Here is a 113,204-nt window from a genome sequence, read left to right as displayed (position 1 = left end):
CAGCCGGTGGGTGCGGACCACCTCCTGTCCGAACGGCGCGCAGATCAGGACCGCGATGTCGCGCTCGCGTTCGGGCGGATGGAAAAGCCCGAACAGGCGGCGCTGGGGCGGTCCGAAGAGCATCGGGGTCATGCGTAAGTCTCGTTGTCTTGGAGGACAGGGTGTGGCGCGACCGCGAGCGCCGCCGCGTCGGATTCGAGCACCCGGGCGATGGCGCACACCACGCCCTCGCCGCCGTCGAAGGAGTGCAGGGCGAGCCGCGCCATTCTGCCATCGAGGGGCAGCCGGACTTCGCGCGCGTCTTCTTCCAGGCCCGCCTCGAAGCTGCGCGTATCGATGCCGAGCCCCGTTCCGACGGCCTTGAGGCACGCCTCCTTGCGGGTCCAGCCGACCAGGAAGGCCCGGTCGCGCTGTTCGGACGGCAACGACGCCAGTGCCCGCTGTTCGGCGGCGGTGAAATAGTCGGCGGCCAGCGCGGCAGCGTCCGGCATCGGGCGCAGCAACTCGACGTCGACGCCGATCTCGGCGCCGTCGCTGATCGCGATCAGGGCGACCGATTGGCTGTGGCTGAGGTTGAAGTGCAGCCCGGTCGGCTCGATCAGGACGGGTTTGCCGAACGCGCCGAGCGTGAAGTCCAACAGGGCGCCGGGGATGCCGGTCTGCTGGGCCAGCGTGCTGCGCAACGCGGCATGGGCGGCGACGAAGCGATGCCGGTCGCGGGCGAAGACGAAGCGCCGGGCGCGCTCCCATTCGTCGTCGGACAGGCAGGCGACGGCGGCCGGGGTCGGCGCGCTGTCGAGGTCGGCCCGCCACAGCTGGCAGTGCGAACTGGCGGGAAGCTGCACGAGGGTCATGGCGCGCCCCTCAGCCCTTGCGGCCCCAACCCGAGAACACGCGTCCCAGCAGACCGCGCCGCGCCTCGCCCTGCGGCGCTACGGCCTCGACCGGTCCCATGCCGAGCGGCGTGCCCGCGGCGGCCGAGGCCAGCTGCCCCAGCGTCTCGAACACGTAGCGGCGCGGCTCGACCCGGAAGCCCATGACCTGCTCGGCCTGCTGGATCACGCGCATCGCGAGCAGCGAGTCGCCTCCGAGGTCGAAGAAGGTCTCGTGCGGACTGATCTCGTTGACGTCGATGCTCAGCGCGCTGGCCCAGATCTGGGCCAGTCGGGCCTGCTCGGGCAGCAGCAGTGTCTGCTTCGGCGCCGCTGCGGCGAGCACCTGCTCGGTCGCGGCTGCGGGCGCCGGGGCGATCGGCTCGTCGCTGGCGGCCAATCGCTCCAGGTAGCGCGCGCTGGCCGAGTCGCCGGCGTCGGTCAGGGCTGCGAGCGTCAGTGCGGGCTGGTCGGCGAGCTTGCCGAGCAACTCGACGTAGCGCTCCTTGAAGGCGGCGCCGGTCTCGCTCAGGTAGATGTCGGTGTTGTAGATCACCGCACCCTCGAGGCCGCCGGGCTTTTCCATCAGCCAGAGGCCGAGATCGTCGGTGGCACCGCTCTGCGTCAGGTGCAGCTGGCGATCGGCCAGGCCGCCCATGGTCAGCGATCGCTCGCGCGCATCCTGGAACGAGAACAGCGCCTGGTAGAGGCCCACGCCCTGGGCCCGCTCGACGAATTCGGGTTCGGTGACCAAGCGCTCGAACGGGATCTGCTGGGCGCCCATGACTGCCAGCAGCTCCGTCTTCACGTAGCGCATGAAGTCGCCGAAACCCAGCGACGGATCGACCTGGAAGGACAGCGGCAGCAGGTTGTTGAAGAAGCCCATCACCGATTCGAGCTCCGGCGCCTCGCGCACGCGCACCGGGGTCGCGATCACGATCGAATCGCTGCGCACGATGTTGCCCATCATCAGGATGAACACGCCCAGCGTCAGCATGTTGAGCGTCACGTCGTGGCGGCGGCTCAGTTCGCGCAGGCGCTCGGTGAGTTCGTGGTCGACCCGGATCCAGTGCGAGCTGCCCTGGCCGCTCATGCCGGCGCGGCGCGGCATGTCGGTGCGCGGTGCCTTCGGTGCAGGCGAGTTCGCGAAGCGGTCCTTCCAGAACTTCAGCTGGGCCTCGCATTCGGGCGTCTCGAGCCAGCGCGAGAACCACTCGGCGTAGTCGCCGTGGGTCACTTCGAGCGCCGGCAGCGCGTCGGGTTCGCCCCTGACCAGCGCGCCGTAGACGGCCGACAGCTCGTTCTGCAGGATGTCGAAGGACCAGCCGTCCCAGATCAAGTGGTGCGGCACGAAGACGAAGACGTGGTCGTCGGCCGCCATCCGGAACAGCGTCGCATGGAACAGCGGCGCCTGGCGGATGTCGATCGCGCGGTCCGCCAGCTCGCGCATCCGGGCCGCCAGGGCGGCCTCGCGCTCGTCCGTGCCAAGCCCGCTCAGGTCGACCACCGGCAGCGTGTAGTCGAGTTGCTGGGCGATCAGGGCGGCGGGCGCGCCGGTTTGCGGATCGGGGCCGATGGCGGTGCGCAGGGTGGGCTGGCGCCGGATGATGGCGCGCACGGCCGCCTCGAACTTCGCGACATCCAGCGGACCGCCGAAGCGGTGCGCCGAGGGCGCGTTGTAGGTCGAGCGGCCCGGATGCATCTCCTCGACGAAGCGCACGCGATCCTGCATCGGCGTCAGGGGCGCGCTGCGGCGGCCCGGCTGGCGCGGGATCGGCTCGGCGCGCGGCGCGCCGTGCGCGCTCAGGGCGTCGATGGCGGCGGCCAGGCGCTCGGCCGTGGGCGCCTCGAACAGCGTGCGCAGCGGCACCTTCAGTTCGAATTCGCGTCCGAGCAGCGTCGCCAGCCGGGCCGCCAGCAGCGAATGGCCGCCGAGCGCGAAGAAGTCGTCGCGGATGCCGAGGCCGGGCAGGTTCAGCACTTTTTCCATGGTCGCCAGTACGACTTTCTCGCGCTCGTTGCGCGGTGCCAGCCGTTCAGCTGCCTGCGGGCGCAGGTCGGTCGGGCGCGGCAGCGCCTTGCGGTCGACCTTGCCATTGGGCAGCAGCGGCAGTGCCGGCAGCACCATCACGTGCTGCGGCAGCATGTACTGCGGCAGGCGTGCGCGCAGTTGTTCGCGCAGGGCGGTTTCGTCGAGAACCGCGCCGGGCGCCATTGCGAGGTAGGCGACCAGGCGGACGTCGCCAGGCTGGTCCTCGCGCGCCAGCACCACGCTGCGCGCCACGCCGGGGGCTTCGTCGCAGCGGGCCTCGATCTCGCCGAGCTCGATGCGGTAGCCGCGCACCTTGACCTGGAAGTCGAAGCGGCCCATGTGCTCCAGCAGGCCGTCGTTGCGCCAGCGGCCGCGGTCGCCGGTGCGGTACATCCGGGCCGGGGTGCCGTCCAGGCGGGCCAGGACGAAGCGCTCGGCGGTCAGCTCGGGCCGGTCGAGATAGCCGAGCGTGACGCCGGCGCCGCCGATCCAGATCTCGCCGGGGACGCCGATCGCGCAGGGCTTGCCCTGGGCGTCGACGATCCAGACGGTGGTGTTGGCGATCGGGCGGCCGATGGACACGCTGCGCTCGGCCAAGCCGGCCGCGCTGACGCGCCAGAGGGTCGACCAGACCGTGGTCTCGGTCGGCCCGTACATGTTCCAGACCTCGCCGCAGCGCCGCAGCAGTTCATGGGCCAGGTCCGCCGGCAGGCTCTCGCCGCCGACCAGCGCCCGGAAGCCCGGCCGTCCCGGCCACTGGGCGTCGACCAGCAGGCGCCACATGCCCGGCGTGGCTTGCATCATGGTGGCGCCGCTGTCGTCCAGCAGGGTGGCCAGCGCCTGCCCGTCCATGGCGGCCTCGCGCGGCACCATGACGATCTCGGCCCCGACCTGCAGCGGCAGCAGCAGTTCGAGCACGGCGATGTCGAAGGACAGCGTGGTCACGGCCGCCAGCCGGTCGTCGGCGGCGATCGAGGGCTCGCCGCGCATGCTCTGCAGGAAGTTCGCGACCGCGCCGTGCGGAACGCAGACGCCCTTGGGCTTTCCGGTGGAGCCCGAGGTGTAGATCACGTAGGCCGCATCGTCCGCCTGGGCGTCCATCGGGCCGGCCGCCAGCGGCGCGCCGGACAGGTTGCGCCAGGCGGCGTCGGTGTCGATCTCGAACAGCCGCCCGGCGGCATCGCCGCGCCACGCGCGCGGCGCGCTGGCGATCGACGATTGCGTGAGCAGCAGCGAGAGGCCGGCGTCCTCGGCGTAGTAGTCGAGGCGGGCCTTCGGAAACTCGGGGTCGAGCGGCACGTAGGCGGCGCCGGACTTCAGCACCGCCAGCAGGGCGATCACCATGTCGGTGCCGCGGTTCAGGCACAGGCCCACGCGCTGGCCGCGCTGCACGCCGCGCTCGCGCAGGGCGCGCGCCAGGCGGCTGGACTGCTGGTCGAGTTCGGCGTAGCTGCACCTCGCGGGGCCATCGCGCAGCGCGGCGCGCTCCGGCGCGGCGGCCGCCTGGGCCACGAAACCCGCATGCATCAGCGGCAGTCCGGCGAGCGGCGTCGCCGCCGGCTGCAGGGCCCGCACGGCGGCTTCTTCGGCGACCGGCAGCATGTCGAGGGCCGCGATCCCCTGGCCCGCGTCGCGCACCGCGGAGCGCAACAGGCATTCGAACATCGCCAGCCAGCGGCGCACGGTCTGGTCGTCGAACAGGTCGGCGTTGTATTGGGTCTCGACCTGCATCCCGCCCGCCACCGGCGTGACGTTGAGGAACAGCTCGAAATTCTCGTAGGCCCGCGGGACCGAACTCAGCGCCACGTCCAGGTCCGGGAATGTGCCCTGGCCCGCGACCGCGTCGCGGTCGACGTTGAACATCACGTTGACCAGCGGCAGCCGGCTCGGATCGCGCGGCACGGGCAGCTTGCGCAGCAGCGCGCCATAAGTCAGCGTCTGGTGCTCGAAGGCGTCCAGCAGCAAGGTGCCGGATTGGCGCACCAGCGTCTGGAACGGCAGCTGGGCGTCGACCGCGAGGCGCAAGGGCAGCAGGTTGACGCAGTGGCCCACCAGCGTCGGCATGTCGCTGGCCATCTGCCCGGCGGCCGGGATGCCGACCACCAGGTCGTCCTGCTCGGTCAGGCGGTGCAGCAGCGCGGCGAAGCCGCCCAGCATCGCGGCGAACAGGCTGGTGCCCGAAGCCGCGCCGAGCTTGCGCAGGGCGTCGACCAGCTCGCGCTCGAGCAGGTGGTCGATGCGCTTCGAACGGAAGGTGCGCACCGCGGGGCGCGCGTGGTCGAGCGGCAGCTCGAGCACCGGCAGCGTGCCACCCGAGAAGCGCGCGAGCCAGTAGTCGACGTGCGCCTGCATGGCCGGGCCGGCGGCTTCGTCGGTCTCCCAGGCGGCGTAGTCGACGTAGCGGGCTGGCGCGTCCGGTGTCGGGCCGGCGCCGAGCTCCTCGGCGTAGAGCCGGCCCAGGTCGTCGGTGATCACGCCCCAGGACCAGCCGTCGCACACCGCGTGATGCGCCGACAGCAGCAGCACGTGCTCGTCGGCGGAGAGCCGCGAGAGCGCAGCGCGAAACAAGGGGCCGTGCTCGAGCGAGAACGGCTCGCGCACGGCGGCGGCGCCCTGGGCGTCGATGGCCTGGCGCTGGGCCGCGGCATCGAGGGCGCCGAGGTCGTGCCGGGCCAGTGCCACGGGCGTCGCACCGCCGATCAGCAACTGGGTGCCGTCGGGGGAGATCGTCGCTCGCAGGGCGTCGTGGCGCTCGACCAGGCGATCGAGCGCCTTGGCAATTGCCTGTTCGTCCAGTGCGCCGCGCAGCCGCAGCGCCGTCGCCTCGTTGTAGGCCAGCGAGGCCTCCTGGCCCAGCCGGTCACCGAGCCAGACCTCGCGCTGGGCCTCGGTGGTCGCGACGACCTGCTCGATCGAGCCGCCCGCAAAGGGGTCGAACTCGGCGGCGTCGTCTTCCGGTGTGTCCATGACTGCGGCCATCATGCCTGGAACCTCACGTACTTGCCCTGTGCGGCGGGATCGGGAACGAACCAGGCCGGCTGTCCGTCCCGGTCGCGGCCGAGGCGGGCATTGGGCACCGGCGGTTGCGACGGATCGACATCGGACTTGGTCACGGCGCGACGCGGCAGCAGTTCGGCATCCTGCAACTCCGCCACCGATTCCTTGAAGGCGGACTTGATGGTCGCGATGTCCTGCTGGCTGTGGGCGGTCGTCATGAAGCAGGGGAAGTTGTCGAGGATGTGGACGCCGCGGCTGCGCATCATCGCGAACAGCAGGTCCTGCAGCGGATGGTCTTCCAGCCAGGTCACGCGCCAGAGCGAGGAGAAGTAGCGGATCTCGATCGGCGCCCCGACCTCGCGGCAGAAGGCCGTCAACTCGTCGGCCATGGCCGCGGTGTGCAGGTTCAGCGTCTGCTGCAGCGCGCCGTTGTCGCGCTTCAGGTGCTCCAGTGCGGCCTTGGCGGCCGACAGCGCGAGCGGGTGCCGCACGAAGGTGCCGGCGAAATAGGTCACGCCGACGGTCGGCACCGAGTCGTCGCCGTACTGCCAGGCGCCGCCGTCGAGCGCGTCCATGTAGTGCCGCTTGCCGGCGATCACCCCGACCGGGAAGCCGCCGCCGATCACCTTGCCGTAGCAGGCGAGGTCGGCACGCACGCCGAACAGGGCCTGGGCGCCGTGCAGGTCGCAGCGGAAGCCGGTGATGACCTCGTCGAAGATCAGGCAGGTCTCGGACTTCTCGGTGATGGCGCGCAGTTCGCGCAGAAACTCGCGTGGCTGGAAGTCGGGCCGGCGGCTCTGCACCGGCTCGACCAGCACGGCAGCGAGTTCGTCGCCGTGGGCGCGGATGAACTCGAGCGATTCGGGCGTGCCGTAGTCCAGCACCCGGATCTCTCCGAACATCCCCTGCAGCACGCCGGGCGCCGCCGACATGCCCTTGGCATTGCGGCCGGCGCGAACCAGCACTTCGTCGAAAGTGCCGTGGTAGGAGCCGGTGAACATCACGACCGTGCTGCGGCCGGTGACGGTGCGCGCGATCCGCATCGCGGCCATCACCGATTCCGAGCCGGTATTGCACAGGCCGGCACGGTCGAAGCCGGTCAGCTCGCAGACCAGTTCCGAGACCTCGGCGGCCAGCGGATGCTGCGGCCCGATCTCGTAGCCGCGATCGAGCTGGGCGCGCACTGCATCGTTGATGAAGTCGGGCTGCCAGCCGAACAGGTTCATGCCGAAGCCGTTGAGCACGTCGACGTATTCGTTGCCGTCGAGGTCCCAGAGCCGCGAGCCCTTGGAGCGCTCGACCACGATCTGGTAGGTGATCTCCTTGGTCGCCGGCCGGAAGCCGTTGACCACGCGGGGATCGGCCATCTGCGGGCGATGCCGTGCGGTAAAGGCCTTGCTCTTGGCCGTGCGCTCGGTGTAGCGGCGCATGAAGGCGGCCAGCCGCGCCTTCTGGCGTTCGGTCGGTTCCTTGCTTTGCGTATGGATGCGGGCGATCGCGCCGAACGCCTTCTTGACGTCGTATTTCTGCAGCGGCGCCGGCTCTTCGGCGTCGGCGGCTGCGGGCGATGTGGACGCCGTGGCCGCGGCGGTGGCCATGGGCGTAGGTTGCTCCACCGCCGCTGCCGGCAGCCCAGGGCTGGTCGGCATCGGCGGCGCCGCCGACAGCAATGCGAGTTGCTGTTGCATCAGTTGCATCTGCTGCGCGATCACCTGCTGCACCAGCGTACCGGCGCCGGAGCCCGGACCGGCCACGGGCAGCGCCGCCGGCGCCGCTGCCGCCCACGCGACGGCGGCCGGTTGCGGCGCGGCGACGGCCGCCGCCGGCGTGGGTGCCACCGTGGCCGCAGCGGCCACCGGGTCGGGCGGCAGGTTGGCATCGAGGAACTCGGCCAGGGCGTCGAAGCTGCGGTAGCTTTCCATCAGCTGGCGGAAGCTCAGGTTGACCTTGAACTGCTTCTTCACCTGGATCGCCGCCTGCGTCAGGGTCAGCGAGTCGAGGCCGATTTCGACGAACGGCGAGGCGCCGGCCACGTCGGCCATGGCGATGCCCGAGAGTTCCTCGAACAGGTCGCGCAGTCGGATGGCGAGGGAAGCGCGTCGCGCAGGGGCGGCGCTGGCGGCAGGAACGGCGACAGTCATTGTCAACTCCGGGATCGGTGAAGAGGGTGGCAGAGAGAGAGCGGGCACGGGCGCGGCAGCGGCCGCAGAAGTCGCGATGTCGACCCAGAAGCGCTTGCGCTCGAACGGATAGGTGGGCAGCTCCAGGCGCTGCTTGCGGGCGCGGGCGTCGAGCCGGCCCGGGTCGATGTCGAGGCCGAGCGTCCAGAGCCGGCCGGCGGCCAGGCGCCAGCTCGCGCACTCGCGCGCAGGCGCGTCGGCCAGCAGGGCCACGGCGGTCACCGGGCGCTGCCGCGACGCATGCTGGCGAACCAGCGTCGTCAAGGTGTTGCGCGGCCCCAGCTCGATGAACAGCGGGTGCTCGGTCTGCGCCAGCGCCGCCAGGGCGGCCGGGGCGAAGCGGACCGTCTCGCGCAGGTGGCGGGCCCAGTAGGCCGGGTCGATCGCCTCGGCATCGCTGAGCAGGCGGCCGGTCAAGGTCGAGTAGATCGGCGTCGTCGGTGCCGCCAGGCGGACTTCGCGCACCAGCGCCTCGAACGGTGCGACCGCGCCCTCCATCATTTGCGAGTGGAAGGCATGCGAGGTCTGCAGCAGCTTCGCCGCCACGCCGGCGGCTTCGAGGCGTTGGCGGAATTGTTCGATCAGCGCCGCCGGGCCGGCGGCGACGCAGGCGTTCGGACCGTTCTCGGCCGCCAGCGAGATGCCCTCTGGCAGTTGCGCCGAAAGCTCGTCCGCGCGCATCCGCACCGACAGCATGTCGCCCTCGGGCATCGACTGCATCAGCGCGCCACGGCGGGCCACCAGCCGCGCCGCGTCGCCCAGCTGCATGACGCCGGCCAGCACGGCGGCGGCGAATTCGCCGACGCTGTGTCCGATCAGGGCCGCCGGCCGGACGCCGAGCGACTGCAGCTGGCGCGCCAGCGCGTATTCGAGCGCGAAGGTGGCGGGCTGGGTCACCGAGGTCGGCTTGAGCGCCGCGTCGTCGTCCGAGAACATGCGCTCGCGCAGGTCGAAGGACAGCACGCCTTCGAAGGCCTGCAGGCATTCGTCGAAGGCGGCGCGGAACACCGGCTCGCCGGCATGCAGTGCCCGGCCCATGCCCGCATACTGCGCGCCCTGGCCCGGGAACAGGAACACGGCCTGCGGCACCCAGGCCGCGATCTCGCCCGTGGCGCGGCTCGATGGATCGTCCGTGCGCAGCGCCTCGACGGCCTGGGCGGCCGATTCGGCGACCACGCAGGCGCGGTGCGCAAATGCCTTGCGGCCGACCCGCAGCGTGTGGGCGACATCGGCCAGCGAGGCGTCCGGGCGGGCCGCGAGGTGGTCGGCCAGGCGCGCCGTGGCGGCCGCCAGCGCGGTCGGCGTGCGCGCCGACAGCTGCAGCAATTGCGGCCCGCTGCCGGCTTCGGCGGCCGCGGCCGGCGGCGCTTCCTCGACCACCACGTGGGCGTTGGTGCCGCCGACGCCGAAGGAACTCACGCCGGCGCGCCGCGGCGTCGCGCCGCGCGGCCAGGATTGCAGCCGGTCGACGACGCGGAAGGGCGTGGCCTCGAAGGCGATGGCCGGATTGGGCGACTCGAAGTGCAACGACGGCGGGATCACCTGCTCGCGCAGTGCCAGGGTGGTCTTGATCAGCCCGGTAGCGCCCGCGGCCGCCACCAGGTGGCCGATGTTGCTCTTGACCGAGCCGACGCCGCAGAAGCCGGTGTCGGCGGTGTGGGCGCCGTAGGCCTTGGCCAGGGCGGCGATTTCGATCGGGTCGCCCATCGGCGTCGCGGTGCCGTGGGTCTCGACATAGGAGATGCTGCGGGCATCGACGCCGGCCGAGGCCAGCGCCGCCGTCACCACCCGGGCCTGGCCGTCGATGCTGGGCGCGGTGAAGCTGGCCTTGACGCCGCCGTCGTTGTTGACGGCCGCGCCGCGCAGCACCGCATGGATCGGGTCGCCGTCGGCCAGCGCGGCGGACAGGCGCTTGAGCAGCACCACCGCGGCGCCGTCGCTGAACACCGTGCCCTGGGCCTTGGCGTCGAAGCTGCGGGTGTGGCCGTCGGGGGAGAGCATCGCGCCCTCCTGGTAGAGGTAGCCGCTGTTCGGCGGGCAGGTCACCGCCGCGCCGCCCGCCAGTGCCATGTCGCAGTCGCCGTTGCGCAGCGCCGAGAAGGCCTGGGCGATCGCCACCAGCGAGGTCGAGCAGGCCGTGTGGACGCTGATCGCCGGGCCGGTCAGGTTGAGCCGGTGGGCCACGCGCGTCGCGATGAAGTCCTTGTCGTTGGCCAGCGCGACCGGCAGCTCGCCGAGCTGTTCGATCAGGTCGGGGCGGCTCAGCAGGTGGTGCTGGAAATAGCTGTTTCCGTACATGCCGGCAAACACGCCGACCGGCCCGGGCGTGCTGTCGGGCGCGTAGCCGCCGCGCTCCAGGCATTCCCAGCAGAGCTCGAGGAACAGGCGCTGCTGCGGGTCCATCACCTCGGCTTCCTTCGGGCTGATGCCGAAGTGCGCGGCATCGAACATCTCGATGCCGTCGACCACGCCGCGGGCCCGCACGTAGGCCGGGTCGCTGCGCAGTGCGGCGCCGACCGACGGGTCGAGCGTCGCATCGTCGAAGAAGCGGACCGTGTCGCGGCCGGCGCGCAGGTTGTCCCAGAACTGTTCGATGTCCGCGGCGCCGGGGAAGCGGCCCGCCATCGCGATGATGGCCACGGGTTCGAGCGCCGCGGCCGCCGGGGGCGCCACGGGCGCGGCAGCAGCCACGGCGGCTTCCGGCTGCGGCTCGCCCAGGGCCAGCGCCAGTGCGCGCGGCGTCGGGTCCTGGAAGAAGTCGTTGGCGACCAGCCGGCGCGAGCCCGCGCCTTCGAGCTCGCGCATCACGCGCAGCACCGCCAGCGAGGTGCCGCCCAGTTCGAAGAAATTGTCGAGCGCGCCGGCGCGGTCGAGGTCGAGCACTTCGGCGAACACCTGGCAGACCCGGGTCTCGAGCCGGCCCGCCGGTTCGCGATAGACCGAGGCCAGTTCGGGCCGCTGGCGCGGCGGTGCCGGCAGCGCCCGGCGGTCGAGCTTGCCGTTCTCGGTGATCGGCAGGGCCGCCAGTTCGACGAAGGCCGACGGCAGCATGAATTGCGGCAGGTCCTTCGCCAGCAGGGCCCGCAGCTCGGCCATCGGCAAGGGCTGCGCCTTCGGCACCACGTAGGCCACCAGCCGGGCTTCGCCATCGGGCGTGTCGGTGCGGGCGATGACCGCGCATTCGCGCACCTCGGCATGGCGCAGCAGCAGGGTCTCGATCTCGTCGGTCTCGATGCGGAAGCCGCGGATCTTGACCTGGTGGTCGATCCGCCCCAGGCACTCGATGTCGCCGTCCTCACCGCGCCGGCCGAGGTCGCCCGAGCGGTAGGCCCGCAGCGTCTGGCCGCTGGCCGGGTCGGTCCAGTCGATGAAGCGCTCCGCCGTCAACTCGGGGCGGCGCAGGTAGCCGTTGCTCACGCCGGCGCCGCTGACCACGATCTCGCCGGTTTCCCCGGCCGCCACCGGCCGCAGCTCGGCGTCGAGGATGTCGATGCGCAGGTCGGGGATCGCGCGGCCGATCATGCTGCCGCGCCGCGCGTCGAGGTCTTCGCGGGCGATCGGCCGCCAGCTGACATGGACCGTGGTCTCGGTGATGCCGTACATGTTGACCAGCTGCGGCCGGGCATCGCCGTGGCGGTCGAACCAGGGACGCAGGGTCTCGAAGGACAGCGCTTCGCCGCCGAAGATCACGTAGCGCAGCGCCAGCGCCTCGGGCGGCAGGGCCGCGCGGCGGTCGGCCTCGATCAGCGAGCGGAAGGCCGACGGCGTCTGGTTGAGCACCGTGACCCGCTCGCGCACCAGCAGATCGAGCAGCTCGGCCGGCGAACGCGTGATCGTGTAGGGCACCACCACCACCCGGCCGCCGTAGACCAGCGCGCCCCAGATCTCCCAGACCGAGAAGTCGAAGGCATGGGAGTGGAAGAAGGTCCAGACGTCGTCGGCGCCGAAGCCGTACCAGGCGTCGGTGGCGTCGAACAGGCGCGCCACGTTGGCATGGGTCACCAGGCAGCCCTTGGGCCGGCCGGTGGACCCGGAGGTGTAGATCACGTAGGCCAGGGCCTCGGGGTCGGCGCCGCCGATGTCGCCGGCCTGCTCGTCGGCCAGGGTTTCGTCGTCGATCAGCACCACCGGCACGTCGGTCTTCGGCCAGGCGGCGGCGCTGGCCGACGAGGTCAGCAAGGCCACCGGCCGGGCATCGCCGAGCGTGAACTCGATCCGGTCCATCGGGTAGTCGAGATCGATGGGCAGGTAGGCACCGCCCGATTTCAGGATCGCAAGCAGGCCGACCACCATGTCGACCGAGCGCTCCATGCCGATGGCGATCAGCTGGTCGCGTCCCGCGCCGGCGCGCTGCAGACGGCGCGCCAGCTGGTTGGCGCGTCGGTTCAGTTGCTCGTAAGAGAGGGATTCGCTACCGTCGCTGACCGCCACGGCACCGGGCTGCGTGGCCGCGAGTGCCGCAACGCGTTGGTGTAGGGGTACGAATGTGGTCACCTTGGAATCCCTCTCTCCATCAGCTCGAAATCAACGCAACACGATGTGTCGATGTACAGAGACTAATAACAAAGCAGTCACTTTGTCGTTTTTCGCATCTTGCACTCGGGACGCATCGTTCGCCACCTGCCAAAAGTCATGCCGAAAGGCATACATCCCTCGCCGCGGCCGCTACATCGGACGCACTTGGTTGCGATTGCTTTCTTGACAAACGACGAGAGCGCCGGGGGATTGTGCCCCTCTTTCTCGAAAATGAGTACAAAAAGCTGACGCGTGGCGCCAGTTCTTGCGGCTAAATCGATAGGAAAGTTCTATTTTGCGATGTGCAAGGCGTGTGCCAGCGGGTGCTCGCTCAGGCGGAGGCTTCGTCGAGGCTGTCGTCGTCCAGGTGACCGACGTCGGCCCAGCCGACCAGGGTGAAGCCCTGCGGCGTCCACAGCAGGCGGTTGATGGCCGCGTTGCCGAGGGCCCAGGTCCGTGGCGCCTGCAGTTCCTGGCCGGTGGCGCTCCGGTAGAGCACGTCCATCACGCCGCCGTGGGCCACCAGGACGATCAGTTCCCCGGGGTGCCGGGCCGCGAGCCGCGCGGCCGTGCCTGTGACGCGCGCCTTGAAAGTGAGCAGGGACTCACCACCTTCTGGTGCGAATTCGGGATCCCGGGTGCGCCAGAGCCGGGCCTGGGCCGGCAGGCTGGCGTCGATGTCGGCGAAGGTGCGGCCTTCGAACAGGCCGAAGGCACGCTCGCGCAGGCCGGGGTCGGCGGCCACCGCCATGCCGCGCGGCTGGGCGATCGCCTGCGCGGTCTGCCAGGCGCGCGACAGGTCGCTGGCATAGATCGCCGCGATCGGCTCCTCCTCGAGCGCCCGCCCGACCCGCCGGGCCTGCCAGAGGCCGGTGTCGTTGAGCCCGATGTCGAGCTGGCCCTGGATGCGGGTGTCGACGTTCCAGGCGGTTTCACCATGGCGCACGGCGATGACGCGGGTGGCTTCCATGGTGGTCAGGGCGTCTTGCGCGGCAGCTCGATGTCGACCCGCCGCTCGCCCGGCGGCGGATTCGGGAAGCCCTGCAGCGCGGCCTGGAACATCACCGGCAGGATGGCGGCGCTGTTGCTGTAGGGGCCGTCGTTGCGGGCATGCGTCTCGTAGACCACGCGGTTCGACGGCAGCTCGCGCAGCACGATGCTGACCTCGCGCCCGAACCAGGGCGTCGGTGGCGGCCCGAACGCCGGCCCCCACCAGCCGCCGCCATACCAGCCACCGCCGTACCAGCCGCGCGGACCCCAGCCCGGTGCCCGGGGGCCCCACCAGCCCGGCCCGCCCCAGCCCGGCCAGGGGTTGCCGAACATCCAGGGGTCGGCCCAGGGCGAGAGTTCGGAGGTCACGCGGGCGCCGATCAGGGCGCTCAATTGCGGGGCGTCGTCGTCGTGCCGCAGGCCGACGCCGTCGAGGGCCGTGCCGGCCCACGCCTCCAGCTGCTGCTGTGCGGCCTCGTCGATCTGCTGCGACGGCAGGCGCTCGAAGCGGTAGCTGGCGCCGGAAGGCACGCTGTCCATGCCCGAGAAACTGCGCACCTCGCTGTCGACCACCCAGCGCGTGGCGCAGCCGCTCAGGCCGAGCACCACCAGGAGGGCGGCGAGCACGGCCTTCATGGTCAGAGCTGCACGATGCGCAGCGGCGATGGCGCCGGGAGCTCCGGCGGATCGAAGGCCTTGTCGCCTTCCTCGTCGGCCACGCCGGTGGCCTTCAGCCCCTTGAAGTCGAAGGCCTGGGTGTCGAGCAGGTGCGACGGCACGATGTTCTGCATGGCGCTGAACATGTTCTCGATCCGGCCCGGGAACTTGCGCTCCCATTCGCGCAGCATCTCGCCGACCTGCTTGCGCTGCAGGTTCTCCTGGCTGCCGCACAAGGTGCAGGGAATGATCGGGAACGCGCGGTGCCGGGCCCAGCGCACCAGGTCCTTCTCGGCCACGTAGGCCAGCGGCCGGATCACGATGTGCTTGCCGTCGTCGCTCACCAGCTTGGGCGGCATCGACTTCAGCTTGGCGGCGAAGAACATGTTGAGGAAGAAGGTCTGCAGCATGTCGTCGCGGTGGTGGCCCAATGCGACCTTGGTGGCACCCAGCTCGTCGGCCACGCGGTAGAGGATGCCGCGGCGCAGCCGGCTGCACAGGCCGCAGGTGGTCTTGCCTTCGGGGATCACGCGCTTGACGATCGAGTAGGTGTCCTGCTCCTCGATGTGGAAGGGCACGCCGAGGGCCTTCAGGTAGCCCGGCAGCACGTCTTCCGGAAAGCCCGGCTGCTTCTGGTCGAGGTTGACGGCCACGATGTCGAAATGGATCGGCGCCCGGGCCCGCAGCTTGAGCAGGATGTCGAGCAGGGCGTAGCTGTCCTTGCCGCCCGACACGCAGACCATGACCTTGTCGCCGTCCTCGATCATGTTGTAGTCGACGATGGCGCGGCCGACCTCGCGGCACAGCCGCTTCTCGAGCTTGTGGGTTTCGCGCTCGATCTTCAGGTCATTGGTGGACGAGGGCGTTTCGTCGATCCATACGGCACTCATGTCACTTGCTCCGGAATACTTCGACGCCTACGGCGTCACAGTCGGGGTAGACGTCGGGTTTTGCGGTCGATACCCGCGCAGCCTGCACCTTCGGATGCGCCAGCACCTGGGTGAGGATGTCGTCGCACAGCGTTTCCTGCAAGTGGATATGGCCCTTGCTCAGGCGGGTGGCGACGGTGCGGCGGATGAAGTCGTAGTCGACCACCTCGTCGAGTTCGTCCGCCTTCGGCGTCGAGACGTCCAGCGGCACGTAGAGGTCGACATTGATGATCACGCGCTGCTCGGCGCGCTTCTCGAATTCGTGCACGCCGATGTTGATCCAGACCTCGTAGTCGCGCAGGAAGACGCGCCGGCACGTCAGCAAGAGGGGGTCGAGGGCGGCGGTGGTCATGGTGAAGCTTTCAGCAGTTCGTCGACGACGAACATGATGTCGCGCGCCAGCGGCACCAGGTGCTGGCCGTTGTCGACGCAAAGGGTAGTGCCGGTCACGCTGGGCGTGGCGGCCAGGAAGACGCAGGCGCGGGCGACGTCGGCGGCATCGATCGGACGGCGCAGCAGGTTGGCCTGGCGCGCCCGGGCGAAATTATCCTCGGTCTGCGGGCCGCTCCGGTAGAGGATGCCCGGCGCCACGCCGCAGACGCGCAGCGCCGGCGCCAGCGACTGCGCCTGCAGCGCCACGGCGCGCTCCAGCGCCAGCTTGGACACGGTGTAGGAAAAATAGTCGGGGTTCAGGTTGTAGACCTTCTGGTCCAGCACGTGGATCGCCGAGCGGTCGATGCCGTCGCCGGGCCTGGCGCGCTGCGCCAGCAGCCGGGCGAAGGACAGCGGCGCGATCAGGTTCACGCCCAGCTGGCGCAGCGCGGCGTCGGCGTCGAAGTCGAGCCCGGTGTCGGGCTCGAAGGCCGAGGCGTTGTTGACGATGCAGGCCAGCGGCCCCGCGGCCGAAACCTGGTCGACCAGCGCCACGCGGCCCGGCTCGCTGCCGATGTCGGCCTCGATCGCCGTGGCCTCGTGGCCCTCGTCGGCCAGGCGCGCGCACAATGCCAGCGCCTGCACCCGCGAGGCACGGTACTGGCACCACACCCGCCAGCCCGCGCGCGCGAAAGCCTCGCAGACCGCGGCGCCCAGTCGCTGGCCGCCGCCGGTCACGAGCACGCCTCGGCGTGGGGTCGATTCAGCCATCCTGATAGATTTCCGTTACTTATGAACCTGGAGCAGGGCGCCGAACGCGCCACCCCGTTGACCAAGATTATCGATGCCTCGCTGCAGCGGGCCGGCGGCTGGCTGCCGTTCGACCGCTTCATGGCCCTGGCCTTGTATGCCCCGGGGCTGGGCTACTACGCCAGCGCGAGCCGCAAGTTCGGCCGGATGCCGGCCTCGGGCAGCGATTTCGTGACCGCACCCGAAATGACGCCGCTGTTCGGCCGCACCCTGGCGGTGCAGGTGGCCGAGGCGCTCGAAAAGACCGGCACCCGGGAGCTCTGGGAGTTCGGCGCCGGCACCGGCGCGCTGGCCCTGCAGCTGCTCGACGCACTCGGCGACAAAGTCGAGCGCTACCGCATCGTCGATCTCTCCGGCACGTTGCGCGAACGCCAGCAGCAGACGCTCGCCGGGCATGCCGGCAAAGTCGAATGGCTGGCCGAACTGCCGCCGGAGATGCGCGGCGTGGTGGTCGGCAACGAGGTGCTCGATGCGATGCCGGTGCAGCTGCTGGTGCGCACCGCCGGCCAATGGCACGAACGCGGCGTGGTCCGCCAGGGTGACGGCTTTGCCTGGGCCGACCGGCCGACCGAGCTGCGCCCGCCGGTCGAAGTGGCCGGCCCGCACGACTACCTGACCGAGATCCACCCCCAGGCCGAGGCCTTCGTCGCCACCCTGGCCGACCGGCTGAAGCAGGGCGCGGCCTTCTTCATCGACTACGGTTTTCCGGAGGCCGAGTACTACCATCCCCAGCGCCACATGGGCACCGTGATGTGCCACCGCGGCCACCAGGCCGACGGCGACCCGCTGGCCGACGTCGGTGCCAAGGACATCACGGCCCACGTCAACTTCACCGGGGTGGCGCTGGCGGGGCAGGACGCCGGCCTCCAGGTGCTCGGCTACTGCAGCCAGGCGCGCTTCCTGCTCAACGCCGACATCCTGCCGATGATGGAAGCGGCCCCGCTGGCCGAACGCGCGATGGCCGCGCGGCTGATCCACGAACACGAGATGGGCGAGCTGTTCAAGGTGATCGGCTTCGCGGTGGGCGAGCCCTGGGACGCGATCGGCTTTGCCGAAGGCGACCGCAGCCACACGCTGTGATGGCCGCTGCCGCGGGCGGAGGCTGGGTTCTAATCCCCCCATGAGTTCCACCTTCACACCGGCCGACGACCTGCGCGTCGCCCACGCACTGGCCGATGCGGCGGCCTCGCACTCGATGCGCCTGTTCCGCACCCCGCTCGACGTCATCTCGAAGGCCGACGAAAGCCCCGTGACCCAGGCCGACCGCGCCGCCGAGGCCGCGATGCGCGAGATCCTCGGCGCCGAACGCCCGGCCGACGGCATCTACGGCGAGGAGCACGGGCTGGAGCGGGTCGACGCCGAGCGCGTCTGGGTGCTCGACCCGATCGACGGCACGCGCAGCTTCATCACCGGCTCGCCGCTCTGGGGCACCCTGATCGGCCTCTTGCGCCACGGCCGCGTCGAGCTCGGCATGGTCGACATGCCGGTGCTCGGCGAGCGCTGGATCGGCCAGGCCGGCGCCGGCGCCCAGCGCAATGGGCAGGCGGTGCGCGTCAGCGGCTGCGCGGCCGTGGCGGAGGCCCGCATCGTGACCACCTCGCCCGACATCTTCGACGCCGCCGACTGGGCCGCCTTCGACCGGCTGAGCCGGCGCTGCGCGATGCGCCGCTTCGGCGGCGACTGCTACGGCTACGCCCAGCTCGCCGGCGGCACCATCGACCTGGTGGTCGAGACCGGCCTGCAGCCCTACGACTACCTCGGTCCGACCGGCCTCATCGAAGCCGCCGGCGGCATCGTCACCGACTGGCACGGCCGGCCGCTGGGCCTGCAGTCCGACGGCCGGGTGGTCGCCGCGGCCACACGCGAACTCCACCGACAGGCGCTGGACCTGCTCGCGGCCTAAACTGCATCCATGATTCGCTGGCTGATCGTCGTCGTCCTGGCCCTGGTGCTCATGAGCGGGCTGACGGCCTGGCTGCGGCGCTTCGGCTTCGGGCGGCTGCCCGGCGATTTCGAGTTCCGTGCTTTCGGGCGCGAGTGGCACTTGCCGATCGCCAGCACGGTCGTTTTGAGCATGATCGCGGCCCTGGTCGCACGATGGATCTGAACACATGAGCGCAGCGCCGGGCCGCCCCAAGCAAGCTCGCGCCCCCTCGGGGGGCAGCGAGGACACGAAGTGCCGAGCGTGGGGGCACATGAGCGCAGCGCCGGGCCGCCCCAAGCAAGCTCGCGCCCCCTCGGGGGGCAGCGAGGACACGAAGTGCCGAGCGTGGGGGCAAGCATGAGAGCCTGCGTGGACATCGGCGGCACCAAGATCGCCGTGAGCCTTTCAGCCGACAGCCACACGCCGCTGGTCGGCCGGCGCAGCGAACCGACCGCCAAGACCGGCGGCAACGACGCGGTGGCGCTGCAGATCCTGCGGCTGATCGACGAGGCCTGCGCCGAGCAGAACATCCCCAGCGCCTCGATCAACCGGGTCGGCGTCTCGTCGGCCGGCCCCTTCGAGATCCGCGACGGCATGGTCGAGCTGGCGTCGCCGAACATCTGCGGCGGCATCGCCGGCCCGGCGCGCGGGCTGCCGAACCAGTGGATGACGGCGCTGATCGAGGCCCCGCTCAAGCGGCGCTTCGCCCATGTGCGGGTCGAGAACGACGCGGTCGCTGCCCTCGAGGCCGAGCGGCGCTGGGGCGCGCTGCAGGGCGCCGACCATTGCGCCTACGTCACCTGGAGCACCGGCGTGGGCGTCGGGCTGTGCGTCGACGGCCACGTGCTGCGCGGCAAGAACGGCAACGCCGGCCATGCCGGCCACAGCTTCGTGTCCGACGACGACAACCAGGCGCTGTGCGGCTGCGGCAATTTCGGCGACGTCGAGGGGCTGGTGGCCGGCAATGCGATCGCACGCCGCTTCGGCGAGTCGGCGGTCGACCTGTTCGCCGCCGCGGCCCGCGGCGAAGCCAAGGCCCTGGCCACCACCGACGCGCTGTGCCGCGTGATGGGCCGGATGCTCTTCAACCTGGTCGCCACCCTCGACCTGCAGCGCATCAGCCTCGGCGGCAGCGTGTTCTGGAACAACCGCGACTTCCTGCTGCCGCGGCTGCAGGCCCAGATCGACGGCAAGCTCGCGGCGCTGACCCGGGGCGCGGTGCTGGTGGCGGCCGGCCTGGGCGACCGGGTCGGCGACTACGGGGCGATGGCGCTGCTCGACTGAGCCCAGGCGGTTGCTAGCGGTAGCCGCTGCGGACCTTGCCGCGGAACACCCAGTAGACGCCGATGGTGTAGGCGGCGATCACCGGCAAGACCACCACGCCGCCATAGAACAGGAACCGCAGTGATTCCTCCGGCGCCGCTGCACTGGCCACCGTGACCGCATACGGGACCATGTAGGGCCAGAACATCGTGCCGAGCGTCAGGTACGCCGCCGCGATGAACACCACGGTCAGTGCGTACGCGACGCCATCCCGGCGCGCACGAACGCCCGTCACGACGCCGATCAATGAGGCGATCGCAACCGCGACAAAGGCCCAGCCCCATGGCCGGTCCTTCAGATGGCTTTGCGCGATCGCACCTGCGTCCACGCTCAAGGACACGGCGAACGCCAGGCCGAGCACCCCGAAGACAGCCGCGGCCAGCCACGGAATACGGCGATAGGCCCAGTCGCGCAGGTCGCCTTCGCTCTTGAGCACGATCCAGCCTGCGCCGAGCAACGCATAGCCGAAGACCAGGCCGACGCCGGTCAGCACCGAAAACGGATGCAGCCATTCGAAGGAGGTGCCCGCGAACTGGCCCTGCGCCACCGGAAGGCCGCGCATCAATGCGCCCACGGCGGCCCCTTGCACGAAGGCGACCACCGTCGATCCCAGGAAGAACCCCAGGTCCCACAGCCAGCGCGTCTTGACGCTGCGGTAGCGGAACTCGAAGGCAATGCCGCGGAAGATGAGGCCGACGAGCAGCAGCAGGACAGGCAGGTAGAACGCACCCAGGAACACGGCATACACCACCGGAAAGGTTGCGAACAGGCCGGCGCCGATGATCACCAGCCAGGTCTCGTTGCCGTCCCAGAACGGCGCGATGGTGTCCATCATGTGCAGGCGGTGGTTCTCTTCGCGGGTGGTGCCGAAGAGGATGCCGACGCCGAGATCGAAGCCGTCCAGGATCACGTAGACCAGGATCGAGACGGCAATGACCGCCGCCCAGAAGAGCGCCAGGTCGCTGGGTGCCGCCTCGCTCACGCCGTGCCTCCGGCTCTGTCGTCGACCGGGGTGTCCGTGCGCGCGGCAACGGCCAGGGGCCGGCTGCCGGTGACGTTGGCCGTGGCCTGGGTCTTGGCGCGCGGCCCTTCGCGCAGGAGCTTGTAGATGTAGTAGATGCCGAAGCAGACGAAGAGCCAGTACACCGCGACGTAGATGAGCAGCGAGGCCAGCACGTCGCTGGTCGTCAGGGAGGGCGTGACGGCGTCCTTGGTGCGCAGCAGGCCGTAGACCACCCAGGGCTGGCGCCCGATCTCGGCGGTGTACCAGCCGGTCAGGATGGCGACGAAGCCGGTCGGGAACGACATGAACGTGCCCCACAGGAACCAGCGCGACGACTCCAGCCTGCCGCGCCAGCGCAGGAAGTTGCCGAGCCACGAGACCGCCAGCATGATCAGACCCATGCCGACCATCAGCCGGAAGGCGAAGAAGGGGATCAGCACCGGCGGCCGGTCTTCGCGCGGGAAGGATTCGAGCCCTCTTTCAGCCGAGGTGAAATTGCCCGAGGCGATGAAGCTGCCCAGCTTCGGGACCGAGATGGCGTAGAGATTGCGCTCGTTCGCCTCGTCGGGGATGGCGATCAGCACCTCGCTGGCCGGCTGCTCGTTCTTCCAGCGCGCTTCGATCGCCGCGAACTTGGCGGGCTGGTGCTTGAGCACGTATTCGCCGGTCAGGTGGCCGAAGAAGAGCTGGACCGGGATCAGCACCGCGGCCAGGCCGAGGCCCCAGTGCAGCATCATCCGGCCTTCGTCGAAGTGAACCCGGCGCAGCAGGTACCAGGCACCGGTCGCCGACACGCACATCGAGGTCGTCAACAGGGCGGCCAGCAGCATGTGCGGCCAGCGGACCATCTGCACCGGCCCGAGCACGATCTGCATCCAGTCGGTCGGAATGATCTTGCCGTCCACCACCGTGTGGCCGAGCGGCACCTGCATCCAGCTGTTGTTGGCGAGGATCCAGAAGGACGAGAACATCGTGCCCAGCGACACCATGCAGCACGAGAAGAAGTAGAAGCGCGGCGAGACCCGGTCGCGCCCGAGCAGCATCACGCCGAAGAAGGTCGCCTCGAGCATGAAGGCCGTGAAGCCCTCGTAGCCGAGCAGCGGGCCCTGGATCGCGCCGGTCTTCACCGAGAGCACGCCCCAGTTGGTGCCGAACTGGAAGGCCATGACGATGCCCGTGACCACGCCCATGCCGAAGGAGACCGCGAAGATCGGCAGCCAGAAGTCGAACACCCGGCGATAGAGCGCGTTGCGGGTCGCCAGCCGCGCCCCCTCGATCGTTGCCAGCCACGCCGCCAGCCCGATGGTGAAGGCGGGAAAGATGATGTGGAAGCTGATCAGGAACCCGAACTGGATCCGCGACAGGAGGACGGGGTCGAGGTTCACGTCGATGCCGCCTCTATGGCATCAGCTTGTTGACGGCGACGCGCTCGAGGCCGTGCTTCGCGTAAGGCGGATAGCGCACGCCAGGATCGACGGTGCTGCTGTGGTGAAGCACGCCGCGCGCATTGGTGAAGGCTTCGAAGCCCCAGCGCCCGTGGTACTTGCCCATGCCGGAGTTGCCCACGCCGCCGAACGGAAGCTCGGGAAAGAGCGGATGAATGGCGCAGTCGTTGACCTCGGCATCGCCCGAGCGGGTGGCCGACAGGATCCTGTCGATCACCTCCTTGTCCTCGGCAAAGATGTAGAGGCCGAGCGGGCTCGGCCGGCTGTTGACCCACCGGATGACGGAGTCGACCGAGTCGATCTCGAGCACCGGCAGGATCGGCCCGAAGATCTCTTCCTTCATGATCGGCGAGTCCAGCGCGACGTCCACCAGCACCGTCGGCGCGATGTAGAGCTCGTCGGCATCGGTCTGGCCGCCGGCGATCGCCTTGCCGCTGCCCAGCAGCGCGGCCAGGCGATCGAAGTTGCGGCGGTTGATCACGCGTCCGTAGTCCGGACTCTGCTTGGGGTCGTCGCCGTAGAACTCGCGGATCGTGTCCTTCATGTGCTGCAGGAACTCGTCCTTCACTTCCGGCCAAGCCAGCACATGGTCGGGCGCGGTGCAGATGTGGCCGGAGTTCAGGTAGCGCCCGTAGGCGATGCGCCGCGCGGCCGCCTTGAGGTTGGCCGACGAATGCACGATGGTCGGGTTCTTGCCGCCGAGTTCGAGCACGCAGGGCGTCAGGTTCTTCGCGGCGGCCTGGTGCACGATCTTGCCGACGGGCGGACTGCCGGTGAAGAAGATCATGTCCCATGGCTGCGCCAGCAGCGCGGTGGTCTCGGGGACCGCGCCTTCGACGACCGCGACCGCGCGCGGATCGAAGTACCCGGGCACGAGGCGCGCCGCGGCGGCCGCGCAGTGGGCGGCAATCTCCGAAGGCTTCAGCACCGCCGTGTTGCCGGCGGCCAGCGCCGCCACCAGCGGGCCGAAGACCAGCATGAAGGGTTCGTTCCAGGCGCCGATGATCAGCGACACGCCGAGCGGATCCCGGTTCACCCGGATGTAGCCGGGCTCGAACACCAGCGGCATCGGCTCATGCAGCGGCTTCATCCAGCTGTCGATGTGCTTGAGCGCGTAGGCGGCCTCCTTGGCGCAGTAGTCGACGTCCATCAGGTCGGCATCGTTCAGGTTGCGGCGCAGGTCTTTCCAGAGTGCGTCGCACAGTTCGTCGTGGTGGTCGGTGAACAGGGCCTTGACCGCTTCGAGCTGGGTCTTGCGCCACGCCACCGGGCGCGTATGCCCTTCCAGGAAGAAGGCGCGCTGGCTGGCGACGAGCGAGGCGTAGTCGGGGACGGACATGGCGATGAGCTCCCGGTGTCAGACGCGAACCCAGATTTCACCGTTCTGCTCGCGCACCTCGTAGGTGGGGAGCGGCTGCTTCGACGGGCCACCCGCCACGCTGCCCGTGGAGAGGTCGAAGCGGGAGCCGTCGCAGGGGCACATCAGCGTCGTGCCGGTCAGGATGCCCGCCGAGAGTTGACAGCCGTCGTGCGGGCAGAGGTCGTCGAAGGCGAACAGGCTCTTGCCGACGCGAGCGACGGACACACGCAGCTTGCGGTCGGCCAGGTAATAGGGATTGACGGACAGGTCCGGCAATCGGGCCGATGGGCCCAGGTCTCGGTACTCGACCGTCGGGTTCGCCATGCTCGTCTCCTGTGCGTCGGCCTTCGACTCAATACGGATATTCGGGAATCACTTCGCGCTGCGGCTTGTCGAAGCGCAAGGCGCCGGGTGCCTGCGCCGGCACCGCGGGCGCGCGCGGCATGATGGGCGCCAGCCGCTGGTAGCCGGCACCCAGCGAAGGCCGCGGATCGGCGTCGCCCTTGTTCGGCCAGAACGACATCGCCCGCTCGGCCAGCGCCAGGATCGTGAGCGAGGGGTTGACCCCGGGGTTCGCGGGCATCACGCTGCCGTCCATGACATGCAGGTCCGGATGTCCGAACACGCGCTGGTAGGGATCGACCACGCCCTTGTCGCTCGCGTCCCCGATCGGAATGCCGCCGATGAAGTGGGCCGACGCCGTGCGGTTGACGACTTCGAAATCCAGCGCCGATTCGAGCCCGCCCATCTTGGCGGCGAGCCGCTTCGCGAACTCGTCGGCGGCGGGGATGTGGGTGGGCGGCGGATCGCCGGAGCCATGCCGGCTGCGCAGGATGCCGTCCTTGAAGTAGAGGTCGATCGAGGTGTCGGTGGTCTGCATGCACAGCAGGGTGATCGCGCGTTCCGACCAGTGCCGTGCGTCGAAGGTCTGGCCGAGGGTCTGGACCGGATGCTCCATCAGGTGCTTGAGCCAGGTCTCGGTGGGGTGCTTCTGCGGGCCGGACGCGTAGTAGGTCGTGGCCAGCGCGAAGAAGTCGCTGCCCACGCCATAGGACACCGGCTCGATGCTGGTGTCCGGGTCAGGCCAGACACCCGAAGTGATGGCGACGCTGCCCGGCGTGATGATGAATCGGTCCGGGTCCTTCTTCCAGTCGACATAGGGTCGCGTGACCAGGATCAGCGCCTCGGAATTGGTGCGAGCCAGTTTGCCCAGCTGATCGGACAGCCCGGTGAGCTTGTCGATATGCCGCATGTGGTGCAGCAGCCGCGCCGACCCATAGGCGTGCGCGGACACGACCACCTGCCTGGCCGTGTAGCGATGGCGATCGACATGCGCCGCGCGCTGCACCCAGCCGGGGTGGCTGGCGATGACCTCGTAGCCGCCGCCGTCGAGTGGTGCGAGTTCGGTGACCTCGTGAAGGTCATGGATGACGCAGCCGTTCTTTTCGGCCAGATAGAGATAGTTCTCCGTCAGCTTGTTCTTGGCCCCGCGGCCGCAGCCGATCATGCAGTTTCCGCAATTCACGCAGCCAGTTCGCCGCGGGCCTGCGCCGCCGAAGAACGGATCGTCGACCTCGACGCCCGGGGACCCGAAGAAGGTGGCCACGGGCGCCTTGTTGTAGGTGTCGCCGTGCCCCATCTCGACGGCGATCTCGCGCATCAGCCGGTCCTTGTCGCTGTCCATGTAGGGCACGCGGTTGACGCCCATCATGCGCTGGGCCTGGTCGAAGTACGCGGGCATCTCGTCGTACCAGTCGGTGATGTAGGACCACTCGGGTGCGGCGAAGAACTTCTTCGGCGGAACATAGAGCGTGCTGCCGTAGACGTGCGAGCCGCCGCCCACGCCGGCGCCGTGCAGCACCAGCACGTCGTCCAGGAAGCTCAGGCGCTGCAGGCCGTACATCTCGGCCTCGGGCTGCCACAGGTACTTCCGGATGTCCCAGTTGGTCTTGGGGATCGCGCTGTCGGGCCAGCGCCGTCCGGCTTCCATGACGCCCACCCGGTAGCCCTTCTCGGTCGCGCGCAGCGCCGCGACGCTGCCGCCGAATCCGGAGCCGATCACGATCACGTCATAGTCGAAATCGGCCATCATGACCTCGCGAGTTTTCGAATGAGGCAGTCTGTACTCGGGCTCGGGACTTGAACATCCCGGTGGCCACTTAGACCACGTACGTGGCATCTGACAGCGACGCGCGCCAACGCGGCGTTTAAGCTCGAAGCTTCGCCGTGATGCCTGCGCCGGCCCGGTGCTGGCACCGGCATCCTGGGACAGTGTTTCAGTCATGAACATAGGGGTCCGGAGATGAAGCATCCCTCAGCCACCGTGGCCATCGATTTCCTGCTCGAGCCGGACTCGACGATGCAGGAGCATGCCGAGGCCAACAACGCTCGATTGCGCAAGGTCTTTCCAAAGGGGTTCGCGCTGGACGCGACGCACCGTCCTCACGTCACGCTGCTCCAGCGGTTCGTCCGCACCGCAGACCTGGACAAGGTGTATGCCGCAGTCGGAAGTGTTCTCGCGGGCGTTCGACTGGGCGACATCCGGCTCGAGGCCTTCAAGTACTACTACATCCCGAGCCAGGACATCGGGCTGGCGGGCATCGTCGCGAAGCCCACTGCGCAACTGCTCGAGTTGCAGCAGGCGCTGATCGAGGCGGTGACGCCGTTCACGGTGGAGACCGGCGACTCGGCCGCGTTCGTCACCACGCCGGAAGACCCCGTCATCGACCCGGCGCTCATCCAGTACGTCTCGGTGTTCGTGCCGAAGGCCTCCGGGGAGCACTTCAATCCGCACGTCACGACCGGGGTGGCAGCGCGCAAGTACCTCGACACGATGCTCGCCGAACCGTTCGAGCCATTCGGCTTTTCGTTCAAGGGCGCTGCGATCTACCACCTGGGTCAGTTCGGCACGGCGGCGAAGCAGCTCAAGGCCTGGGATTGACGCGCTTGGGCGCAGGGTCGGTCCGCGACATGATGCGTGCCTTCACGGCCGCCACCAGCGGCTCGATCGACGAGGGCGGGAAAGGCGAGACGCTGCTGACATTGATCTCGCAGAGCACAAGGCGCTCGGGTTGATCGGCGGTCGGCTCGCCGGGCAGGAAGTCGCAGTCCCACAGCATCGGCAATTGCGCGCGCGTCAACCCGAGGCGTTGCTGCAGTTGCGCGATCCACTGCGTCTCCAGCAGGCGCTTCAGCGCCTGGAACTGCGGCAGATCGGCGCCGTGATAGAGACGTGGCCCGGGCGTGGGCGCGGCCTCGCCCGCGCGCGCCGGGTAGAGGGCATTGACCGCCTGGTGGCCGAAGCCGGTCACGCGGTCTTCGACCAGGTAGGCGCGCACCATGCCGTCGACCAGACGCGGTTGCCAGGCCTGGTCGATCATGTGACCCCCATTGGCTGCTTCGAAGTACGGTGCCATGCGCTGGAGCAGCGTAGACAGGTCGATTCGTTCCTCCGCGCTGCCGCGCTGCGCGTGCTGCACGCGCAGCAGCGGAGAGTCTTCGACGCGTTCGACCCGCCACACGCCAATGCCGCTGTGTCCCCGATATTGCTTGAGCACACGCGCGCCGTGGCGCAGGCGATCGGGCAGGCCGGCCGCGAGCGCGTCGAGGCTGTCGACGCGGACCGCATCGCCGCCGAAGGGCAGGTCGCGCGTGTCGACCAGCACATCCTTGGTGCCCAGGCGCAGGATGGTGTCCGGATGCGTGCTGACGAAGACGCCGGCCTGCGCGGCTTCGCGCAAGACGGCGTCGAGCCGGTCGCGGCGGCGGCCCGCCTCGACTGGATTGCACCAGACGAGCACGGCGTCGACGCCCCGCAACTGCGCGGCGACCTCGTCGGCGAAATCATCGTGATAGACGGCAGGCTCGGCCGCCACGCCGGCGGCTGCGAACGCAGTGAACAGCGCCGCAAAGCGGCTCTCGGCCGGGTCGCTGCGGTCGCGTGCTGCGCGGTCTCCTGGGTAGAGCAGGGCCACCGCGACGAACTCGCGGTGTGAAGCAAGGGTCACTGCATGCATTGCCGGCTCCTCTTGGTGGATGTCAGGTGTGAGCGGTCAGCGGGTAGAGCACCAGGCCGTAGCCCAGGTAGATCGCCAGTTGGGCGGCAAGCGGCCCCGGCATCAGCTGCGCGAGGGCCATGCCCTCCTTGTATTCGCCTTCCGAGATCCAACCGCGTCTCTCGACGAGGTCGCGGTACATGTAGCCGACCAGTGCCACGGGGCCGCCGAAGCCCCAGGTGCCCAGGGCGAGCATGTAGCGAATGAGCTGCCAGATCGAATAGCTGGGCTGTGAAGGTCGGTCTGTCGTCATGCCGGTCTTCTCGCTCATCGGGCTTCGGGCGTGTCGTTGTTGCGCCGGGCTTCGCGTTGGAAGTGCGCATACAGGGAATCGAGCACCGTGCTCATCTCGCCGAGCAGCGCGTCGTCGTCGGCCAGCCTCTCCCGTGCACCCGACATCACGGCTTCGAAGCCCTTCGCTTCGGGGACCGGATCGCCACCGACATCCAGCGCATGCACGATGGCCCCGAGTCGCGCGAGGGCGGGGTCGCCTTCCAGGTCAAAGCTGGCCAACAGCGTTTCGAACGTCACGCGATCGCCGACGTGCGTGAAGGTCGCGTCGTCGAAGTCGAAGCCGAGCGCGCGCTTCGGACAGTCGGAAGGCTTGGCGAGCCATTGGAACCGGGCGTCCTGATCGATGAAGCGGCGGATCAGCCAAGCGCTCGCCACGCGGTCGACCCACAAGCGGCGGCGGGTCGCCCACAGGCGGCCCTGGTATTGGGCGGCGTCGAGGCGTGGAATGCGGCCCTTGGTTTCGCGCGGCTCGTCGGGCGAGAGCAGGGCCTCGATACGGCCGTTGACATCGGTCCAGGCCGCTTCTGCCTCGATGCTCGCCTCACCCGGAAAGAAGTCGATGGCGAGCGCGGCGTCGAACTCGCGCTGCAGTTTTCGCTGCAGCCGTGCGAGTTCCGGCGCGCCCATGGAGGCCAAGCCACGATAGGCCTCTTTCCATGCCTTGCGCAGCTCCGCATAGTCCTCGCTGCGATCGAAAAGCTGGCAGTAGGTCGCGGCCTCTTCGGCGGAGCGAGCCTGTACGGCCATCAACCAGGCGGTGCCGCCCTCTCGCAGACATTCGTCACCGAGCGCTTGCAGGGCCTGTTCGAGTTCGGGCCGGGCGGGCAGCAGATGCGCGCCGTCACGCAGGGCCACGCAGCCGAGCGCCTTGAGGCCTCGCCAGACCCGCATGCGGGCCGTGGCGCTCGTGGTTGGCAGGGAGATGACCAGCAATAGCCACGATGGGCTTGCATTTTGCATGTAGGAGATTCTACATATTTGTAGATATAGTGACATGAAGACCTTGGCGCATGCAGGGAGGCAGCGCGGCTCCGGGCGCGCCACCCGGGTGGTGGTAGAAGCAGATCGACCATGAAAGCTTCGCGAGTCCACTTGCCTGCGCTTCGCGGCGGCCTGCTGGCGCTGCTCGCGGCCGCGCTGTTCGGCATCAGCACGCCGCTCGTGCAACGGTGGGGTGCCGGCCTGGGGGCCTTCACGACGGCGGCGTTGCTCTACGCAGGTGCGGCCATCGTCGGGGCGCTTTCCCGGCAGCATGCCGCGAAGGAAGCGAAGCTGATGCGCGGGGACCTGCCCCGGCTGATGTCGATGGCGGGCTTCGGCGCGGTGCTCGGCCCGGTCGCGCTGGCCTGGGGCCTGCAGCACACCAGCGGGACAGGTGCCTCGCTCATGCTCACGCTGGAGGCGCTGTTCACCGCATGGCTCGCGCGGCTCGTGTATGGCGAGACCCTGGACCGGCGGGTGTGGTGCGCCATGTTTCTGCTCATTGCCGGGGGGATCGCGCTGGTACTCGACCAGGGCAGGCACGGCGGCAACCAGCTCTGGGGCCTGCTCGCCGTGCTGCTGGCAACGCTGGCCTGGGGAACCGACAACACGCTGTCGCGGGCGCTGGCCGAGCGAGATCCTTCGCAAGTGGTGTTGGCCAAGGCGGTTCTCGGTGCCGCCGCGACCGCCGTGCTGGCGGTCGTGTTTCGCGATCCTCTTCCGACGCTGGGCGCCGCAGCGGCACTGCTGACGGTCGGCGCCACCGGCTACGGGCTGAGCTTGCGCTGCTACCTGTTGGCGCAGCGGGCGTTCGGTGCGGCGCGCACCGGCTCCGTGTTCGCCTTCGCCCCGTTCATCGGCGCCGCGCTGGCGATGTCGATGGGCGACCGCAGCGGCAGCTGGATCATGGCCGTCGCGGGCGTCCTGATGGCGTCGGGCGTCGTCCTTCACCTGGCCGAATCACACGGGCATGCGCATGCGCACGAGGCGATGGCGCATGAACACGCCCATCGCCACGACGATGGGCACCACAACCATGCGCACGACCCCATGCCGACAGGCGCCCACAGTCATCGGCATGTCCATGAGCCCTTGCGCCATTCGCATCCTCACGTGCCGGATGCGCATCATCGGCATGGGCATTGACCCGCCTCAAGCCGCCATCCGCACCGCCCCCGACTCGCAAGCAATCTCCCCCAGCCGCCGCAGCCCGCCCTCGATCGCGTCGGTGAAGGGCCAGCCGCAGTTGATGCGCAGGTAGTGATCGAAGCGCGACGAGTTCGAGAACAGCGCGCCGGGCGCCACCAGGATCCCCTCGCGCAAGGCCCGGTCGAAGACGGTCATCGACGACAGCCGGTCGGGCAGCTCGACCCACAGCTGCAGTCCGCCCGGCGGCAGGTTCAGCCGCGTCCCGGGGGGGAAGTGCGCCGCGATGGCATCGGCCGTGCGCTCGCGCTGCTCCCGCAGGCGTTCGCGCAGCCGCCGCAGATGCCGGTCGAAGGCGCCGGTGGCCATGTATTCGCCGGCGGTCCACTGCGACAGCTCCTCGTTGCTGCGGGTCTGCGTGTACTTGAGCATCTCGACCCGCCCATGCCACCGTCCGGCCGAAATCCAGCCCAGCCGCATGCCCGGCGCCAGGATCTTGTGCAGCGAGGCGCAGTGGATCACATTGCCCGTGCGGTCCCATGACTTGATCGCCCGCGCCGGCGTGTCGGTGTCGAGCAGTTCGCTGTAGGTGTCGTCCTCGATCAGCGCCACGCCGTGCTGCTCGCAGAGCGCGACCAGGCGCTGCTTGTGCGCATCGGGCATGACGCTGCCCAGCGGATTCTGCAGATGCGGCACCACCACCACCGCCTTGATGTTGTCGTAGGCCTGGAGCGCCATCTCCAGGGCCTCGACCGACAGCCCGGTCTGCGGGCTGGTGGGAATCTCGACGGCGCGCATGCCGAGGCTCTCGAGCACCTGCAGCAGGCCGTAGAAGGTCGGCGACTCGACCGCCACCGTGTCGCCCGGCTGGGCCACGGCGCGCAGCGCGAGGTTGAGCGCCTCGATGCAGCCGTTGGTGGAAAGCACCTCTTCGGGCGCGAGCGTCATGCCCGCGCGCAGTCCGCGCCGCGCCGCGGCTTCGCGCAAGGGCGTGAGGCTGCGCGAAGCCGCGGCGGTCGTCAGCAGCGCGGGCCGCTGGCGCAGCAGCCGCATCATGATCGTCTGCAGCGCCTGCGCGGGATAGAGGTCCGGCGCACCGCGCGCCAGCGAGAAGTCGATCCTCACCTCGCCCTGGCGCCTGCGGGCGACGAATTCCGAGACCTTCGCATGGATGCCGACGTACTGCGCCGGGTCGGGCGCCACATGGGCGGCGGGCTCTTCCATGGCCGCGATCGCGAGCCGGCGCGGACGCCGCACGAAGTAGCCCGAGCGGTCGCGGGCCTCGACCCAGCCTTCTCCTTCCATGGTGCGGCACAGCTGCAGCGCGGTCGACAGGCTGATGTCGTGCAGCCGCATCAGCGCCCGCAGCGAGGGCAGCTTGTCGCCCGCCTTGAGCGAGCCGGCCTGGATCGCCTCCAGGTAGTGGATGGCCAGCTGGCGGTAGAGAGGTGCCTGTTCCATGGCTCGATGCTGGCGCACGCCCCCGGTCTTAAACAGATGCAGATTCTAGAAGAACGACCGTAACAGATGGCCGTTGCCGCGCTCTGTTGTGCCCTCGAAGGGCGGCCGTTGTGCCTGTTTTTTGGGCGCCCGCCTGCCTACGATGACCCCATCCCCAACAACCTTCCGAGGTGTCCCATGACAAGCGAGCTTCACGAAACCACGCGGCTGCTGCCGGGCCAGGCGCTGCGAATGGCGGTCGATCCCGGCCATGCGCTGTGGGTGCTGGAAGGCTGCGTGAACGTGGTGTCGCCACCGGGCTGGTTCGGCGAAACCGTGTTCAGCGTCAAGACGCCGCTGCAGGCGGGCGATGTCCACGTGGTCGAGCGCGGCGGCTGGATCGAGATCTGCGCGTTGTCGCCGGCCGAGTTCCGGGCCCTGCCGGCTGCGCAGCCGGCGCCGGCCGCCCCCCTGGTGGCGCGGCTGGTGCAGCTGCTCACCGGCCAGGTCGCCTGGCGCGGCTAGGCTTTGCGGGCTTCCTATACTTCGCAGGCCCGCGCTCGACGCGGTGACGCGACTTCGAAGAAAAGGAATGCCCATGGCCAGATCCGCCGCCGTCCGTGCCTTGGGCACGCGCCTGTCCGCCACGCTCGCCCCGCCGCTGCTCGCGGCCCTGCTGGCGGCGGGTTGCGCGAGCCAGGGATTGGGCCCCGGGGAGACCGCCGACTGGAAGCCGCAGACGCCCAACGCGCCGGCGGTCTACCCGTCCGAATCGAAGATGAACAACGAACAGGGCCAGGTGCTGCTGCGCGTGCTGACCGGGCCCGACGGCCGGCCGACCCGCGTCGAGGTCGGCAGGTCGAGCGGCTTCATCCGGCTCGACCAGGCGGCCGTCGACGCGGTCCGGCGCTGGCAGTTCAAGCCGCTGCCGCAGGACGGCACCGTCACCTGGCGCGAGGTGCCGATCAACTTCGTGCTGGCGCCGGTCAACGCCGAGATGCCCAAGTAGAGGCCTGCAGGCTCAGCGCAGGTTCGCCGCCGCGCGCAGGGCGCTCAGGAAGCCTTCGCGCCACCAGTGCACATCCTGCTCGCGGATGCGCGCCAGCAGCTTCTGGTGCCGCTCGCGGCGTTCCCCCAGCGGCATCTGCAGGGCCTGCTGCACGGTCTCGGCGGTACCGTGGGTGTCGTACGGATTCACCAGCAGCGCTTCCTTGAGCTGCTCGGCCGCGCCGGCGAAGCGCGACAGCACCAGCACCCCCGGGTCGGCCGGGTCCTGGGCCGCGATGTATTCCTTGGCCACCAGGTTCATGCCGTCGCGCAGCGGCGTCACCAGCCCGACCGCGGCGGCGCGGCACAGGCCCGGCACGCGCTTGCGGGCGACCATGCGGTGGATGTAGCGCACCGGCATCCAGTCGAGCTCGCCGTAGTCGCCGTTGATGGCGCCGCACAGCGATTCGAGTTCGCGCCGGATGTCGCCGTAGGCATCGACCGTCTCGCGGGTCGGCGAGGCGATCTGGATCAGGGTCGCGCTGCGCCGGTTCTCGGGGTAGTTGGCCAGCAGCTCGCGGAACGAGCGCACGCGCTGCGGGATGCCCTTCGAGTAGTCGAGCCGGTCGATGCCCAGCAGCAGGCGGCGGCTCGAATACTCGCGCTTCATGGTCTCGTACATGTCGCGCGATTCCTTGGCGTGCGTGAGCGCGGCGAACTCGTCGACATCGATGCCGATCGGAAACGCGTTGCAGCACACGGTCTGGCCGTAGGCGCGGTACTGGTGGTCGCCGAGCAATTCGCCGTGCGCCTCGTTGCGCACGTAGTGCTCGAAGTGCTGCACGTCCTGCTGGGCCTGGAAGCCGATCAGGTCGTAGGCGAACAGCGAGCGCATCAGCCACTCGTGCTGCGGAATGGCCGCGATGATGATCTGCGGCGGCAGCGGGATGTGCAGGAAGAAGCCGATGCGCTGCTTGCAGCCCATCGCGCGCAGTTCGGCCGCCAACGGGATCAGGTGGTAGTCGTGGACCCAGATGATGTCGTCGGGCAGCAGCAGCGGCATCAGCTTGCGCGCGAACAGCTGGTTCACGCGCCGGTAGCCGCCGATGAAGCCGGCATCGAAGTGCGCCAGGTCGAGCCGGTTGTGGAACACCGGCCAGAGCACGTCGTTGCTGTAGCCGAGGTAGTAGCTGTCGTGGTCTTCGCGGCTGAGGTCGATGGTGGCCAGCGTGACCTTGCCGGCCTGCTGGCTGTGCAGTTCTCCCTCGCCGGTCGGACCTTCTTCGACGATCGCGCCGCTCCAGCCGAACCACAGGCCGCCGCTCTGCTGCAGGCTTTCGCCGAGCGCCACGGCAAGGCCGCCGGCAGCCGGCTTGCGCGGGTCGGCGACCCGGTTCGATACAACGACCAATCGACTCATATGCACGAATCCCAGGGTGCCGATAGCCTCACTGCCGCATTGATGATGCCGACCATCGAGTAGGTCTGCGGAAAGTTGCCCCACATCTCGCCGGTCACCGGGTGGGTGTCCTCGGACAGCAGCCCGAGCGGGTTGCGCGCCGCCAGCATGGTCTCGAAGATCTGCCGCGCCTCGGCCTTGCGGCCGATCTTGGCCAGGGCGTCGATGCGCCAGAAAGTGCAGATGTTGAAGGCGGTCTCGGGCTTGCCGAAATCGTCGGCGGCCTCGTAGCGGCGCATGTAGGGGCCGTCGCAGAGCGACTTCTCCATCGCCTCGACGGTCGAGATGAAGCGCGGGTCGCGGGCGTCGATCAAACCGACCTCGACCATCAGCAGCACGCTGGCATCGAGCTCGTGGCCGCCGAAGCTCTCGGCGAAGGCCTGGCGCTCCTCGCACCACGATTTCTCCAGGATCTCTTCGCGCATCCGCGACGAATGGCCGTGCCAGTAGGCCGCGCGCTCGGGCAGGTTCAGGGTGCGCGCGATCTTCGCGAGCCGGTCGCAGGCGGCCCAGCTCATCAGGGCCGAGCTGGTGTGGACGCGGGCCCGCGTGCGCAGCTCCCACATGCCGGCGTCGGGCGTGCCATAGACCCGGATCGCCTGTTCGCCGACCGCTTCGAGGTAGGGAAACTCGTTGACGCCGGCCCGGCTCAGCAGCCGGTGGTCGTGGAAGGACTGGGCCGCGCCGAGCACGATGTTGCCGTAGACGTCGTGCTGGAAATGCTCCTGCGCCTGGTTGCCGACGCGCACCGGCCCCATGCCGCGGTAGCCGCCCAGCCCTTCGACGAAGGACTCGGGCAGCTCGGGCTCCAGGCCGATGCCGTAGAGCGGCTGGATGTGCTTGCCGTGCGAGCCGATCACCACGTTCGACAGCCAGCGCAGGTAGTCCTCCATGGTGCCGACCTCGGACAGGCTGTTGAGCGCGCGCACCACGAAGAAGGCGTCGCGCAGCCAGCAGTAGCGGTAGTCCCAGTTGCGCTGGCTGCCCGGCGCCTCGGGGATGCTGGTGGTCATCGCGGCGACGATCGCGCCGGTGTCCTCGTACAGCGAAAGCTTGAGCGTGATCGCGGCGCGGATCACGGCCTCCTGGTATTCGAACGGGATCGCCAGCCGCTTGCTCCAGGTGCGCCAGTAGGCAATGGTCTCCTGCTCGAAATGGCGCGCGGTGTCGGCGATGCCGTCGGTCAGCGTCTCGTCGGCGCCGAGCACGAAGTTGTGTTCGCGCGAGAGTACGAAGGGCTGGCGCGAAAGGATGTGCGAGACCGAGGCGTCGGTGTTGAGCCGCAGCGTGAAGTCGGGCCCGACGTACCGGATGTGGTTGCTGCCGCGGGTGACGACCGGTGCCTGCGCGCCCCAGTTGAAGCGCGGTGCCAGCGACACGCGGATCCGCGGCGTGCCCTTGATCGGCTTGACCCGCCGCACCATCGTGAGCGGGCGAAAGTAGCGCGAGCGGCTGTGGAAGCGCGGCGCCAGGTCGGTGATCTCGATCCCCTGGCCGGCGCTGTCGTAAAGCCGGGTGCGCAGCACCGCGGTGTTCGGCTCGTACCACTGCGTCGACGAGGCGAAATCCTCGATCTCGATCGCCCAGGCGCTGGCGTCCGTACCGGGATCGAGCAGCGCGTTGAAGACCGGGTCGCCATCGAAGCGCGGCAGGCAGCACCAGACCACGCGGCCGCGGGCGTCGACCAGGGCGCTGTAGGCGCAGTTGCCGATCACGCCGACATCCAGCGAGGCGGGCGCCGGCGGACCGAAGCCCCCTGGCGCGGGCGCCGGGGAGGGGCCCGCGTGGTCTTCGGCGGCGGCCTCTGCGGTGGCGGATGTCATTCGTCGGTCCTTTTCGGGGTTTCTGGAAGGGGCGGCGAGGCCAGCTGGTCGCGGGCCGCGATCAGCCACTCGAACACCGCCCGCGGCGAGTCGAGCCGGTGCAGCGCCTGGCTGGGGCCAGAGCCCACCTTGATCGCGATGCCGCCGCGCGGCTGGACCACGGCAAAGCCGTTCTCGTCGGTGGTGTCGTCGCCGGCGAACACCGGGACCCGGCCGGCGAACGGCGCCTCGTCCATGAAGGCGGCGATCGCGCCGCCCTTGTGGATGCCCGCGGGCTTGACCTCGAAGACGAACTTGCCGTGCATCAGCTCCAGCTGCGGCTGGTCGAAGATGATCCGCGCCATGGCGTCGCGGCAGACCGCCTCGAGCTGCGGTGCGAGCCGGTAGTGCAGGGCGATGGCGGCGTGCTTGCGCTCCACCAGCAGGCCTTCGTGCACCCGCGCCAGTTCGTTGGCGGCATCGAGGACCCGCGTCAGGTCAGGGGCGCGCTGCTCCTGCATCCGACCTTCGGCGTCGCGGCGCTGGACGCCGTGCTCGCCGGCGGCGGGCAGTCGCAGCGGGGCCAGGAAGCGGTCGAGGACGTCGATCTGGCGCCCCGAGACGACCGCCAGCGCACCGCCGAGCAGATCGCGGAGGTCGCCGAGCAGCCCCACCATGGCGGGTGGCACGCGGATCGCCTCGGGCGTTTCGGCGAGGTCCACCAGCGTGCCGTCGAAGTCGAGGAACAGGGCCGCGTCGGGCGTGAGTCGGGGAGGCTTCTGCATGGAGGGAAAACCATAGCAGAGTCGCGCGCCGCGGCGCGTCGGCCAATGCCCCTATTCGAAACTCAGGGTGCAGGCAGCGCGGCCGCGACCGCCGCGACCCGGGCCCGTGCGATGGCCTCGCCGATCTTCGGGCCCGCGGCACCGTTGGCCTGGGCTTCGCGGGCGATGGGCTCGGTGGCCACCGCACGCGCCGCCGCCAGGGCGGCCAGGAGGCGGGGGCGCGGCGGATAGGGCGTGTCCTCCAGGCCGAGGCGTCCCCGTGCGTCGCACTCGCAGGCCAGCAGCACCTCGTCGAAGCGCTCGGGCTTGCGGAAGGCATCGCAGCGCTCCAGCAGGCGGACGATCGCGGCGGCATTCAGATCGCCGCTGCGGTGGATGTTCCCGTGCTCGCGCGCCACCACGTCGGCCAGCTCGCGCACTTCCACCGGCACCCGCCAGCGCTCGCAGACCGCGCGCAGCAGCCGGGCGCTGCGCTGCTCGTGGCCGATGTGGCGCGGCAGCGCGTCGGCCGGCGTCGTGCCCTTGCCGAGGTCGTGCACCAGGCAGGCGAAGCGCACGCCCAGCGGCGCCGCGAGCCGGGCCGCCATGTCCAGCACCATCATGAGGTGAACGCCGGTGTCGACTTCGGGATGGTGCGCCGCGGGCTGGGGCACGCCCCACAGGCGGTCGACCTCGGGCAGCAGCACCGCGAGGGCGCCGCAGGCGCGCAGCAGCTCGAACATGCGCGAGGGCCGGCCTTCCATCAGTCCGCGGGCGAGTTCCTGCCAGACCCGCTCGGGCACCAGGGCGTCGGCCTCGCCGGCCTCGACCATCTCGCGCATCAGGGCCAGGGTTTCGGGCGCGACGTCGAAATCGGCGAAGCGGGCCGCGAAGCGCGCGACCCGCAGGATGCGCACCGGATCTTCGCGGAAGGCCTCGGTCACGTGGCGAAGCTGCTTGCGCCGCAGGTCGCGCTGGCCCTGGAAGGGGTCGACCAGGTCGGCCGGGTCGATGTCCAGCCGGTCCGAGGCGGCGAGCTTGTCCGCCGGCAGCGCGATCGCGTTGATCGTCAGGTCGCGCCGCGCCAGGTCCTGCTCGAGCGTGACGTCGGGCGCCGCGTGGACCACGAAGCCGCGATAGCCCGGCGCGCTTTTGCGCTCGGTGCGCGCCAGAGCGTACTCCTCGCGGGTTTCGGGGTGCAGGAAGACCGGGAAGTCGCGCCCCACGGGCAGGAAGCCGCGCGCCGCCATCTGCTCGGGCGTGGCGCCGACCACGACCCAGTCGTGGTCGCTGCCGGCCCGGCCGAGCAGCGCATCGCGGATCGCGCCGCCGACGAGATAGGTTTGCATGCCGCGAGTCTAGGGCGAACACGCCCTGGCCTCAGCGGCCGCTGCGATAGGGCTCCTCGAAGGGGAGGAAGTCCTTCTCGGCCAGCGCGTCGTCGATCCAGGCCTTGACGCCCGGCAGGGCCTGCACGCGTTCGATGTAGGCCGTGATGGCGGCAGGCACCGGCAGGCCGTAGGTCTTGATGCGGGTTCCGATCGGCGCGAAGTAGGCGTCGGCGATCGTGAACTCGCCGAACAGCATCGGACCGCCGTGCTGGGCCAGCAGGTCGGCCCACATCTGGACGATGCGCTCGAGATCGGATTTCACCTCCGGCTGTTCGCGCAGCAGCCTGGCGCCGACTTCGGGCAGCGAGGCCTCGATGTTCATGCCGCAATGGCCGCGCAGCCCGCCGAATCCCGAATGCATCTCGGCGCAGATGCTGCGCGCGCGGGCACGGTCGGCCGCCGCCTGCGGCCACAACTTCTTGTCGGGATGGGTCTCGGCCAGGTACTCGGCAATGGCCAGGGTGTCCCAGACCACCAGGCCATCGTCGACCAGCACCGGCACCTTGGCGACCGGGTTGAGCGCGCCGATGGCGTTCTTGAATTGCGAGCCGGTGTCGAAGGAGTCGAAGCGCAGGGCCACTTCCTCGAACGGGATGCCGGCCTGCTTCATGAGCACCCAGGGCCGCATCGACCAGGACGAGTAGTTCTTGTTTCCGATGTAGAGCTGGGTCATGAAGGGCCTCCGGTGTTGCAAAGCCCTCCATGCTAGCGGCGCCCGGCCGTGTCGTCCGGCGTGGCGATCACGCGGGGCTTGGCGTCCTTGTCGGCGGGCGGCCCGACCACCCGTTCGACCAGCGCCACCAGCCGGGGCACCAGCGCCAGCACCGCCAGCGCCAGCAGGGCGCTCAGCACGGCGGTCACTTCGCGCCCGAGGCCGCAGGCCATGCCGATCGCGGCCGTCATCCAGAGGCCGGCCGCGGTCGTGAGGCCCTGCACCTGCTGTTCGTCCCGGCCCTGCTTGAGGATGGTGCCGGCGCACAGGAAGCCGACGCCCGCCACCAGGCCCTGGATCACCCGGCTCATGTCGGCCGGCTCGATGCCGGCCTGCTGCGGCACCAGCACGAACATCGCCGAGCCGATGGCGACCAGCATGTGGGTGCGTACCCCCGCGGCCTTGCCGTGCTGCTCGCGCTCGAAGCCGAGCAGGAAGCCGAGCACCGAGGCCAGGGTGAGGCGCACGGCGATGCGCAGCACCTGCGGGAGATCGGGAACGTCGGAGAACTCGGCGGCGAGCACCTCGGTGGTCGCCGCCCAGACGGAGGCGGCCATGCTGCGGGGCGGAAGTCGGGGTGGCCGCAGTGTCGCCGGGCGGCGCGCGCCCGACTGTAGGACGGCGGCACTTTCGCGCCGCTCAGCCGGGCGGGGCCTCGGTGGAAGGCCGTGGCGTCAGGTCGACCGTGCGCGGCAACGCGGGCGCGCTGCCGTGCCAGCGGCGCACGGCGCGCTGGAAGAACATGCTGTTGGGGATCTTCAGCGTGGTCCCGCCCTGCGCGCTGCCGCTTTCTTCCAGCGTGGTGAAGACCAGGTTGATGTCGAGCACCCGGCCCTTGAGGCCGGGCTTCTCGCCGTTCTCGAGCACTTCGATCGTGTCGCCGGGCCAGAACATCCGCGTGGTGAAGATCAGCAGCGCGCAGAAGATGTTCGACAGCACGCTCCAGGCGGCGAAGAAGGCCACCGCGCCGACGGCGGCGAAGCTGGTGAAGGCGGTCCAGAGCACGGTGCCCGAGACGCCCAGCCGCTCCAGGCCCCAGAGCAGCGCGCCGCTGTAGATCAGGAAGGCGACCGTGCGCCGCGTGACCAGGTCCACGTTGCCCGGCAACGCATAGCCGGTGGTCACGCGCTCGATCAGGCGCCGCGCGAAGCGCACCAGCAGCCAGGCGCCCAGCAGGATCAGCGCCACCTGCGCCAGCGGGACGATGACTTCGAGCCATTCGATGGCCCAGGGAGGGAACTGGGCGCGCAGGCCCTGGAGGGTTCGGTTCATTGCCCGGTTCGCGAGCGCCTCAGGGCAGGTCCTTGTTGGGCTCCGGCTCGGCCGCATTGCGCGGCCCCACGTTGCCCAGCCGCGACTTGAGCGACTGCGGCTGGCCGCTGATCACGGCGGCGTAGTTGGTCGTGTTCGCGAGCACCTTCTTGACGTAGTCGCGGGTTTCGTTGAAGGGCACGTTCTCGGCCCAGATCGCGGCTTCCATGGTCGGTCCGTTGCGCCAGCTGCGCGGCCGGCCCGGGCCGGCGTTGTAGGCCGCCGCGGCCAGCGCCATCGAGCCGTCGAAGTCGTCCAGCGCCAGCTTGAGGTAGTTGGTGCCGATCGTGATGTTGGTGTCGCGGTCGGTGATCTGGCCCGGCGTGAAGTCGGCCAGCCCGATCTTCTTGGCCGTCCAGCGCGCGGTGGCGGGCATCACCTGCATCAGGCCGGAGGCGCCGACGCCCGAGCGCGCGTCCATGATGAAGCGGCTCTCTTGCCGGATCAGGCCGTAGACGTAGGCCGGGTCGAGGCCGATCTCCTGGCTCTTGCGCAGCACGGCGTCGTGGAAGGGCATCGGGAAGCGCTGGTCGACGTCGATCACGCCCTTGGTGCGCTCGCTGGTGTTGATGCAGCGGTCCCAGACCTCGCGCTGGCAGGCCAGGTCGGCGGCAGCCAGCAGCTCGCGGTCGCCCATCCCGCCCTTGTCGTGCAGGTTGGTGGCGTAGTTCCATTCGCGCGTGCCTTCGGGGCGCAGCCCGATCGCGATCGCGTAGAGCGCGCGGTTGAGCGCCGGGTTGCTGCGGGCGGCGGCTTTTTCCTCTGCCGTGAGCGGCGCCGGCTTGGTCGGCACGGCGGCGCGCTGGCCGAGCTCCTCTAGCGCCAGCAGCTCGTAGAAGCCGCGGGTGCCGGCGATGCTCTCGAACAGGATGCGGGCCTGGCTGCGGCGCTCTTCGCCGCCACCGGCCAGCAGGGCGCGGCCCTTCCAGTAGACCCAGGTTGGGTCTTGCTGCTGCGCCTCGCTCATGGCGTCGACGGCGGCCTGGACGTCTTTCCAGCTGCCGGTGCGCAGCGCCGCGCGGGCCTTCCAGGCCAGCATGTCGTCGGTCAGGTCGCCGAGCTTGGTGACGTTGGCGAAGTAGCTGCCGGCCAGCGGCGACAGCTTGGTCGCGAACTGGCGGCCGATGGCGCCCCAAAGCCAGTTGCGCTCCTCGGTCGACAGCGTGGTGTCCCACTTGCCCTCGAGCTGCGCGGCGGCCACGCCCGGATCGGCCACGGTCATCTTGATCAGGGCCAGCACCACCAGCTCGCGGCGCGACTTGGCGACCGCGGTGGCACGGCCGGCCAGGAACTTGGCCGGGTTGGCGTTCATTTCGTCGAACAGGGCGATGGCGTCGGGTGCCACCAGCGTGACCGCGGCGCGGGCTGCCTGCGGCCGGTTGGCCTCGATCGCCAGCCGGGCCTTCTTCCAGGCGTCGTTGGGCGACATCAGGCGGGCGCCGATCATGCGGTCGGCGGCGGTCAGGCAGCCGTCATCGAGATCGCGCTGGGCGAACCAGTGGCGACGGACCTCGTCGGCCTGGGCCTGGCTGGCGGTGCCCGAGCGCAGGGTCTCGACCAGGATCGCATAGCAGCTCACCTGGGCATCGTCGTTCATGCGGTAGGCCGGGTGCAGGCTGCCGAAGCTGTCCCAGTCGCGGCGCTGGCCGGCCAGCAGCAGCCAGTCGTTGCGCATCCGGTCTTCCTGGTAGGTGCCGGCGTAGCGGGCCATGAAATCCTGTACTTCCTGGGTGCTGCTCTCGCCGAGCCGGGCCTTCAGCTCCCAATAGGCGGCCCAGGGTTCGAGCGCATGGCCGCGCGCCTGCGGCAGCAGGGCCGACAGGCGGGCCTTGTCGCCGCGCTGGGCGGCCTGCTTCATTTGCAGCAGGACGTCGTCGCCGCCGCTCTGCGCGCGGGCCGGCTGCCACAGGGCGGCGGTGGCCAGGGCGAGCGAAAAAGCGAGGGTGGAAAAAGAGGTGCGGGGAAGGCGCCGCGCGGATGCCAAAATGCTTGCGAACTGCATCGGGGGATTATGGACAAGTCAAAGGGTGCCGACACCTCGGAAACGGCCACTTTTCTCAAGGGACAACTGCGTGCCGCGCTGATCGAGCAGCGCCTGGCCATGCCTGACCGCCTCGCGCGCGCCGACCTGCTCCAGCGCGTGATGCGGATCTGGCTGGTGGGCCGGCCGGACACCGTCATCGGCGCCTACTGGCCGATCAAGGGCGAATTCGACCCGCTGCCGGCGCTGCACCGCTGGAAGGAAGACGGCGAGCTGCTCGACGAGCCGCAGCGCCGCCGCATCGGCCTGCCGGTGGTCGACCGGGTCCACAAGACGCTGACTTTCCACGCCTGGTATCCCGGCTGCCCGATGGAGAACGACGCCTTCGACATCCCCAAGCCCAAGGACACCGAGCTGATCGTGCCGACGCTGCTGTTCGTGCCCTGTCTGGGCTACAGCGCGGGCGGCTACCGGCTGGGCTACGGCGGCGGCTTCTACGATCGCACGCTGGCCGCGCTGGAGCCGCGCCCGTTCACGGTCGGGCTCGGCTACACCGGCGGCTTCCTCGACGATTTCGAGCCGGAAGCGCACGATCTCCCACTGGACGCCATCCTCAACGACAACGGCGTCGTCTGGCCGATCTCTTGAGCTCGCCCCCAGGTTGCCCGGCACTTCGTGTCCGGGCGCCCACCCCCTGCCGGGGGCAACACCAGAGGCCCGGCAAAGCCGGTTCCTCGGTGTTTCACCAACGGGCCTGGCTGCGCCGGCCGCTTGAAGTCAATCAATGTTGTCGAGGGTGTCGGGGTCCGGCACCTCGCCGATCGTTTCCCGGGTCGTCACGGCCTGGGCCTGCAGCCACTCGCAGAAGGCCTGGATCTCGGGCCGGGGTGCGCTGCGCGGGCCGGTGATCAGCCAGTAGGCCATCGGCGAATCCATGCGGTGGTGCGGCAGCACCTCGACCAGGTCGCCGTTGGCCAGGCTCTCGGCGATCAGCGAACTGCGCGCCAGCACCACCCCCTGGCCGGTCAGCGCGGCCTGCACCATCTGGTAGGCGTAGTTGAAGTACAGCCAGCGCCGCGGCTGGGCCCGCAGCATGTCGTTGACCTCGAACCAGCGGCGCCAGGTGAGCCATTCGAGGTGCGTGCGATGGGCGTCGCCGGCCTCGATCAAGGTGAAGCGGGCGATGTCGGCCGGCGCCTTGATCGCCGGGTTGCTCTTGATCAGCCAGGGGCTGGCCACCGGCGTGATGGTTTCGCCGAACAGCCGGTGCGCGCCCGGCGGCATGTGCTCGCGCGGCCCGTAGCGCAGCGCGATGTCGACGTCGGCGATGTCCATGTCGAGCGCGACATCGCTGGCGTCGATGCGGATGTCGATCTCGGGGTTGTCGCGCTGGAAGGCCTCGAGGCGCGGGATCAGCCACATCGAGGCGAAGGAGGCGAAGGTGGTGAGCGAGACGCTCTTGCGGCCCGCGTTCTGGCGGATCTGGCGCACCGCACCGTCGATGCGCGGCAGCGACTGCTGCACCGCCAGCAGCAGCTGGGCCCCGGCGCCGGTGAGCTCCACCGCCCGCGTATGGCGCAGGAACAGGCTGACGCCGACCTCTTCTTCGAGCGACTGGATCTGGCGGCTGACGGCCGACTGGGTCAGGGCCATTTCCTCGGCGGCGGCACGGAAGTTCAGGTGCCGGGCGACCGCCTCGAAGGCGCGCAGGTGGCCGGCCGAGATCGGCCTGGAACGCAGGTGGGTCTGGGAATGGAGCACGGGACGGGGCCTCGGCCGAAGGTTGATTGATGCGAAACCGGAATCAGTAGGCTACCGCGTTTTCATTGGACTGCCAACGAGCCGAGGAAGATCATTCATTCCCGAAGCGCGCCATTGCGCACAGTCACCTCAGGAGTCCCTCATGTCCGCTGTCTACACCTCGCCCTCGCTTTCGTCCGCCACCCTGGCCCGCCCGGCTGCCGTGCCGCCGGCCGTGCGCCGCGGTGCCTGGCAGCTCGATGCCGGCCACGCCATGAGCCTCAAGGCGTCGGGCGCGAGCGTGCTGCGCATCCGCCAGGGCCGGGTCTGGGTGACCCGCGACGCCACCGCCCATGCCGGCAGCGAAGACCTGGTGCTGGCGCCCGGCGAGTCGCTGGCGGTGGCTGCCGGCGAGCGGATCGTGATGGAACCGTGGGACAGCCACGGCGCCACCTACAGCTGGGACGCCGCCTGAGCCTCGAGCGCCGGAGGCTCAGCCGCCGATGTCGAAGCGTGGCCGCAGCGCGATGAACCGCTGCAGGGCTTGGTCGCCCTGCAGCTGCGCGATGTCGGCCAGGTCGTCCTGGAACTCGACTTCGGCCAGCCCCATCTCGAAACGCTGGTAGCGCCGCGCGGCCAGGCTGCCCTGGTGCAGCACGCGCAGTTCGGTATGGCGCGGGTCGGCTTTCAGCCGCGCCAGCAGCGCGCGCACCGGCGCCACCGGCCCCTCGAAATGCTGGCAGAACCGCATGCCGTCGAACACCAGCAGGCCCGTGATGCCGGCGCTGGCGTTGCGCGAACGGGCCTGGGTCACGATGCGGCCGACGACATGGGTGGGTTGGTCGGGTGCCAACAGGCTGCAATAGAGGATTTCTTCGAGTTCCGGCATTCGTTGTCCGAGGGAGGGCGCCTGAAGTGTAGGAGTCGTCCCGCCCGGAGAAAACGTCAAAAGACACAGTGCCCTGCCCTATAGTGTTCGAGTGAAGTTCGAGGACTATCCAGCGCCATCCCACCCGCCTCGGTGTGCCCATCCTTGCGAGGAATGCACGCTGCGCGCGAACCCCGCGTTTCTCGCGGTCGGCTCCGACGAGGTGCGCACCATCCAGTCCTTCCGCAGCGGCACCCGGGTGGTCGAAGCCGGCGGCGTCATCGTCAGCGAGGACCGGCCTTCGCCCCAGCTCTTCACGCTGTATTCGGGATGGGCCTTTCGCTTCAAGACGCTGAGCGACGGGCGGCGCCAGATCCTCGGCTTCCTGCTGCCGGGCGACTTCATCGGGCTGCAGGATGAATTCGCCGACGGCCACACGCACGGCGTGGAGGCCGTGACTGACACCACGATGTGCAGCTTCGAGCGCGACGCTCTGTGGAACTTGTTCCATGCCCGTCCCAAGCTCGGCTACCACATCACCTGGCTGGCGGCGCGCGAGGAGAAGCTGGTCGACGACAACCTCGTGACGGCCGGCCGGCGCAACGCGAGCGAAAGGGTCGCGATGCTGCTGATGCATTTGTACCGGCGCGCGGAGCGCGCCGGCATGGTGCGCGACGGCTGGGCCGAGTTCCCCTTCAACCAGCAGCACATCGCCGATGCGCTGGGCCTGTCGCTGGTGCACACCAACAAGACGCTGCGGCGCCTGCAGCGCCTGGGGCTCTACAAGCTCGACAGCGGCTGGCTGCGCATCCTGGAGCCGCACGCCCTGGAGACGCTGGGCGACTATTTCGAACGGCCGATGCAGCCCTTGCCGCTGATCTGAGTGTCGCCGTGACGTTCGCACGATCGACGGACCGTCAGATACTGCGAGAGGGATAGCACCGTGGCGTTTCGCACAGTCGGCCGAATGTTAGTAGTTAAGAGTTAATTCTGACGTGTATCATCGTGCAACTAATGTCTCTGAGGCTGTCTCGCATGGACTCCTCGGTGCTCTCAGGCTCGGAGGGTCTTTCGTCAATGTCGAATGCAGGTGAACCTCACCTTATTATCAAGCCGCAGCGTCGTGCCGCTTTCTTCCCCTGGCGGGATGTGCTGGAGTACCGCGACCTGTTACGCATCCTCGCGCTGCGCGACGTGCGGCTGCGTTACAGGCAGACGGCGGTCGGCGTGCTCTGGGTGGTGCTGCAACCGCTCATCGGTGCGGCGCTGTTTGCCTTCGTTTTCGGGGCGGTAGCCAACCTGCCGACAGGCGACGCGCGCATTCCGTACTTCGTCTTCGGTTTTGCCGGCCTGCTGATCTGGAACACGTTCATCCAGATCTTCCAGAAGGCCAGTGATTCGCTGGTCGGCAATTCGGGGCTGGTCAGCAAGATCTACTTCCCGCGCATCGTGCTGCCGCTGTCGACGGTGCGCGGCGTGCTGCTGGACTTCGGCGTCGGCGCGGTCGTGATGGCGGCGCTGCTCGTGATCTACCGCATTCCGCCGACTTTCGCGCTGCTCTTCCTGCCGGTCTCGATGCTCATGGCGATCCTGCTGGCGCTCGGGCTCGGTTTCTGGACCGCGGCGCTCAATGTCAGCTATCGCGATGTGCGCTACGTCATTCCGGTTCTCAGCCAGTTCCTGCTGTGGGCGAGTCCGGTGGCCTACGCCGCATCGAGCATTCCTCAGTCGGCGCAATGGCTCGCCGCGATCAACCCGATGGTCGGCATCCTCGAATCGTTCCGGTGGGCCGTGCTCGGCACGCCGACGATGAACTGGAGCTCCGTTGCCTGGAGTGCCGTGGTCTCCGTGGTGCTGTTCCTGGTGGGCGCCATGATCTTCCAGCGCGCGGAGCGGAGATTTGCCGATGTCATCTGATCTGGCCCTATCCGTCCGTGGACTCAGCAAGGAGTACCGGATCGCGCACATGGCCCCGCACAGCCGGGTCACCGAGGCCGCATTCGCGGCGCTCAAGAGCGTCTTCAGCCGCCAGGAGTACGAGACCTTCAGGGCGCTCGACGATGTGTCGTTCGACGTCAAGAAGGGCGACGTGGTCGGCGTCGTCGGCCGCAATGGCGCGGGCAAGAGCACGCTGCTGAAGGTGCTGAGCCGAATTACCGAGCCCACGGCGGGCGAAGTGCGCCTGTACGGCAAGGTCGGCTCGCTGCTGGAGGTCGGGACGGGCTTTCATCCCGAGCTCACCGGACGCGAGAACATCTACCTCAACGGCTCGATCCTCGGGATGCGCGAGCGCGACATCGACCGGCAGTTCGACGCCATCGTCGATTTCGCCGAGGTCGAGCGCTTTCTCGACACGCCGGTCAAGCGCTATTCGAGCGGCATGTACGTGCGCCTCGCGTTCGCGGTGGCCGCGCACCTGAACCCCGAGATCCTGATCGTCGACGAGGTGCTCGCGGTCGGCGACACGCAGTTCCAGCAGAAGTGCCTGGGCAAGATGAAGGACGTCAGCAGCCAGGAAGGCAAGACGGTGCTCTTCGTGAGCCACAACATCGCCGCGGTGAAGGCGCTGTGCACCAGGGGCCTGCTGCTCCAGAGCGGCAGGCTGATACGCCAGGGCTCGGTCGACGAGGTGCTGGCCGAATACGCGACACGGGCGCCGGTGGCGGTGCAGGCGCGGTACGGCAAGTCGTCCAAGCTGCAACTGGTGGACATGCTGATCAACGGCGCGCAGACGGCCGTGGGCGACGTCGATTTCCTGGAGCCCCTTGAGATCGAGTTCGAACTCGAGGCGATCGAACCGACACCGCTGTGCATTCCGTTCTTCCGCTGGCACGACTCCAACGGCGTCACCCTTTCCGAAGTCTGGGGACCCGAGGAATCGGTGGATTTCCAGCGCTACGACGGGCGCTTCTCGTTCCGGCTCGTGCTGGAGCGGATGAGCCTGATGCCGGGCCGCTACTTCATCGATTTCTATATGCACGACGTGGCGGGCAAGGAAGTGTTTTCCGCGCCGGAGTGCGTGCAACTCGAAGTGCATCCCGTCGCCCTGCCCGGTGCGCCGCGTGCCTACGAAGGCCGCCATGGTGTGCTGAGGCTCGCGAGCCGCCTGTCTGCCCACAGCATCGTTTCGCAACAGGCGTGAGCCATGGCGACGCTGGAAGCCCTCACGGCCTCGTACAACTCCGCCGCGACGCTGTCGGAAACCCTGGCCTCGGCGTGGCGGGACAACCGTGTTCCGGTGCTGCTGGTGGACGACGGCTCCAGCGACGGCTCGGCCGACTACGCCGAGCGTTGTGACGGCGTGCGCGTGATCCGCCAGCGCAATGCCGGCCCTTCGGTGGCGCGGAACCGCGCGATCCTCGAAAGCCGGGCGGAATTCGTGCTGTTCCTCGACAGCGACGATCTGCTTCTGCCGGGCTACCGCGCAGCGTTCGAGTCGGCGCTGGCTGCGAATCCGGATGCCGATGTGTTCGTCTGCGGCATGCAGGTCGTCGACGACGAAGGCCGTCCGGTCGACCGCCATGGCGCGCCCAGCCTGCAACCCACGGCCTTCCTCAGCGTCCTGCGCGGGGAACCGGTGCCGACCAACGGCATCATCGTGCGGCGCGAAGTCTTGGCGCGCAGCGGCCTGTTCCGGCCCGGGCTTCATCACGCGGAGGACCTCGACCTCTGGCTGCGCATCGCGGCGGCGACCGACAAGTGGGTTCGCATGGACCACTCGCTCGCGGTGTACCGCCTGCGCGGCGGCTCGCTGAGCAAGAACGGGCAGGCCATGTGGCGAGGCATCCGGCAGGTGGTCGGCATGGCGTCGCGCCTGCCGGTCGGTTCGCCGACCTTGCGTCGCGTCACTGCGCGCCATGCGTTGCAGGGCGGCGCGCGCTACGTCTACAACATGGCCTTCGCACCGATGCTGCGCCAGCGCGCGCGCACGTCGATCTCGGAGGCGCTGCGCGAAGTGGCGCGGCTGCCGGTGTGCTTCTGGCCGCTGGTGCTGCGCGACGGTGTTTCCAGTCTGTGGCGGCGGCAAGGGTCGCATTGATGCCGGAATTCAGCGTCATCATCCCTTGCTACAAGCAGGCGCATCTGCTGCCGAAGGCGATCGAGGCGGCCCTGGCGCAGGCGCGCGACGTGGATCTCGAGGTGATCGTGGTGGACGACGGTTCGCCCGACAACGCCTCCGAAGTCGCGAGCCGCTATGAAGGCGTGATCGTGATCCGCCAGCCGAATGCGGGGCTGTGCGCGGCACGCAATCGCGGCATCCTGCGCTCGAGCGGCCGGTATCTGCTCTTCCTCGATTCGGACGACTTCCTGCGCCCCGGCATGCTCGCCGCGGCGGCGCGCGCCTTCGCGCAGTCCCCGGACCTCGATGTGGTGCACGGCTATGCCGACGTGGTGGACGAAGGCGGGGACACGGTCATCAGCGAGTTCGGCGGGCGGGACCTCTCCGTCGATGCCTTGCACACGCTGCTGCGGGCCTGCATCGGCCCCCCGAACACCTTCGTCATACGCCGCGAGATCCTCTCGCAGGTCGGTCTCTTCGATGTCGGCCTGCGCTCCTGCGAGGACTGGGACCTCTGGCTGCGCATCGCCGCGAGTGGCGGCAAATTCGGGCTCGCACGCGACATGCGCAGCGTCTACCGCATCGTGCCGGGCAGCATGAGCAGGAACGTGGAAGTGATGTGGCGCGCCGGGAGCCGGGTCATCGGCCGCAATGCGCCCGCCCATGCGGACTGCCGTGCGTGCCGCGAGGCGAGGCGTGCCGGTTTCGCCGGCTTCTCGCTGACGATGCGGCCGCTGCTGCGGGACGTGGTCCGCTCACCCGGCGGCAAGTTGCGTGCGGCCGGCATCCTGCTGCGCAATCCCGTCCTGTTGGTCCGGCAACTGCGACTGGTTTTTCGGATCAAGAAATGAATAGCGAGAGCGCAAGCGAGAACAAGGCGGAGGCTCCGCTCAAGGTCCTCATCATCGGCTGCGGCGCGGTGGTGGAGGAGTACCAGGGCCCGGCGGCGCGCGCGGCAGAGCGGCAGGGGTGGCTCGAAGTCGTCGGCCTGGTGGACCGCAGCGAAGCGCGACTGGCGCGTTGCCAGCACCTCTTCCCCTCGGCCAAGTGCTACAACGACCTCGAGCGTGCGCGCGAAGCCGACATCGCGCTGATCGCGACGCCGGCGCGCAGCCATGCGGATCTCGCGCTGTCGCTGCTCGGGCGCGGCTACAACCTGCTGGTCGAAAAGCCGATCTGTGCCAGCGTCGCCGAGGCGCGCACCATGCGCAGCGAAGCGGATCGGCTGGGCCGCATGCTCGCGGTCGGGCACTTCCGGCGCTTCTTCCCGGCCATCGAGACCATCCGCACCATGATCGCCTCCGGGGTGTTCGGGCCGGTGCGCCGCATCGTGGCCGACGAGGGCGGCATGTTCCGCTGGCCGGCCGCGTCGGCGGGTTTCTTCATCCGGCAGGAGGGCGGCGGCGGCGTCACCCTGGACATCGGCATCCACATGCTCGAAATCCTGGTGTCGTGGCTCGGCCTGCCCGAGGTCGTGGACTATGCCGACGATGCCATGGGCGGCGTGGAGATCAACAGCGCCGCCAAGCTGCGCTGGCCTGGCGGAACCGAGGCCGACATCCGCCTCAGTTGGGATGTGGAGCTGGCCAACTGCTATCGCGTCGAGTTCGAACGCGCGACCGTCACGTGGCGCACCGGGCAGGCGACCGACCTGCTGATCGAGATCGACGGCGTGCCCGTCCCGCAACTGGCAACGAGCCGCCTGCAATACGGCAGCACCGCCACGTATTCGACCCCGGCCCACGGGTACCTTGGCGCCTTCACCGCGCAGTGGAAGGACGTGGTGGACGCGGTCCGCGAGAACCGCAAGCCCCGCGTCAGCGGCGGCACGGCCATGGCCGCGCTGTCGCTCGTCGAAACCATGTACGCCCGCAAGCGACTGATGGACATGCCTTATTTCGATCCGGAAGAGTCCATCCGCGCCCACCAGCTCGTGGAGGCCGCGTGACCATGCAAGTCGCGGTGCTCGGAGGTTCCGGATTCGTCGGCACCCGCCTGATGGAGAAGTGGGTGCTCGGCGGCACGCACGATGTGCGTGCGATCGTGCGCAGCCCCTACAGCCTCGCCCGCATGGCGCGTTTTGCGTTGCCGTCGTGGAAGCAGGCCGACATCTTCGACGCGGCCTCGCTGGCCGAAGCGGTTCGCGGTTGCGACGCGATGGTGCATGCGATCGTCGGCGATGCCGCGCAGATCGTCGCCGCCGCGCAGGCCGCGGTGCAGGCGTGCAAGACCGCGGGCGTACGCCGGCTCGTCTACCTCAGCAGCGCCTCGGTGCACGGGCAGAACCCGCCGGCAGGCACCCACGATGCGACGCCGCTCAAGGACGACCAGCCCAACGACTACAACAACGCCAAAGTGCGGGCCGAGCGCGTGCTGCGCGAAGCCTCGGGCGTGGAGGTCTGCATCCTGAGGCCGGGCATCGTCTACGGGCCGCGCTGCCAGTGGTTCGGCGGGCTGCCGCGCGCGCTGCATTCGAAGCAGGCGTTCCTGGTCGAGGGCGGCCATGGGTTCTGCAACCACATCTACGTCGACAACCTGATTCATGCGATCGAGCTGGGCCTCGCGCATGCGCGCGCGACCGAGGGCGCCTTCTATGTCGCGGACAGCACCTGCATGACGTGGCGCGAGTTCTACCAGCCGCTGGCGCAGGCGCTCGGCTTCGACATGTCGGACTTCCGCGAGGTGCCCGCGGCGGGCATGCCGACGCGCTCGCTGCGCGACCGCGTGGCGTGGGCCAAGCAGGTGCCGGCGTCACGGATGATCCTTCCGATGTTCAGCCGGCGGCTGAAGGATGCGGTGAAGGCCGGTCTGGAGCGCTACACGGCACCCCCGATCGCGAGCGGCTTCTTGCTGCCGCAGGCGCCTTCGCCCTCGGCGGACTACGAGATCAGCCAGTTGCACACTTGCGCGACGCGATTGCCGATGGATCGCGCGGTCGAGGTGCTCGGCTATGCGCCGCCGCTGAGCGCTGCGCAAGGGCTGGATCGCAGCGCGCGCTGGCTCGCGGGCCTGTGGGTCACCGAGCCCCCGGCGAAGCGGTGAGGCAGCGAGTCCGGCCGGGTCAGGCCGAGCGGTAGACGCGGCCGATTGCGGTGGCGATCTTCAGATCGAGCCGCCGCCGCGCGAGATCGGCGGCCCCCCACACCTTGATCGGTGCATTCGCGAACCGGTAGTACGCCTTGGCCGCGAGCCGCGGCGGTTGCCCGCGCAGCGCCTCCCGGATGTGTTTGCCGTGCCACGGCTTGAGCCAGCCGATGGCATGCGACAGGTAGTAGCCGCCCGGCACGAAGTCCATCGCTTCGGGCCCGGCCGTGTTGAGCGGCACCTCGCTCACGGTGAGGGCGAAATTGAGCGCGTCCTGATCCGTCGAATGGAAGAGGGAGCTCGCATCGCCCGCCTTCAAGTGCTTGACGCCCTTGTTGTGGTCGACCACCAGGTCGCACAAGTGGCTCCACAGATCCAGGAACGCGATGTGCGCGCGCGGGACGGCGATGAAGCCGGAGTTGTAGTAGCGCTCCATGCTGCGCTGCGAGGTGACGCCGTGCGCCGCGAAAAAGCGCCGCCACATAAGACGTTTCGGGTGCCGTTCAGGCAGGTTGGGGTTGACGTCCTCGCACAGCGAAATCCCGTCCTCCGTGAACCAAGCGGCGAACGACGGCCACTTGCACTTGAGGACGATGTCCGGATCCAGGTAGGCGACCAGCGTCGCCTCGGGTGCGTGGCGCTCGAAGACCTCGCGCAGGAAGGTCGGCTTGTAGTACGCGAAGTGCAGCGGGGTGTCGATTTCCACCATGTGCAGCTTCAGCGTCGGCGCGACCCGCAATTCGCCGCTGGCCCGGTCGAAGTCTGGTGAATCCACGACCCACGACGGCAGCGCACCGCGATAGCCGACCCAGAAGTCTCCGGAGAAGCCCGAGGCGATCAGCGAATTCGACAATGCGGCAACGCCATAGTGGTAGTTGCCTTCGAACAGAGTGCAGAGCGTGATGGTCATGGGTCTAGTTACGATTTGGGCCTGATTGTAAACAAACGTTCTACAAACGGGGGTCTGGGCATGTTCAGGGCATGTTCAGGGTATGTCGGCGCCGCGTTGGACATCCGCCAGTTGGCGCAGGTCGTTGGCGTAGGCTTGCAAGCGCCGCGCCGCCTTCTCGCGCTGGGCCGCGGTCGTGCGGTTGTGCAGCACTGCCATCGTGTCGCAGGCCTCCTGCATCATCGCCGCCTGCCGCGCGGCGGCGGGGCCTGGCGCCGGCTCGGACACCTGGCGCACGTAGGCCTCGATCAGCGCCTGCGTCTCGCGCCCCGGCAGCTGCTGCGCCTGGACCCGGCGCAGCAGGGCCAGCACGTCCTGCTGGCGCCGCTTGCGGTCGGCGTCGACCGCAAGCGGATCGAAGGCCGAACGCTCCACCTGCTGGCGCAGCAGCTCGCGCTGACCGGCGTTGAGCCGACCGTAGAAATCCTCGCTGCGATCGAGGAACTGGTCGTAGCGCTTCTCGCGCTGCTGGGCCGGGCTGCGCGCGAGCCAGTCTTCGGCGTAGGTGGCGTTGGTCTTCTGGTACTTGCGCTCGATCTGCCGCAACTGCGCCTCGCTCAGGCTGCGCGCGAGTTCGGCGCCGGCCGGCGCGCCGCGTTCCGCCACCGCCAGCAAGCGCGCCCGGAAGGCATCGAGCAATTCGCAGGCCTGCGCCGGCGTGATCTCGCCCGGTGCCAGGGCCTGGGCCTGCTGCAGCAGGGCGGCGACCTTCGGCAGCTCGTTGCGCCGGTGCCAGGCAAGCAGCTGCTGCAGTTCTTCGCGCACCCGCGGCGTCTGCGCGTCGTCGAAGTCGACGTAGCCGTCGAGCCACCAGTAGCCGACTTCGGGCAGGTTGTTGTAGGCGAGCTTGAGCGCGCTGCAGGAAGCGAGCAGCGTGGCGGCCATCAGCGCGCCGATAATCCGCGCCAGCATTGCGCAACGCATTCGGGAAAGTGGCATGAATCAGATTCAGAAGGATAACCAGGAGCCGGTCGACGTCGTCATCATGGCGGCCGGAAAGGGCACGCGCATGAAAAGCAGCCTGCCCAAGGTTTTGCATCGCCTGGGCGGCCGTGCGCTCGTCGCCCATGTGATCGATACCGTGGCCGACATCGGCGCCCGCCATGTCGTGGTCGTGACCGGCCATGGCGCGACCGATGTCGAGACGGCGCTCGAAGGCGCCGTGGCCGGCGTGACGCCGCAATTCGCGCGCCAGGTGCCGCAACTCGGGACCGGCCATGCCGTGCAGCAGGCGGCGCCGTTCCTGCCCGACGATGGCACGGTTCTGGTGCTGTCGGGCGATGTGCCGTTGATCAGCGGCGACACCCTTCGCGCGCTGGTGGCCGAGAGCGCGGGCCGCCGGCTGGCGCTGCTGACCATCCAGGTCGACGACCCCAAGGGCTACGGGCGCATCGTCCGGGTGCAGGGGCAGCAGGACGCCGAAGGCGAGGTCCAGTCGATCGTCGAGGAAAAGGACGCCAACGAGGCGCAGCGCGCCATCCGCGAGATCTACAGCGGCGTGATGGCGGTGCCGGCCCGGCTGCTCAAGACCTGGCTGGCGCGGCTGGACAACAGGAACGCGCAAGGCGAGTACTACCTGACCGACATCGTCGGCTTCGCCGTCGTGGACGGCGTCCCGGTGGTCGCGCATCGCACCGACGATGCCCTGCAGGTGGCGGGCGTCAACAGCCCGGCGCAGCTGGCGGCGCTCGAGCGTGCCCACCAACTGCGGCAGGCCCACGCCCTGATGGCGCAGGGCGTCCGGCTGGCCGATCCGGCGCGCTTCGACCTGCGCGGCACGCTGGTTTGCGAATCCGACGTCGAGATCGACGTCAACTGTGTCTTCGAGGGTGCGGTGTCGCTCGGCGCGGACGTGCACATCGGCGCCAACTGCGTGATCGCCAACGCGCGCATCGAGACCGGCGCGGTGATCCATCCGTTCACTCACATCGATGGCGAGAAGGCCGGCGTGACCGTGGGCGCCGGTGCCCTGGTCGGGCCGTTCGCGCGGCTGCGGCCCGGAGCCCGGCTGGGCGCCGAGGTGCATATCGGCAATTTCGTGGAGGTCAAGAATTCCACGCTCGCGGCCGGGGCCAAGGCCAACCACCTGGCCTACCTGGGCGACGCCACGGTCGGCCAGCGCGTCAACTACGGTGCCGGCAGCATCACGGCCAACTACGACGGCGCCAACAAGCACCGCACGATCATCGGCGACGACGTCCACGTGGGCAGCAACTGCGTGCTGGTGGCGCCGATCACGATCGGCGCCGGCGGCACCATCGGCGGCGGCTCGACCATCACCAAGAGCACCGAGCCCGGCGCCCTGACGATCTCGCGCGCCAAGCAGGCCAGCTTCGCCAACTGGCAGCGGCCGCAGAAAGCCCCGAAGGCCTGAGCCGCGCCGCGCCTCAGGCCGGGGCGGGCAGCGGCACCCGCGGCGCGAACTTGGCCCGGTGCAGGCTGAAGAAGGCCTTGACGTTGCGCACGTTGGCGTCACTGGTGAACAGCCGCTGTGCCAGCGCCTGGTAGGCGGGCATGTCGCGCACGGTCGCGATCAGCACGAAGTCCGGCCCGGGCGAGACGCGGTAGCACTGCTGCACCGCGTCGTCCGGCGCGACCCGCCGCTCGAAGGCCTCCAGCGAGCCCGCATCCTGCCGGTCGAGCGAGACCTCGATCACCGCGGTGAGCAGCGGGCCGAGCCGCACCGGGTCGAGGATCGCGACCTCGCTGGCGATCCATCCGCCCGCCCGCAGGCGCCGCACCCGACGCAGGCAGGTCGGGGGCGAGATGTTCAGGCGCTCCGCCAGCGACTGGTTGCTGGCGGAGGTGTCGCGCTGCAAGGCGTCGAGCAGGTGAAGGTCGATGTCGTCCAAGTCTTCAGATTTCATTTCAATGTGAATTATGAAATAAAACTAGATGCCATTGGATTGGTGAAATATTTCGACAAAAAATACAATAAGTCGATCTCAAATTTCAATCGACGAAGCCTAGCATCAGGGCTCCAACCTCAGGAGCAGATCACATGTGTGGCATCGTCGGCGCCGTTTCCGGTCGCAATATCGTCCCGGTCCTGGTTCAGGGCCTGCAGCGGCTCGAATACCGCGGCTACGACTCGTGCGGCGTGGCCGTCAACGCCCACGGCCTGCAGCGCGCGCGCACCACGTCGCGGGTCGCCGACCTGCTGGCCCATGTGCGCGACGACCAGATCGAGGGCAGCACCGGCATCGCCCACACGCGCTGGGCCACGCATGGCGCGCCGGCGGTGCACAACGCGCACCCGCATTTCAGCCACGGCCCGGGCGCCGATGCCGAGACCGGCCGGCCCGGCCGCGTGGCCCTGGTGCACAACGGCATCATCGAGAACCACGAGGCGCTGCGCGCCGAGCTGCAGGCCAAGGGCTACGTGTTCGCGAGCCAGACCGACACCGAGGTGATCGTCCACCTGATCGACAGCCACTACGACGGCGACCTGTTCGAGGCCGTGAAGACCAGCGTGAAGCAGCTGCACGGCGCCTATGCCATCGCGGCCATCTGCCGCGACGAGCCGCAGCGGGTGGTCGGCGCCCGCGCCGGCTCGCCGCTGATCCTCGGCGTCGGACAGGATGGCGGAGAGAACTTCCTGGCCAGCGATGCGATGGCCCTGGCCGGCGTGACCGACCAGATCGTCTACCTCGAGGAGGGCGACGTGGTCGACATCCAGCCCGGCAAATACTGGATCGTGGACCGGGCGCACAAGCCGGTGACCCGCACCGTGCGCACCGTGCATGCCCACAGCGGCGCCGCCGAGCTCGGCCCCTACCGGCACTACATGCAGAAGGAGATCTTCGAGCAGCCGCGCGCGATCGCCGACACGCTCGAAGGCGTCGAGGGCATCGTGCCCGAGCTGTTCGACGGCGTCGGCGTCGACGGTGCGCCGGGCGCGGCGGCATGGCGCGTCTTCAAGGAAATCGACCGCGTGCTGATCCTGGCCTGCGGCACCAGCTACTACAGCGGCTGCACCGCCAAGTACTGGCTCGAGGGCATCGCGAAGATCCCGACCCAGGTCGAGATCGCCAGCGAATACCGCTATCGCGACTCGGTGCCCGATCCGAAGACGCTGGTCGTGACCATCAGCCAGTCGGGCGAGACCGCTGACACGCTGGCGGCGCTGCGGCATGCGCGTTCGCTGGGCATGGAGCAGACGCTGACCGTCTGCAACGTGGCCACCAGCGCGATGGTGCGCGAGTGCAAGCTGGCCTACATCACCCGTGCCGGGGTCGAGATCGGCGTGGCATCCACCAAGGCCTTCACGACGCAGCTGGCGGGGCTGTTCCTGCTCACGCTGGCGCTGGCGCAGGCCAAGGACCGGCTCGGCGATGCCGACGAGGCGCGCTACCTCAAGGAGATGCGGCACCTGCCGGTGGCGCTGCAGTCGGTGCTGGCGCTCGAGCCGCAGATCATCAGCTGGTCGGAGGATTTCGCGCGCAAGGAGAACGCGCTCTTCCTCGGCCGCGGCCTGCACTATCCGATCGCGCTCGAAGGCGCGCTCAAGCTCAAGGAAGTGACCTACATCCACGCCGAGGCCTACGCCGCCGGCGAACTCAAGCACGGGCCGCTGGCGCTGGTGACCAGCGAGATGCCGGTCGTGACGGTGGCGCCGAACGACGCGCTGCTCGAGAAGCTCAAGAGCAACCTGCAGGAAGTGCGCGCCCGTGGTGGCGTGCTCTACGTGCTGGCCGATGGCGACACGCGGATCGAGAACAGCGAGGGCGTCCACGTGATCCGCATGCCGGAGCACTACGGTGCGCTGTCGCCGCTGCTGCACGTCGTGCCGCTGCAGCTGCTGGCCTATCACACGGCATGCGCGCGCGGGACCGACGTGGACAAGCCGCGCAACCTGGCGAAGAGCGTGACGGTGGAATAGGGGCGCTGTGCGCTGGGTGCGCTGTGCGTGGGAAATGAAGCTCCTGACTCGGAACAGAGTTGCTGACTAGGAAACAAAGTCATTGACTCCGGTCCTGGGGAGGGCAATCAGAGTTGCTTACATGGGTGGCCCCCCACCCGCGTGGGGTCGTTCTTCTGAACGACCACCATGTCGCCATCGAGCAGGCTGGCGTCGCGCATGGAATCGCCCTTCTCGCGCGCGAGGAACGTCCTGTTCGGGTCCGGGACCAGGTAGTTGGGAATGGTGAGGACCTCGAAGCCGTCCTCGTCCTCGCGGGGCTTCGGAAGCCCGGCGCGCACCGGGCCCACAAGCGGCCTGGCAAAGAGCGCTTGGTCGGGGCAATGAGGCCTTCGACACGCTGCACATAGCCGGCGTCCGTCAAGCGAGAGACCATGGCGAAGACGCTGGCCTTCGAGGCCAGGCCGACCACGTCGCACAGCTTCGCCATCGAAAGAAATGCGTGGTGGCTTCCAGTAGCTCCGGAGGTCCAGCTGCTGGTGTCGGTATCGGCTGTCGTGTTCTTCGAGACGAATGTCTGTTCGTTCGCGATGCTGCTTTTGTAGATAGCAGCGGTGCGTTGCCGAAATACCCACGACAAATACCTTCTTCCTTGCGTGAAGTTGCCCGTTGCCGTCGAAAGGACGTCTTTTCTGTGGTCATGCGCCCTATTCGTTACAGAAATGCTCGAACAATAGCTCGCCGCACTGGACAAAAATACAGATTTCCAACGTATTTACCAGAGCGATATGTAAACGATGTGCCCTACAGTAGAGGTATGGCCCGGCCCAAACGAAAAACGGAGATGACGACGCTGAAGATGACCCCGGAAATTCGCGGTCTCTGGGTGGCTGCTGCTGCTGCCGAGTGTCGAACGCTCTCGAACATGTTTGAGGTCATGGTGATGAAGTACTGCGCCGACCACGGCGTCACGCTCCCACCCTCCGAAGCCGCAATCCAAACTACCAGCAAGAGGGACGAGCAATGAAAACCGTTCGCGACGCCTGTGTTCTCCAGGACAACGCGCTCTCAATCACCATCAGTGACCAGATTGAGCAACTCGACGAACTTATCACCACAGAAGGCGACGGGATGGCCTTCTTCGAGAAGACTCATATCACTGGCGGTATGAGAGACCTGTTGGGAGGCGGCATCGCCCGATTGGCAGGAAAGTCGTCGAATGCTGTCTTCCACTTAAAGCAGGCCATGGGCGGCGGCAAGACCCACCTCCTTGTCGGCATGGGCCTGGTCGCAAGAAGCGACAAGCTGCGTGCCTCCCGTTGCTCGGACATCCCCTATCAGGACGCCTTCACGTCTGCCCGTGTCGTGGCATTCAATGGCCGCAACAACCCTCCCCACTATATCTGGGGGGAAGTTGCAAAGCAGTTGGACCAGGCGGGCAAGTTCACCGACTACTGGATGAACGGGCCCAAGGCTCCAGACGAGAAGGCCTGGACGGACTTGCTCAAATCCGACTCGCCCACGCTGATTCTGCTCGACGAGATGCCTCCGTACTTCCAGTACTACGGCACGCAGACTGTCGGCCAGGGCACAGTTGCCGACATCGTCACACGGGCATTTGCCAACATGCTCAGTGCGGCGGGTAAGCTGTCCAACGTGTGCGTGGTGGTTTCCGACCTCGATGCGGCGTACGGCGAGGGCGGCGCAATGATTCAGCGCGCGCTGGCCGACGCCCGGAAAGAACTCGGACGGCAAGAGAAGACCATCACGCCGGTCGACCTGGCTGGCAATGAGGTCTACGACATTCTGCGCAAGCGTCTGTTCAAGAAGCTTCCGGACACGGCGGTTATCGACGACGTAGCGTCCAAGTTTGGAGCCGCCCTGGCCGAAGCTGCCAAGTCGAAGACTATCTCTCGCGGCGCCGAAGCAATCGCTGACGAAATCAGCAGCACGTATCCCTTTCACCCGCGGCTCAAGGACCTCGTCGCCCTCTTCAAGGAGAACGAGCAGTTCAAACAGACCCGCGGGTTGATGGAGCTGGTCTCGCGCCTCTTGCGTTCGGTGTGGGAGCGCGATGCGAACGACGTGTACCTAGTCGGCGCTCAGCATTTCGACTTGGGTATCGCGGATGTGCGCGAAAAACTGGCAGAAGTTTCGGGAATGCGCGACGTCATCTCGCGTGACCTCTGGGACGCGAATAGCGGTGCGCATGCACAAGTCATCGACGCGCATACAGGAAACAAGGCGACCAGTGAAGTCGGAAACTTGTTGCTGACGGCCAGCCTATCCACTGCAGTCAATGCGGTGAAGGGACTCAGCCGGGAAGAAATCCTGGAATGCGTGGTTACGCCCGTTCAGGGTGTTGAGGACTACAGCGCTGCATTTGACGCGTTGCGAGGCGAGGCCTGGTACCTCCACCATAACCAAGACAACAAGTTCTACTTTGACCGCCAGGAGAACCTGACCAAGCTGCTTCAAAGCCTGGCCCAAGAAGCTCCGGAGAACAAAGTCGACGAGCTGGTGAAAAAACGCCTGGAGGACATGTTTGCACCCGTGCGCAAGTCGGCCTACACGAAGGTTGTTGCCTTGCCGAAGCTCGCAGAGGTCGCCGATGAGGTCCGGCGCAATCGAGTGCTCTTGATTGTGGACCCGGACTCGAAGCTCCCGCCCGCTGCGGTTCTGGAGTTCTTTCAGTCCCTCAGCGAGCAGAACAACATCCTTGTACTCACGGGCGACAAAACGCAAATGGCCAGCGTCGATGCTGCGGCTCGAAAAGTCTTTGCTGCTATCAAGGCTGATACACGGATTCCGAAGCAGCACGTGCAGCGGGAGGACTACGAAGCCAAGCACCAACAGTACGAACAGGACTTTACGTCCACGCTCCTGAACATCTTCGACAAAGTGATGTTCCCCGTCCAGCTCGGCGACAAGTCGGCCGAGCTCCGTAGCAAGCCGCTTGACATGAAGCGCGACGCGAAACTTCCGTTCAACGGGGAGGAGCAAATCGAAAAGACGCTCACTTCCCAGCCGAAGAAGTTGCACCTGGATGTGGAGGCGGACTTTGACGCCCTCCGTTCCAAAGCAGAAGACTTGCTTTGGCCCCAGGGCCAAGTTGACGCCCGGTGGGCCGATGTGGCGGACAGGGCGCAGCAGAAGGCGGCGATGCCTTGGATGCCGCCAAAGGGTCTGGACACCCTGAAGACCACCGCCGTGAATCGCGGCGCATGGGAAGACCTGGGCACCGGCTGGGTCACGAAAGCGCCGGCGAAGAAGAAGACTGACGTTCAAGTGAGCCAAGAATCCGACCCGGATGACGCCGGTAATGTCCGTCTTCGGGTGACCGCTGTGAACGCCGGCCCGGCCGCGCGAGTCCACTATGCCGAGGACGGGGTGGTCACTACGTCCAGCCCGGTGCTCGAGGAGGATGTACTGACAACGAATGCGTTGCGTGTTCAATTCATGGCGGTGGACCCGACCGACCAATACGAGATGGGCGACCCGTTCAAATGGACTACAAAGCCCAAACTTCGAGCCAATCTTGCGGCGAGCGGCGGCAAGCGTGTCGTAGAGCTCAAGGTTGCACCTTCCGGAAGCATCAAGTACTCGCTGGACGGCCGGGAGCCCCGCAACGGCGATGCCTATGCAGGGCCCATCGAAATCGGGAATGCTGCGGTGCAGGTGCTCGCCTTTGCAGAAGCAGACGGCATCGAAGCCAAGGAATCGTTCTCCTTCCCGGCTGCCGGGGTCGAGGGGCCGACCATAGACCCGTTCAAGCCGGCAGTTCTGACCGGTGCCGGGGGCGGCAAGAAGCTCACCACGCGCAAGCAAGCATTCGGAGCGGTAACGTTCTCGAAAGAGCGCGGCGTCAAGTTCGAGAAGTTGAGCGTCATAGTTGGCCAGGGCGCCAAGACAGTGACGTTCATGGCTGGTGACGTCGAATTGACCGCTGATTTCCTAGAGACCACGCTAAACAACCTCGCAGGACTCCTTGACCCGGAGGCACCGGTGGTTGTCACCCTCGGCAAGACGAAGTTCGCCAACGGTCACGACCTGAAGGAATTCCTTGAACAGACCGGACTGACAGTCAATCCGACGGAGGTAAGTCAATGACCGCTTCCTCGGCGAAGAAGAAGACCGTGGGCTTCGGCGCTCCGGACGACTTCGGCGCGCACGTCTTCCGCGTGGAAATTCCCGCAGCGAAGGAAGGCGAGGTGCGCATCATCGAGGACTATGGAGTGAAGGGTGGCGAACAGGGCCGTCCTTACGACGAGGTTCGCGCTGTGCTGCCGCGGGAAATCTGGAGTGCGGTGTCAGAGTCGTGCAGGCGCGACTTCAACGACCGCCTGAAGACACACAAGATGCTCACCGGACGTTGGCAGGCAGGCTCCACGAAGGTGGACCGTCTTCTAGGTAAGGAGCTCTGCGTACTTGCTTGGGCGGCCGAGCACGCCAGCAAAGACGAACGCAAGGTGGTTTGTGCGAAGTGGTCAGCCTTGCGGCCGGAGGAGCGTTGGTGGCTCTTCTCGCAAACTGTCTCAGAGGCCGGCCTGGCAGACGACGCTCACCGCGGCTGGCGCAAAGCACTGTACTTCGCCTTGTCCGACGGGGTCGCTCCTGAACTCGCGAAGAAGCGGCCGCGCCGCCCCGAAGAAGACTCATCGGCAGACTCGCTTCCACTTTTTCAGAACGCATGACTCAGAACATTGTTCCTTTCAGCCTGAAGGACGCGCCCTCTCTCATCGAGAAAGTTCTACCGGCACAGAAGCTCTCTCTTGAAGTCTTCAAAGAGAGGGAGGGTCGGCAGAGCCAAACGCTGACTGCTCTTGGAAGCTACTGGAAAGGTCGTAAGCCGCTGGTGCTGAACAAGGCCTGCATTCTCGGTTCGCTTTTGCCGGCCAGTCAGAACTTGAAGGAAGACCTGGAGGTCTTCGAACTGTTGATGGCTATGGACGACGAGTCGTTCATCGTGCGCTGGGGACACCCGGACCCAGATAGCATTGTCGGCTCGGTGCCCATGCCCAATCTGTACGACTACTTTGTGGTTGACTACCCCGAGGAGTTGCCGGGAGCGACCCCCCTGAATGTCGAGGACTTCAAGCTCGAGGACGGCTCCGTGCCGTCTTTCCGATGGCGGGAGGACGTGGCCGAAGAGGATGTGCGGAGGTTGGAGCTCGACTACATCGCCCGCATCAGCTATCGCGACCGTATGGAGAAATCCAAGCGCGCCGAATTGGTCTACACCGAAGTTCATTCGCATATCTGGAAGCGCGTGAATTCTCATCTGGGCACTGATGCCGCGTCGTTCCCCGAGCTCGTCCAGCAGTTGGGGCTGATGCGTTTTGGTCGCACTCCGCGCGTCGCGGATACCTTCTCGGGCTCCGGCCAGATTCCGTTTGAAGCAGCCCGCCTGGGCTGCGATGTGTATGCATCCGACCTCAACCCGGTTGCATGCATGCTGACCTGGGGCGCCCTAAACATTGTCGGCGCAGATGAGGAGAAACGCCAGGCAGTGCGCGAAGCCCAACAGCTGGTTTTTAGTCGCGCCCAGGCCGTCATCGACGACCTCGGAATCGAAAAAGACGACAAAGGCGCAACGGCGAAGGTCTTTCTGTACTGCGTAGAAGCCACTTGCCCCGAGTCAGGCTGGACGGTCCCACTCCTGCCTAGCCGCATCATAAGCAAGGGGCACATGGCCATCGTCGATTTGGAGCCGGACGCGAGCAGGAAGCGATACAACGTCCTAGTACGTCGCGGAGTATCGGTCGCAGATTTCAAGGCCGCTGGGGTAGGAACTGTCGTTGACGGAGCGATGGTGCACTCGCCCTCGAAAGGCAAGACGTTCCGGACGAAGCTGGCAACGCTCCGGGGTGACTACCAAGATGCGAGCGGCGGCGCGCCGAAAAACAAGCTCCGCGCATGGGGTCGCGGTGATTTCGACTTCACCGCGGCTGACATTTTCAGAGAGCGCCTGTACGCGGTGCAGTGGCAGTTTGTTGTCCAAGTCAATGGGCGAGAGAAGACGGTGACAGAGTTCCGCTCGGTGACCGCGGACGATGAAGTCCGGGAACTTGCTGTCAAAGACTACGTTTCAAGCCACCTCGCAGACTGGCAGCGTCAGGGCTGGGTTCCCTCTTCGCAAATTGAGCAGGGGGCAGAAACTTCAAGGCTGTTAAAGGAGCGTGGTTGGACCCACTGGCATCACCTCTTTAATCCTCGGCAACTTTTGGTCTTCGGGCTGTATAACCAGTTTGGCTCCGCAGACACCAAATTCGCTCTTTTCCAAGCTCTTAACAACAACTGCCGACTTAGCAGGTGGCACCCATATAGCGGCGTCGGGCAGACCGTTGGCGTCTTTGACAACCAAGCGCTGAACACCCTTCTGAACTACGGGTGCCGAGGATGGTCTTTCCTCGGCAGCTTCCTACTCCAAGAGTACCGCAACTATCCAATCGGCGGTGGGCAGCAGCTTGTTCAGGAGAACAGGCCTGCCGCCGCCATTGAAATTGAGAACGACATCTATGTGACCGACCCCCCGTACGGTGACGCCGTTGCTTACGAAGAAATCCTGGACTTCTTCATCTCATGGGTGGAGAAGAATCCGCCTGAGGAGTTTGGCAAGTGGGTGTGGGATAGCCGGCGCGCACTTGCTGTTCGAGGTGAGGACGACGACTTCCGACGCGCAATGGTTTCCGCGTACAAGGCGATGCGAGAGCACATGCCTGACAACGGCATTCAGGTCGTGATGTTCACGCACCAGAGCGGAAGCATATGGGCAGACATGGCGAACATCATTTGGGCCTCGGGACTCCAAGTCACTGCCGCTTGGTACGTGGTAACGGAGACTGACAACGCGCTGCGTGAAGGAAGCTACGTCAAAGGCACGATTCTGCTTGTCCTGAGGAAGCGGGGAGGCAACCAGCGCACCTATCAGAGCGATTTGGCGTGGGAGTTGGAGCAAGAGGTCAACGACCAGGTCGCCACGCTCACCGGCTTGAATCAGCAGACTCGCAGTCTCTACCGCGATGAAAACCTCTTCTCGGACGCTGACCTGCAGATGGCTGGCTACGCGGCGGCGCTACGCGTGCTGACAAAATACTCGGTCATTGATGGTAAGGACATGGCGTCTGAAGCTCAACGGCCTCGGGTGAAGGGGCAGAAGACACTGGTAGACGAACTCATCGAGTTTGCTGTCGGTGTCGCCAACCAGGCGCTGGTTCCGGGAGGCATAGAAAAGCCACACTGGGACAGGCTCCAGCCTGCCGAGCGGTTCTACCTGAAGATGCTGGACCTAGAATCGTTCGGCGCAAAGACTCTGGACAACTACCAGAACTTCTCGAAGGCTTTCAAGGTGAAGGACTTCCGCCCACTGATGGCGAGTGAGAAGGCAAACTCGGCGCGTTTGAAATCTGCCGCGGAACTGGGTCGAGCCGAGATGAACGAGAGTTCTGAGCTTTACAACACCCCGCTGCGTGGCATCCTCTACGGAGTCATGGAGCTTGGCAAAGACAGAGACGGTGACGAGGTAGTAGCCCACCTCGCGCACAACATCCCGGACTTCTACAACCACCAGGAGGTGGTGACCGAGCTAGCGGACTATCTCAGCAAGAAGTTGGAAGCACTCCGGCCGGATGAGGCCAGCAATGCCAGAGTACTCCGCGACCTAGTCCGGAATCAGCGACTCTAAGGGGTCACTTTGAGACCATCTACACATCACTCTCTTGTTTCTTCCGGCGAGCCGGAGGTGCTGCATCCCACGTCAGGGAGCGATTGGCCGGGCTGTGAGTTTATTTTGCGCTCAGGCACTGAGCATGCGGCAAGAGCGAAGGTATGACAGACATTCGCCGCTTTTCCTCCCGGCGCCAGAAGCTTGATTCCGAGTTTCTGACGCAACGCCTGAAGGGGGCCAAGTCCTATCGACGCATTGCTGGCTACTTCCGGAGTTCCATCTTCGAGTTGGTTGGTGAGGAAATTGCCGACATCCCCAACGTCCGAATTGTCTGCAACAGTGAGCTGGACCTAGTCGACATCGCCGTCTCGAAGGCGGCGCGCGAGGCCTCATTGAAGGAAATGTGGAACGTGGTTCCGGTAGAGGCCGAGTCGCTGCTGTATCGCGACCGATACCGCAAACTGTTCGAGCTTCTGACGCGTGGCAACGTTCAAATCCGCGTCGTTCCGAAACAGATGGTCTTTCTTCACGGGAAGGCGGGTGTCGTCGAAGGCGCGGATGGCTCCAAAACGTGTTTCATGGGTTCCATCAACGAAAGTCGGAGTGCGTTCGCGGCGAACTACGAGATTCTCTGGGAGGACCCTTCGCCTGAGGGCGTGCAGTGGGTAGAGGAAGAGTTTGACGCGCTCTGGAAGGAGGGCCATCCGCTTCCCGATGCTATCGTTGAGGAAATATCACGTGTTGCAAATCGCGTCGAGGTGAGGTTCGAGGGGCTGCCCCCTTCACAGGTGCCAGCGGCGAGCTTGGTCGAAGCGCCCCTGTATCGAGGCGGCGAGCAACTGCAGCCCTGGCAGCGGTCCTTCGTGACGATGTTTCTCCAACATCGTGAGGTCTATGGGAAGGTACGGCTCCTGCTTGCGGACGAAGTGGGGCTCGGGAAGACGCTTTCTCTTGCCACTAGCGCGATGGTGTCGGCGCTCCTCGACGATGGAAAGGTCCTCATCCTCTGCCCGTCCACGCTGACGCTTCAATGGCAGGTGGAGCTTAAGGACCGCCTCGGTATCCCGAGTGCCGTATGGCTCTCCAACAAGAAGGTGTGGCAGGACCAGAACGGGCACATCATCAAAACACGGGGGGCCGCGGACGTTACGCGCTGCCCGACTGCAATTGCCATCGTGTCCACTGGACTCATCTTCCACATGAGCACAGAGCGCGAGGAGCTGCTGAAAGTGCGGTACGGAACAGTGATTCTCGACGAAGGGCACAAGGCGCGCACAAGTCGCACCCTGGGCAGCGACGACGGTGAGGCGAACAACCTGCTGGAGTTCATGCTTCAGATTGGCCCTAGAACCCGCCATCTGCTTATCGGCACGGCTACGCCCATCCAGACCAACGTCGACGAGCTCTGGGACCTCTTGAAAATTCTCAACGCCGGAGCAGACTTCGTGCTTGGGCGCGCATATGCGAGCCAGTGGCACGTCTCCGAGAAGGTATTGCCGTACGTCAAGGGAGAAAAGAGTCCAACCGACGGCAAGGAAGCCTGGGACCTACTTCGTGCGCCGCTCCCCCCGCACTCGGAGGCCGACTCGCGCATTTTTCAACTGCGCATGGCTGCCGGCATTCCGGACGAGACCTTCTTCAGCCAAGAGCCATATTCAGACCTTCCGTTTATGGCAACCATGGCCATCGACCAGATGGTCAATGCGGACTTCTTCAAGGAGAACAATCCGATTCTTCGGCATACGGTTCTTCGGCGGCGAGCGGTATTGGAGGAACGAGGACTCCTTGAACGGGTCGCAGTTGACGTTCACCCGGACCCGAAAGCCGAGGCCGGAACCTACCTCGGTTTGAACCTCAATGGCCTTGGATTGATGGCGAGTCTCCCGTTCGAGCTGGCCTATAAAGCCGCCGAGGGTTTTACGGCGGCTCTGAGCAAGCGCACCAAGGCGGCCGGCTTCATGAAGAGCCTGCTGCTACAACGAATCTGTTCGAGCTTCGCGGCCGGCCGGTCCACAGCTCAAATGATGCTGGATAAGAGACCTATCGAGGATGATGAGGCGGCGGAGCAGATTGCTGACGCACTGTCCGTGCTGACGCCGGAGGAAGCCGGGCACCTGCAGACTATCGTCCAGGAATTGACTCGTCCGGAGGCGCGCGACCCGAAGTTGGCAGCAGTGAAGTACTTCCTATGCGAGCACCGTACAGAAGGCCGGACCTGGCTTGAGCACGGGTGTATCGTCTTCAGTCAGTACTACGACACTGCCCTATGGGTAGCCTCGGAACTCGCAAAACTTCTCCCCAACGAGACGGTGGCGGTCTACGCCGGCGTCGGCAAGAGCGGACTGTTCCGCGGTGAACTGTTCTCAACTGTCGAGCGGGAGCACATCAAGACGGCTGTCAAGCGACGCGAGCTACGGCTGGTAGTCGCCACCGACGCTGCCTGTGAGGGCCTCAACCTCCAGACGCTGGGGGCCCTGATTAACGTCGACCTTCCCTGGAATCCTTCCAGGCTGGAGCAGCGTCTTGGTCGCATCAAGCGGATTGGCCAGGTGCGCAAGTCCGTGGACATGCTCAACCTCGTGTATCACGGAACACGGGATGAGAACGTGTACCAAGCCCTGTCGAAGCGGCTCAAAGACAAGTTCGACATCTTCGGCGGCTTGCCGGACACCATCGACGATGACTGGATAGAGGACCAATCTCGCTTGGAAGAAGAGTTGGACAAGTACCTGCACCTCCGAGACAAGGCAAGAAACGTCTTCGAGTTGCGGTATCAAAGCGACGAGTCCCTGGCCCCAGATGAAAACCGTTGGGAGCTGTGCTCTCAGGTGCTTTCTCGCAAGGACATTGTGGAGAAACTTTCTGCTGGCTGGGGCTGAGAGGTTTGCCTCTTTCGAGGGGCAGGACCTTCCGGCGGAATGAGTCCTTAGGCTGTGCGCCTTCGGTCGGCGTTTAGACCTTGAACTTGGTCGGCGCCAACTGTTTCAGCCTCTCCTCGAAACTTGGCTTGTTCAAAGATTGCACTGGGAACAGCATGAATAGGTACTGTGTGCGCCCAAGTGCGCGAAGTACTTGGACAAACCTCTCAAGGTTCGCTTTCCCATGGGACTCGAGCGGACGCATTTGTGGTCGATTGCTATGCGAACGTATTGCGCGCGGCGTTTCTGAAGCGGAGGCCAATCGCCGTCCGCTCAATCGCGAGCGGGCGACGCAGGGCTAACCGAAGCTGGTCGAGACCCCGGCACGACGCCGTTCGACGGGCGCCGCAGAAATGGGGGTGTAGTTGATTGCGGATTCACGACGACGAAAGCGGATTTCCGCGGGACAGGGTCAGAAGCTGACAAACCCACCTCTCCGCACCGCAGGCGGGGGGCATCGACGCTCGGCCTTGCCCAACAACATCCGGCCTCCCTCCTGAGGCACCGCAAACCTCAGGTCAGCGGAGGAGAGCTCTGCAACGAGTGTTCCCCCGGAAATGTTGACACCCCATCCCCAAGCTTCAAGGGCGGCTCGTGGCAGACTCAGGCGAAGGTCTCCCTTGTGAGCGAAGGTCAGGACGCTGGACCAAGACTTGCGGGCGTCTTCACATTGGGCCAACCAACTCAAGCGCCGAAGGGCAGTGTCGCTCTGCTGAGCTGCCGCCAATGGCCCATTCGCTTGAACAAGCAAGCCGTCTTCCTCCTGCGAAGCTCCGAGGTATAGGGCCAGACTGTTCGGTGTCATAAGCGCATCGAGCACCGTTGCGGTCCAGAGCCAAAGCTCGCGGACCAGGAGCGCCGCTGGCAAATAGACCTTTGTTTCCCCGTCGTTGACCACATAGATGGCGTGGCGGGTGGTGGCGACAGAGCGAACGAATGAACGGATGAGTCGACCCGGTTGAAGCAGCAAGCTGAGTTGAGATAGGTCGGGAATCCGCACCCGAAAGCTCGTAGTGGGGAACTGGTCCGGGGGCAGGATGGATGGCTCGAATATCCGCCGATTGAACAGCCAGGACGCTGGCGCATGGCGCATCACCCAGGCACCTCCCTGCCGGTGACATGTCTCAAGCTCGAGCCCGCGACTTGTGCTCCGCCAGCCGTTCACCCAACCCAGGTTTAGCGGAGAAGCAGCGTCTGCGCTTTCACACATCATGGCGAGCCTCGCGAGCTCTTTCGCGCGCAAGAGCGAGCAGTGCCGCTCCCCCATCCGGCAGACGGGCGCGATTGATGCGAGCTCGCCACAGAAGTTGTGAGTCCGACAACAGGTTGCCGGCCACGCCCGTCAGCGTGGTGGTCAGACGCCTCAACTGGTACGACTCCACGGATTCACGCAGGGCGGCAAGCGTGCTCACCGACCTCGGGAGCCGCGGGCCGTTGTGCTTCAGGAGCGCACGAAGACCAAGCGCTCCAAGAACGTGGTTGCTGGAAGCCCTGCGAGGCGGGATTTGACGCAGCGTCGCCGCGACTTGTCTACGAATGAGGTCGACTACTTCTGCGTCTCGCGTCGCCCAGTCCACACGGCGCAAGGGTACCGGCGACCCGGCCGTGGATGTGTTCGGTCGCCAGGCTAGCAACCAGGGGCGGTCGTTGCGATATAGACGAGCGTACAGCGCTGGCGCTTCGCCGCGAAGTTGCTTTTTCCCTGCGCCAGAATGCCGCGTCGCGAGCGAGGTCCAGGCCGCGCGGTCGGGAAGAATATCGCGAACCGGCTGCTCGGTTTCCGGCGGCATCGGCTCAAGCAATCTCGAGGCTGTCTTCCAGTCCACATCTAGCGCCCTGGCAACGGCGTAGGTCTTCAGCCCCAGATTTGCCAAGCCGGCTGCCTCTTTTCGCAGCTCCGGTGACCGATAAACGCGCCAAGCCTTGGCGCGCTGCTCGGCTGCTTCGTGCTGCGGCGGTTCCGACCGCGACGCCGCGCGTTTGGCGTCGACGAAGTGGGAAAGCAGGACATACTTGAAGGGATGCAGCCGTCGACGAGGTCGTCGGAGTGCCTCGGCCAGCCACCCCAAATGGTCGTCCCGCCCGTCGACGCGCAGGGCGGCCTCAAGCATGACCGGGCTGAAGTGCTCTTCAAAGGCGCCCCGCAGACGGGCAAAGCCTTGTCGACCAGACGAGAAGCCACAAGCCATCAGGTCTTCGCGGTAGTCAAGAATCGTCGCGCAGGCGCGAGCGGGAGCGCTGAGGAGCTGCGCACTGCGCGCGGCAATGGCCTTCACCGTCTCCGAGCGATGGAGGTGATTCACCAGCGGGGACAGTCCCTCGGTCACGTCCTCGAGGGGTACTGCCAAGTGCTCATGCCTGCCAACAGGTCGAAACGGGATGCTCGTCCTGAGGAGCGGAACTCCGTGCCTATGACAGACCAGGACGCCGGGAAGGTGGTGACTCCGACGCCAGAAGGATTCGCCGAAGGTCGCGAGGTCATCTTGACGACATTTGGGGCACAGCTGAAACCACTTCGGCGCCACCGCCGAACCCGCACAAACGCCCAGGCGAACCTGCAGATTCCCGCCCTTGGACGCCATGCAAGCAATGACTTCCGCCTGCCGCTCTGCGCCCAGGAAGTGGGTGTAGTACCCCACCATCGTGTGCCGAAGAGCGATTTCCTCTGGGCTCAAGTGCCAACTTGCTCGTGCATGAGCGGCAAATTCCGCAAGATTTGACGGCAGGTCAGGTACGGCTAGCACCGATTGTCGACCATAGACGGCCTTCATGAGGTTCTTTGGGCTCCAGTAGCCATATCGAACTGCGGTCCGGGCGACCACGCTGTAAAGCAGCTCGTCGGGATAGGGCTTAGGCAACGTCCGCAACGGTCTCGTCCTTGCTGTCCTTCGCGCGAAAGTACGCGGCAAGTGCGTCCTCGGTGAGTTTTACGTGCGTTTTGTGGGTGGCGGTGAGAACGCTTTCGACGAGCCGGCGAGCGTCTGCTTCGGAAAGACCAATCGCAGAACGGACATGTGCGGCCGCACGGGCGACAAGGCTCGTTCCGGGCTTCGCTTCAGGTTTGCTGACTTCGCCCTTAGGGATGAGCAGTTGCTGCTTCTGAATGATTTCGTCGATGTCGTAGCTGTCGACATCCTCGAACTTGGCGATGCGATTGGGTTGCTTCGAACGCAAGGCATTCAGGAGCGGCTGAAGAATCTCGAATTCCGTGCGGGCGATGGTGCGAAAGAGTTCAGGCGTGAGGGTCTCCTTCCCTTGGCTCAGTGCCTGCAGTTGGGAGACCAGGAACATGTCCACGATGAATGCAACGACGCCTTGGGTCTCCTCGAAGATGACATCGCGGAACTCAACCGTGAGCTCGCCCGGCTCGCGTAGCCACTGAAAGGACCACAACGTTTCCACCAGCAGGTCGAACTCCGCGCCTCGCGTGAGGGGGCGCCAAGTCGCCCCACCGAGAATGCCCGCACGCCGACTATGGCGCGCATCGAGCTGCAACACCGCACGGGCTTTGAACGTGCCCAGGACGAGCAGCGGCAGCTTGAGCTCATTGACCAGTTCCTGGTACCAGTTCAGGAGTTCTTCCCGGCCGCCGCTCTTGCGCACGCTGACGTTCTGCAGCTCATCCAGAACCAGCAAGCCCAGACAATGTGCTCGAGCGAGCTGCTTGACCTGGTTCATCAGGACTTCAAGCGTTACGTTTTTTGCCGACTTCGGCGCGTGCGCCGTCCCCAGCACGTCATCGAAAGCACGAAGAATGTTCAGCGCCAGTTCCTTGACGCTGCCGTCCCGCGGGCACTCCACTTTCAGCCAGACGACCTGGTGCAGGTCGAGCTCATCGTGCAAGATGTACTGTGGGTACGCTGCGAGTACTGCCTCTGTTGTGGTCGACTTTCCCATTCCTGAGACGCCGATGAGGGAGAAACTGGTGATGGTGCGGACTTCGGAGAAGGCAAGTGGCTCCTTCTTGCCAGATTTTTGGGCCGCGGCGTAGTTGCGCTGCAGCGCTCGAAAGTGGTCGCCCTTCAGAGGATTGCGCTTGCGATACCCTGCCCGGATGAGCATGTCCAGGCGCCGAGAAAGCTGGCGTGCCCGTTCGGCCGGAATGAAGAAGTCCTTGAGCTCGGCCACGTAGTAGGAGCGCAGGTATCCCGGGTCACGCAACTGGGACTCGTCAAAGGCCGGCAAGACTGTCAGTTGCTCCAGCCACTCCTCGTCAGATTTGACTGCTGGTAGCGCGAGAACAAGGGCATTGGTGTTTGCCTCGGGTCCCGGGCGCCGGGTGTACGAGGCGATGAGCGGCGCGACCGCCGGCGAATTGAGGTCAGTGAGATTCATTTGGGGTCAGTCGGGCTGGTGGTCGGGGGAGGGGGCAGCCTGCGACGCGCTTCGAGCAGCCGACGGACAGAATCCGCAGTGCGGTTCGTCACCTCGTCGGCTGGCGCGGACTTTTGTTCATCGGCGTCGACGACATTTCCGGTCGGGTCATCGCCGGTGGTGTTGAGAAATACCTCGGAAGTCATCAGGTTGATTTCCTCCTCACGGTTTGAGCGAATATCGCGCGTGCGCTCCGCGCGCGTTTCACCACGCGGCTTGGCGCGTTCCGCCAACCGGCGGCTGCGCGCCGCGTCTTCGATGGTGTCTCGGTAAGCGGAGAGCTGGTCCGGTAGGTTGGTCCAGAAGGCCGACGCGTTTTGTCGCCTTTTCTGGAACTCGAGAGCGGCAACCTCGCTGAAGCTCACGCCGCCAAGACGTCGGCTTCGAGGAACCAGGGACAGTTCGTGCGCGGGCCCTCGTGCCTCGGAGGGAAGTGCCACCGCGACGCCACTCGCGAGGGGGTGATACACAACATCAACCAACTGCTTTCGGTGCAGGGCCTGAGCGAACCACGACTGCCGCCGAAGCTCTTCACCCATGTAATAGAGGCCGCGGTACAGCTGCAGTCCGCGTTTTGTCGTGGTCATCTGCGCCTTTGGCCAGAGATGGCGCTTGAGGTGCATGTCGGAAAATGTGCGCACATCGGAACGGAGGTTGTCGACACCCCATTTCCAGAGGCTGACCGGTACAAACGGGACACCGTCCGCAATGACCTCTGGCCAGCCTTCGTAGTCGCGTACGACCCGCGTATTTGCAATCACAACTGCGTTGATGACCGCGCGGGTGATGGCCTCGAGCGTCATGGCGCTGCGAAGCACTGCTGGCTCCGCGTCACGACCTGCCAACTCCTTGTCGATGTAGCCCGGAAGGAAAGGTCCAAACACCGCGTGCAGAGTCCGGAACATGCGTTCGACGATGCCCTTGGCATCGCCCCTGTAGGCCGTGGCGTTCTCGACGTCGATGTTGAAGCCGGCAGACAGCCTATCGGCTTCTTCCGACTTGAGCTCGCCTCGGTCACCCATCAGATGCAGTGGCATATAGCCAGTCGGCCACATATCCGAAGTAATCTCGATGCCGTACTCCCGACAGAAGGCTACCTTGTCGACGGAGCAGTTCCAGACCGCCAGCATTGCCCCTGCCCAGCAGGGTGGCTCCAGTCCAACATAGATGCCTACCACCATGCGAGTGAACTGGTCGATGACAACGTACAGAGTGGGGCGCCCTACGATGCGGCGAGGGTTGAAGCGAGAGACCGCGTACACGTCCAAAACAGTGGCATCAATGTAGTAGCGCGTGCCAGGGCCGCGAACCTCTTGCAGCGTGCCCGTAAGCAAGGGCTTAAAGGCAAGTTCAAAGCGACGCTGCGACATCCGTTTTAGCTGGCGCACGTCGAACGGGTGTTCGTGCTTCCAGTGATACTCGAACTGTTCGAACGTCGGTACCGCGTCGTAGTTTTCAACCTCTAGGCGTTGGGTGTCGTCCCTTCGCGGCAGCATCCTGACGTGCTCGGGATAGCGACTGATGAGCATCCATTCCCACGCCTTCTTCAGTCCTCGCCCGTCACGACCAACCGGCGCGCTCGCCCAGGCAAGAATCATGTTGCGCCGATGTGGCTCGGTGGCCGCAACACCGGTGCCTGGTTGGATGCTGCGTGGCCGTCCTGGTTTCGGGGCACCTTCGGCGGCGATACGCTGGACGCCGGGCGCCCCGCAACGCCACATCTGGGTGACCACGGCCTCCTTGGTCTGGCCGTGTTGCCAGTACAGCCGCAAGGTTGAATAGAAGAACGGCTTGGAGAAGATGCCGAAGTCGGCAAGCCGCCGAGCGAGTCGCCCTCGGAACTTTTGTTCCCAGACCCTTTGGCGAAAGCGCAGGGTGAACTGAATCAGGCGCCACCGCCGCTCGATGAGTTCCTTGTCGTAGGATGACAGGCTCATGAGGTTGATGGATTCGACAATCTCCTCGATGACGACGAGCTCGTCGGATGCGATTCGACTCAAAGTCTTGAGCTTGCCTTCGAAGCGCGGTAGAGCCCCTGAGGTATGAAGCTCGATGAGCACGAAATGCGTTGTGGTGATGTCCTTGGTCTCCGTTGAGGAAACTTCATCCAACACTCGCCATACCGTACCTGTCGCGCGCTCCTTGACGAGCGTGTTGACCGGCAGCATCATGCCCAATGCTCCAGTGCCGCAGGGGTTGTCGCGTAGGCGTGCATAGGAAGCAGTTCCAAACCAACGGGGCTGCTGAGGTCAACGCGGAGGGACCCGCGTGCGACCAAGTGCATCGCGATTTGGTAGACGACATTGGGCGTCGTGTGGAAGGACCCGGCCAACATTCGGCAGGACTTCGCGAGCGATGCCTCGCTTTGAGCGAGCACCTCCTGTAGTAGCCCCTGCACCAGACCGCTCACATCGACGACTTCGATGAATGCGAATTGACTGATGTCGTAGTAGCCCCTTACCGAGTCATAGTTGAGGTTGAACGGCTCGTCGAAAAAGCCCTGGTCGATGAGCTGCAGCTCCATCGCGTGGGAGTGCCAGAAGGCGCGCGTGATATCCATCAGTTCCTGTTCGCGCGGACTCAGCGTCTCGGGGTCGTACTTGAACGTGTATGGCACCAATCGTTGCCCCCCTGGCATCCTGATGGTCACCAGAAAGTCGAGCGTCATGACGTAGGGCGTGCCATCCAGGGTCCTCGGGTGGCGCAGGCCCAGCTTTTGCGCCAAGCGAAAGGTCTCGAATCGGTCCATCGGAAACTGCTCCCGAATCTCCTCAACCTGCGTGTCGGCCTCGAGCTTCAGAAAGCACTTCCATTCGCCGTCAGACAGCAGGTGATGAACTCGCTTTGACTTGACGCCGAATGGCCGGTGCGAGCGTCCACTCGAAGGAACGTCCTGAATCTGGAGCCACGGCAGATAGGAGGCTCCCATGCCGGCCCCCCGTCCTTCGGCGATGAAGCGCTGCACGCGGGCCTCGTCGAAGGAATATCGCAGGCGCGTCATGGCGCGACGCGGGGGCCGCGGCCCGATGAGCCTCGCCGCCCTGGAGGTCGTGGCAGTGTCAAGGCGTTCCTGTTGGCCCTGATGTCCACGGCGTTTGGGCAGCCGTGCTGCTTGGGCGGGCCACCACAAGGTGCTTGGCACTGGCTCGTCAACGTCAACTCCTGAAGGGTTCGCTTGGACCCTCGAGCTGGATAGCCCGCGTGTCCAAAAAAGCGCGCAGCTTATCGGTTGGACAGCGGACCAACAAATTGAGTAGGAAATAATCAGTGCGCGGTTCTTGGTTATTTTCGTTTTAGATTGGGCTGAACACGAGCACTGGTGGTTTTGGTTTCAAATCAATCAGTGTTGCTAAACATCTATTTGTACGACCTATTACTTAAAATTCGGTACGCTTTTCAATGAGAAACGTTTTAGGTCTTGTGGAGTTTAGGTGGTTATTTGCGGGTGTTGACGAAATCAAATCAATGAGGTAGATTTTTGCCCAATAGAGAATTGGAGTGTTGAGGATGGATAGGGAATTTTTCGAAGGCCTTTGGGCCACCGCGCCAGTCGAAGGTCGACCTGAAATTTGGCTGAGCGAGTGGCAGGTTTTTGAAGTGAAGATGCCGAGGAAACCCCACCGCACCCGCCATTTCGTGGGGTGGTCGATTCAGGACAGGTCGGGGATGGTCAGTTCGCAGGTCGAATCCTTTGACCCGGCCTCCATGAGAGGCGTGACCGGGAGCGGGAGGGTCTACGAGCTCCGCGGTCGGCCCGGTTGGAACGCGGATGCGGAGCACACATGGCGGGGGTGGATGCGCGTCAACGAGGTCGTCGAATATGCAGACGTGACCGCAAGTCTCGTGGAACGTCGTGATTCTGGCTTGGCCACAAAAGAATGAATGAGCGCGCCATGGCATATATCCACAAATTGCTCCCTCCAGATGGTCGTGGCTAGGCGCTACCGGCTTTGCAGCTCAGTCGTCCTATTCCTCGACTTCGACGATGTTGTGTGTCTCAATAACCCGTTCGGGGGATATGACGTTGCGCTCGCGCTGGCGAACTCACCTCGTTCAACGAGCGAAGCCCGGTATGACTGCGACATCGACCCGTGGCTGAGACTATTTGATGCCAAAGCTATCGCGCTTCTGGGTTCGCTGCATGAGGAATTTTTGCCGAAATACGTGCTCTCGACTTCGTGGTGGTGGCTGATGGACGACAACTCATTGAAGGAAGCGCTGGTCCGCGGTGGACTCCGCTTTGTTGCCGACAATATGCATCCAGATTCGGCTACGCCCAAAGCAACTCGACCGGACCTTCGTTGGACGGAAATTAGCAACTGGCTCGACGCCCACCCTGAGTTTTGTGACGCATGGGTAGTGCTCGACGACGAACTATCGGGGACAGGCCTGTGCATTGCGCAGCCTGAGGAGCGGCAGCCGTTCATCGTCCTATGCACCGAAGGCGTAGGCCTCATCGAGATTGAATACAGGAAGCTCCGCATCGCGTTCTCGTTGAGGGCCGGCCAACGCGAACTGCCTGAAGAGAGGTCCGTCCGATGACTGTGCCGAGTGAACGCACCCGAGCTGTGGTCGAAACACGGAAGTTCCTTTGCCTCCTCGCCCGCAGCCGGATGGCGCAGGAGTCACCCGCTGCACTTCAGAGATACGCCGAGGCGCTACTACGTTCACTATCCCAGCAACAGCGACATGCACCTCACGTCCTCCGCATTTCCTGCCTGGTGGTCATACCCCGGTGAAGGAGTGGCATGACAAGCAGCACGAACGCAGAGCCTCCCATGACGAAATTGTCAGAAGATGCGGCAGCCTGGGCGCCAGCGGGGAGTGTTCAGAGGTATCTCGGAAAGGCCCCGAAAGGGCGTGGAGAGCTCATCCTGTGGCTGGACTACGACGGCGTCGTCCACTGCGAGTCAGTCTATTGGTCGCCGAAGCGCGGTCCATTTTTCAAGGCTGAGGGATACACCTTGTTCGAGCATGCGCCGCTGCTTGCCGAAGTTCTCGAACCATATCCATCGGTTCGTATCGTGCTCAGCACGAGTTGGGTGCGGCTGTACTCGTGTGATAAGGCGGCGAAGCGGCTTCCCGACGCGCTGCGTGCGCGGGTCATTGGCGCAACGTTTCACACCGAAATGAATGAGGGCGCCTTCCTCGCGCAGTCTCGTGGTCAACAGGTAGCGGCTGACATTCGACGTCGGCAGCCGCGCGATTGGCTCGCCCTAGACGACACAGACGAGGGTTGGCCTGAGTGGTGTCGTGGCAGGTTCATCCGGACTCATGAGGAACTTGGCATCAGCGAGCCGAGCGTATTGGACGAGCTCAAACGGAAGCTTGCGCTCCTGAACGGGAAGGGTCTCGGATTCGAAACGAGTTGATAGCAATGGCTGATGGTCGAACATGAGTCATCGGGTTACGTCTTTGTGTTTGTCTTGTGCCGTCCGACATGAGCAACGATGGCTGATTTTTCTTCTCTGTCCCACGCCCAATGGACGGAGAGGCAAGAGTCCGCCTGCTTCGCACCAATGGTGATGTGTGGAGAGATGTCGATATCTCGCCCCTTGTAGCTTGCGACGTACTCGCCGCCCCATTTTCCCTTGGACGTCTGGGATACATCGTCGGCATACTCAAAGCCACGCTTCTTGAACAGTTGTCGAATCGACCCTACAGACTTTCCAGTCTCGATGCTGTTCGCCCAAATTGCTGCGACTTCGTCAATCGCCATGAGGGCCTGAACTGCTCGGTCTGGGTGGCGAAATGGGGACTGCGATGCTGTCGAATAGGCGGAGTCCAGGAATGCGATGTGTGTGGTTCGCTGGGAGGCCCACTTGACGGCATCTTCTACAGTTCTCGGAGACTCACTCTCTTCTGCGTCGCCCTCCGAATCCAGCCCGGCTCGGGCCTGAGAGACTGTTCCCGAACGGCCCGCGTGTGCAGCAAGTGCAATTGCGTTCCCTCTGAGCGTCTCGTTTTCTCGTAAGAGGTCGGCGTGCGCGCGCTGTAGCTCTTCGAGCTGGGTCTCGACTGCTACCAAGTCCTCCAGCAATTCGTCTGCAGAAGAAGGGCTGTTGGCGCGACTCGCTTCCCTCTGCTCGCGAGCAGCTGATTGTCGAAAGCGAGAGGTTGCTGCGGGCTCGACATATCGAAACGCCGCAGCGTCGAACACCATGCCGACAAGGTCGGCGAGGGTTCTATCAGCAACTTGTACGTCCCGGAACTGCCAAGGCATCCACAGCGGGTGCAAGTATGGGTCCGCCTCAGACGAAAAGTGAGGCCAGTACAAGCGTACAGCGCCGGCGAAACATGACAGCGGCTTTGACAGGACTTCGGTCAGGCGGAATGCGGCCCACTTGTCAGACAATTCATAGACCTTTGCCACCCCGGCGAGCCGCTCCGCTAAACCCGACGTATCGATGGGAGGGTGGTCGTCAGAGGGTCTTCTGGACACGACGACAATTGGGAACGGGCGCGCTTGGTCTGTCAGCTCAGATACCAGCGCCTCGATTTCCTCAGCGCCAATCACCTCAGGGCTCACGTTGTAGGGATGGTTTGCTATGCGGACTGAACGAAGTCGCGAGATGTCTCGAATCACGCGCGGTGAACCCAGCTTGAAGTTCGCCGGCGCGAACAGAAGTTGGAGACCGGTGACGGCCAAATCGAGTGAAAGGATGAGCCCGCTCGGCGTGTTGAGGAGAGCAATCGATACCACCCAGCCAAGGCTGGCGTCGTATTGGTCCGGGTACTCCCAGCGGATGTCAACGAGCCCAACTTGTGGTTCGCCGGTAGACGAGTGATGATGAATGGAAAGCCTATGACCTTCCGCCGGTTCGAGCACGAGGTCGCCGGATGCCAAATTTCCCCGCACTTCGACGGAAAGCCTCTGCCGCCTATACCAATCGTGAATCCACCTGCCGACATAGTCTAGAGCGATGGAAACATCCGACGATTCACCGACTTCAAGGGCGGTAGCGTAGACCGTTCGCATGACAAAAATTCCTCCTATGCGGACAATATTTCGCGCCGCTTGATGCTGCCTAGGTGTTCTGAAGCTGAAGGACTTTTCTTCCCTATAGCTCAGTTCTTACGTTGCCGTGAACGTGCCCAACGATGCGAATGCATATCCATGGACACCGCTTTTCCGTACCCTTGCCAGAGCGAGCTACAGCTCATTCAGGGCATGCACCCTCGCAGTTCGGTCGCCGGGTGGGTGTGCGGTCTCGTGCCGAGGTAGGCCGCCATAAGAGTCGCGGCGCCGAGGATGGAAAGAAACGAGGCCTCACTGATTGCTAGAGTCTATCGATTGAATGCTCCGAAAGTTCGGCGACCAGCTTGCCATTGGACTCTAGCCAGCGCGAAAGCAGTCTCGGTCGAGGGGGATGGGAAAAGTCGACGGGTGTGACGTAGTTCCGCTCTTGACCGATTACCGCCCTCCGGAACCTCGGCGAAGATGCCCCGGCTCGCGGCCTCATTGCTGGGTACCGAAGTTATGCCCCGCTCATCCCGGAACGCTTGCTGTATGTTCGCTGATAGGCTAACATATGTTAGATTTGTGTAAGCCTATAAGCTAACAAATGAATCCAAATTTCAACCTTCTTCGCCTGCAACAGGTGGACGAATCGTTGAACCGATATCGCCGAATTCGAGGCACGCAAATTCCGCCTGATGGCTGGTTGCGTGTGGTTCGCGAGGCGTTGGGTCTGACTGTTCGCCAGCAAGCCGCTCGCTTGGGAATTGCTGCGGCCACCTTGCACAAGTGCGAGCGGTCAGAGGTGGACGAGCGAATTTCGTTGGCGCAGCTGCGCAAGCTTGCCGAAGGCTTGGACTGTGAATTGGTCTACGGCCTAGTGCCTCGCAAGCCACTGACCGAAGTGATTCAAGAGCGGGTCACAGGAATTGCCCGGTTGGAATCACAGGAACTCGCACATTCCATGCAACTGGAAGACCAGCGTCCTGGTGAGCGCCATCTCCGTCGGCAGGTAGAAGAGCGTCGCGCAGAACTGCTCGCGGGGAAGTGGTCGGACTTTTGGCGGTAGCTTGCAGAAGGCCGTGGCGACCAAGACCGTTTTCCACCTTGGCGAACTCGCAGTCGACTTTCCTTGCCCGTGCTCCGAAACCAGACGGACGAGCGTGGACAAGATGACGCGCTCGACCAAGCGCGATGGTACCCAGAGGGGTCGGCATCGACAGCGCCACGAGCCATAGGTCCAGCAAGTCGATGAAGCTGACAACGTGTCGTGTGCGTCGTTCTTTTCATGTGACTCATCGCCCTGTGGGAGCGCGTGGCTGTGATGCTCAATGGTCGGACGAGGACCTACGCGCCGGCTTAACCTCAACTTGGTGAGCTTTGGCGCTATTTGTGTCTATCCGGCGGACTTGCGGCGAGACCAGGCTTTCGACCGCCGCTCGTGACTCAGCTTTCGAGGCATCCCTTCGAGCTCCGCCACTGCCTCGACGAGCCTTGTGCTACGGGCCGAGCTACTCCTACAGGCAATGGCTCGCGGAAAGGAGCGGCGCCTCGCGGAGTCATACGAGGATGCTGCTATGGAAAAGAGATGGTGCTCGGCCTGCGGAGAGACTTTCGAGCCGAGGCCCCAGTCCCCGCGTCAAGCCTACTGCAAAAAAGAAGAGTGCCAGCGTGCCCGCAAGCGCCTGTGGCAACGTGCCAAGCGAAGGACGGATGATGACGACTATCACCAGAATCAGCTCGAGGCCCAGAAGGCTTGGCGGGAAAAGCATCCTGATTACTGGCGAAACTACCGGCAAGCACATCCCGAGTACACCGCTGAAAACCGCAGCCGGCAGCACAGCCGAAACGAACAGCGCTCTGGCGCATCCCAGAGGATTGCAAAGAGCGACGCGTCCTCATCTTGGCCACCGCCGTCCGGGCTCTTCAAACTCGTTGAGATAGGGCGAGAACAAATGGCTCCAGGGCGTTCTTGGACGGTCCGACTTACGCTGGTTTCCGCCGTCACGTAGCGTGCGGGTGATTGCAAAGAGAGGACTTAATCGATATCGGGACGAGGACCTGATAACTTGGCGGCTTATGCGTGTGGCGCACGATGAAGCGAAGACTGCATCAGCAGCTCATCATCTGCGCAGCTTCGCCAAGCGCGGCGATGCTGGTCGTAGCAACACAGTGGCAGCAGGAGAAGACGCGACATGGACACAACGTCGTCTGCCAGTGGTCACCCGCCGATTCTCGCGGCGGAGTACGTTCGCATGTCGACGGAGCACCAGCAGTATTCGACTCAGAACCAGGTTGACCGCATTCGCGAGTACGCCGCGCAAAGAGGCATCGAGGTCGTTCGAACATACGCGGATGAAGGCAAGAGCGGATTGCGCATCGTTGGACGATTGGCCCTGCAACGCCTCATCAAAGACGTCGAATCAGGCCAAGCGAACTTCTCGATTGTTTTGGTCTACGACGTCAGCCGGTGGGGCCGCTTTCAAGACGCTGATGAGAGCGCCTACTACGAGTACATCTGCAAGCGTGCCGGCATCCAGGTTGCCTACTGCGCAGAGCAGTTTGAGAACGACGGCTCTCCGGTTTCGACGATTGTCAAAGGCGTCAAGCGCGCGATGGCTGGTGAGTACAGTCGGGAGTTGTCCGCGAAGGTCTTCGCGGGCCAATGTCGCCTGATTGAGAAGGGATTCCGCCAAGGTGGGCCCGCAGGATTTGGGTTGCGGCGACTTCTAATCGACCAAAGCGGTGCGCCCAAGGCTGAGCTATCCAGAGGGGAGCACAAGAGCCTGCAGACCGACCGCGTGGTTCTTATCCCCGGCCCGGAGCCGGAAGTTCTTCTTGTGAGGCAAATCTACAGATGGTTTGTCAACGATGGCCTCTCCGAGGCCAACATCGCCGCGCGTCTGAATGCATCTGGCATCAGAGGAGAGCACGGGCGCGAATGGTCGAGGGCGACCGTTCACGAAATTCTTATCAACGAGAAGTACATCGGTAGCAACGTCTACAACCGGATTTCCTTCAAGCTGCGCAAGTTGCGGGTGGTCAACCCCAGCGAAATGTGGATTCGGAAGGAGGATGCGTTTCCGCCTCTCGTGGGAAAGGAGGAGTTCTACACTGCCCAGGGAATCATCCGCGCCCGCTCTCGTCGCTTCTCGGATGAAGAGCTCATCGACCGGCTGCGACATCTGTACCGCGAGCGGCAGGCGCTCTCCGGCCTTCTCATCAATTCAACCGAGGGCATGCCGTCGTCGTCGGTCTACGCCCACCGCTTTGGGAGTCTTGTCAGGGCCTACCAGCTCGTTGGCTACACGCCTTTCCGTGACTTCCAGTACATCGAAATCAATCGGCTCTTAAGGCGGCTGCATCCCACAATCGTCAAGGAGACAGTAGACCGGATGGATGCTCTGGGCGGCAAGGTGCGGCATGCTCCCCAGACGGACCTTCTCTGGGTGAACGATGAGTTCAGCGTATCCCTGGTGCTGGCGCGCTGTCAGCGCCGAGAGTCGGGCCACCTCTTCTGGAAGATTCGGTTCGATACCAGCCTTGAGCCCGACCTGACGGTAGCGGTGCGTTTGGCTCCCGAGAATAAGGTGGCTTTGGACTACTACCTGCTGCCGCGCCTCGACATCGTGGTCCCTCGCATCAACTTGGGAGAGCGCAACCCCGTTGAGCTAGAGAACTTTCGCTTTGAGAACCTCGACTACTTGTATGGAATGGCGGCGCGCACCCGGCTGAGGAGAGCCGCATGAGCAGCGGACTGCCACTTCCCGAACTTCGGATGATTCCGCTCGACCGAATCGATGTGCTCAATCCCCGAGAGCGAAATCAGCGAAAGTTTGATGTCATCGTGGACAACATCGGTGCGGTCGGGCTGAAGAAGCCGGTGACGGTGACGCCTCGGCCGAGCGACGATGGCGCCGAGCGCTATATGTTGGTCTGCGGCGAAGGGCGCCTTAAGGCGTTTTTGCGTCTCGGCGAGACGCGAATCCCTGCTCTAGTCGTGACCGTGTCGGATGAGGACGCCTTCGTGATGAGTTTGGCTGAAAACATTGCTAGGCGGCGTCATCAACCGCTGGAGCTGCTGCGCGGTATTACCCTTCTGCGCGACAGAGGGTGCTCCGCAAAGGATATCTCTCGAAAAACAGACCTCCACGAAAGCTATGTCCGTCAGATTCTCGAGCTCGCGGACAAGGGAGAGGAACGCCTCTTGGTCGCGGTTGAACGCGGGAAAATCCCAATCACTGTGGCCATTCTCATCGTTGGCGCCGGCGACGACGACAAGTCGATACAAATGGCCATGCAGGAGTCCTATGAATCTGGCGAACTACGCGGTCCGCAGCTGATGTACGCAAAGAAGCTCGTGGAGCGGCGTCAGTTCCTCGGGCGTACGGTCGCTCGAGCTCCGCCTCGCCGGCGAACCGAGGTGAGCAGTTCCAGCCTCGTGCGCGCGTATCAGAAGGAGGTCGAGAGGCAACGCATGATGGTTCGCAAATCCTCGCTCGTACAGCAGAGGCTGTTCTTCATCCTCGGTGCGCTGCGAAAGATGTGCGCGGACGAAAATCTTGTGAACCTCTTAAGGGTCGAAGGGCTTGACACGCTTCCCAAGTACTTGGCTGAGCGTATCGTCCGTCTCGGAGGCGCGTTGTGACGACAGTCGCGCTGGGATTCCTGCCGAAGCCAATGATGATTCCAGTGGAGAGCCTGCTGCCATCGACCAAGTTGGATGCACGGCTGGTTTCCTCGCACAAGTACCGACAAATTCGGGAATCGATTCTGGAAATCGGGTTGATTGAGCCGCTTTCGGTGTCGGCCGTGGACCGCAAGAACGGGCAGCACCTTGTGCTGGACGGGCATTTGCGGCTCCACGTCATGAAGGAGATTGGTCTAGTAGAAGTTCCGTGCCTGGTGGCAACCGACGACGAGTCCTTTACTTACAACAATCGGGTCAGTCGGCTATCTACGATTCAAGAGCATCTGATGATTCGTCGGGCCATCGACCGAGGCATTTCAGCCGGCAAGCTTGCCAAGGGTCTCTGCATAGACGTGAGCCTTCTGCAGAAGAAGAGCACTTTGCTGGATGGAATCTGCGCGGAAGTGGTGGAAATCCTGAAGGACCGGAACTTCTCCACAGAGCTTTCCCCGGTGCTTCGACGTATGAAGCCTACACGCCAGGTCGAGTGTGCGGAGCTGATGGTCGCGGCGAACAGCGTCACTACAAGCTATGCGCGCGCACTGTTGGCGGCTACGCCGCCCGAGATGCTGGTGGCCGGCAAGAAGCCGTTGGGAGTTGCTGCCTTGTCACAGGAGCAGTTGGTTCGCATGGAGAACGAGATGTCCAACGTGCTTGCTCAGTACAAGGTTGCGGAGCAATCTCACGGGGAAGAGATGCTCAACTTGATGTTGGCCAGAGGCTACATCATGAAGTTGATGGACAACCCCCGGGTGATGCGGTATCTGCAGGGCAACTATGCGGAAATTCTCGAAGAATTCTCGAAGATTATCCAGATGACGTCGATTGATGCCTAGGCGACACGATGGCTACCTACGACGAGGCCGAAGCCCGTGACTCGCTACTGCTCAGACCGCGGGCACGACCACCGCCTCCCGACCTTGTCGTCAGCAGACTGCAAATGAACGTCAATTGCTTCGCGGAACCTGAACGGCCGGGTTCGCCGCGAGACACCGGTCGTCGAGGCGCGCCATTTAAGCTTGGCGTAGCATTCATCGCTAGTGAGTGGTCGCTTCAGTGTGCGTTCGGCTGGCAATATCTTCGCGCAACCCGTGCCGAGCCGGGTCGCCGCGCCCTAGCGAGCGGCGACTACGGCCAATTACGTGGGGCCACCATAATTGGACTTCGTCGCCGTAATTGCTGGTGGACGGCCGCTTCGAGCCCCCTGGCGACCGACCGACGCGCGGCCGCAGGTCATAGTGGTAGCCGACCGTCCACGCGACCGGCATTGACGCGTGTCCTAGGTGTGGCTGCACCGCAACTTTCGCGTCGGCCGTTGCCCGGTTTCAGGTAAGCCGCGATGGCGACCTGGCGTCAGCGAGTTCTGCGCCATTTATGCGTCTGAGGAACGGTAAGCAACAGTGTTTCCTCGTTTCTTGGTCGATGACGCCGGGCAACCTGTAGGTGTGCCGCTCAGTAAGCAACCCGCGCCAGGGGGCCGACGTCGCTCTCCGTGGCGACTAGCCTTTGCGGCGGTCGGGTAAGCGACTAAGTTTTGGGCTCACATGCGCGTGCGGCGGCCCAGCCAACTCAAATCGGCAACGGGTCGATCCAGAGGTGATCGGGCTCGAGCCCATTTCGCCTGCGCTCCGCCATGGCCTCATAGGCGGCCTCGATGTGGCGCGCGAAGCGCGGCGTGTCGAAGAGCGGCATCCGGTCGCGCTCCATGCGCAAGCGATCGCGCAGGCCTGCCAGTTCCTTCGGGTTGTTGGCGAGTCTCCGTGCCGCCGCCTCGTAGTCGGTCACGTTGTGCGTGACCAGTTCAGCCAGGCCGGCCGCATGCAGCAGGCTGGACGCCACGCGTGCAGGGAAGGTGCCTCCTGCCAAAGTCAGCACCGGCAGGCCAGCCCAGAGTGCATCGCTGCAGGTGGTGTGCGCATTGCAGTGGAAGGTATCGAGGAACAGGTCGGCATGGGCGTGGCGCGCCAGGTGATCGGCCAGGGGCGCTCGGCTGGCCCAGACGATGCGCTCGGACGCCACGCCGCGCGCCTGCGCCGCGGTGGCGATCTCGGACTGCATGCGCTCGCTGCCCGCCAGCAGCCACAGCACGCTGGAAGGCACATCGCGCAGCAGGCGCATCCAGACGTCGAATACGTCGGGCGTGAGCTTGAAGCTGTTGTTGAAACAGGCAAAGACGAAGCCTTGAGCCGGAAGGCCCATGGCTTCGCGGGAAGGCACGCTTTCTGCGATTCGCTTGGTGTTGTCGTTCGCCTGGTAGCTTTCGGGCAGTCGCACCACTTTCTCGGTGTAGAACGCCTCCTCGCCGCTGCGTATCAGGCGCGGATCGGCGATGAGGTAGTCCACGTAGGTGCACCCCATCGTGCCGGGGAAGCCGAGGTAGTTGACCTGCAGCGGCGCCGCGCGACGGGCGAAGATGCCGGCACGAAAACCCTGTGTGAAGCCGTTGAGATCGACTGCGATATCGATGCCCGCCTCACGTGCCATGTCGGCGATCTCGGCGTCGCTGTGATCGCCGACCTCGATGAAATGATCGAAGGCCTCGCTGACCCGGCGACCCAGTTCGTCGCCTTCGCCGCGGTCGAGCGAATAGCCGAACCACTCGAACCGCGTGTGGTCGTGGCACTCGAAAAGCCGGACCATGAGTTGCGATGTCGCGTGGTTTCGGAAGTCGGAGGAGAAGTAGGCAATGCGAAGCTTGCGGGTGGCGTCACCAGGCGGCGCACTCGCCGCTGCCGACTCGTCGTTGGCGCGCGCCGGATACCTGCTCTCGGCGAAGGTTCGCGCGCAGGCCTGCAGCGTCGCAGCATCCGCCGGTGTTCCCATCAACGAGAACGGGGTCGCGACGCGTTCGCCCTGACCGACCCGCGCCAACAACCCCTGAGTGTCGCGTTCCCAGTCCTGCCAGATGCACTCGTGCATGCGCAGATGCAGCAGGTGGCCGGGCAGGTAGTCGCTGTCCGGAGCCACTTTCGCCAACGCCTCGTAGGCGGTCAGCGCCTCCGGATAGCGCCGCAGCGCGAGCAGGCTGGTGGCGTGATCCTCCAGAACGGCGACGTTGCCGGGGTCCAGGGCCAGCGCGCGATCGTAGCTCTGCAGCGCTTCGAGCCCGCGGCCGAGGCGAGTGAGTACCGAGCCGCGATCGCTCCAGGCGGCGGCACGATCCGGTTCCAGCGTCAGGGCGCTGTCGTAACAAGCCAGCGCTTCGTTGAAATGCTCCAAACCGGTCAAGGCATTCGCGAGGTTGTGCAACAGCAATGGCGAACGCGGATTCTTGCGCTCGGCGCGGCGAAACGCGGCCACGGCGCGTTCGTCCTCGTGCAAAGCGGCATAGGCGACACCGAGTTCGTGCAGCGCTTCGAAGTAGTCGCCGCCTGCTTTGAGCGAGCGTTCGAATGAAGTTGTCGCCTCGCGCGCCCGGCCGCTCTGGAGCTGCACACGACCGAGATAGAACAAGCACTCCGGCGAGCACTTGGACAGCTTCGCGGCCTTCGTCAGGTATTCCTCGCAAGCCTCCGTCTCGCCGCGGTTGCCGCAAATGTAGGCCAGCAGTTCGTAAGCCTTGGACGGAGGGTTCGGCTTGGCCACGATCTGGCGCAGCAACGGTTCTGCGCTCTTGATTTGGCCGGCGCGGAAGTAGCGCTCGGCCCATGCGATCTGGACGTCCATGGGGTCGCGAGTCTATGGTGATTCGATTTGAACGCCAAGCGTAGAATCGCGCCACCCAGGCTGAGCTTCTCGACGACGCATGCTTCAAAAGCCATTGCTTACCCGGATACCCAGGATATTGCATCAGACCAATGCCAATGCCGCGCTTCCCGCGGAGCTGGCTGAGCACGTCCGGAAGCTTCAGGTGCAGAACCTGGGCTGGCGATACGAGTTCTACGATGACAACGCTTGCGTTGATTTCATCCGCAAGAACTACGACCCGCGGATCCAAAAGGCGTACGACAGAATCAATCCCCGGTACGGGGCTGCGCGGGCGGACTTTTTTCGCTATCTGTTGATCTACAGGGTAGGCGGCGTCTACCTGGACCTCAAGAGCGGCTTGACCAAGAGACTCGACGACATCGTTTCAAGTCACGAGTATCTGCTGTCGCACTGGGACAATGGGCCGGATGGAACGCATCCCGGGTGGGGCGGGCACTTCTCGAACTTCCCGCAAGGCGAGTTCCAGAACTGGTATGTGGCCGCTGTGCCCCGCCACGTGTTTCTCAGAGCCGTCATCGAACACGTGCTGAACAACATCGAGAACTACACGGTCGAGCGGTTCGGCGTAGGCCCTGAAGGGGTCTTCTACACGACCGGTCCGGTCGCCTACACCGAGGCCATCGCGCCTTTGCTCAAGAGCGCGAACTACCATCTCGAGAGGACGAACTACAAGATGGGGTTCATCTTCAATGCGCTGGGGCCACAGTACAGGAAACTGGTGTACGAATCGCGGCCCCACTACTCGGCGCTCGATGAACCGGTCGTCCTGCCGGGTTGAAGCCACAGCGCGTTTTTCGAATTCGAGAGGTCAGCTGCGACGATGGGAGGACACGCGCTGCAGCAACTCGAAGAGCAAAGCACTTTCGCCCGGCGTCAGATGGCCCAGAAGTTCTTTCTCCATCGACAGGGCGACCGTCTCCGCCTTCTTGACCAGGTCGGTGCCCTTGCGGGTCAGCCGCACATGCTGCGAGCGCCGATCGACTTCGCTGCGGCTGCGACCCAGCAAGCCGCGGGCCTCCAGCCGGTCGAGCGTCACCGTGAGGTAGGGCACTGACACGGCGAGCGCGCGCGCCAGCTGCTTCGGGGCGACATCGCGGTTCGAGTCGACCAGCACGAGCAGCGAATATTCGACCCGCCGGAGATCGAATGGCTCTCCCACGTGCTTGAGGAACAGGTTGGTCGTGGGGATCGCCGCCTGCACGAGGCTGTAGCCGAGAAGCCGGCGCATGCGCTCGTCTTCCAGGCCACCGCGAGGGGAGTGCACAGCTGACTCGTGCGTTGGGGTTAGGGTGCGTGCCGTCATGTCGGCGGCCAGTGTAGCGGCCGCCTTCTGCCGTTCATGCCGGCACGCAGGAGGGCTTCAGGGCGTGCAGACGTAGTTGGCCGGATCGTTCTGCGCTGTCAGCGCGGCCGGCGTGGTGCCCGTCGCGCCGGTGTACTTCGCGTACTGCGGATAGGGGCACAACGGCCGTACCCGGGTCGTCGCCCCTGCCGGCAGCGTCCAGCCGAACTGGGCCGGTGTCGTGGTGCTGGAACGCGCGATCAGCCGGTCCGGCGCCTGTCCTTTTTCGACCCAGTTCACGACCGCCGTGAAGGCCGGAAACGAATCGGTTGCCGGACCACCGCTGCAATGGTTCATGCCGGGGACGGCAAAGAGCCGTGCGAAGTCCTTGACCGTGCCGTTCGCGGCTGTCTGGCTCAGCGCGCTGTACCAGTTGGCCGTGTAGTTGAACGAGAACACCGGATCGCTGGTGCCGTGATAGACGATCAGCTTGCCGCCCTTGTTCTTGAAAGTGGACAGGTCGGTCGAATGCGTGCCCATGAAGTCATAGGCCGATGTGCCGTAGATGCCGTTGGTGGTGGTGATCTTCGGTGCATCGTTGTCCCAGTCGAAACGCAACTGGTATTGCACCAGCGAGTTCGCGGTCGACAGGCCTTGCGTGGGCGGCGTGGTGAAGACCAGCGGACCGGCGCCACCGCCGAGTGTCACGTTGATCGCGCCATTCACGCCCGGTGCGCCGAAGCCGGGGATCCCCACCTTCCAGATCAGCCAGCCGGTTGAGCCGATGCCCGCGTCCCACGGCCAGTCCGCATAGAGCGCAGTGCCGGCGCTGTTCTTCGGGCCGCCCATGACCTTCTGCATGGCCGTGACCTGCGCAGCGCTGAGACAGGCCGTCGGCGCGCCAGCGGCACCGCAGGCCAGCGTGCTCACATCGAAGGTGCAGGCCTTGTTGATCATGCCGTCGGCCAGGCCGTCGTCAGCATCGCACTTGGCGAGGATCGCGGTCTGCATGGCCGACCAATGCGCCGTCGTGAATGCCGAGGAGAGCAGTGGCGTGGTGCCGGCCCCTGGGCCGGCGGTCTCGAAGGCCGTCGCTGCCGCACCGAACTGCTGGGTGTCCCAGGCTTCCGCCAGCCACGCCTTGGGCAGATCGGAGCCGGGGTCGCCGGCCACGACGCCGTCGAACTCGTCGCCGAAGCGCTGCGACACCATCATGGCCTCGCGCCCGCCCTCGGAGCAGCCCATGAAATAGGCGTAGTCCTGCTTCTTGCCGTAGTAGCGCGTGATCAATTGGTTGGCGAGCTGCTTGGTCTGGCCGATGGCGTTGTAGCCGAAGTCCAGGCGCGCCTGCGGATCGAGGCCGAAGGCCGAGCTGCCGGCGTTGTTGGGGTCGCTGTTGACGCTGTCGCTGTGCCCGCTGTCGTCCGATACGGTCGCGTAGCCGGAAAGCAGCGGATTGACCGCCTCGGCATTGGTGATGACGCCCGTCGTGTTGGGGATGGAGCCGTCCGTTCCGCCGCCGCCGCTGAAAAATAGGCGGCTGTTCCACGTGCTGGGCAGGTTGATCTGGAAGCCGATCGCATAGGTGGTCTGCGCGTCGGTCTGGCCGGCGGCCTTGAAGCCCGCCCGGCCGCCGTTGATGGTGCCGACCACGGCGCAATAGGTCTGCGGATTGCCGTTCGCGTCAGTGGCGGTGGTCTTCGCCAGCGTGGCGGACGTGATGCTCACCTTGCGACCGGTCGCCGTGAGTTCGGACGCCAGCGTCGCCACCGCAGCGCAGCCGGCCGCGGCGTCGGGGTTGTTGAGAAGCGGCGGCTGCGCCGATGCGGAAGGCGCCGGAGGAGCGGCCGGCGCAGACGCGGGCGCAGGGGCGGGGGCGCTTGCGATCGGCAACGAAAATCCGCCGCCCCCGCCGCCGCAACCGCTTACAGCGGCAGCGGACAGGGCACCCGCAATCAAGACCTTCAACGTGGCGTGGGACTCCATGATGTCTCCTGTTGTTAACTATTCTTTGCAGCGATTCCTCGCTGTTCGCACCGCGCTTTGCTTGTTGCATCGGCAACGAAACGGGCAGCGCGAGAAACGCAGAATAGTTATTTAAATTAACGAGTTGCTCGGGACATACCCGTATCGGGACGGGGCCGTGCCCGGCCGGGTCGGGGGCAACCCCGCGATTCGTGCCGGCCAGCGCGCGCGCCCCGGCCTTGCGTCGCATCCCCAATCCGTAGGATGTCGATGACGCGCCATGCAGACAGACTCGCGCCTCCAATACGAGGAGCTTGTCGATGGAGTTCGTTCACCTGATCTGGCTTGGCGCCAGCCTGATCGCCGTGGCGGCGGGGTGGGTCTGGCTGGCATGGCGCGGCGGAAGGCACCTGAACGACCGGATGACCGAGCAGGTGTCTCGCTCGGCCGCACTGGCGCGGGAATGCGCCACGACCCTGGGCTTCGACACGGCCTCGGGTTCCTTGTCCGGCCGCTGACCGCCAGCCTCCCCCTTCGGTGGTATTCCCCCGCCGCGGTGTCGCCCGGACAATGCGGCGATGCTGCTCTACGCGATCCTCGTGCTGCTTCAGCGCCTGGCCTGGCCTCCGGCCTGGCTGCTGCTGATCATGGGCTGGATCGTGCTGACCTCCGAAGTGGTGGTCCTGCTGCGGGCGCCCTGAACAGCCGTCTCAGCGATCCACCCCGCCGAACACGCGCCAGGCGGCCACCTTGCGATGGAAGCCCTTGAGCTCGATCTCGCCGACTGCCTCGATCGACCATTCGGCCTCGAGCGCCATGTCGTGCAAGGCCGCCTTGATGCGTTGAGAGACCAGGATCTCGCCACCCGCCGCTTCACCGCAAAGGCGGGCCGCCAGGTTGGTGACGGTGCCGATGGCGCCGTAGTCGATGCGGCCGTCGAAGCCGATGCCGCCCAGCGTGGCAAAGCCCTGTGCGATGCCGATGCCCATGTGCAGGTCGTAGCCGCGCCGGCGCCATTGCCCGCTGAGGGCCGCCATCTCGTGCTGCATCTGGACCGCCATCCGCAAGGCCCGGGCAGGCGCGTCGTCCACGGGCTGCGGATCGTTGAAGAAGATCATCATGCCGTCGCCCGAGAAGCGCTCCAGCGTGCCTTGGTGGTCGAGCACCAGCCGGCCCATCGCGGCATGGTATTGCGCCAGCACCGCCATCACCTCCTCGGGATCGGCGGTCTCGGTGAAGGCGGTGAAGCCGCGCAGGTCCAGGAAGACGACGGTGATCTCGCGCCGGTGGCTCTTGAGAGGATCGTCGGTGCCGCCGGCGATGATCGCCTGCGCCAGCTGGGGCGAGAAGAATCGCTTGAGCTGGCCCACGCGCTCCAGCTGCTGCACGCTTTCCGCGACGCGCTGCTCGAGCGTGCGGTTCCAGGCCAGCAGTTCGGTCCGCTGCCGCTGGACCTCGTCGTACAGCGTCTTCACGCGCAGCAGGGAACGCACGCGGGCCAGCAGTTCGGCCTGATGGATCGGCTTGCTCAGGAAGTCGTCGGCCCCGGCGTTCAGGCCGTTCACGCGCTCCTGCTCGGGGTTCAGCGCCGTCACCAGCACCACCGGCAGCACGGCCTGGGCCGGGTCGGCGCGGATGGCACGGCAGACGTCATAGCCGTTCATGCCCGGCATCATCACGTCCAGCAGCACCAGGTCGGGCGGGTCGTCGGCAATGCGCGCCAGGGCCTCTTCGCCCGAGGCGGCGGTGCTGGTCCGGTAGCCGCGCGCGGTCAGGATGTCCGCGAGCAGCCGGACGTTCTTGTCGACGTCGTCGACCACCAGGATATGGGCGTTCGCTTGTGCGTTCATTCGACGGCCTCGAGTGTCATCAGCGGCAGCACGAAAGTGAAGGTCGCGCCTTCGCCCAGGCGGCTGTCCAGCGCCAGCGTGCCGCCATGGAGCTCGACGAAACGCCGCGCCAGCGACAGGCCCAGGCCGGTGCCCTCGGCCTTGCGCAGGTAGTCGTCGCCGGCCTGGCGAAATTCGTCGAACACCCATTCGTGGTCTTCGGGCGCGATGCCGACGCCGGTGTCGGCGACGCTGACCTCGGCCATGGCGTGGCCGTCGGCGCCCTCGATGCGCCGCGCCATGAGCCGCACCTGGCCGCCGGCCGGCGTGAACTTGACCGCGTTCGACAGCAGGTTCACCACCACTTGCTTGAGCTTGCGCGCATCCGCGACCCATTCGGCGAGTCCGTCGCCGACTTCGAGCGACACCCAGAGGCCGCTGCGCTGCGCGCGTTCGCGCACCAGCGTCAGGGCGTTCTCGAGCAGCAGGCCGAGGTCGAAGCAGCTCAGGTCCAGCTCCATCCGTCCGGCCTCGATCTTCGACAGGTCCAGCACGTCGTTGATCAGGGTCAGCAGGTGCTGGCCGGACGAATGGATGTCGCGCAGGTATTCCATCTGCTTGTCGTTGACGTCGCCGAAGGTCCGCTCGGTCAGCACCTCGGAGAAACCGATGATGGCGTTCAAGGGCGTGCGCAGCTCGTGCGACATGTTGGCCAGGAACTCCGACTTGTGCTGGTTGGCCACCTCGATCTGGCGGCTCTTCTCCTCGATCTCGCGGAACAGCCGCGCGTTCTCGATCGCGATCACCGCCTGGTCGGCGAAGGTCTCGACCAGCCGGACCTCGGCATTCGAGAACGGCTGGACCTGCCGGCGCATCACGGCGATGACGCCGGCCGATGCGCCGTCGCGCACCATCGGAACGGCCAGCACGGTCCGGAATCCGTGGCGGGTCTGGGGTTCGCGCGAATCCGGATACTCCGCATCGAACAGCCGGGTGACGTCCTGCACATGGACGGTCCGGCGCTCGGCGAAGGCGCGGCCGACCACCGATCCGCGGGTCAGCGGCAGGACCTCGTCGCGGCCCGCCACCGCCTCGTCGCCCCGCACGCCCAGGTAGCCGGTCATGGAGCGGAGGTGGTCTTCCTCCGGCAGCCAGATCCTGCATCCGTAGGCGCGGCAAAGCGCCGCCGAACGCTCGGCCACCGCCTGCAGGACCGGTTGCAGGTCGGTCGGCGAGCGGCTGATCACGCGCAGGATCTCGGCCGTCGCGGTCTGGTGCTCGAGCGCCGCGCTCAGCTCGGCGGTGCGCTGCTCGACCTTGCGCTCCAGCTCGCCGTAGGACTCGCGCAGCTGGGCCGACATGCGATTGAACTGGTGGGCCAGGCCTTCCAGCTCGTCGCCGGTGCTGACCTCGATCTGCTGGTTGAGGTCGCCCTGGCCGATACGCCGCGCGCCGCGCGCCAAGGTGCGGATCGGCCGCACCATGCTGCGCGCCAGCAGCGACGCCGCCAGTGCCGAAATCGCCAGCCCCGCCAGCAGCAGCACCGCGGCGCGCAGGAACGAGTCGTTGAGCTTGGCGTAGACCTCGCCGATCGGCTGCTCGACGAACACCTTCCAGCCCAGCGGCTGGATCGGCGCCATCGAGGTCAGGACCGAGGCGCCCTGCAGGTCGCGCGACACCATCGCCTGGCCCTGCGGCGCATCGCCGGCCGCCGCCTGCACATGCGGCAACGCGGCCAGGCTGGTCTTGCGCAGCACCAGGCCGATGTCGGGGTCGGCCACCAGCAGGCCGTTGCTGTCGACCACGTAGGCCTTGCCGGCTTCGCCGATGTGGATGCGCGAGACCACCTCCCAGATGAACTTCAGGTTCAGCTCGGCAATCGTGACCGGGCCCTTGGGCCCGCCGGAACGGATCGCGACCGCCATGTAGGGCTCGGTGCCGCGGTTGAAGTACACCGGGCCGAACCAGGGTGCGTCGGGCAGGGCGCCCCGGAAGGCGGCCTCGGACGCCCGGTTGCGGCCGGAACCCAGCACGTCCATGCCGACCCGCGAGACCTCGATCTGTTCGCGCCCGGTGCTGTCGAGCAGCGCGACGTCGGTGACCTCGGGCGCCTGGCGCAGCAGCCGCCAGAACTCCGCCCGCCGGGACTCCAGGTCCGAGGCGTCGAGCTGGGCCAGCGAGGCGTAGGCCAGCTGCTCCGACACCTGCTGCACGTACTGCTCGATGCGCGACGCCGCACCCACCGCTTTTTCATGTTGCAGGCTGGCCAGCGCCGACTTGTTCTCCTGGTAGGAAAAATAGAGGCTGATGGCGCTCGATGCCAGCAGCACCGTGGTCACCAGCGAGAGGATCAGCAGCAGGTACTTGCGGAACAGGCGGCCCCGGTGGACGTCGCGCGTGCCCGGCGGCAAATGGGCCGAGCGCCGGCCCTGGGCCGTCGAGGCAAGCTCGCCCGAGAGCGAGGCGGGAAACGAATCCGGGGCCGTCATGGCCTGTCGATTGGACACCCGTCGCCAGCGCGATGGGAAGCCCGGCCGCCTAGGCCTCATGGCCGACCTGCCCATCGCGCACGCGGCGCTCGCGGCGGCGCAAAATCGCTGGGCGCGGCTGCCGGCCCCGAGGAGTGACGTGATGCGCAGCAGGTGGTGGTGGTGGATTCTTCTTTGCATGGCGCTGGCGGTCGCCGGGCCGCTGGCGCTGGCCCAGCAGCCGAAGAAGATTCCGCGCCTGGGCTACCTGGCGGCCGTCTCGGCCAGCGCCGACGCGCCGCGGCTGGAGGCGTTTCGCCGCGGGCTCCGCGATCTTGGCTATGTCGAAGGTCAGAACATCCTGATCGAGTACCGTCACGAGAGCCAGGACCTGCAGCGCCTGTCGGGCCTGGCCGACGAACTGGTCCGGCTCGATATCGACGTGCTCGTCGCCGTCACGACCAATGCGGCGCAGGCGGCCAGCAAGGCGACCAGGACCGTGCCGATCGTCTTCATGGGCGTCACCGACCCGATCGCCACCGGGCTCGCCGAAAGCCTGGCGCGGCCCGGCGGCAACAGCACGGGCATCACCAACGTGGCGGCGATCCTCACCGGCAAGCGGCTGGAGATCCTGAAAGAGACCCTGGCGGGCATCACCCGGGTGGCGGTGCTGTGGGACCCTCGCGCGCCCGGCTCCGTGCCCCAATGGGAAGCCAGTCAGGTGCCGGCCGAGAAACTCGGCCTCCAGCTCTACTCGATGGAAGCCAGCAGCCCGGACAGCTATGCAGAGGCCTTCGACGCGGCCGTCAAGGCGCGCAGCGCCGCCGTGTGGGTGACGCTGAACCCGGTCGCCAATTCGAACCAGCGGCAGATCGCAGAACTGGCGATCGCACACAAGCTGCCGTCGATCTGTGCCCGCGGCGACTATGCCGAGAACGGCTGCCTGATGGCCTACGGGCCCGGTTACGGCATGGAAGGCAAGGACGGCGCCCGCTACGTCGACCGGATCCTGAAGGGCGCCCGGCCGGCGGACCTGCCGATCGAGCAGCCGACCAAGTTCGAGCTGCTGATCAACCTGCAGACCGCCAAGCGGCTCGGCGTGACCATTCCGCGCGCGGTGCTGAACCGGGCCGACCGGATCATCCAGTGAACCCCGGCGTGGGGGCGCGCTCAGGCCGGCGCCGGGCCGCCCCAAGGCGGCCTGCGGCCCCCTCGGGGGGCAGCGACCCACACGAAGTGCGGGAGCGTGGGGGCCCTCAGTCGTCGGCCGTATTCCCGCCGCCCCCGCTGGCGGTGAGGAACGGCATCGGGTCGATCGCGCTGCCGTTGCGGCGCAGCTCGAAGTGCAGCTTGACGGTGGTCGATTCGGTGTTGCCCATGCGGGCGATGACCTGGCCCCGCTTGACGGCTTGCCCTTCCTTCACCAGCAGCTCGCTGTTGTGGGCGTAGGCCGACATGTAGGTGGCGTCGTGCTTGATCATGACCAGCCGGCCGTAGCCGCGCAGCGTGGCGGCCGCGAAGACCACCTTGCCGTCGCCGGCGGCGCGCACCGGATCGCCCTTGGCGCCGCCGAAGTCCACGCCCTTGTTGGAGCCGCCGTCGAAGCGCGACACGACCGCGCCGCTCGAGGGCCGCAGGAAGCTGCGGTCGACCTTGGCCGTGGCTTGCGGCTTGTCGGAGCGGGCGCGCGGTTGCGCCTTCTCCTGCTTCGGCTTGGCTGCCTTGGCGCTGCGCGAAGACTCGGCGCGGGGGCTGGGGTTGGCGCGGGCGCCGGGGCTGGAAGCCGCCTCCGAAGGCGCGGCGGCCGGCGTTGCCCGCTTCGGCGGCGGTGACGACGTCGACGCGCAGCCGACGAGCAGCGCGCCCGCCACGGCGCAGGCGATGGCCGCCGCCCGGCGGCCGATGGAAGTCCTGTACTGAGCTGTCATGGGTCGACTTTAAATGCAGCCGGTTCAGCCCAGCTGGGAGGCCAGCAGCTCGCGCACGCGGGTGACCAACTCGGCTTCGCCGCGCCGTGCCGGCAGGAACTGGAAAGCGACTCGGGGCAGCGCCGGCAGGCCGTGCGGCGCCGGCAGCCGGGCCACACCGGGGCACAGCGCCGATTCGTTGAGGCAGGCCACGCCCAGTCCCGCCGCCAGGGCCGACTGCAGGCCCGCCACGCCCGAGGCGACGTGCGCCACCGCATGCGGCACGCGCCGCTGGCGCAGCAGGCGGATCGTGAACTGGTGCAGCGAGCAGCTGTCGGGCAGCACCAGCAGCCGCAGCGGCTCGCCTCGCCGGATGCGAAGGCCCTCGGCGCCGACCCAGGCGAGCGCTTCGCGGCGCCATGGCGAGGCGGGCCCGCGGGCGCCGGCCCGGGGGGGCGCGGGGTTGATCCGCATCGCGAGGCCGATATCGAAATCGCCGCGGCCGAAGGCGGCTTCCATCGCGCTGCCCTGCAGCACGCTGACGTGCAGGCGCAGCTGCGGGTAGTCCTGCCCGAGCCGGCCCAGGAGCCGACTCAGCTCACCGGGCCGGAAATAGTCGGTGACGGCCAGCCGCAGCTCGCCCTGCAGCGTCTCGCCGCTCAGGTCGCGCAGGGCTTCGTCGCTGGCGGCGAGCAGGCGCCGGGCATGGCCGAGCAGGCGAAGGCCCGCGGGTGTCGGCGCCACGCCGGCCTTGCTGCGGGTCAGCAGCGCATGGCCGCAGCGCTCCTCGAGCTTGCGCATCTGCTCGCTGACGGCGGACTGCGAGAGGAACACCACCGGCGCCGCCGCCGTGAGGCTGCCCGCATCGACCACGGCGACCAGGGTCCTGAGTTGTTCGAGATCGAGTGGTTGCATGCGCATATCCATTCATGAAACAGATGACATGCATCATATCTTCCCGCTTTTCAGGAGGATGGCTGGATTTCACAATGGGCCTTCGATCAACGAGGAAAGAAACGCACCATGCCCCACATCGTCATTCATCTGTCCGGCCAGCCCGACCCGCAGCTCACGCGCAAGGTGGTCGATACGGTGGCCGAGCTGACCCAGTCCGTGCTCGACAAGAAGTTGCCTGTGATCGCGATCACGGTGCAGTACATCGCGGCCGAGAGCTGGTTCATCGGCGGCCAGTCGCTCGCCGAACTCGGGAAGTCGGCCTTCCACCTGGACATCAGCATCACCGACGAGACCAACACCAAGGCCGAGAAGGCGCGCTACCTGCGCGCGATCTTCGACGCCATGGCCGCGCTCAGGGGCGACCTGCACGAGGTCTCGTACGTGCACCTGATCGATGCCCGCGCCGCGGCCTACGGCTACGGCGGCAGGACGCAGGAGTTCCGGCACCAGCAGGCCGGGGTCTGACCCCTAGTCGTTGTCGATCACTGCGTAGGCGACGATCTCGATCCTCATCCCCGGCACCACCAGCCCCGAGACGCCCATGCTCGAGCGGTTCGGATAGGGCGGCGCGAAGAACTCGCGGTAGACGCGATCGACCTGCGGCATGTCCTTGATATCGGTCATGTAGATCAGCACCTGGGTGACGTCTTCGAGGCTGCCGCCGGCGGCGGCGACCGCGCGCTGCAGGTTGCCGAAAGTCAGGCGGGCCTGGTCCTCGATCGTGCCGGTGTCGATGCTGCCGTCGGCGCGCACCGGCCCGTGGGCCGTGAACAGCAGGCCCCTGGCCTTGACCGCCCACGAGAACGGCTGCGCCAGCGGCGGCAGCCCGGTGTCGACCACCTGCTTCACGCGAGCACCGCTGCCATCGACTGCGCCACGTGGTCGACATTGGCGCCGGTCAGCCCAGAGAGGCACATCCGGCCCGAGCGCACCAGGTAGACCGCGTGGTCGTCGCGCAGTCGTGCCACCTGGGCCTCGTCGAGGCCGGTGTAGCTGAACATGCCGCGCTGCCGGACCAGGTAGCCGAAGTCGCGCCGTCCCTGGAACTTCTCGTCGAGCACCGCCAGCAGGCGTTCGCGCATGGCGCGGATGCGCTGGCGCATGGCGGCCGTTTCGTCGCGCCAGAGCGCGAACAGGGTGGGGTCGTTCAGCACGCGGCTGATGACGCGGGCGCCGTGCGTGGGCGGCGTCGAGTAGTTGCGGCGCACCGTCGCCTTCAACTGGCCCAGCACGGTGTCGGCGGCGGCTCGGTCGCTGCACACCACGCTGAGGCCGCCGCAGCGCTCGCCGTACATCGAGAAGTTCTTGGAGAACGAATTGGCGGCGAAGAACTGGATGCCGGCGTCGGCCAGCGCCCGCAGCGCGAACGCGTCTTCGTCGAGGCCATCGCCGAAACCCTGGTAGGCGATGTCGACGAAGGGAATCAGTTCGCGTTCGCGCAGCACCGGGATCAGCGCCTGCCACTGGGTCTTCGAGAGGTCGACCCCGGTCGGGTTGTGGCAGCTGGCGTGCAGCAGCACGATGCTGCGACGCGGCAGGGCATCGAGGCTGGCCAGCATGCGGTCGAAGCAGAGGCCGCCGGTGGCCGGGTCGTAGTAGGGGTAGCTGCGGACCTCGAGGCCGGCGCCTTCGAAGATGGCGCGATGGTTGTCCCACGTCGGGTCGCTGACCCAGACGCCGGCGCCCGGAAAGTAGCGGCGCAGGAAGTCGGCGCCGACCTTGAGGGCGCCGGAGCCGCCGAGGGTCTGCAGGGTGGCGATGCGGCCGCTGGCCACGGCCTCGTGGCCGGCGCCGAACAGCAGGCGCTGGACGGCGGCGCGGAAATCCGCGATGCCTTCGATCGGCAGGTAGGGCCGGGCACCGATGTCCTGCGACAGCGCGGTCTCGGCCTGGCGCACCGAGGGCAGCACCGGCAGGCGGCCTTCGCCGTCGAAATAGACACCGATGCTGAGGCTGACCTTGTGCGGCCGCGGGTCGGCCTGGAAGGCCTCCATCAGCGAAAGGATGGGGTCGCCCTCGTAGGGCGGGACATGGCTGAACAGCGAGGTGGAGGGGGTGGTCATGAAGAAATCCGTCGAAAAGGGCAAGGCCAGGCCAGGATTCTTCGTTCGAAGGATCGTCGTGCCAACTGGTTTTTCATCGACGCATAATTTTGTCCATTCGAAATCAATTCGAGGTTTTTTTATGCGTATCGAATCGGACGACACGGACCGCCGGCTGCTGGCCGCCCTCCAGCAGAACGCCCGCCTGACCACCGGCGAGCTGGCGCAGATGACCGGGCTCTCGCAATCGCCCTGCTGGCGCCGCATCAAGCGGCTGGAGGAGTCGGGGCTGATCGATGGCTACCACGCGCGGCTGAACCGCAGGGCGCTGGGCTACGGCGTGGTTGCCTTCGTCAGCATCAGCATCGACTTTCAGACCGAGGCCCGCTCGAGCGAGTTCGTCGAGGCGGTGCTGGCGATCCCGCAGGTCGTGATGTTCCACGGCATCACCGGCAACGCCGACTTCCTGCTGATGGTGGTGGCCGAGGACCTCGATGCCTATTCGGAGCTGCTGACCACCCGGCTGCACCGCCTGCCGGGTGCCAGGCAGGTGCAGAGCAGCTTCTCGCTGCAGGAGTTCCGGCGCTTCGACGACCTGCCGATTCCGGCGCTGCCGGCTTAGCGCACGCGGGTGGTCGTGTCGCCGTAGGCGGCGGCGCCTTCCGCGCTGATGGCGCGCGCGCCGGCGCGCACCTGCGCGCGGTCGGCCATGTCGACCCGCGCCGCGACGCCGGTGCCGCCGTTGCTGATCGCGATCGGCTGCAGGGCTTGCGCGCGCACCTCGGCGCGCGATTGCATCGACTGGAAGGGCGGCGGCGGCAGCGGGTTCTGCTCGCCCTGGAAAGCCTGGGCGCCGAAGGCCGAGAGGCCGCACAGGGCCGCGATGGCGATCTGTCTGGAGTTCATGGCGTTGTCCTGGTGAATTGGATGAGCGTGGCGATGCGCCGCGGCCTTACTTTGGGAGCAGCACCTTGTCGACCACGTGGATCACGCCGTTGGACTGCATGACATCGGCGATGGTCACGTTGGCCGTGTTGCCGTTGGCGTCGACGACCATCACCTTGCCGTTCGCGGTCTTGGCGGTCAGTGCGCCGCCGGCCACCGTCTTCAGCGACGCCATGCCGCCGCCGTCCTTGATCTGCTTCAACAGGGTCGCGGCGTCGATCTTGCCGGGCACCACGTGGTAGGTGAGGATGGTGGTCAGCTTGCCCTTGTTCTCCGGCTTCAGCAGCATGTCGACGGTGCCGTCGGGCAGCGCGGAGAAGGCTTCGTTGGTCGGCGCGAACACCGTGAAGGGGCCCGGACCCTTGAGCGTGTCGACCAGGCCCGCGGCCTTGACCGCCGCCACCAGCGTGGTGTGGTCCTTCGAATTCACCGCGTTGTCGATGATGTCCTTGGTCGGTAGCATCGGCGCACCGCCGACCATTACCTGCGCCATGGCCGAAGCGGCACCGACGGCGAGCGAGACGGCGAGGGCGATGGAAGCGGCGCGTTTGAATCTGATCTGCATGAAATGCTCCTGGTTGACTGCACCGCCACGAGATGCGCGACGGCTGCTCTTGATACGCAGCCGCGGGCGCAGCGGATCAGCGCTTCGAGGCGTGCGAGAAACTGAAAAGACCCACGTCGACGCGGCCGCTGCGAAAGCCCGCTTCGCAGTAGCACAGGTAGTACTCCCACAGCCGGCGAAACGCATCGTCGTAGCCCAGCGCGGCGATGGCCGGCCAGGCCGCATGGAAGCGGCGGCGCCATTCGGCCAAGGTGAGCGCATAGCTCGCGCCGAAGGATTCGGCCGTCTGCAGCGTGAGTCCGGCGCGCTCGGCCTGTGCCGACATCGCGCGCACCGATGGCAGCTTGCCGCCCGGAAAGATGAAGCGCTGCACGAAGTCGGTACTGCCCCGATAGCGCTCGAAATGGTCGTCGGCGATGGTGATGACCTGCAGCACGCCCGAGCCGCCGGGCGCGAGCCGCTCGCGCAGCGTGTCGAAGTACACCGGCCAGTAGCGCTCGCCGACCGCCTCCAGCATCTCGATCGAGACGATGCGGTCGTAGCGGCCCTCGACGTCGCGGTAGTCCTGCAATCGGAGGTCGACCTGCGCGAGCCCCTGTGCGCGCACCTGCGCGCGGGCATGCGCCAGCTGTTCGGTCGACAGCGTCAGGCCGGTCACGCGAGCGCCGTGACGGGACGCGAGCGCGGTGGCGAGCGCGCCCCAGCCGCAGCCGATCTCCAGCACCGTCGATTGCGGCTGCAGGTCGAGCAGCGCGACGATGCGGTCGATCTTGGCGGCTTGCGCCGCTTCGAGCGATTCGTCGCCGCGGGCGTAGAGCGCGCTCGAATAGATCAGCGCCGGGTCCAGCCACTGGGCATAGAAGTCGTTGCCCATGTCGTAGTGGAAGGCGATGTTGCGCCGGCTGCCGCGCCGCGTGTTGGCGCGGCGCAGTCGGAACAGGTCGCCCAGGCGGCGCGCGAACCACGAGCCTTCGAGCACCCGGCCCCAGCTGGCTTCGTTGCGGATGCCGAACTCAAGCAGCGCGGCCAGGTCCGGCGTCGACCAGTCGCCATCGCGGTACGAGGCGGCGAGCCCGAGGTCGCCTTGCAGCAGCAGCCGGGCCAGCGGGCGCCAGCGGTTGAGCGTGATCGAGGCCTGCGGTCCGTCGGCCGCGCCGCGGCCTTCGATGCGCTGGCCGTCCGGCAGCTGCACGCTGAGCGCCCCCTGGCCCAGGCTGCCCAGCAGCCGCGCGAGCAGCTGGCGCAGCGGGCCTCCGCCGGTGGCCCCCGAGCCGGCGGCGCGGTCGTCGCCGCCGAAGCCGTGGGAGGAAGAGGAGGGTGCGCTCATGGATCTCGGGCCTTGGTGATGGAAACCGGCGTGGCCGGTGGGGCGGGGCGTGCGTGCAGGCGCAGGCCGCGCATGAACAGCTTCGCCGCTTCCCAGTGGATCCCCGCCACGACCTTGAGCGTCAGCAGGGGATGGGTGAAGAAGACGCGCAGCAGCGCGGCGTCGCCGAGCGGACGGCGTTGCGCTTCGAGGTGCGCATGCAGCAGCGCGCCACCTTCGTCGCTGGCACTCACGCCGAGGGCGAGGGTCGCGCGGTCGGCCCGCGGCGGCGTGACGCGAAAGTCGTAGCGCATCTCGAGGCCGAGGAAGGGCGAGACGTGGAAGCGCTTGTCGCACTGCTGCCTGATGCGCTCGCCGCGGGCTTCGGCTTCGTCGACCGGGATCAGGTAGCCGTGGCGTTCGCCGAAGGTGTTGTTGACTTCGTAGAGGATCGCCTGCAGCACGCCGTCCGGCCGCAGGCAGAAGTAGACCGACAGCGGATTGAAGGCATGTCCGAGGATGCGCGGCATGCTCAGCAGCCGGATCGGGCCGCCGATGGGCAGCCCGGCGGCGGCGAGTTGCCGCTCCACGTGCGCTCGCAGGCCGCGGCCATCGCCGTAGTCGGCCTGGTGCAGGCTGAAGAGATTGAATCGATCGAGCGAGAAGAGGCGCAGCCGGCGATCGAGATCGGCCAGCTCGTCCAGGTCCAGCAGCAGCGAGAACAGGCGGTAGTCCAGCCGATGGCGGACCGGCCGCAGCCGCTGGTGCATCACGCTGCCGACGTAGAGCGCCGATTCGCTGGTCATCGAGCGGCTGCCACCGCGGACAGCCGCAGCCGCCCCGATTCGTTCGCGACCCGCCAGGGGCGGCGCACCTGGCCGAGCGCCTCGGCCACCGCCAGTCCGGCCTGCAGCCCGTCCTCATGGAAGCCCGAGCCGAAATAGGCGCCGCAGAACCAGGTGTGGCCGCGGCCCTGCAGCGACCAGAGTTCGGCCTGCGCGCGCATCGCGGCGGCATCGAACAACGGGTGCTCGTAGACCTGGCTATGGATCAGCTGGCCAGCCGCCGGGTCGCGCCCGGGATTGAGTGTCAGGAACAGGGGTGTCGACTCGGGAATGCCCTGCAGCCGGTTCATCCAGTAGGTCACGCTCAGGGCGTCGCCGCGCCGGCGGTCGGCGATGTAGTTCCAGCTCGACCAGACGGCGCGGCGCCGCGGCATCAGCGTCGCGTCGCTGTGCAGCACGGCGCGGTTGCGGCTGTAGCGAAAGGCGCCGAGCAGCCGGCGCTCGTCCGCGCTGGCGTCGGCCAGCAGCCGCAGCGCCTGGTCGGCGTGGGTCGCGACCACCACGTGGTCGAAGCGTTCGGCCGCGGCCCCGGGGGCGCAGCGGACGAAGGCGGCGTGGCCGTCGCGCCGCACCTCGATCGCGGCGCTGTCCAGCCGCAACCGGTCGCCGAGCAGGTCGGTGAGTCGCTTCACGTAGCTGCGGCTGCCGCCCTGCACGGTGCGCCAGGCATCGCGGCGGCCGAGTTCGAGCAGCTGGTGGTTCTCGCAGAAGCGGATGAAGGCTTCGGTCGGGTAGTGGCCGATCTGCGCCGCCGGGGTCGACCAGATGGCGGCGGCCATCGGGTACAGGTGGTCGTCGCGGAAGGCGCGTCCGTAGCCGCGCTGGTCGAGGTAGGCGTCCAGCGGCATCGATCCGAAGCGCTCGGCGTCGCCCGCCGCCTGGCGGTAGAAGCGCACCAGGTCGCGCAGCATCGACCAGAAGCGCGGCCGCACGAGGTTGGCGGGCTGAGCGAACAGGCCGCGCAGGCCGCTGCCCGAATATTCCAGCGCCCCCTGGTCGAGGCTCACGGCGAAGGACATCTCCGAAGGCCGGGTCGGCACCGCCAGGTGCGCCAGCAGCGCGCTCAGGTTGGGATAGGCGGCCTCGTTGAAGACGATGAAGCCGGTGTCGACGGCGACCGGGCCGTCGGCGGACGGCACGTCGACCGTATGGCTGTGGCCGCCGGCCCGGAGATCGGCCTCGAACAGCGTGACCCGGTGCCGCTGCGCCAGCAGCCAGGCGGCGGAGAGGCCCGCGATGCCGCTGCCGATGACGGCGATGGTCAGCGCCGGCTGGTCGGCAGCGCGCGGGGCAGGCGGGCCGTCGGGCGTGAAGTGGGTTCTCATGGCGGCGGGTCCTGGCACGGTGACCTGGCTTCTACGCAGGCCCTGGCGATTTGGATCAGCAAGCGCTGTGATCTAATTTCGCCGCCGGTGCGTAACAACGGCATGAACACCGTGCGACAGCCCTCCGCAGCGGCCGCGAGGCCTGTCTTGCCCAGGCCGCCTGGCCGCTCGATCCTGACGCTGCATCAGAACCGGGGTGCGATGCCGACTAGCGAAGAACTCAGCGACATGCTGCTGGCCGTTGCCCGCGAGGGCGATCGCCAGGCTTTCGCCGTGCTGTTCCGCCATTTCGCGCCGCGCGTGAAGGCCTACCTGATGCGCGGCGGCAGTCCCGAGGGCCTGGCCGAGGAACTGGCGCAGGAGACCCTGATCAGCGTCTGGCGCAAGGCCGCGATGTTCGATCCGCGCCAGGCCGGCGTCTCGACCTGGATCTTCACCATCGCCCGCAACCTGCGGGTCGACCACTTCCGGCGCCAGGGCGGCGCCAGCTTCGTCGACGGCGAGGACAGCGAAGTCGCCGAACTGCCCGATACCGCGCTGGCGCTCGACGAGCAGCTGCGCGCCGGGCGGCGCGAGCGGGGCCTGCGCGAGGCCATCGCGCGGCTGCCCGCCGAGCAGGCGCAGGTGCTGCACCTCTCGTTCTATGAAGAGCAGCCGCATGCGCGGATCGCGAACGACCTGGGCATCCCGCTCGGCACCGTCAAGTCGCGCGTGCGGCTCGCCGTGAACCACCTGCGTCGATTGCTCGACGCGCTCGAACCATGATCCACCATCACCCGGACGACGGACTCTTGCTGGCCCAGGCAGCCGGCACCCTTTCCAGCGGCCATTCGCTGCTGGTCGCCAGCCATGTCGAGGCCTGCGGCGAGTGCCGGGCGCGCCTGCGCGAACTCGAATCGATCGGCGGCGCCATGCTGGAGCAACTGGCGCCGGCCGTGCTGCCCGCGCAGGCGCTGGCCCGGACCCTGGCCGCGATCGACGCGCCGCCACAGCCGCCGAAGGCGGAGCCTCCGCTTCGCCGCGCCAGCCGTCCGCCGCTGCCGGACGGCATGGCCTGGCCGCGTGCGCTGCGAGGCTGCAGCGCGACCGCGTGGCGCTGGCTCGGGCCCGGCATGCGCTGGAGCCGCGTCACGGTGCCCTACGACGCCGCGGCCAATGTCTTCCTGCTGCGCATCGGTGCCGGCAGGGAGCTGCCGGTTCATACCCACAGCCGCAGCGAGCTGACCCAGGTGCTGCATGGCGCCTTCCACGACGGCCGGGCCCTCTTCGGCCCCGGTGATTTCGACGAGACCGATGGCGACATCCGTCACCAGCCCAAGGTGCTGGCGGCCGGCGAGTGCATCTGCCTGGCCTCGGTCGAGGGCCGGGTGCTGTTCGAGAGCGCGCTGGCGCGCATGCTGGGCTCGTTGGTCGGGATGTAGGGCGGCCTGTCAGCCGGCTGCGCCGTCGCGGCGGGGCCGACTCGCGAACCCGCACGCGACCGCCGCCGCCACCGCGGTTGCCGCCATGCCCCAGCACAGGTCGGCCAGGGTCACATGCCAGGGCCAGCCCTTCAAGGTCGCCTGGTTGGTGAGGTCGTAGGTGGCGTAGGCCACGAGGCCGAGCAGGGCGCCCCTGCCGAGTGCCCAGCGCCATTGCCGCTGGCGCAGCGCGGGGGCGACGGCGAACACCACCACGCCCGCGACGTAGATCGCATAGAAGGCGATGGCGGGCCAGGGCGCGAAGCGCTCCCGCATGAGGTGGCCGATCGCCGGCCGGTAGAGGGCGTCCGCCATCAGGGTGAGCCACAGGGCGTCGAGTCCCAGGAAGACGGCCGCGGTGGCGGCGTAGGCGATGGCGAACTGCCTGAACCTCATGCCGGGTCCTTGCGCGGCGGGCCCGGAATGAAGGCGTTGGTACGCGCGACGTAGTCCCGGTAGGCGGGCCGGCGTTCGGCGATGTCCTGCTCGAGCAGGCGCACGCCCGACACCCGCAGCAGCAGCAGCGTCATGAGCGCAGGGGATACGGCGGTCCAGGCAGCGCCCCAGCCGGCGGCGGACAGGGCCATGAGCCACATGCCCCACCAGACGCAGGCCTCGCCGAAATAGTTCGGATGCCGGCTGTAGTGCCACAGGCCGCGGTCCATCACGCGGCTGCGCTGCGTCGGCTGGGACCGGAAGTGCGCCATCTGGGCGTCGGCGATGGCCTCGAAGGCAACGCCGAACGCCGCCACCGCCGCACCCGCGACGTCGAGCCCGCCGAGCGCCCGCCCGCCCGCCATGCCGGCCAGCAGCGGCGCCGTCACGATCCAGGCCAGCACGCCCTGCAGCCCGAACACGAGGTAGAGGCTCTTGAACCCGAAATGCGGCTGGTGGCGTGCCCGCATCTGCCGGTAGCGCCGATCCTCGCCATGGCCGCGGTTGCGGCGGTGGATGTAGAGGCCGAGACGCAGGGCCCAGACGACAACCAGCAGCGTCATCAGCCAGGTCCGCGCGCCGGTGCCGGGCAGCAGCGCCAGGTAGACCAGCGTGGCACCGCCGATGAAGGCCGGCCACGCGCGATCCGCCAGGCTGGCGTCGTGCTGGCGCAGGCTGACCACCCAGGCCAGGATGGCGAGGCCGGCGATGAGGGCCAGGCCGGCCAGTGCGGCCAGCGACATCGGCGAATCTTCAATCATTGCGCTGCGCGGGCTCGAACAGGTAGTGGCTCACGCCCCATGGTCGGCCGCCGGCGAAACCGAACAGCTCGGCCACCGCCATGAAGAACACGCGCCAGCGATTCCACCAGACGGCGGCCTCGGCACCGTAGGTGGCCGCGAACACCGGGCGCAGGGCCTGTTGCCGCCGGTCCATGTTGGCGAGCCAGGCCTCGGCCGTGCGCTGGTAGTGCGTGCCGTCCCAGCGCCAGCGCTCCACCAGCCGGAGGCTGTCCTGGCAGCAGGCCGCGAGCGCGTCGCTGGGCATCATGCCGCCAGTGAAGAAATGCCGGCTCATCCAGTCGCTTTCGTCGTTCGCGACGAATGCATAGGGCGTGTGACGGTGCGCGAAGACATGCATGAAGAAACGCCCCCGCGGCGCCAGCCAGCGCGAGACATTGGCGAAGGCCTGCGGCCAGTTGCGCAGATGCTCGAACATCTCGACGGTGACCACCCGGTCGAAGTGCTCGCGGGTGTCGAAGTCGTTGATGTCCGCGGTGACGACGCGCAGATTGCGCAGGCCGCGGCGCCGTGCCTCGGCCTCGATGTGAAGGCGCTGGCCCCGCGCGTTGGACAGCGCGGTGATCCGGCTCGCCGGATAGCGCTCGGCCATCCACAGGGAGAGCGCGCCCCAGCCGCAGCCCAGCTCCAGCACCTGTTGACCATCGGCCAGCCCGGCCCGTTCGCAGGTGAGCGCCAGCGCCGCGGCTTCGGCCTGGTCCAGCGTGCAGTCGGCGGCGGGCCAGTAGCCGCTGCTGTACTTCCGGTGGCCGCCGAGCACTGCGCCGAAGAAGTCGGCGGGCAACTCGTAGTGCTGCGCGTTGGCCATGTCGGCCAGCGGCGCGAGCGCAGCGCTGCGCATCGAGGCGATGAAGTCGCGGGTCAGCCTGGCGCTGGTCGCCGGGTCGCCATCGCCCAGCTCGGCCAGCCGCGCCTTCAGCAGGCGCCGGATGCCGAAGCGCACGACGCGGTCAGGCACCCGTCCCTTCTCGACCCAGCCGATCGCTCCGGCGATTTGATTCTGCATGCCCGCGTTTCCTCGAATGGTCGGCACCGAAGCGGTGCCCCGGTTTCTTGTACGCGGCCCGCTGTCGTTTGGATCAGCGCGCGGTGCCGAGAGGGGCGAGTTGCTGACATTGTCAAGACGCATCTGTGCGCTTCGTCCGGATTGCCGACGAGAAAGGGTCCGTGTTTAATGCCCAAAAAAGGGGCATTGGCCTCAGGAGGAGTTTGAATGAGCCGACGCGAGAGGAAGGAAGACGCGCGCCATGGTGCGCTGCGCGCGTGCGTGGGCGCCATCGCACTGTTCGCTGCCGCGGCGGCGTTCGCGGCCGAACCGGATCCGGCCCGGGCACGCGAACTGGTCCAGGCCGCCCAGACCCAGCCCCCGAGCACGGTCGACGGGCACCTGGAACTCGGTCGCGCCTATTACGTGCTCGGGCAGTACGCCGAGGCGAAGATCGAGTTCGAGACTGTCCTGCGCTTCGACAACCTGCCCCAGGACCTGTTGAGCCAGGTCGAGATCTACAACCAGGCCGCGACCCAGGCACTGGACGGAAAGCGGTCGCTCACCGGTTTCGGTTATGCCGAGACCGGCATCGGGCGCTATCAGGTGAACAACACCGTCGGCACCAACGCGCTCGGCGGCGGCGACCGTCGCGACACCTTCTACAACGCACGCGCGGGCGGCGGCATCAACTACGCCTTGCCGAACGACTACGCGATCGATGCCACGCTGGACTATCGCTTCCGCTATTACGACAACTCGGAAAGCCGCAACGACTCCGACCTGCGCTGGCGCCTGGCCGGCAGCCGTTCGTTCGGCGAGAGCAACCTGGCGATCGGGTTCCGCGGGCGCAACAGTTATCGCGGCGATGGCGACTACCGCAATGACGCCGGCCTGTTCGCCGACTACCGCTATCGCGTCGACCCCGACAACCAGCTCACGCTGGGTGCCGAGTACCGCCGCCGCCGCTATCCCGAGGGCAGGCTGCGCGACCTGAGCCGCACCAGCGCCGACGTCTCGGGCGGGTGGGTGCACTCGCTGCTGGAGGGCGCCGGCAGCCTGACGCTCACTGCGCACGGCGGCCAGCATTTCGCGACCAGCAGGCCGGACGGCAACTCCAGCTTCTACGGCGCCACCGCCGCGCTGGACTTCACCGTCAACAACAAGCTGGGTTGGGGCACCTTCGTCTGGTGGGAGCGCGATGCCTTCAACAACGACCGCATCCACTTCCACCCCGACACGCTCGACAACAGCGTGCTGCTGCGCCGCAAGGACAACCTGTACGAGGTCGGTGCCTACCTGGTGTGGGAGTTCGTGCCCACCTGGACGCTGCGGCCCGAAGTGCTCTGGATCCGGGACCAGAGCAACTCGATCGGATTCAACTACAGCTCGACCGAGTTCTGGCTGAACATCCGCAAGGGTTTCTGAGAGCGAGCGCTTCGCGGCGTGCGTGTGCGTGCGCCTTGACAAACCACATTGACGGATCAATCCTGCAGCCCAAACGTCAAGCGACGGCTCGGATTGACGTGATCGAGTAGAACAACAAGGAGTAGGAATGGCTTCGACTGACCAGAAGATGTCGCGCATGCAGCTCACCGCGATGGTGGTGGGCGGGATGGTCGGCGCCGGGATCTTTTCCCTGCCTCGCACCTTCGCGAACGCGACCGGCCCGCTCGGCGCCGTCATCGCATGGCTCATCGCGGGCACCGGCATGTACATGCTGGCGCGGGTCTTCCAGTCGCTGGCCGAACGCAAGCCCGACCTCGACGCCGGCGTCTTCGCCTATGCCAAGGCCGGCTTCGGCGACTACCCCGGCTTCCTGTCGGCCTTCGGCTACTGGATCGGCAGCTGCATCGGCAACGTGTCGTACTGGGTGCTCATCAAGTCCACGCTGGGCGCCTTCTTTCCGGTCTTCGGCGACGGCAACACGGTGGTGGCGATCGTGGTCGCCTCGGTGGGCATCTGGCTGTTCCACTTCATGATCCTGCGCGGCATCAAGCAGGCGGCCTTCATCAACAGCGTGGTCACGGTCGCCAAGATCATCCCGATCCTGGTCTTCATCGTGCTCCTGGCCTTCGCCTTCAAGATGGACCTGTTCAGCGCCAACCTGTACGGCGGCGGCCTGGAGGGCGGGATCTTCGAGCAGGTGCGCGCCACCATGCTGGTCACGGTGTTCGTGTTCCTCGGCATCGAGGGCGCCAGCGTCTATTCGCGCTTCGCCAAGGAGCGCGCGGACGTCGGCAAGGCCACCATCCTCGGCTTCATCGGCGTCACCGGCCTGATGGTGCTGGTCACGATGCTGCCCTATGCGGCGCTGCAGCGCGCCGACATCGCCGGCATGCGCCAGCCCTCGATGGCCGCGGTTCTGGAGGCGGTGGTCGGCCATTGGGGTGCCATCTTCGTGAGCGTCGGGCTGATCATCTCGGTGCTGGGCGCTTACCTGGCCTGGTCGCTGATCTGCGCCGAGGTGCTGTTCACCGCGGCGAAGACCAAGGACATGCCGGCGATCTTCGCCAGGGAGAACGCCAACCAGGTGCCGGCCAACGCACTGTGGCTGTCGAACATCATCGTCCAGCTGCTGGTGATCACCACCTACTTCTCGAACGATGCCTTCGCGCTGATGCTGAACCTGACCAGCGCGATGGCGCTGATCCCGTACCTGTTCGTGGCCGCCTACGGCTTCATGATCTCGAAGCGCGCAGAGACCTACGAGCTGCGCCCCGAGGAGCGCACGCGCGACCTGGTCATGGCGTCGGTGGCGGTGGTCTACACGGTCTTCATGATCTATGCCGGCGGCCTCAAGTTCATCCTGCTGTCGGCGGTGCTCTATGCGCCCGGCACGCTGCTCTATATCTGGGCCCGGCGCGAGCAGAACAAGACCGTCTTCACGGTCACCGACTGGGTCATTTTCCTGGTCGCGGTGGTGGGTGCCGTGGTTGGCATCTACGGGCTCGCGACCGGCAGCATCACCATCTAGTCACAAGCTGGATATACCGTTCACTCATCGGATCCCTGGAGAACATCATGGCGACTACAGAAGCGAAAGAGACAAAGTTCGGCGTGCACTCGGAAGTCGGGCAGCTGCGCAAGGTGATGGTGTGCGCGCCGGGCCTGGCCCATTCGCGGCTGACGCCGAGCAACTGCGACCAGCTGCTGTTCGACGACGTGCTGTGGGTCGAGAACGCCAAGCGCGACCACTTCGATTTCGTCACCAAGATGCGCGACCGCGGCATCGAGGTGGTCGAGATGCACAACCTGCTGGCCGAGACGGTGGCGGTGCCCGAGGGCAAGAAGTGGATCCTCGACAACCAGGTCGTGCCCAACCAGGTCGGCCTCGGCTTCATCGACGAACTGCGCAGCTATCTCGAGGGCCTGGACAACCGCAAGCTGGCCGAGACCCTGATCGGCGGGCTGTCGACCAACGACTTCCCCGAGTCCATCGGCGGCAAGGCGCTGGAGGTCGTGCGCGAGGCGGCGGGCGTCACCGAATACCTGCTGCCGCCGCTGCCCAACACGCTCTACACGCGCGACACCACCTGCTGGATCTACGGCGGCGTGACGCTCAATCCACTGTACTGGCCGGCGCGCCACGAAGAAACCATCCTCACCACCGCGATCTACAAGTTCCACCCCGACTTCGCCGGCAAGGTCAACGTCTGGTGGGGCGACCCGACCGAAGACCACGGCCTGGCCACCCTCGAAGGCGGCGACGTGATGCCGATCGGCAAGGGCAACGTGCTGATCGGCATGAGCGAGCGCACCTCGCGCCAGGCCATCAGCCAGCTGGCGGCCACGCTGTTCAAGAAGGGCGCGGCCGAACGCGTGATCGTGGCGGCAATGCCCAAGATCCGCGCCGCGATGCACCTCGACACGGTGTTCACCTTTGCCGACCGCGACTGCGTGCTGCTGGCGCCGGACTTCATGAACCAGACCCGCACCTACTCGTACCGCCCGAGCAGCCATCCGAGCGGCGTCGAACTGCATGCCGAGAACAAGCCCTTCGTCGACGTCGTGGCCCAGGCCCTGGGCTTCAAGAAGCTGCGCGTGGTCGAGGCCGGCGGCAGTGACTACCAGCGCGAGCGCACCCAGTGGGACAGCGGCGCCAACCTGGTCTGCGCGTCACCGGGCGTGGTTTATGCATACGATCGCAACACCTACACCAACACGCTGCTGCGCAAGCAGGGCATCGAGGTGGTGACCATCGTCGGGGCCGAACTGGGCCGCGGACGCGGAGGCGGCCATTGCATGACCTGCCCGATCATTCGCGATCCGGTCGACTTCTGACGCAAGATCAAAGAGGAAGCCAGCTCGTGCATGTGAAATCCGCTGCCCATCGATTTGGAAACTGGTCCGGGACGACGCTGCTGCTGGCGGTCGTGGCCCTGGTGTCGCTGTCGGCCTGCAGGCGGGCCGAAGAGGCACCGGCGCCCGAGGTCCGTCCCGTCCGCGTCATGACGATCGAGCAGCGCACGGTCGGCGA

97 protein-coding genes and 1 pseudogene (2 of these 98 only partly in view) are annotated in these 113,204 nt (G+C 66.6%); 44 read left to right on the top strand and 54 right to left on the bottom strand.

Annotation, left to right across the window (positions count from 1 at the left end):
- The 9 genes from QTI68_RS19980 to QTI68_RS19940 form a co-directional block, all read right to left on the bottom strand.
- A protein-coding gene (locus tag QTI68_RS19980; protein ID WP_286523795.1) for an alpha/beta fold hydrolase crosses the window boundary here: on the bottom strand, window positions 1-132 show its 5' end (the start). 675 nt of this gene lie to the left of the window's left edge; only the first 132 of its 807 coding nucleotides appear in the window; its start codon is at window positions 130-132; its stop codon lies off the left edge, out of view.
- Window positions 129-854, bottom strand: a complete 726-nt coding sequence (locus QTI68_RS19975) for a 4'-phosphopantetheinyl transferase family protein (protein WP_286523793.1) — start codon at window positions 852-854, stop codon at window positions 129-131. The genes QTI68_RS19980 and QTI68_RS19975 overlap by 4 nt, the downstream gene beginning before the upstream one ends.
- 10 nt (window positions 855-864) lie before the next feature.
- A complete protein-coding gene (locus tag QTI68_RS19970; protein WP_286523791.1) occupies window positions 865-5,871 on the bottom strand; it encodes a non-ribosomal peptide synthetase in 5,007 nt (1,668 codons plus the stop codon).
- A gap of 11 nt (window positions 5,872-5,882) precedes the next feature.
- On the bottom strand, window positions 5,883-12,575 hold the full coding sequence (locus QTI68_RS19965) for a polyketide synthase (protein ID WP_286523789.1): 6,693 nt from the start codon (window positions 12,573-12,575) through the stop codon (window positions 5,883-5,885).
- A gap of 352 nt (window positions 12,576-12,927) precedes the next feature.
- Window positions 12,928-13,566 carry a histidine phosphatase family protein gene (locus QTI68_RS19960; RefSeq protein WP_286523788.1) on the bottom strand — a complete coding sequence of 213 codons (639 nt, stop codon included), beginning with the start codon at window positions 13,564-13,566 and terminating at the stop codon, window positions 12,928-12,930.
- Between the two features lie 5 nt (window positions 13,567-13,571).
- Window positions 13,572-14,222, bottom strand: a complete 651-nt coding sequence (locus tag QTI68_RS19955) for a DUF4136 domain-containing protein (RefSeq protein ID WP_286523786.1) — start codon at window positions 14,220-14,222, stop codon at window positions 13,572-13,574.
- Between the two features lie 2 nt (window positions 14,223-14,224).
- Complete coding sequence (gene ttcA, locus QTI68_RS19950) at window positions 14,225-15,133, bottom strand: tRNA 2-thiocytidine(32) synthetase TtcA (RefSeq protein ID WP_286523785.1); 909 nt, start codon at window positions 15,131-15,133, stop codon at window positions 14,225-14,227.
- 1 nt (window position 15,134) lies between these two features.
- Window positions 15,135-15,524 (bottom strand): dihydroneopterin aldolase, encoded by a 390-nt coding sequence (locus QTI68_RS19945; protein ID WP_286504645.1) that lies wholly within the window; start codon window positions 15,522-15,524, stop codon window positions 15,135-15,137.
- Window positions 15,521-16,315: an SDR family oxidoreductase gene (locus tag QTI68_RS19940; protein ID WP_286523784.1), complete on the bottom strand. Its 795-nt coding sequence runs from the start codon at window positions 16,313-16,315 to the stop codon at window positions 15,521-15,523. Before QTI68_RS19940 ends, QTI68_RS19945 begins: the two co-directional genes overlap by 4 nt.
- A gap of 21 nt (window positions 16,316-16,336) precedes the next feature.
- Between QTI68_RS19940 and QTI68_RS19935 the strand changes: the two genes are divergently transcribed.
- From QTI68_RS19935 to QTI68_RS19920, 4 genes are all read left to right on the top strand, one after another.
- Window positions 16,337-17,434, top strand: a complete 1,098-nt coding sequence (locus tag QTI68_RS19935; RefSeq protein WP_286523782.1) for a class I SAM-dependent methyltransferase — start codon at window positions 16,337-16,339, stop codon at window positions 17,432-17,434.
- Window positions 17,435-17,474: 40 nt separating this feature from the next.
- On the top strand, window positions 17,475-18,257 hold the full coding sequence (gene hisN, locus QTI68_RS19930; RefSeq protein ID WP_286523781.1) for a histidinol-phosphatase: 783 nt from the start codon (window positions 17,475-17,477) through the stop codon (window positions 18,255-18,257).
- A 9-nt stretch (window positions 18,258-18,266) separates the two neighbouring features.
- The gene (locus QTI68_RS19925; protein ID WP_286523780.1) at window positions 18,267-18,461 is read left to right on the top strand and encodes a DUF2905 domain-containing protein; all 195 of its coding nucleotides are present in this window, start codon (window positions 18,267-18,269) and stop codon (window positions 18,459-18,461) included.
- 174 nt (window positions 18,462-18,635) lie between these two features.
- Window positions 18,636-19,562 (top strand): ROK family protein, encoded by a 927-nt coding sequence (locus QTI68_RS19920; protein ID WP_286523779.1) that lies wholly within the window; start codon window positions 18,636-18,638, stop codon window positions 19,560-19,562.
- Window positions 19,563-19,575: 13 nt separating this feature from the next.
- Here QTI68_RS19920 and cydB read toward each other — a convergent pair whose 3' ends face one another.
- From cydB to QTI68_RS19895, 5 genes are read right to left on the bottom strand one after another with little or no spacing between them, the layout of a single operon-like run.
- Window positions 19,576-20,583 carry a cytochrome d ubiquinol oxidase subunit II gene (gene cydB, locus QTI68_RS19915; protein WP_286523778.1) on the bottom strand — a complete coding sequence of 336 codons (1,008 nt, stop codon included), beginning with the start codon at window positions 20,581-20,583 and terminating at the stop codon, window positions 19,576-19,578.
- A complete protein-coding gene (locus QTI68_RS19910) occupies window positions 20,580-21,989 on the bottom strand; it encodes a cytochrome ubiquinol oxidase subunit I (protein ID WP_286523776.1) in 1,410 nt (469 codons plus the stop codon). Before QTI68_RS19910 ends, cydB begins: the two co-directional genes overlap by 4 nt.
- A 13-nt stretch (window positions 21,990-22,002) precedes the next feature.
- Complete coding sequence (locus QTI68_RS19905; RefSeq protein ID WP_286523774.1) at window positions 22,003-23,388, bottom strand: aldehyde dehydrogenase family protein; 1,386 nt, start codon at window positions 23,386-23,388, stop codon at window positions 22,003-22,005.
- A gap of 18 nt (window positions 23,389-23,406) precedes the next feature.
- The gene (locus QTI68_RS19900; protein WP_286523773.1) at window positions 23,407-23,733 is read right to left on the bottom strand and encodes a Rieske (2Fe-2S) protein; all 327 of its coding nucleotides are present in this window, start codon (window positions 23,731-23,733) and stop codon (window positions 23,407-23,409) included.
- Between the two features lie 28 nt (window positions 23,734-23,761).
- Window positions 23,762-25,501, bottom strand: a complete 1,740-nt coding sequence (locus QTI68_RS19895; protein ID WP_286523771.1) for a GMC oxidoreductase — start codon at window positions 25,499-25,501, stop codon at window positions 23,762-23,764.
- A 210-nt stretch (window positions 25,502-25,711) separates the two neighbouring features.
- Here QTI68_RS19895 and QTI68_RS19890 point away from each other — a divergent pair, with 210 nt between their 5' ends.
- Window positions 25,712-26,350 (top strand): 2'-5' RNA ligase family protein, encoded by a 639-nt coding sequence (locus tag QTI68_RS19890; RefSeq protein WP_286523770.1) that lies wholly within the window; start codon window positions 25,712-25,714, stop codon window positions 26,348-26,350.
- Here QTI68_RS19890 and QTI68_RS19885 read toward each other — a convergent pair.
- The 3 genes and pseudogenes from QTI68_RS19885 to QTI68_RS19875 form a co-directional block, all read right to left on the bottom strand.
- The gene (locus QTI68_RS19885; RefSeq protein WP_286523769.1) at window positions 26,334-27,425 is read right to left on the bottom strand and encodes a Cj0069 family protein; all 1,092 of its coding nucleotides are present in this window, start codon (window positions 27,423-27,425) and stop codon (window positions 26,334-26,336) included. The genes QTI68_RS19890 and QTI68_RS19885 overlap by 17 nt on opposite strands.
- 58 nt (window positions 27,426-27,483) lie before the next feature.
- Window positions 27,484-27,717, bottom strand: a pseudogene (locus tag QTI68_RS19880) (chromate transporter); the annotation flags it as partial.
- A 14-nt stretch (window positions 27,718-27,731) separates the two neighbouring features.
- Window positions 27,732-28,718, bottom strand: coding sequence for a chromate resistance protein ChrB domain-containing protein (locus QTI68_RS19875; protein WP_286523768.1), 987 nt, complete (start codon window positions 28,716-28,718; stop codon window positions 27,732-27,734).
- Window positions 28,719-28,829: 111 nt separating this feature from the next.
- Here QTI68_RS19875 and QTI68_RS19870 point away from each other — a divergent pair, with 111 nt between their 5' ends.
- On the top strand, window positions 28,830-29,885 hold the full coding sequence (locus QTI68_RS19870; protein WP_286523767.1) for a DMT family transporter: 1,056 nt from the start codon (window positions 28,830-28,832) through the stop codon (window positions 29,883-29,885).
- Between the two features lie 6 nt (window positions 29,886-29,891).
- Here the strand turns inward: QTI68_RS19870 and QTI68_RS19865 are convergent, their stop codons facing one another.
- On the bottom strand, window positions 29,892-31,346 hold the full coding sequence (locus QTI68_RS19865; protein WP_286523765.1) for an aminotransferase-like domain-containing protein: 1,455 nt from the start codon (window positions 31,344-31,346) through the stop codon (window positions 29,892-29,894).
- A 177-nt stretch (window positions 31,347-31,523) separates the two neighbouring features.
- Here QTI68_RS19865 and QTI68_RS19860 point away from each other — a divergent pair, with 177 nt between their 5' ends.
- Both QTI68_RS19860 and QTI68_RS19855 read left to right on the top strand, forming a co-directional pair.
- On the top strand, window positions 31,524-31,850 hold the full coding sequence (locus QTI68_RS19860) for a hypothetical protein (protein WP_286523764.1): 327 nt from the start codon (window positions 31,524-31,526) through the stop codon (window positions 31,848-31,850).
- Between the two features lie 73 nt (window positions 31,851-31,923).
- A complete protein-coding gene (locus tag QTI68_RS19855; RefSeq protein WP_286523763.1) occupies window positions 31,924-32,334 on the top strand; it encodes an energy transducer TonB in 411 nt (136 codons plus the stop codon).
- Window positions 32,335-32,346: 12 nt separating this feature from the next.
- Here QTI68_RS19855 and QTI68_RS19850 read toward each other — a convergent pair whose 3' ends face one another.
- The 8 genes from QTI68_RS19850 to QTI68_RS19815 all read right to left on the bottom strand — a co-directional run bounded on the left by QTI68_RS19850 (window position 32,347) and on the right by QTI68_RS19815 (window position 41,753).
- Window positions 32,347-33,732, bottom strand: a complete 1,386-nt coding sequence (locus QTI68_RS19850) for an alpha,alpha-trehalose-phosphate synthase (UDP-forming) (protein ID WP_286523762.1) — start codon at window positions 33,730-33,732, stop codon at window positions 32,347-32,349.
- Window positions 33,729-35,594 carry a glycoside hydrolase family 15 protein gene (locus QTI68_RS19845; protein WP_286523761.1) on the bottom strand — a complete coding sequence of 622 codons (1,866 nt, stop codon included), beginning with the start codon at window positions 35,592-35,594 and terminating at the stop codon, window positions 33,729-33,731. Before QTI68_RS19845 ends, QTI68_RS19850 begins: the two co-directional genes overlap by 4 nt.
- Window positions 35,591-36,358 carry a trehalose-phosphatase gene (otsB, locus tag QTI68_RS19840; protein WP_286523759.1) on the bottom strand — a complete coding sequence of 256 codons (768 nt, stop codon included), beginning with the start codon at window positions 36,356-36,358 and terminating at the stop codon, window positions 35,591-35,593. The genes QTI68_RS19845 and otsB overlap by 4 nt, the downstream gene beginning before the upstream one ends.
- A gap of 62 nt (window positions 36,359-36,420) precedes the next feature.
- Entirely contained in the window at window positions 36,421-37,686 is a 1,266-nt protein-coding gene (locus QTI68_RS19835; protein ID WP_286523758.1) for a multifunctional CCA addition/repair protein, read from the bottom strand.
- A gap of 31 nt (window positions 37,687-37,717) precedes the next feature.
- Window positions 37,718-38,401, bottom strand: coding sequence for a glutathione S-transferase family protein (locus QTI68_RS19830; RefSeq protein WP_286523757.1), 684 nt, complete (start codon window positions 38,399-38,401; stop codon window positions 37,718-37,720).
- A gap of 32 nt (window positions 38,402-38,433) precedes the next feature.
- The gene (locus tag QTI68_RS19825) at window positions 38,434-38,997 is read right to left on the bottom strand and encodes an MgtC/SapB family protein (RefSeq protein ID WP_286523756.1); all 564 of its coding nucleotides are present in this window, start codon (window positions 38,995-38,997) and stop codon (window positions 38,434-38,436) included.
- An 82-nt stretch (window positions 38,998-39,079) separates the two neighbouring features.
- Complete coding sequence (locus tag QTI68_RS19820) at window positions 39,080-39,712, bottom strand: mechanosensitive ion channel family protein (protein ID WP_286523755.1); 633 nt, start codon at window positions 39,710-39,712, stop codon at window positions 39,080-39,082.
- 19 nt (window positions 39,713-39,731) lie between these two features.
- The gene (locus QTI68_RS19815; RefSeq protein ID WP_286523754.1) at window positions 39,732-41,753 is read right to left on the bottom strand and encodes a lytic transglycosylase domain-containing protein; all 2,022 of its coding nucleotides are present in this window, start codon (window positions 41,751-41,753) and stop codon (window positions 39,732-39,734) included.
- Between the two features lie 9 nt (window positions 41,754-41,762).
- On the opposite strand from QTI68_RS19815, the gene QTI68_RS19810 reads away from it, so the two are divergent.
- Window positions 41,763-42,380, top strand: coding sequence for a 5-formyltetrahydrofolate cyclo-ligase (locus tag QTI68_RS19810; RefSeq protein ID WP_286523753.1), 618 nt, complete (start codon window positions 41,763-41,765; stop codon window positions 42,378-42,380).
- Window positions 42,381-42,509: 129 nt separating this feature from the next.
- Here the strand turns inward: QTI68_RS19810 and QTI68_RS19805 are convergent, their stop codons facing one another.
- The gene (locus QTI68_RS19805; RefSeq protein ID WP_286523752.1) at window positions 42,510-43,493 is read right to left on the bottom strand and encodes a LysR substrate-binding domain-containing protein; all 984 of its coding nucleotides are present in this window, start codon (window positions 43,491-43,493) and stop codon (window positions 42,510-42,512) included.
- Between the two features lie 142 nt (window positions 43,494-43,635).
- Here QTI68_RS19805 and QTI68_RS19800 point away from each other — a divergent pair, with 142 nt between their 5' ends.
- Window positions 43,636-43,947, top strand: a complete 312-nt coding sequence (locus QTI68_RS19800) for a DUF2917 domain-containing protein (protein ID WP_286523751.1) — start codon at window positions 43,636-43,638, stop codon at window positions 43,945-43,947.
- A gap of 18 nt (window positions 43,948-43,965) precedes the next feature.
- Here the strand turns inward: QTI68_RS19800 and QTI68_RS19795 are convergent, their stop codons facing one another.
- Window positions 43,966-44,361 carry a BLUF domain-containing protein gene (locus tag QTI68_RS19795; protein ID WP_286523750.1) on the bottom strand — a complete coding sequence of 132 codons (396 nt, stop codon included), beginning with the start codon at window positions 44,359-44,361 and terminating at the stop codon, window positions 43,966-43,968.
- Window positions 44,362-44,563: 202 nt separating this feature from the next.
- Between QTI68_RS19795 and QTI68_RS19790 the strand changes: the two genes are divergently transcribed.
- The 7 genes from QTI68_RS19790 to QTI68_RS19760 all read left to right on the top strand — a co-directional run bounded on the left by QTI68_RS19790 (window position 44,564) and on the right by QTI68_RS19760 (window position 51,442).
- Window positions 44,564-45,223: a Crp/Fnr family transcriptional regulator gene (locus QTI68_RS19790; RefSeq protein ID WP_503011715.1), complete on the top strand. Its 660-nt coding sequence runs from the start codon at window positions 44,564-44,566 to the stop codon at window positions 45,221-45,223.
- 152 nt (window positions 45,224-45,375) lie between these two features.
- On the top strand, window positions 45,376-46,257 hold the full coding sequence (locus QTI68_RS19785) for an ABC transporter permease (protein WP_286523748.1): 882 nt from the start codon (window positions 45,376-45,378) through the stop codon (window positions 46,255-46,257).
- Window positions 46,247-47,482: an ABC transporter ATP-binding protein gene (locus QTI68_RS19780; RefSeq protein ID WP_286523747.1), complete on the top strand. Its 1,236-nt coding sequence runs from the start codon at window positions 46,247-46,249 to the stop codon at window positions 47,480-47,482. The genes QTI68_RS19785 and QTI68_RS19780 overlap by 11 nt, the downstream gene beginning before the upstream one ends.
- Before the next feature lie 3 nt (window positions 47,483-47,485).
- Window positions 47,486-48,379 (top strand): glycosyltransferase, encoded by an 894-nt coding sequence (locus tag QTI68_RS19775; protein WP_286523746.1) that lies wholly within the window; start codon window positions 47,486-47,488, stop codon window positions 48,377-48,379.
- Window positions 48,313-49,251 (top strand): glycosyltransferase, encoded by a 939-nt coding sequence (locus QTI68_RS19770; RefSeq protein WP_286523745.1) that lies wholly within the window; start codon window positions 48,313-48,315, stop codon window positions 49,249-49,251. Before QTI68_RS19775 ends, QTI68_RS19770 begins: the two co-directional genes overlap by 67 nt.
- Window positions 49,248-50,348: a Gfo/Idh/MocA family protein gene (locus tag QTI68_RS19765; protein WP_286523744.1), complete on the top strand. Its 1,101-nt coding sequence runs from the start codon at window positions 49,248-49,250 to the stop codon at window positions 50,346-50,348. The genes QTI68_RS19770 and QTI68_RS19765 overlap by 4 nt, the downstream gene beginning before the upstream one ends.
- A gap of 2 nt (window positions 50,349-50,350) precedes the next feature.
- The gene (locus QTI68_RS19760) at window positions 50,351-51,442 is read left to right on the top strand and encodes an NAD-dependent epimerase/dehydratase family protein (RefSeq protein WP_286523966.1); all 1,092 of its coding nucleotides are present in this window, start codon (window positions 50,351-50,353) and stop codon (window positions 51,440-51,442) included.
- A gap of 19 nt (window positions 51,443-51,461) precedes the next feature.
- On the opposite strand, the gene QTI68_RS19755 is transcribed toward QTI68_RS19760, so the two are convergent.
- The gene (locus tag QTI68_RS19755; protein WP_286523742.1) at window positions 51,462-52,394 is read right to left on the bottom strand and encodes a hypothetical protein; all 933 of its coding nucleotides are present in this window, start codon (window positions 52,392-52,394) and stop codon (window positions 51,462-51,464) included.
- 75 nt (window positions 52,395-52,469) lie between these two features.
- Complete coding sequence (locus tag QTI68_RS19750) at window positions 52,470-53,372, bottom strand: DUF6279 family lipoprotein (protein ID WP_286523741.1); 903 nt, start codon at window positions 53,370-53,372, stop codon at window positions 52,470-52,472.
- Between QTI68_RS19750 and glmU the strand changes: the two genes are divergently transcribed.
- On the top strand, window positions 53,371-54,807 hold the full coding sequence (gene glmU, locus QTI68_RS19745; protein WP_286523738.1) for a bifunctional UDP-N-acetylglucosamine diphosphorylase/glucosamine-1-phosphate N-acetyltransferase GlmU: 1,437 nt from the start codon (window positions 53,371-53,373) through the stop codon (window positions 54,805-54,807). The genes QTI68_RS19750 and glmU overlap by 2 nt on opposite strands.
- 13 nt (window positions 54,808-54,820) lie before the next feature.
- Here the strand turns inward: glmU and QTI68_RS19740 are convergent, their stop codons facing one another.
- On the bottom strand, window positions 54,821-55,300 hold the full coding sequence (locus QTI68_RS19740) for an Lrp/AsnC family transcriptional regulator (RefSeq protein WP_286523735.1): 480 nt from the start codon (window positions 55,298-55,300) through the stop codon (window positions 54,821-54,823).
- Window positions 55,301-55,434: 134 nt separating this feature from the next.
- On the opposite strand from QTI68_RS19740, the gene glmS reads away from it, so the two are divergent.
- Window positions 55,435-57,315: a glutamine--fructose-6-phosphate transaminase (isomerizing) gene (glmS, locus tag QTI68_RS19735; RefSeq protein ID WP_286523734.1), complete on the top strand. Its 1,881-nt coding sequence runs from the start codon at window positions 55,435-55,437 to the stop codon at window positions 57,313-57,315.
- 107 nt (window positions 57,316-57,422) lie between these two features.
- On the opposite strand, the gene QTI68_RS19730 is transcribed toward glmS, so the two are convergent.
- On the bottom strand, window positions 57,423-57,644 hold the full coding sequence (locus tag QTI68_RS19730) for a LexA family protein (protein ID WP_286523733.1): 222 nt from the start codon (window positions 57,642-57,644) through the stop codon (window positions 57,423-57,425).
- A gap of 84 nt (window positions 57,645-57,728) precedes the next feature.
- On the opposite strand from QTI68_RS19730, the gene QTI68_RS19725 reads away from it, so the two are divergent.
- The 6 genes from QTI68_RS19725 (at window position 57,729) to QTI68_RS19700 (ending at window position 67,839) form a co-directional block, all read left to right on the top strand.
- Window positions 57,729-57,899, top strand: coding sequence for a hypothetical protein (locus tag QTI68_RS19725; RefSeq protein ID WP_286523732.1), 171 nt, complete (start codon window positions 57,729-57,731; stop codon window positions 57,897-57,899).
- A 239-nt stretch (window positions 57,900-58,138) separates the two neighbouring features.
- Window positions 58,139-58,321: a hypothetical protein gene (locus QTI68_RS19720; protein WP_286523731.1), complete on the top strand. Its 183-nt coding sequence runs from the start codon at window positions 58,139-58,141 to the stop codon at window positions 58,319-58,321.
- Window positions 58,318-61,404 (top strand): anti-phage-associated DUF499 domain-containing protein, encoded by a 3,087-nt coding sequence (locus QTI68_RS19715; protein WP_286523729.1) that lies wholly within the window; start codon window positions 58,318-58,320, stop codon window positions 61,402-61,404. The genes QTI68_RS19720 and QTI68_RS19715 overlap by 4 nt, the downstream gene beginning before the upstream one ends.
- Entirely contained in the window at window positions 61,401-61,988 is a 588-nt protein-coding gene (locus QTI68_RS19710; protein ID WP_286523728.1) for an anti-phage-associated DUF3780 domain-containing protein, read from the top strand. Before QTI68_RS19715 ends, QTI68_RS19710 begins: the two co-directional genes overlap by 4 nt.
- Window positions 61,985-64,978, top strand: a complete 2,994-nt coding sequence (locus tag QTI68_RS19705; protein ID WP_286523726.1) for an anti-phage-associated DUF1156 domain-containing protein — start codon at window positions 61,985-61,987, stop codon at window positions 64,976-64,978. The genes QTI68_RS19710 and QTI68_RS19705 overlap by 4 nt, the downstream gene beginning before the upstream one ends.
- A 143-nt stretch (window positions 64,979-65,121) precedes the next feature.
- Window positions 65,122-67,839, top strand: coding sequence for a phospholipase D-like domain-containing anti-phage protein (locus tag QTI68_RS19700; RefSeq protein ID WP_286523725.1), 2,718 nt, complete (start codon window positions 65,122-65,124; stop codon window positions 67,837-67,839).
- A gap of 1,241 nt (window positions 67,840-69,080) precedes the next feature.
- On the opposite strand, the gene QTI68_RS19695 is transcribed toward QTI68_RS19700, so the two are convergent.
- From QTI68_RS19695 to QTI68_RS19680, 4 genes are read right to left on the bottom strand one after another with little or no spacing between them, the layout of a single operon-like run.
- The gene (locus tag QTI68_RS19695) at window positions 69,081-70,700 is read right to left on the bottom strand and encodes a TnsD family Tn7-like transposition protein (RefSeq protein ID WP_286523965.1); all 1,620 of its coding nucleotides are present in this window, start codon (window positions 70,698-70,700) and stop codon (window positions 69,081-69,083) included.
- Between the two features lie 28 nt (window positions 70,701-70,728).
- Complete coding sequence (locus QTI68_RS19690; RefSeq protein ID WP_286523724.1) at window positions 70,729-72,213, bottom strand: AAA family ATPase; 1,485 nt, start codon at window positions 72,211-72,213, stop codon at window positions 70,729-70,731.
- Window positions 72,210-74,423 (bottom strand): TnsB C-terminal domain-containing protein, encoded by a 2,214-nt coding sequence (locus QTI68_RS19685; protein ID WP_286523723.1) that lies wholly within the window; start codon window positions 74,421-74,423, stop codon window positions 72,210-72,212. Before QTI68_RS19685 ends, QTI68_RS19690 begins: the two co-directional genes overlap by 4 nt.
- Window positions 74,420-75,253: a TnsA endonuclease N-terminal domain-containing protein gene (locus tag QTI68_RS19680; protein ID WP_286523722.1), complete on the bottom strand. Its 834-nt coding sequence runs from the start codon at window positions 75,251-75,253 to the stop codon at window positions 74,420-74,422. The genes QTI68_RS19685 and QTI68_RS19680 overlap by 4 nt, the downstream gene beginning before the upstream one ends.
- A gap of 881 nt (window positions 75,254-76,134) precedes the next feature.
- On the opposite strand from QTI68_RS19680, the gene QTI68_RS19675 reads away from it, so the two are divergent.
- From QTI68_RS19675 to QTI68_RS19670, 3 genes are read left to right on the top strand one after another with little or no spacing between them, the layout of a single operon-like run.
- Window positions 76,135-76,794, top strand: a complete 660-nt coding sequence (locus tag QTI68_RS19675) for an HAD domain-containing protein (RefSeq protein WP_286523721.1) — start codon at window positions 76,135-76,137, stop codon at window positions 76,792-76,794.
- Window positions 76,791-76,991: a BPSL0761 family protein gene (locus tag QTI68_RS40170; RefSeq protein ID WP_353506436.1), complete on the top strand. Its 201-nt coding sequence runs from the start codon at window positions 76,791-76,793 to the stop codon at window positions 76,989-76,991. The genes QTI68_RS19675 and QTI68_RS40170 overlap by 4 nt, the downstream gene beginning before the upstream one ends.
- Window positions 76,992-77,030: 39 nt before the next feature.
- Window positions 77,031-77,624 carry an HAD domain-containing protein gene (locus tag QTI68_RS19670; protein ID WP_286523720.1) on the top strand — a complete coding sequence of 198 codons (594 nt, stop codon included), beginning with the start codon at window positions 77,031-77,033 and terminating at the stop codon, window positions 77,622-77,624.
- 35 nt (window positions 77,625-77,659) lie between these two features.
- Here QTI68_RS19670 and QTI68_RS19665 read toward each other — a convergent pair whose 3' ends face one another.
- Window positions 77,660-79,231 (bottom strand): hypothetical protein, encoded by a 1,572-nt coding sequence (locus tag QTI68_RS19665; RefSeq protein ID WP_286523718.1) that lies wholly within the window; start codon window positions 79,229-79,231, stop codon window positions 77,660-77,662.
- Between the two features lie 586 nt (window positions 79,232-79,817).
- Here QTI68_RS19665 and QTI68_RS19660 point away from each other — a divergent pair.
- The 4 genes from QTI68_RS19660 (at window position 79,818) to QTI68_RS19645 (ending at window position 84,736) form a co-directional block, all read left to right on the top strand.
- Window positions 79,818-80,279 (top strand): mobile mystery protein A, encoded by a 462-nt coding sequence (locus tag QTI68_RS19660; protein WP_286523716.1) that lies wholly within the window; start codon window positions 79,818-79,820, stop codon window positions 80,277-80,279.
- Between the two features lie 1,126 nt (window positions 80,280-81,405).
- Window positions 81,406-82,959 (top strand): recombinase family protein, encoded by a 1,554-nt coding sequence (locus tag QTI68_RS19655; RefSeq protein WP_286523715.1) that lies wholly within the window; start codon window positions 81,406-81,408, stop codon window positions 82,957-82,959.
- The gene (locus QTI68_RS19650) at window positions 82,956-83,858 is read left to right on the top strand and encodes a plasmid partitioning protein RepB C-terminal domain-containing protein (RefSeq protein ID WP_286523714.1); all 903 of its coding nucleotides are present in this window, start codon (window positions 82,956-82,958) and stop codon (window positions 83,856-83,858) included. Before QTI68_RS19655 ends, QTI68_RS19650 begins: the two co-directional genes overlap by 4 nt.
- Complete coding sequence (locus QTI68_RS19645) at window positions 83,855-84,736, top strand: plasmid partitioning protein RepB C-terminal domain-containing protein (protein WP_286523712.1); 882 nt, start codon at window positions 83,855-83,857, stop codon at window positions 84,734-84,736. Before QTI68_RS19650 ends, QTI68_RS19645 begins: the two co-directional genes overlap by 4 nt.
- 733 nt (window positions 84,737-85,469) lie before the next feature.
- Here the strand turns inward: QTI68_RS19645 and QTI68_RS19640 are convergent.
- A complete protein-coding gene (locus QTI68_RS19640; RefSeq protein WP_286523710.1) occupies window positions 85,470-87,566 on the bottom strand; it encodes an O-linked N-acetylglucosamine transferase family protein in 2,097 nt (698 codons plus the stop codon).
- A gap of 118 nt (window positions 87,567-87,684) precedes the next feature.
- Here QTI68_RS19640 and QTI68_RS19635 point away from each other — a divergent pair, with 118 nt between their 5' ends.
- Window positions 87,685-88,386 (top strand): glycosyltransferase family 32 protein, encoded by a 702-nt coding sequence (locus QTI68_RS19635; protein WP_286523709.1) that lies wholly within the window; start codon window positions 87,685-87,687, stop codon window positions 88,384-88,386.
- Between the two features lie 30 nt (window positions 88,387-88,416).
- Here QTI68_RS19635 and QTI68_RS19630 read toward each other — a convergent pair whose 3' ends face one another.
- On the bottom strand, window positions 88,417-88,911 hold the full coding sequence (locus tag QTI68_RS19630) for a MarR family winged helix-turn-helix transcriptional regulator (protein ID WP_286523707.1): 495 nt from the start codon (window positions 88,909-88,911) through the stop codon (window positions 88,417-88,419).
- A gap of 57 nt (window positions 88,912-88,968) precedes the next feature.
- Window positions 88,969-90,783 carry a tannase/feruloyl esterase family alpha/beta hydrolase gene (locus tag QTI68_RS19625; protein WP_286523705.1) on the bottom strand — a complete coding sequence of 605 codons (1,815 nt, stop codon included), beginning with the start codon at window positions 90,781-90,783 and terminating at the stop codon, window positions 88,969-88,971.
- 392 nt (window positions 90,784-91,175) lie between these two features.
- Between QTI68_RS19625 and QTI68_RS19620 the strand changes: the two genes are divergently transcribed.
- Together QTI68_RS19620 and QTI68_RS19615 are read left to right on the top strand one after the other, a co-directional pair.
- Complete coding sequence (locus tag QTI68_RS19620; RefSeq protein ID WP_286523704.1) at window positions 91,176-91,373, top strand: hypothetical protein; 198 nt, start codon at window positions 91,176-91,178, stop codon at window positions 91,371-91,373.
- 60 nt (window positions 91,374-91,433) lie between these two features.
- Window positions 91,434-91,556 (top strand): hypothetical protein, encoded by a 123-nt coding sequence (locus tag QTI68_RS19615; RefSeq protein ID WP_286523703.1) that lies wholly within the window; start codon window positions 91,434-91,436, stop codon window positions 91,554-91,556.
- Between the two features lie 9 nt (window positions 91,557-91,565).
- Here QTI68_RS19615 and QTI68_RS19610 read toward each other — a convergent pair whose 3' ends face one another.
- Both QTI68_RS19610 and QTI68_RS19605 read right to left on the bottom strand, forming a co-directional pair.
- Window positions 91,566-92,705: an adenylate/guanylate cyclase domain-containing protein gene (locus QTI68_RS19610; RefSeq protein ID WP_286523701.1), complete on the bottom strand. Its 1,140-nt coding sequence runs from the start codon at window positions 92,703-92,705 to the stop codon at window positions 91,566-91,568.
- Window positions 92,702-95,173 carry a sensor histidine kinase gene (locus QTI68_RS19605; protein WP_286523700.1) on the bottom strand — a complete coding sequence of 824 codons (2,472 nt, stop codon included), beginning with the start codon at window positions 95,171-95,173 and terminating at the stop codon, window positions 92,702-92,704. The genes QTI68_RS19610 and QTI68_RS19605 overlap by 4 nt, the downstream gene beginning before the upstream one ends.
- Window positions 95,174-95,231: 58 nt before the next feature.
- On the opposite strand from QTI68_RS19605, the gene QTI68_RS19600 reads away from it, so the two are divergent.
- A complete protein-coding gene (locus tag QTI68_RS19600) occupies window positions 95,232-96,302 on the top strand; it encodes an ABC transporter substrate-binding protein (RefSeq protein WP_286523699.1) in 1,071 nt (356 codons plus the stop codon).
- Window positions 96,303-96,408: 106 nt separating this feature from the next.
- Here QTI68_RS19600 and QTI68_RS19595 read toward each other — a convergent pair whose 3' ends face one another.
- Together QTI68_RS19595 and QTI68_RS19590 are read right to left on the bottom strand one after the other, a co-directional pair.
- On the bottom strand, window positions 96,409-97,080 hold the full coding sequence (locus tag QTI68_RS19595) for a M23 family metallopeptidase (protein WP_286523698.1): 672 nt from the start codon (window positions 97,078-97,080) through the stop codon (window positions 96,409-96,411).
- Between the two features lie 24 nt (window positions 97,081-97,104).
- A complete protein-coding gene (locus QTI68_RS19590; protein WP_286523696.1) occupies window positions 97,105-97,974 on the bottom strand; it encodes a LysR family transcriptional regulator in 870 nt (289 codons plus the stop codon).
- Window positions 97,975-98,082: 108 nt separating this feature from the next.
- Here QTI68_RS19590 and QTI68_RS19585 point away from each other — a divergent pair, with 108 nt between their 5' ends.
- A complete protein-coding gene (locus tag QTI68_RS19585; RefSeq protein WP_286523695.1) occupies window positions 98,083-98,481 on the top strand; it encodes a tautomerase family protein in 399 nt (132 codons plus the stop codon).
- Window positions 98,482-98,484: 3 nt separating this feature from the next.
- Here the strand turns inward: QTI68_RS19585 and QTI68_RS19580 are convergent, their stop codons facing one another.
- Window positions 98,485-98,865 carry a RidA family protein gene (locus QTI68_RS19580; protein WP_286523693.1) on the bottom strand — a complete coding sequence of 127 codons (381 nt, stop codon included), beginning with the start codon at window positions 98,863-98,865 and terminating at the stop codon, window positions 98,485-98,487.
- On the bottom strand, window positions 98,862-100,058 hold the full coding sequence (locus QTI68_RS19575; RefSeq protein WP_286523964.1) for an amino acid aminotransferase: 1,197 nt from the start codon (window positions 100,056-100,058) through the stop codon (window positions 98,862-98,864). The genes QTI68_RS19580 and QTI68_RS19575 overlap by 4 nt, the downstream gene beginning before the upstream one ends.
- A gap of 142 nt (window positions 100,059-100,200) precedes the next feature.
- On the opposite strand from QTI68_RS19575, the gene QTI68_RS19570 reads away from it, so the two are divergent.
- Window positions 100,201-100,680 (top strand): Lrp/AsnC family transcriptional regulator, encoded by a 480-nt coding sequence (locus tag QTI68_RS19570; RefSeq protein WP_286523692.1) that lies wholly within the window; start codon window positions 100,201-100,203, stop codon window positions 100,678-100,680.
- On the opposite strand, the gene QTI68_RS19565 is transcribed toward QTI68_RS19570, so the two are convergent.
- From QTI68_RS19565 to QTI68_RS19545, 5 genes are all read right to left on the bottom strand, one after another.
- A complete protein-coding gene (locus QTI68_RS19565) occupies window positions 100,677-100,964 on the bottom strand; it encodes a DUF4148 domain-containing protein (protein ID WP_286523691.1) in 288 nt (95 codons plus the stop codon). The two genes, QTI68_RS19570 and QTI68_RS19565, sit on opposite strands and share 4 nt — an antisense overlap.
- Before the next feature lie 46 nt (window positions 100,965-101,010).
- The gene (locus QTI68_RS19560; protein WP_286523689.1) at window positions 101,011-101,568 is read right to left on the bottom strand and encodes a fasciclin domain-containing protein; all 558 of its coding nucleotides are present in this window, start codon (window positions 101,566-101,568) and stop codon (window positions 101,011-101,013) included.
- Window positions 101,569-101,644: 76 nt separating this feature from the next.
- A complete protein-coding gene (locus QTI68_RS19555) occupies window positions 101,645-102,895 on the bottom strand; it encodes an SAM-dependent methyltransferase (protein WP_286523687.1) in 1,251 nt (416 codons plus the stop codon).
- Window positions 102,892-103,680 (bottom strand): DUF1365 domain-containing protein, encoded by a 789-nt coding sequence (locus tag QTI68_RS19550; RefSeq protein ID WP_286523686.1) that lies wholly within the window; start codon window positions 103,678-103,680, stop codon window positions 102,892-102,894. Before QTI68_RS19550 ends, QTI68_RS19555 begins: the two co-directional genes overlap by 4 nt.
- Window positions 103,677-105,044 (bottom strand): NAD(P)/FAD-dependent oxidoreductase, encoded by a 1,368-nt coding sequence (locus tag QTI68_RS19545; RefSeq protein WP_286523685.1) that lies wholly within the window; start codon window positions 105,042-105,044, stop codon window positions 103,677-103,679. Before QTI68_RS19545 ends, QTI68_RS19550 begins: the two co-directional genes overlap by 4 nt.
- A gap of 201 nt (window positions 105,045-105,245) precedes the next feature.
- On the opposite strand from QTI68_RS19545, the gene QTI68_RS19540 reads away from it, so the two are divergent.
- Together QTI68_RS19540 and QTI68_RS19535 are read left to right on the top strand one after the other, a co-directional pair.
- Window positions 105,246-105,809 (top strand): sigma-70 family RNA polymerase sigma factor, encoded by a 564-nt coding sequence (locus tag QTI68_RS19540; RefSeq protein ID WP_286523683.1) that lies wholly within the window; start codon window positions 105,246-105,248, stop codon window positions 105,807-105,809.
- Entirely contained in the window at window positions 105,806-106,465 is a 660-nt protein-coding gene (locus QTI68_RS19535; RefSeq protein WP_286523682.1) for a ChrR family anti-sigma-E factor, read from the top strand. Before QTI68_RS19540 ends, QTI68_RS19535 begins: the two co-directional genes overlap by 4 nt.
- Window positions 106,466-106,474: 9 nt before the next feature.
- Here QTI68_RS19535 and QTI68_RS19530 read toward each other — a convergent pair whose 3' ends face one another.
- The 3 genes from QTI68_RS19530 to QTI68_RS19520 are packed head-to-tail and all read right to left on the bottom strand — an operon-like array spanning window position 106,475 to window position 108,745.
- Window positions 106,475-106,900, bottom strand: a complete 426-nt coding sequence (locus QTI68_RS19530) for a DUF2177 family protein (RefSeq protein WP_286523681.1) — start codon at window positions 106,898-106,900, stop codon at window positions 106,475-106,477.
- On the bottom strand, window positions 106,897-107,700 hold the full coding sequence (locus QTI68_RS19525; protein WP_286523680.1) for a DUF1295 domain-containing protein: 804 nt from the start codon (window positions 107,698-107,700) through the stop codon (window positions 106,897-106,899). The genes QTI68_RS19530 and QTI68_RS19525 overlap by 4 nt, the downstream gene beginning before the upstream one ends.
- Window positions 107,693-108,745 (bottom strand): SAM-dependent methyltransferase, encoded by a 1,053-nt coding sequence (locus QTI68_RS19520; protein WP_286523679.1) that lies wholly within the window; start codon window positions 108,743-108,745, stop codon window positions 107,693-107,695. Before QTI68_RS19520 ends, QTI68_RS19525 begins: the two co-directional genes overlap by 8 nt.
- Window positions 108,746-108,952: 207 nt before the next feature.
- On the opposite strand from QTI68_RS19520, the gene QTI68_RS19515 reads away from it, so the two are divergent.
- From QTI68_RS19515 to QTI68_RS19500, 4 genes are all read left to right on the top strand, one after another.
- Window positions 108,953-110,152 carry a tetratricopeptide repeat protein gene (locus QTI68_RS19515; RefSeq protein ID WP_286523677.1) on the top strand — a complete coding sequence of 400 codons (1,200 nt, stop codon included), beginning with the start codon at window positions 108,953-108,955 and terminating at the stop codon, window positions 110,150-110,152.
- Between the two features lie 127 nt (window positions 110,153-110,279).
- Window positions 110,280-111,701, top strand: a complete 1,422-nt coding sequence (locus tag QTI68_RS19510; protein ID WP_286523675.1) for a basic amino acid/polyamine antiporter — start codon at window positions 110,280-110,282, stop codon at window positions 111,699-111,701.
- Between the two features lie 47 nt (window positions 111,702-111,748).
- The gene (locus QTI68_RS19505) at window positions 111,749-113,008 is read left to right on the top strand and encodes an arginine deiminase (protein ID WP_286523673.1); all 1,260 of its coding nucleotides are present in this window, start codon (window positions 111,749-111,751) and stop codon (window positions 113,006-113,008) included.
- Between the two features lie 26 nt (window positions 113,009-113,034).
- Window positions 113,035-113,204, top strand: partial view of an efflux RND transporter periplasmic adaptor subunit gene (locus QTI68_RS19500; protein ID WP_286523671.1) — the start only. The gene runs 943 nt beyond the window's last position; only the first 170 of its 1,113 coding nucleotides appear in the window; its start codon is at window positions 113,035-113,037; the stop codon falls past the right edge of the window.

It is taken from the genome of Variovorax sp. J31P207 (assembly GCF_030316965.1).
GTDB classification, from domain to species: domain Bacteria; phylum Pseudomonadota; class Gammaproteobacteria; order Burkholderiales; family Burkholderiaceae_C; genus Variovorax; species Variovorax ginsengisoli_B.
Note: the sequence above shows the minus strand (reverse complement) of the source record. Positions and strands in the feature narration are given on the sequence as shown.

Coding starts and splice junctions, on each gene's coding strand:
- QTI68_RS19975 (WP_286523793.1), bottom strand. CDS start 854: ATGACCCTCGTGCAGCTTCCCGCCAGTTCGCACTGCCAGCTGTGGCGG.
- QTI68_RS19970 (WP_286523791.1), bottom strand. CDS start 5,871: ATGGACACACCGGAAGACGACGCCGCCGAGTTCGACCCCTTTGCGGGC.
- QTI68_RS19960 (WP_286523788.1), bottom strand. CDS start 13,566: ATGGAAGCCACCCGCGTCATCGCCGTGCGCCATGGTGAAACCGCCTGG.
- QTI68_RS19955 (WP_286523786.1), bottom strand. CDS start 14,222: ATGAAGGCCGTGCTCGCCGCCCTCCTGGTGGTGCTCGGCCTGAGCGGC.
- ttcA (WP_286523785.1), bottom strand. CDS start 15,133: ATGAGTGCCGTATGGATCGACGAAACGCCCTCGTCCACCAATGACCTG.
- QTI68_RS19945 (WP_286504645.1), bottom strand. CDS start 15,524: ATGACCACCGCCGCCCTCGACCCCCTCTTGCTGACGTGCCGGCGCGTC.
- QTI68_RS19940 (WP_286523784.1), bottom strand. CDS start 16,315: ATGGCTGAATCGACCCCACGCCGAGGCGTGCTCGTGACCGGCGGCGGC.
- QTI68_RS19935 (WP_286523782.1), top strand. CDS start 16,337: ATGAACCTGGAGCAGGGCGCCGAACGCGCCACCCCGTTGACCAAGATT.
- hisN (WP_286523781.1), top strand. CDS start 17,475: ATGAGTTCCACCTTCACACCGGCCGACGACCTGCGCGTCGCCCACGCA.
- QTI68_RS19925 (WP_286523780.1), top strand. CDS start 18,267: ATGATTCGCTGGCTGATCGTCGTCGTCCTGGCCCTGGTGCTCATGAGC.
- QTI68_RS19920 (WP_286523779.1), top strand. CDS start 18,636: ATGAGAGCCTGCGTGGACATCGGCGGCACCAAGATCGCCGTGAGCCTT.
- QTI68_RS19905 (WP_286523774.1), bottom strand. CDS start 23,388: ATGTCCGTCCCCGACTACGCCTCGCTCGTCGCCAGCCAGCGCGCCTTC.
- QTI68_RS19900 (WP_286523773.1), bottom strand. CDS start 23,733: ATGGCGAACCCGACGGTCGAGTACCGAGACCTGGGCCCATCGGCCCGA.
- QTI68_RS19895 (WP_286523771.1), bottom strand. CDS start 25,501: ATGATGGCCGATTTCGACTATGACGTGATCGTGATCGGCTCCGGATTC.
- QTI68_RS19890 (WP_286523770.1), top strand. CDS start 25,712: ATGAAGCATCCCTCAGCCACCGTGGCCATCGATTTCCTGCTCGAGCCG.
- QTI68_RS19885 (WP_286523769.1), bottom strand. CDS start 27,425: ATGCATGCAGTGACCCTTGCTTCACACCGCGAGTTCGTCGCGGTGGCC.
- QTI68_RS19875 (WP_286523768.1), bottom strand. CDS start 28,718: ATGCAAAATGCAAGCCCATCGTGGCTATTGCTGGTCATCTCCCTGCCA.
- QTI68_RS19870 (WP_286523767.1), top strand. CDS start 28,830: ATGAAAGCTTCGCGAGTCCACTTGCCTGCGCTTCGCGGCGGCCTGCTG.
- QTI68_RS19865 (WP_286523765.1), bottom strand. CDS start 31,346: ATGGAACAGGCACCTCTCTACCGCCAGCTGGCCATCCACTACCTGGAG.
- QTI68_RS19860 (WP_286523764.1), top strand. CDS start 31,524: ATGACAAGCGAGCTTCACGAAACCACGCGGCTGCTGCCGGGCCAGGCG.
- QTI68_RS19855 (WP_286523763.1), top strand. CDS start 31,924: ATGGCCAGATCCGCCGCCGTCCGTGCCTTGGGCACGCGCCTGTCCGCC.
- QTI68_RS19850 (WP_286523762.1), bottom strand. CDS start 33,732: ATGAGTCGATTGGTCGTTGTATCGAACCGGGTCGCCGACCCGCGCAAG.
- QTI68_RS19845 (WP_286523761.1), bottom strand. CDS start 35,594: ATGACATCCGCCACCGCAGAGGCCGCCGCCGAAGACCACGCGGGCCCC.
- otsB (WP_286523759.1), bottom strand. CDS start 36,358: ATGCAGAAGCCTCCCCGACTCACGCCCGACGCGGCCCTGTTCCTCGAC.
- QTI68_RS19835 (WP_286523758.1), bottom strand. CDS start 37,686: ATGCAAACCTATCTCGTCGGCGGCGCGATCCGCGATGCGCTGCTCGGC.
- QTI68_RS19830 (WP_286523757.1), bottom strand. CDS start 38,401: ATGACCCAGCTCTACATCGGAAACAAGAACTACTCGTCCTGGTCGATG.
- QTI68_RS19825 (WP_286523756.1), bottom strand. CDS start 38,997: ATGGCCGCCTCCGTCTGGGCGGCGACCACCGAGGTGCTCGCCGCCGAG.
- QTI68_RS19820 (WP_286523755.1), bottom strand. CDS start 39,712: ATGAACCGAACCCTCCAGGGCCTGCGCGCCCAGTTCCCTCCCTGGGCC.
- QTI68_RS19815 (WP_286523754.1), bottom strand. CDS start 41,753: ATGCAGTTCGCAAGCATTTTGGCATCCGCGCGGCGCCTTCCCCGCACC.
- QTI68_RS19810 (WP_286523753.1), top strand. CDS start 41,763: ATGGACAAGTCAAAGGGTGCCGACACCTCGGAAACGGCCACTTTTCTC.
- QTI68_RS19800 (WP_286523751.1), top strand. CDS start 43,636: ATGTCCGCTGTCTACACCTCGCCCTCGCTTTCGTCCGCCACCCTGGCC.
- QTI68_RS19795 (WP_286523750.1), bottom strand. CDS start 44,361: ATGCCGGAACTCGAAGAAATCCTCTATTGCAGCCTGTTGGCACCCGAC.
- QTI68_RS19785 (WP_286523748.1), top strand. CDS start 45,376: ATGGACTCCTCGGTGCTCTCAGGCTCGGAGGGTCTTTCGTCAATGTCG.
- QTI68_RS19780 (WP_286523747.1), top strand. CDS start 46,247: ATGTCATCTGATCTGGCCCTATCCGTCCGTGGACTCAGCAAGGAGTAC.
- QTI68_RS19775 (WP_286523746.1), top strand. CDS start 47,486: ATGGCGACGCTGGAAGCCCTCACGGCCTCGTACAACTCCGCCGCGACG.
- QTI68_RS19765 (WP_286523744.1), top strand. CDS start 49,248: ATGAATAGCGAGAGCGCAAGCGAGAACAAGGCGGAGGCTCCGCTCAAG.
- QTI68_RS19760 (WP_286523966.1), top strand. CDS start 50,351: ATGCAAGTCGCGGTGCTCGGAGGTTCCGGATTCGTCGGCACCCGCCTG.
- QTI68_RS19755 (WP_286523742.1), bottom strand. CDS start 52,394: ATGACCATCACGCTCTGCACTCTGTTCGAAGGCAACTACCACTATGGC.
- glmU (WP_286523738.1), top strand. CDS start 53,371: ATGAATCAGATTCAGAAGGATAACCAGGAGCCGGTCGACGTCGTCATC.
- QTI68_RS19750 (WP_286523741.1), bottom strand. CDS start 53,372: ATGCCACTTTCCCGAATGCGTTGCGCAATGCTGGCGCGGATTATCGGC.
- QTI68_RS19740 (WP_286523735.1), bottom strand. CDS start 55,300: ATGAAATCTGAAGACTTGGACGACATCGACCTTCACCTGCTCGACGCC.
- glmS (WP_286523734.1), top strand. CDS start 55,435: ATGTGTGGCATCGTCGGCGCCGTTTCCGGTCGCAATATCGTCCCGGTC.
- QTI68_RS19725 (WP_286523732.1), top strand. CDS start 57,729: ATGGCGAAGACGCTGGCCTTCGAGGCCAGGCCGACCACGTCGCACAGC.
- QTI68_RS19720 (WP_286523731.1), top strand. CDS start 58,139: ATGACGACGCTGAAGATGACCCCGGAAATTCGCGGTCTCTGGGTGGCT.
- QTI68_RS19715 (WP_286523729.1), top strand. CDS start 58,318: ATGAAAACCGTTCGCGACGCCTGTGTTCTCCAGGACAACGCGCTCTCA.
- QTI68_RS19710 (WP_286523728.1), top strand. CDS start 61,401: ATGACCGCTTCCTCGGCGAAGAAGAAGACCGTGGGCTTCGGCGCTCCG.
- QTI68_RS19705 (WP_286523726.1), top strand. CDS start 61,985: ATGACTCAGAACATTGTTCCTTTCAGCCTGAAGGACGCGCCCTCTCTC.
- QTI68_RS19700 (WP_286523725.1), top strand. CDS start 65,122: ATGACAGACATTCGCCGCTTTTCCTCCCGGCGCCAGAAGCTTGATTCC.
- QTI68_RS19690 (WP_286523724.1), bottom strand. CDS start 72,213: ATGAATCTCACTGACCTCAATTCGCCGGCGGTCGCGCCGCTCATCGCC.
- QTI68_RS19685 (WP_286523723.1), bottom strand. CDS start 74,423: ATGATGCTGCCGGTCAACACGCTCGTCAAGGAGCGCGCGACAGGTACG.
- QTI68_RS19680 (WP_286523722.1), bottom strand. CDS start 75,253: ATGACGCGCCTGCGATATTCCTTCGACGAGGCCCGCGTGCAGCGCTTC.
- QTI68_RS19675 (WP_286523721.1), top strand. CDS start 76,135: ATGAGCGCGCCATGGCATATATCCACAAATTGCTCCCTCCAGATGGTC.
- QTI68_RS40170 (WP_353506436.1), top strand. CDS start 76,791: ATGACTGTGCCGAGTGAACGCACCCGAGCTGTGGTCGAAACACGGAAG.
- QTI68_RS19670 (WP_286523720.1), top strand. CDS start 77,031: ATGACGAAATTGTCAGAAGATGCGGCAGCCTGGGCGCCAGCGGGGAGT.
- QTI68_RS19665 (WP_286523718.1), bottom strand. CDS start 79,231: ATGCGAACGGTCTACGCTACCGCCCTTGAAGTCGGTGAATCGTCGGAT.
- QTI68_RS19660 (WP_286523716.1), top strand. CDS start 79,818: ATGAATCCAAATTTCAACCTTCTTCGCCTGCAACAGGTGGACGAATCG.
- QTI68_RS19655 (WP_286523715.1), top strand. CDS start 81,406: ATGGACACAACGTCGTCTGCCAGTGGTCACCCGCCGATTCTCGCGGCG.
- QTI68_RS19650 (WP_286523714.1), top strand. CDS start 82,956: ATGAGCAGCGGACTGCCACTTCCCGAACTTCGGATGATTCCGCTCGAC.
- QTI68_RS19640 (WP_286523710.1), bottom strand. CDS start 87,566: ATGGACGTCCAGATCGCATGGGCCGAGCGCTACTTCCGCGCCGGCCAA.
- QTI68_RS19630 (WP_286523707.1), bottom strand. CDS start 88,911: ATGACGGCACGCACCCTAACCCCAACGCACGAGTCAGCTGTGCACTCC.
- QTI68_RS19620 (WP_286523704.1), top strand. CDS start 91,176: ATGGAGTTCGTTCACCTGATCTGGCTTGGCGCCAGCCTGATCGCCGTG.
- QTI68_RS19615 (WP_286523703.1), top strand. CDS start 91,434: ATGCTGCTCTACGCGATCCTCGTGCTGCTTCAGCGCCTGGCCTGGCCT.
- QTI68_RS19610 (WP_286523701.1), bottom strand. CDS start 92,705: ATGAACGCACAAGCGAACGCCCATATCCTGGTGGTCGACGACGTCGAC.
- QTI68_RS19605 (WP_286523700.1), bottom strand. CDS start 95,173: ATGACGGCCCCGGATTCGTTTCCCGCCTCGCTCTCGGGCGAGCTTGCC.
- QTI68_RS19600 (WP_286523699.1), top strand. CDS start 95,232: ATGGCCGACCTGCCCATCGCGCACGCGGCGCTCGCGGCGGCGCAAAAT.
- QTI68_RS19595 (WP_286523698.1), bottom strand. CDS start 97,080: ATGACAGCTCAGTACAGGACTTCCATCGGCCGCCGGGCGGCGGCCATC.
- QTI68_RS19590 (WP_286523696.1), bottom strand. CDS start 97,974: ATGCAACCACTCGATCTCGAACAACTCAGGACCCTGGTCGCCGTGGTC.
- QTI68_RS19585 (WP_286523695.1), top strand. CDS start 98,083: ATGCCCCACATCGTCATTCATCTGTCCGGCCAGCCCGACCCGCAGCTC.
- QTI68_RS19570 (WP_286523692.1), top strand. CDS start 100,201: ATGCGTATCGAATCGGACGACACGGACCGCCGGCTGCTGGCCGCCCTC.
- QTI68_RS19565 (WP_286523691.1), bottom strand. CDS start 100,964: ATGAACTCCAGACAGATCGCCATCGCGGCCCTGTGCGGCCTCTCGGCC.
- QTI68_RS19560 (WP_286523689.1), bottom strand. CDS start 101,568: ATGCAGATCAGATTCAAACGCGCCGCTTCCATCGCCCTCGCCGTCTCG.
- QTI68_RS19555 (WP_286523687.1), bottom strand. CDS start 102,895: ATGAGCGCACCCTCCTCTTCCTCCCACGGCTTCGGCGGCGACGACCGC.
- QTI68_RS19550 (WP_286523686.1), bottom strand. CDS start 103,680: ATGACCAGCGAATCGGCGCTCTACGTCGGCAGCGTGATGCACCAGCGG.
- QTI68_RS19545 (WP_286523685.1), bottom strand. CDS start 105,044: ATGAGAACCCACTTCACGCCCGACGGCCCGCCTGCCCCGCGCGCTGCC.
- QTI68_RS19540 (WP_286523683.1), top strand. CDS start 105,246: ATGCCGACTAGCGAAGAACTCAGCGACATGCTGCTGGCCGTTGCCCGC.
- QTI68_RS19535 (WP_286523682.1), top strand. CDS start 105,806: ATGATCCACCATCACCCGGACGACGGACTCTTGCTGGCCCAGGCAGCC.
- QTI68_RS19530 (WP_286523681.1), bottom strand. CDS start 106,900: ATGAGGTTCAGGCAGTTCGCCATCGCCTACGCCGCCACCGCGGCCGTC.
- QTI68_RS19525 (WP_286523680.1), bottom strand. CDS start 107,700: ATGATTGAAGATTCGCCGATGTCGCTGGCCGCACTGGCCGGCCTGGCC.
- QTI68_RS19520 (WP_286523679.1), bottom strand. CDS start 108,745: ATGCAGAATCAAATCGCCGGAGCGATCGGCTGGGTCGAGAAGGGACGG.
- QTI68_RS19515 (WP_286523677.1), top strand. CDS start 108,953: ATGAGCCGACGCGAGAGGAAGGAAGACGCGCGCCATGGTGCGCTGCGC.
- QTI68_RS19510 (WP_286523675.1), top strand. CDS start 110,280: ATGGCTTCGACTGACCAGAAGATGTCGCGCATGCAGCTCACCGCGATG.
- QTI68_RS19505 (WP_286523673.1), top strand. CDS start 111,749: ATGGCGACTACAGAAGCGAAAGAGACAAAGTTCGGCGTGCACTCGGAA.